The organism is Neobacillus sp. plas4 (genome assembly GCF_057221695.1).
Genome location: NZ_CM170152.1, coordinates 1,961,762 through 2,077,104, shown reverse-complemented (window position 1 = coordinate 2,077,104; position 115,343 = coordinate 1,961,762). Strand labels below are relative to the sequence as shown.

The 115,343-nt window shown below is 37.7% G+C and carries 114 protein-coding genes, 2 tRNA genes and 5 pseudogenes (1 of these 121 cut by a window edge); 29 read left to right on the top strand and 92 right to left on the bottom strand.

From position 1 onward, the window contains the following. The 9 genes from AC2TFD_RS10415 to AC2TFD_RS10375 all read right to left on the bottom strand — a co-directional run. A protein-coding gene (locus AC2TFD_RS10415; RefSeq protein ID WP_484675587.1) for a long-chain-fatty-acid--CoA ligase crosses the window boundary here: on the bottom strand, positions 1 to 348 show its 5' end (the start). Its footprint begins 1,242 nt before the window's first position; only the first 348 of its 1,590 coding nucleotides appear in the window; the start codon lies at positions 346 to 348; its stop codon lies off the left edge, out of view. A 112-nt stretch (positions 349 to 460) separates the two neighbouring features. Beyond that, the gene (locus AC2TFD_RS10410) at positions 461 to 805 is read right to left on the bottom strand and encodes a hypothetical protein (protein WP_484675586.1); all 345 of its coding nucleotides are present in this window, start codon (positions 803 to 805) and stop codon (positions 461 to 463) included. 1,040 nt (positions 806 to 1,845) lie between these two features. Beyond that, a complete protein-coding gene (locus AC2TFD_RS10405) occupies positions 1,846 to 3,189 on the bottom strand; it encodes an ATP-dependent nuclease (RefSeq protein WP_484675585.1) in 1,344 nt (447 codons plus the stop codon). A gap of 161 nt (positions 3,190 to 3,350) precedes the next feature. After that, positions 3,351 to 4,862 (bottom strand): glycoside hydrolase family 43 protein, encoded by a 1,512-nt coding sequence (locus AC2TFD_RS10400; RefSeq protein WP_484675584.1) that lies wholly within the window; start codon positions 4,860 to 4,862, stop codon positions 3,351 to 3,353. Between the two features lie 107 nt (positions 4,863 to 4,969). Beyond that, positions 4,970 to 6,481 (bottom strand): arabinosylfuranosidase ArfA, encoded by a 1,512-nt coding sequence (gene arfA, locus AC2TFD_RS10395; protein ID WP_484676294.1) that lies wholly within the window; start codon positions 6,479 to 6,481, stop codon positions 4,970 to 4,972. A 99-nt stretch (positions 6,482 to 6,580) separates the two neighbouring features. Continuing rightward, positions 6,581 to 7,927: an ABC transporter substrate-binding protein gene (locus tag AC2TFD_RS10390; RefSeq protein WP_484675583.1), complete on the bottom strand. Its 1,347-nt coding sequence runs from the start codon at positions 7,925 to 7,927 to the stop codon at positions 6,581 to 6,583. A gap of 152 nt (positions 7,928 to 8,079) precedes the next feature. Then, on the bottom strand, positions 8,080 to 8,733 hold the full coding sequence (locus AC2TFD_RS10385; protein WP_484675582.1) for a YesL family protein: 654 nt from the start codon (positions 8,731 to 8,733) through the stop codon (positions 8,080 to 8,082). A 33-nt stretch (positions 8,734 to 8,766) separates the two neighbouring features. Beyond that, a complete protein-coding gene (locus tag AC2TFD_RS10380) occupies positions 8,767 to 9,606 on the bottom strand; it encodes a carbohydrate ABC transporter permease (protein ID WP_335567410.1) in 840 nt (279 codons plus the stop codon). Beyond that, positions 9,607 to 10,551, bottom strand: a complete 945-nt coding sequence (locus tag AC2TFD_RS10375) for a carbohydrate ABC transporter permease (RefSeq protein ID WP_484675581.1) — start codon at positions 10,549 to 10,551, stop codon at positions 9,607 to 9,609. Between the two features lie 834 nt (positions 10,552 to 11,385). On the opposite strand from AC2TFD_RS10375, the pseudogene AC2TFD_RS10370 reads away from it, so the two are divergent. Further along, positions 11,386 to 11,610 (top strand): annotated as a pseudogene (locus AC2TFD_RS10370) (ATP-binding protein); the annotation flags it as partial. Positions 11,611 to 11,770: 160 nt separating this feature from the next. Here AC2TFD_RS10370 and AC2TFD_RS10365 read toward each other — a convergent pair. Continuing rightward, the gene (locus tag AC2TFD_RS10365; protein WP_484675580.1) at positions 11,771 to 12,901 is read right to left on the bottom strand and encodes a substrate-binding domain-containing protein; all 1,131 of its coding nucleotides are present in this window, start codon (positions 12,899 to 12,901) and stop codon (positions 11,771 to 11,773) included. A 463-nt stretch (positions 12,902 to 13,364) separates the two neighbouring features. Then, positions 13,365 to 13,469, bottom strand: a pseudogene (locus tag AC2TFD_RS10360) (site-specific integrase); the annotation flags it as partial. Between the two features lie 38 nt (positions 13,470 to 13,507). Between AC2TFD_RS10360 and AC2TFD_RS10355 the strand changes: the two are divergent. Next, on the top strand, positions 13,508 to 13,663 hold the full coding sequence (locus tag AC2TFD_RS10355) for a hypothetical protein (RefSeq protein WP_484675579.1): 156 nt from the start codon (positions 13,508 to 13,510) through the stop codon (positions 13,661 to 13,663). A gap of 467 nt (positions 13,664 to 14,130) precedes the next feature. Here AC2TFD_RS10355 and AC2TFD_RS10350 read toward each other — a convergent pair whose 3' ends face one another. The 3 genes and pseudogenes from AC2TFD_RS10350 to AC2TFD_RS10340 all read right to left on the bottom strand — a co-directional run bounded on the left by AC2TFD_RS10350 (position 14,131) and on the right by AC2TFD_RS10340 (position 15,963). Further along, positions 14,131 to 15,093, bottom strand: a complete 963-nt coding sequence (locus AC2TFD_RS10350; protein WP_484676293.1) for a Gfo/Idh/MocA family protein — start codon at positions 15,091 to 15,093, stop codon at positions 14,131 to 14,133. A 20-nt stretch (positions 15,094 to 15,113) separates the two neighbouring features. Next, positions 15,114 to 15,803 (bottom strand): annotated as a pseudogene (locus tag AC2TFD_RS10345) (tripartite tricarboxylate transporter permease); the annotation flags it as partial. A gap of 64 nt (positions 15,804 to 15,867) precedes the next feature. After that, entirely contained in the window at positions 15,868 to 15,963 is a 96-nt protein-coding gene (locus AC2TFD_RS10340) for an immunity protein YezG family protein (protein WP_484675578.1), read from the bottom strand. Between the two features lie 136 nt (positions 15,964 to 16,099). On the opposite strand from AC2TFD_RS10340, the gene AC2TFD_RS10335 reads away from it, so the two are divergent. Further along, positions 16,100 to 17,071, top strand: coding sequence for a bile acid:sodium symporter family protein (locus AC2TFD_RS10335; RefSeq protein WP_484675577.1), 972 nt, complete (start codon positions 16,100 to 16,102; stop codon positions 17,069 to 17,071). Positions 17,072 to 17,745: 674 nt separating this feature from the next. After that, complete coding sequence (locus tag AC2TFD_RS10330) at positions 17,746 to 17,910, top strand: hypothetical protein (protein WP_484675576.1); 165 nt, start codon at positions 17,746 to 17,748, stop codon at positions 17,908 to 17,910. Positions 17,911 to 18,197: 287 nt separating this feature from the next. Here AC2TFD_RS10330 and AC2TFD_RS10325 read toward each other — a convergent pair whose 3' ends face one another. Both AC2TFD_RS10325 and AC2TFD_RS10320 read right to left on the bottom strand, forming a co-directional pair. After that, the gene (locus AC2TFD_RS10325; protein WP_484675575.1) at positions 18,198 to 18,671 is read right to left on the bottom strand and encodes an immunity protein YezG family protein; all 474 of its coding nucleotides are present in this window, start codon (positions 18,669 to 18,671) and stop codon (positions 18,198 to 18,200) included. Positions 18,672 to 18,812: 141 nt separating this feature from the next. Further along, positions 18,813 to 18,909: transfer RNA gene (locus tag AC2TFD_RS10320), tRNA-Sec, on the bottom strand. A 218-nt stretch (positions 18,910 to 19,127) separates the two neighbouring features. Between AC2TFD_RS10320 and AC2TFD_RS10315 the strand changes: the two genes are divergently transcribed. Then, a complete protein-coding gene (locus AC2TFD_RS10315; RefSeq protein ID WP_335514928.1) occupies positions 19,128 to 19,556 on the top strand; it encodes a DUF2621 domain-containing protein in 429 nt (142 codons plus the stop codon). A gap of 592 nt (positions 19,557 to 20,148) precedes the next feature. Here the strand turns inward: AC2TFD_RS10315 and AC2TFD_RS10310 are convergent. Continuing rightward, on the bottom strand, positions 20,149 to 20,622 hold the full coding sequence (locus tag AC2TFD_RS10310; RefSeq protein ID WP_335514924.1) for a CcdC family protein: 474 nt from the start codon (positions 20,620 to 20,622) through the stop codon (positions 20,149 to 20,151). Positions 20,623 to 20,675: 53 nt separating this feature from the next. Continuing rightward, entirely contained in the window at positions 20,676 to 21,383 is a 708-nt protein-coding gene (locus AC2TFD_RS10305; protein ID WP_335514921.1) for a cytochrome c biogenesis CcdA family protein, read from the bottom strand. Positions 21,384 to 21,636: 253 nt separating this feature from the next. Here AC2TFD_RS10305 and AC2TFD_RS10300 point away from each other — a divergent pair, with 253 nt between their 5' ends. Further along, on the top strand, positions 21,637 to 21,816 hold the full coding sequence (locus AC2TFD_RS10300) for a Spo0E family sporulation regulatory protein-aspartic acid phosphatase (RefSeq protein WP_484675574.1): 180 nt from the start codon (positions 21,637 to 21,639) through the stop codon (positions 21,814 to 21,816). 274 nt (positions 21,817 to 22,090) lie between these two features. On the opposite strand, the gene AC2TFD_RS10295 is transcribed toward AC2TFD_RS10300, so the two are convergent. From AC2TFD_RS10295 to yneA, 9 genes are all read right to left on the bottom strand, one after another. Continuing rightward, entirely contained in the window at positions 22,091 to 23,884 is a 1,794-nt protein-coding gene (locus AC2TFD_RS10295) for an ABC transporter ATP-binding protein (RefSeq protein ID WP_484675573.1), read from the bottom strand. Between the two features lies 1 nt (position 23,885). Beyond that, positions 23,886 to 25,637, bottom strand: coding sequence for an ABC transporter transmembrane domain-containing protein (locus AC2TFD_RS10290; RefSeq protein WP_484675572.1), 1,752 nt, complete (start codon positions 25,635 to 25,637; stop codon positions 23,886 to 23,888). Between the two features lie 170 nt (positions 25,638 to 25,807). After that, positions 25,808 to 26,281: a hypothetical protein gene (locus AC2TFD_RS10285; protein WP_484675571.1), complete on the bottom strand. Its 474-nt coding sequence runs from the start codon at positions 26,279 to 26,281 to the stop codon at positions 25,808 to 25,810. A gap of 160 nt (positions 26,282 to 26,441) precedes the next feature. Further along, positions 26,442 to 26,663, bottom strand: coding sequence for a YneF family protein (locus tag AC2TFD_RS10280; RefSeq protein ID WP_251630748.1), 222 nt, complete (start codon positions 26,661 to 26,663; stop codon positions 26,442 to 26,444). A 77-nt stretch (positions 26,664 to 26,740) separates the two neighbouring features. Continuing rightward, a complete protein-coding gene (gene sirA, locus AC2TFD_RS10275) occupies positions 26,741 to 27,181 on the bottom strand; it encodes a sporulation inhibitor of replication protein SirA (RefSeq protein WP_484675570.1) in 441 nt (146 codons plus the stop codon). A gap of 230 nt (positions 27,182 to 27,411) precedes the next feature. Next, positions 27,412 to 29,415, bottom strand: coding sequence for a transketolase (gene tkt / locus AC2TFD_RS10270; protein ID WP_484675569.1), 2,004 nt, complete (start codon positions 29,413 to 29,415; stop codon positions 27,412 to 27,414). Between the two features lie 179 nt (positions 29,416 to 29,594). Then, the gene (locus AC2TFD_RS10265; RefSeq protein ID WP_484675568.1) at positions 29,595 to 29,825 is read right to left on the bottom strand and encodes a DUF896 domain-containing protein; all 231 of its coding nucleotides are present in this window, start codon (positions 29,823 to 29,825) and stop codon (positions 29,595 to 29,597) included. Between the two features lie 75 nt (positions 29,826 to 29,900). Next, entirely contained in the window at positions 29,901 to 30,557 is a 657-nt protein-coding gene (locus AC2TFD_RS10260) for a YneB family resolvase-like protein (RefSeq protein WP_335520580.1), read from the bottom strand. A 10-nt stretch (positions 30,558 to 30,567) separates the two neighbouring features. After that, positions 30,568 to 30,891: a cell division suppressor protein YneA gene (gene yneA / locus AC2TFD_RS10255; RefSeq protein ID WP_335567421.1), complete on the bottom strand. Its 324-nt coding sequence runs from the start codon at positions 30,889 to 30,891 to the stop codon at positions 30,568 to 30,570. Between the two features lie 158 nt (positions 30,892 to 31,049). On the opposite strand from yneA, the gene lexA reads away from it, so the two are divergent. Next, entirely contained in the window at positions 31,050 to 31,673 is a 624-nt protein-coding gene (gene lexA, locus AC2TFD_RS10250) for a transcriptional repressor LexA (protein WP_335567422.1), read from the top strand. A 381-nt stretch (positions 31,674 to 32,054) separates the two neighbouring features. On the opposite strand, the gene glnA is transcribed toward lexA, so the two are convergent. From glnA to miaA, 7 genes are all read right to left on the bottom strand, one after another. Then, the gene (gene glnA / locus AC2TFD_RS10245; RefSeq protein WP_335514120.1) at positions 32,055 to 33,389 is read right to left on the bottom strand and encodes a type I glutamate--ammonia ligase; all 1,335 of its coding nucleotides are present in this window, start codon (positions 33,387 to 33,389) and stop codon (positions 32,055 to 32,057) included. Between the two features lie 29 nt (positions 33,390 to 33,418). After that, positions 33,419 to 33,820 (bottom strand): MerR family transcriptional regulator, encoded by a 402-nt coding sequence (locus AC2TFD_RS10240; protein ID WP_335514123.1) that lies wholly within the window; start codon positions 33,818 to 33,820, stop codon positions 33,419 to 33,421. Between the two features lie 149 nt (positions 33,821 to 33,969). Then, positions 33,970 to 35,232 (bottom strand): methionine gamma-lyase family protein, encoded by a 1,263-nt coding sequence (locus tag AC2TFD_RS10235; protein ID WP_484675567.1) that lies wholly within the window; start codon positions 35,230 to 35,232, stop codon positions 33,970 to 33,972. Positions 35,233 to 35,236: 4 nt separating this feature from the next. Beyond that, on the bottom strand, positions 35,237 to 36,505 hold the full coding sequence (gene hflX, locus AC2TFD_RS10230; protein ID WP_484675566.1) for a GTPase HflX: 1,269 nt from the start codon (positions 36,503 to 36,505) through the stop codon (positions 35,237 to 35,239). Between the two features lie 218 nt (positions 36,506 to 36,723). Continuing rightward, positions 36,724 to 37,674, bottom strand: coding sequence for a stage V sporulation protein K (spoVK, locus tag AC2TFD_RS10225; RefSeq protein ID WP_335514131.1), 951 nt, complete (start codon positions 37,672 to 37,674; stop codon positions 36,724 to 36,726). A gap of 233 nt (positions 37,675 to 37,907) precedes the next feature. After that, positions 37,908 to 38,138 (bottom strand): RNA chaperone Hfq, encoded by a 231-nt coding sequence (gene hfq / locus AC2TFD_RS10220; RefSeq protein WP_034672853.1) that lies wholly within the window; start codon positions 38,136 to 38,138, stop codon positions 37,908 to 37,910. 26 nt (positions 38,139 to 38,164) lie between these two features. Next, entirely contained in the window at positions 38,165 to 39,121 is a 957-nt protein-coding gene (gene miaA / locus AC2TFD_RS10215; RefSeq protein WP_335514133.1) for a tRNA (adenosine(37)-N6)-dimethylallyltransferase MiaA, read from the bottom strand. A 297-nt stretch (positions 39,122 to 39,418) separates the two neighbouring features. On the opposite strand from miaA, the gene mreBH reads away from it, so the two are divergent. After that, on the top strand, positions 39,419 to 40,426 hold the full coding sequence (gene mreBH, locus AC2TFD_RS10210) for a rod-share determining protein MreBH (RefSeq protein ID WP_335514136.1): 1,008 nt from the start codon (positions 39,419 to 39,421) through the stop codon (positions 40,424 to 40,426). 124 nt (positions 40,427 to 40,550) lie between these two features. Here mreBH and AC2TFD_RS10205 read toward each other — a convergent pair whose 3' ends face one another. The 5 genes from AC2TFD_RS10205 to mutS form a co-directional block, all read right to left on the bottom strand. Next, the gene (locus AC2TFD_RS10205) at positions 40,551 to 40,964 is read right to left on the bottom strand and encodes a YsnF/AvaK domain-containing protein (protein WP_484675565.1); all 414 of its coding nucleotides are present in this window, start codon (positions 40,962 to 40,964) and stop codon (positions 40,551 to 40,553) included. Between the two features lie 72 nt (positions 40,965 to 41,036). Further along, positions 41,037 to 41,561 carry a YsnF/AvaK domain-containing protein gene (locus tag AC2TFD_RS10200; RefSeq protein WP_335514141.1) on the bottom strand — a complete coding sequence of 175 codons (525 nt, stop codon included), beginning with the start codon at positions 41,559 to 41,561 and terminating at the stop codon, positions 41,037 to 41,039. A gap of 357 nt (positions 41,562 to 41,918) precedes the next feature. Beyond that, positions 41,919 to 42,371: a hypothetical protein gene (locus tag AC2TFD_RS10195; protein ID WP_335514144.1), complete on the bottom strand. Its 453-nt coding sequence runs from the start codon at positions 42,369 to 42,371 to the stop codon at positions 41,919 to 41,921. A 119-nt stretch (positions 42,372 to 42,490) separates the two neighbouring features. Then, positions 42,491 to 44,368 carry a DNA mismatch repair endonuclease MutL gene (mutL, locus tag AC2TFD_RS10190; RefSeq protein WP_484675564.1) on the bottom strand — a complete coding sequence of 626 codons (1,878 nt, stop codon included), beginning with the start codon at positions 44,366 to 44,368 and terminating at the stop codon, positions 42,491 to 42,493. A gap of 12 nt (positions 44,369 to 44,380) precedes the next feature. Beyond that, complete coding sequence (gene mutS / locus AC2TFD_RS10185) at positions 44,381 to 46,975, bottom strand: DNA mismatch repair protein MutS (protein ID WP_484675563.1); 2,595 nt, start codon at positions 46,973 to 46,975, stop codon at positions 44,381 to 44,383. 162 nt (positions 46,976 to 47,137) lie between these two features. Between mutS and AC2TFD_RS10180 the strand changes: the two genes are divergently transcribed. From AC2TFD_RS10180 to AC2TFD_RS10165, 4 genes are all read left to right on the top strand, one after another. Further along, positions 47,138 to 47,848 (top strand): YwaF family protein, encoded by a 711-nt coding sequence (locus AC2TFD_RS10180; RefSeq protein ID WP_484675562.1) that lies wholly within the window; start codon positions 47,138 to 47,140, stop codon positions 47,846 to 47,848. A 57-nt stretch (positions 47,849 to 47,905) separates the two neighbouring features. After that, positions 47,906 to 47,979 (top strand) — tRNA-Arg (locus tag AC2TFD_RS10175). Positions 47,980 to 48,154: 175 nt separating this feature from the next. Next, positions 48,155 to 49,189, top strand: a complete 1,035-nt coding sequence (locus AC2TFD_RS10170) for a tyrosine-type recombinase/integrase (RefSeq protein ID WP_484675561.1) — start codon at positions 48,155 to 48,157, stop codon at positions 49,187 to 49,189. A 424-nt stretch (positions 49,190 to 49,613) separates the two neighbouring features. Beyond that, complete coding sequence (locus tag AC2TFD_RS10165) at positions 49,614 to 49,739, top strand: hypothetical protein (RefSeq protein ID WP_484675560.1); 126 nt, start codon at positions 49,614 to 49,616, stop codon at positions 49,737 to 49,739. Positions 49,740 to 49,834: 95 nt separating this feature from the next. Here the strand turns inward: AC2TFD_RS10165 and AC2TFD_RS10160 are convergent, their stop codons facing one another. From AC2TFD_RS10160 to AC2TFD_RS10115, 10 genes are all read right to left on the bottom strand, one after another. Then, complete coding sequence (locus AC2TFD_RS10160; RefSeq protein ID WP_484675559.1) at positions 49,835 to 50,224, bottom strand: phBC6A51 family helix-turn-helix protein; 390 nt, start codon at positions 50,222 to 50,224, stop codon at positions 49,835 to 49,837. 328 nt (positions 50,225 to 50,552) lie between these two features. Then, on the bottom strand, positions 50,553 to 51,377 hold the full coding sequence (locus AC2TFD_RS10155) for a hypothetical protein (RefSeq protein WP_484675558.1): 825 nt from the start codon (positions 51,375 to 51,377) through the stop codon (positions 50,553 to 50,555). Between the two features lie 17 nt (positions 51,378 to 51,394). Then, a complete protein-coding gene (locus tag AC2TFD_RS10150; RefSeq protein WP_484675557.1) occupies positions 51,395 to 51,766 on the bottom strand; it encodes a hypothetical protein in 372 nt (123 codons plus the stop codon). Then, the gene (locus AC2TFD_RS10145) at positions 51,759 to 51,920 is read right to left on the bottom strand and encodes a hypothetical protein (RefSeq protein ID WP_484675556.1); all 162 of its coding nucleotides are present in this window, start codon (positions 51,918 to 51,920) and stop codon (positions 51,759 to 51,761) included. Before AC2TFD_RS10145 ends, AC2TFD_RS10150 begins: the two co-directional genes overlap by 8 nt. A 2-nt stretch (positions 51,921 to 51,922) precedes the next feature. Continuing rightward, positions 51,923 to 52,051: a hypothetical protein gene (locus tag AC2TFD_RS10140; RefSeq protein ID WP_484675555.1), complete on the bottom strand. Its 129-nt coding sequence runs from the start codon at positions 52,049 to 52,051 to the stop codon at positions 51,923 to 51,925. 3 nt (positions 52,052 to 52,054) lie between these two features. Continuing rightward, positions 52,055 to 52,231 carry a hypothetical protein gene (locus AC2TFD_RS10135; RefSeq protein WP_484675554.1) on the bottom strand — a complete coding sequence of 59 codons (177 nt, stop codon included), beginning with the start codon at positions 52,229 to 52,231 and terminating at the stop codon, positions 52,055 to 52,057. 466 nt (positions 52,232 to 52,697) lie between these two features. Continuing rightward, positions 52,698 to 52,949 carry a hypothetical protein gene (locus tag AC2TFD_RS10130; protein WP_484675553.1) on the bottom strand — a complete coding sequence of 84 codons (252 nt, stop codon included), beginning with the start codon at positions 52,947 to 52,949 and terminating at the stop codon, positions 52,698 to 52,700. A 136-nt stretch (positions 52,950 to 53,085) separates the two neighbouring features. Beyond that, the gene (locus AC2TFD_RS10125; RefSeq protein WP_484675552.1) at positions 53,086 to 53,310 is read right to left on the bottom strand and encodes a helix-turn-helix domain-containing protein; all 225 of its coding nucleotides are present in this window, start codon (positions 53,308 to 53,310) and stop codon (positions 53,086 to 53,088) included. A gap of 156 nt (positions 53,311 to 53,466) precedes the next feature. Continuing rightward, positions 53,467 to 53,940 carry a hypothetical protein gene (locus tag AC2TFD_RS10120; RefSeq protein WP_484675551.1) on the bottom strand — a complete coding sequence of 158 codons (474 nt, stop codon included), beginning with the start codon at positions 53,938 to 53,940 and terminating at the stop codon, positions 53,467 to 53,469. A 355-nt stretch (positions 53,941 to 54,295) separates the two neighbouring features. Beyond that, entirely contained in the window at positions 54,296 to 54,745 is a 450-nt protein-coding gene (locus AC2TFD_RS10115) for a helix-turn-helix domain-containing protein (RefSeq protein ID WP_484675550.1), read from the bottom strand. 556 nt (positions 54,746 to 55,301) lie between these two features. Between AC2TFD_RS10115 and AC2TFD_RS10110 the strand changes: the two genes are divergently transcribed. Both AC2TFD_RS10110 and AC2TFD_RS10105 read left to right on the top strand, forming a co-directional pair. Then, positions 55,302 to 55,976 carry a hypothetical protein gene (locus tag AC2TFD_RS10110; RefSeq protein WP_484675549.1) on the top strand — a complete coding sequence of 225 codons (675 nt, stop codon included), beginning with the start codon at positions 55,302 to 55,304 and terminating at the stop codon, positions 55,974 to 55,976. A 292-nt stretch (positions 55,977 to 56,268) separates the two neighbouring features. Continuing rightward, complete coding sequence (locus AC2TFD_RS10105) at positions 56,269 to 56,514, top strand: hypothetical protein (RefSeq protein ID WP_484675548.1); 246 nt, start codon at positions 56,269 to 56,271, stop codon at positions 56,512 to 56,514. A gap of 280 nt (positions 56,515 to 56,794) precedes the next feature. On the opposite strand, the gene AC2TFD_RS10100 is transcribed toward AC2TFD_RS10105, so the two are convergent. The 3 genes from AC2TFD_RS10100 to AC2TFD_RS10090 form a co-directional block, all read right to left on the bottom strand. Continuing rightward, the gene (locus tag AC2TFD_RS10100; RefSeq protein ID WP_484675547.1) at positions 56,795 to 57,040 is read right to left on the bottom strand and encodes a hypothetical protein; all 246 of its coding nucleotides are present in this window, start codon (positions 57,038 to 57,040) and stop codon (positions 56,795 to 56,797) included. Next, positions 57,037 to 57,312, bottom strand: coding sequence for a hypothetical protein (locus AC2TFD_RS10095; protein WP_484675546.1), 276 nt, complete (start codon positions 57,310 to 57,312; stop codon positions 57,037 to 57,039). Before AC2TFD_RS10095 ends, AC2TFD_RS10100 begins: the two co-directional genes overlap by 4 nt. A 90-nt stretch (positions 57,313 to 57,402) precedes the next feature. After that, the gene (locus AC2TFD_RS10090) at positions 57,403 to 57,609 is read right to left on the bottom strand and encodes a hypothetical protein (RefSeq protein ID WP_484675545.1); all 207 of its coding nucleotides are present in this window, start codon (positions 57,607 to 57,609) and stop codon (positions 57,403 to 57,405) included. A gap of 145 nt (positions 57,610 to 57,754) precedes the next feature. Between AC2TFD_RS10090 and AC2TFD_RS10085 the strand changes: the two genes are divergently transcribed. Continuing rightward, a complete protein-coding gene (locus AC2TFD_RS10085) occupies positions 57,755 to 57,955 on the top strand; it encodes a helix-turn-helix domain-containing protein (RefSeq protein ID WP_484675544.1) in 201 nt (66 codons plus the stop codon). Between the two features lie 131 nt (positions 57,956 to 58,086). Here the strand turns inward: AC2TFD_RS10085 and AC2TFD_RS10080 are convergent, their stop codons facing one another. Continuing rightward, positions 58,087 to 58,407 (bottom strand): hypothetical protein, encoded by a 321-nt coding sequence (locus tag AC2TFD_RS10080; protein WP_484675543.1) that lies wholly within the window; start codon positions 58,405 to 58,407, stop codon positions 58,087 to 58,089. Between the two features lie 112 nt (positions 58,408 to 58,519). Between AC2TFD_RS10080 and AC2TFD_RS10075 the strand changes: the two genes are divergently transcribed. After that, the gene (locus tag AC2TFD_RS10075) at positions 58,520 to 58,699 is read left to right on the top strand and encodes a hypothetical protein (RefSeq protein ID WP_484675542.1); all 180 of its coding nucleotides are present in this window, start codon (positions 58,520 to 58,522) and stop codon (positions 58,697 to 58,699) included. A 32-nt stretch (positions 58,700 to 58,731) separates the two neighbouring features. Here the strand turns inward: AC2TFD_RS10075 and AC2TFD_RS10070 are convergent, their stop codons facing one another. Next, positions 58,732 to 59,043: a hypothetical protein gene (locus AC2TFD_RS10070; RefSeq protein ID WP_484675541.1), complete on the bottom strand. Its 312-nt coding sequence runs from the start codon at positions 59,041 to 59,043 to the stop codon at positions 58,732 to 58,734. A 1,209-nt stretch (positions 59,044 to 60,252) separates the two neighbouring features. Next, the gene (locus AC2TFD_RS10065; RefSeq protein ID WP_484675540.1) at positions 60,253 to 60,591 is read right to left on the bottom strand and encodes a YolD-like family protein; all 339 of its coding nucleotides are present in this window, start codon (positions 60,589 to 60,591) and stop codon (positions 60,253 to 60,255) included. A gap of 176 nt (positions 60,592 to 60,767) precedes the next feature. On the opposite strand from AC2TFD_RS10065, the gene AC2TFD_RS10060 reads away from it, so the two are divergent. Further along, positions 60,768 to 60,980: a hypothetical protein gene (locus AC2TFD_RS10060; RefSeq protein WP_484675539.1), complete on the top strand. Its 213-nt coding sequence runs from the start codon at positions 60,768 to 60,770 to the stop codon at positions 60,978 to 60,980. Between the two features lie 110 nt (positions 60,981 to 61,090). Here AC2TFD_RS10060 and AC2TFD_RS10055 read toward each other — a convergent pair whose 3' ends face one another. The 10 genes from AC2TFD_RS10055 to AC2TFD_RS10010 all read right to left on the bottom strand — a co-directional run bounded on the left by AC2TFD_RS10055 (position 61,091) and on the right by AC2TFD_RS10010 (position 70,864). Next, positions 61,091 to 61,921, bottom strand: a complete 831-nt coding sequence (locus tag AC2TFD_RS10055; RefSeq protein WP_484675538.1) for an ATP-dependent DNA ligase — start codon at positions 61,919 to 61,921, stop codon at positions 61,091 to 61,093. A 538-nt stretch (positions 61,922 to 62,459) separates the two neighbouring features. Then, entirely contained in the window at positions 62,460 to 63,305 is an 846-nt protein-coding gene (locus AC2TFD_RS10050) for an adenylyltransferase/cytidyltransferase family protein (RefSeq protein WP_484675537.1), read from the bottom strand. Positions 63,306 to 63,480: 175 nt separating this feature from the next. After that, positions 63,481 to 64,410, bottom strand: coding sequence for an AEC family transporter (locus AC2TFD_RS10045; RefSeq protein ID WP_484676292.1), 930 nt, complete (start codon positions 64,408 to 64,410; stop codon positions 63,481 to 63,483). A 27-nt stretch (positions 64,411 to 64,437) separates the two neighbouring features. Further along, complete coding sequence (locus AC2TFD_RS10040) at positions 64,438 to 65,103, bottom strand: MBL fold metallo-hydrolase (protein ID WP_484675536.1); 666 nt, start codon at positions 65,101 to 65,103, stop codon at positions 64,438 to 64,440. 92 nt (positions 65,104 to 65,195) lie between these two features. Next, positions 65,196 to 65,657: a PNPOx family protein gene (locus AC2TFD_RS10035; RefSeq protein WP_484675535.1), complete on the bottom strand. Its 462-nt coding sequence runs from the start codon at positions 65,655 to 65,657 to the stop codon at positions 65,196 to 65,198. 29 nt (positions 65,658 to 65,686) lie between these two features. Continuing rightward, entirely contained in the window at positions 65,687 to 66,727 is a 1,041-nt protein-coding gene (locus tag AC2TFD_RS10030) for a sulfite exporter TauE/SafE family protein (protein ID WP_484676291.1), read from the bottom strand. A 142-nt stretch (positions 66,728 to 66,869) separates the two neighbouring features. Next, entirely contained in the window at positions 66,870 to 67,541 is a 672-nt protein-coding gene (locus AC2TFD_RS10025; protein ID WP_484675534.1) for an RraA family protein, read from the bottom strand. Positions 67,542 to 67,550: 9 nt separating this feature from the next. Further along, positions 67,551 to 68,681: a cupin domain-containing protein gene (locus AC2TFD_RS10020; protein WP_484675533.1), complete on the bottom strand. Its 1,131-nt coding sequence runs from the start codon at positions 68,679 to 68,681 to the stop codon at positions 67,551 to 67,553. A 20-nt stretch (positions 68,682 to 68,701) separates the two neighbouring features. Continuing rightward, positions 68,702 to 69,640 carry a fumarylacetoacetate hydrolase family protein gene (locus tag AC2TFD_RS10015; protein ID WP_484675532.1) on the bottom strand — a complete coding sequence of 313 codons (939 nt, stop codon included), beginning with the start codon at positions 69,638 to 69,640 and terminating at the stop codon, positions 68,702 to 68,704. Positions 69,641 to 69,667: 27 nt separating this feature from the next. Beyond that, positions 69,668 to 70,864, bottom strand: a complete 1,197-nt coding sequence (locus AC2TFD_RS10010) for an acyl-CoA dehydrogenase family protein (RefSeq protein WP_484675531.1) — start codon at positions 70,862 to 70,864, stop codon at positions 69,668 to 69,670. A 232-nt stretch (positions 70,865 to 71,096) separates the two neighbouring features. On the opposite strand from AC2TFD_RS10010, the gene AC2TFD_RS10005 reads away from it, so the two are divergent. From AC2TFD_RS10005 to AC2TFD_RS09995, 3 genes are all read left to right on the top strand, one after another. Beyond that, positions 71,097 to 72,008, top strand: coding sequence for a LysR family transcriptional regulator (locus AC2TFD_RS10005; protein ID WP_484676290.1), 912 nt, complete (start codon positions 71,097 to 71,099; stop codon positions 72,006 to 72,008). 164 nt (positions 72,009 to 72,172) lie between these two features. Beyond that, positions 72,173 to 72,331, top strand: coding sequence for a hypothetical protein (locus tag AC2TFD_RS10000; protein ID WP_484675530.1), 159 nt, complete (start codon positions 72,173 to 72,175; stop codon positions 72,329 to 72,331). A 13-nt stretch (positions 72,332 to 72,344) separates the two neighbouring features. Then, the gene (locus AC2TFD_RS09995) at positions 72,345 to 72,602 is read left to right on the top strand and encodes a nitronate monooxygenase (protein WP_484675529.1); all 258 of its coding nucleotides are present in this window, start codon (positions 72,345 to 72,347) and stop codon (positions 72,600 to 72,602) included. Positions 72,603 to 73,273: 671 nt separating this feature from the next. On the opposite strand, the gene AC2TFD_RS09990 is transcribed toward AC2TFD_RS09995, so the two are convergent. The 11 genes from AC2TFD_RS09990 to AC2TFD_RS09940 all read right to left on the bottom strand — a co-directional run bounded on the left by AC2TFD_RS09990 (position 73,274) and on the right by AC2TFD_RS09940 (position 87,827). Then, entirely contained in the window at positions 73,274 to 73,936 is a 663-nt protein-coding gene (locus AC2TFD_RS09990; RefSeq protein ID WP_484675528.1) for an adenylate kinase, read from the bottom strand. 71 nt (positions 73,937 to 74,007) lie between these two features. Beyond that, the gene (locus tag AC2TFD_RS09985; protein WP_484675527.1) at positions 74,008 to 76,086 is read right to left on the bottom strand and encodes a (Fe-S)-binding protein; all 2,079 of its coding nucleotides are present in this window, start codon (positions 76,084 to 76,086) and stop codon (positions 74,008 to 74,010) included. 58 nt (positions 76,087 to 76,144) lie between these two features. Next, positions 76,145 to 76,372, bottom strand: coding sequence for a hypothetical protein (locus AC2TFD_RS09980; protein ID WP_484675526.1), 228 nt, complete (start codon positions 76,370 to 76,372; stop codon positions 76,145 to 76,147). A 126-nt stretch (positions 76,373 to 76,498) separates the two neighbouring features. Beyond that, a complete protein-coding gene (locus tag AC2TFD_RS09975; RefSeq protein WP_484676289.1) occupies positions 76,499 to 77,773 on the bottom strand; it encodes an MFS transporter in 1,275 nt (424 codons plus the stop codon). Positions 77,774 to 78,077: 304 nt separating this feature from the next. Next, positions 78,078 to 78,701, bottom strand: coding sequence for a cysteine hydrolase family protein (locus AC2TFD_RS09970; protein ID WP_484675525.1), 624 nt, complete (start codon positions 78,699 to 78,701; stop codon positions 78,078 to 78,080). 79 nt (positions 78,702 to 78,780) lie between these two features. Continuing rightward, a complete protein-coding gene (locus AC2TFD_RS09965; protein WP_484675524.1) occupies positions 78,781 to 80,037 on the bottom strand; it encodes an MFS transporter in 1,257 nt (418 codons plus the stop codon). Between the two features lie 589 nt (positions 80,038 to 80,626). Beyond that, a complete protein-coding gene (locus tag AC2TFD_RS09960; protein ID WP_484675523.1) occupies positions 80,627 to 81,757 on the bottom strand; it encodes a zinc-dependent alcohol dehydrogenase in 1,131 nt (376 codons plus the stop codon). A gap of 88 nt (positions 81,758 to 81,845) precedes the next feature. Then, positions 81,846 to 83,321, bottom strand: coding sequence for an aldehyde dehydrogenase family protein (locus AC2TFD_RS09955; protein WP_484675522.1), 1,476 nt, complete (start codon positions 83,319 to 83,321; stop codon positions 81,846 to 81,848). A gap of 136 nt (positions 83,322 to 83,457) precedes the next feature. After that, complete coding sequence (locus tag AC2TFD_RS09950; protein WP_484675521.1) at positions 83,458 to 85,041, bottom strand: class I adenylate-forming enzyme family protein; 1,584 nt, start codon at positions 85,039 to 85,041, stop codon at positions 83,458 to 83,460. A gap of 137 nt (positions 85,042 to 85,178) precedes the next feature. Beyond that, complete coding sequence (locus AC2TFD_RS09945; RefSeq protein WP_484675520.1) at positions 85,179 to 86,036, bottom strand: p-hydroxycinnamoyl CoA hydratase/lyase; 858 nt, start codon at positions 86,034 to 86,036, stop codon at positions 85,179 to 85,181. A gap of 27 nt (positions 86,037 to 86,063) precedes the next feature. Then, positions 86,064 to 87,827 carry an acyl-CoA dehydrogenase family protein gene (locus AC2TFD_RS09940; protein WP_484675519.1) on the bottom strand — a complete coding sequence of 588 codons (1,764 nt, stop codon included), beginning with the start codon at positions 87,825 to 87,827 and terminating at the stop codon, positions 86,064 to 86,066. A 341-nt stretch (positions 87,828 to 88,168) separates the two neighbouring features. Here AC2TFD_RS09940 and AC2TFD_RS09935 point away from each other — a divergent pair, with 341 nt between their 5' ends. Then, positions 88,169 to 88,753, top strand: a complete 585-nt coding sequence (locus AC2TFD_RS09935) for a TetR/AcrR family transcriptional regulator (protein WP_484675518.1) — start codon at positions 88,169 to 88,171, stop codon at positions 88,751 to 88,753. 185 nt (positions 88,754 to 88,938) lie between these two features. Here AC2TFD_RS09935 and AC2TFD_RS09930 read toward each other — a convergent pair whose 3' ends face one another. Together AC2TFD_RS09930 and AC2TFD_RS09925 are read right to left on the bottom strand one after the other, a co-directional pair. Further along, positions 88,939 to 89,370, bottom strand: coding sequence for a MarR family winged helix-turn-helix transcriptional regulator (locus tag AC2TFD_RS09930; protein WP_484675517.1), 432 nt, complete (start codon positions 89,368 to 89,370; stop codon positions 88,939 to 88,941). 1,276 nt (positions 89,371 to 90,646) lie between these two features. Continuing rightward, complete coding sequence (locus AC2TFD_RS09925; protein ID WP_484675516.1) at positions 90,647 to 91,459, bottom strand: helix-turn-helix domain-containing protein; 813 nt, start codon at positions 91,457 to 91,459, stop codon at positions 90,647 to 90,649. A gap of 134 nt (positions 91,460 to 91,593) precedes the next feature. Here AC2TFD_RS09925 and AC2TFD_RS09920 point away from each other — a divergent pair, with 134 nt between their 5' ends. The 4 genes and pseudogenes from AC2TFD_RS09920 to AC2TFD_RS09905 form a co-directional block, all read left to right on the top strand. Next, complete coding sequence (locus AC2TFD_RS09920) at positions 91,594 to 92,754, top strand: Gfo/Idh/MocA family protein (RefSeq protein ID WP_335514156.1); 1,161 nt, start codon at positions 91,594 to 91,596, stop codon at positions 92,752 to 92,754. Between the two features lie 19 nt (positions 92,755 to 92,773). After that, complete coding sequence (locus AC2TFD_RS09915) at positions 92,774 to 93,511, top strand: ThuA domain-containing protein (RefSeq protein ID WP_335514157.1); 738 nt, start codon at positions 92,774 to 92,776, stop codon at positions 93,509 to 93,511. Between the two features lie 48 nt (positions 93,512 to 93,559). Beyond that, the gene (locus AC2TFD_RS09910) at positions 93,560 to 94,651 is read left to right on the top strand and encodes a Gfo/Idh/MocA family protein (RefSeq protein ID WP_335514159.1); all 1,092 of its coding nucleotides are present in this window, start codon (positions 93,560 to 93,562) and stop codon (positions 94,649 to 94,651) included. A gap of 136 nt (positions 94,652 to 94,787) precedes the next feature. Further along, positions 94,788 to 95,001 (top strand): annotated as a pseudogene (locus AC2TFD_RS09905) (hypothetical protein); the annotation flags it as partial. 83 nt (positions 95,002 to 95,084) lie between these two features. Here AC2TFD_RS09905 and AC2TFD_RS09900 read toward each other — a convergent pair. After that, positions 95,085 to 95,951 (bottom strand): GGDEF domain-containing protein, encoded by an 867-nt coding sequence (locus AC2TFD_RS09900; protein WP_335520482.1) that lies wholly within the window; start codon positions 95,949 to 95,951, stop codon positions 95,085 to 95,087. Between the two features lie 369 nt (positions 95,952 to 96,320). On the opposite strand from AC2TFD_RS09900, the gene AC2TFD_RS09895 reads away from it, so the two are divergent. Continuing rightward, positions 96,321 to 97,241 (top strand): hypothetical protein, encoded by a 921-nt coding sequence (locus AC2TFD_RS09895; RefSeq protein ID WP_335516354.1) that lies wholly within the window; start codon positions 96,321 to 96,323, stop codon positions 97,239 to 97,241. 5 nt (positions 97,242 to 97,246) lie between these two features. Further along, entirely contained in the window at positions 97,247 to 97,981 is a 735-nt protein-coding gene (locus AC2TFD_RS09890; protein ID WP_335516357.1) for an SH3 domain-containing protein, read from the top strand. A gap of 53 nt (positions 97,982 to 98,034) precedes the next feature. Here the strand turns inward: AC2TFD_RS09890 and fbp are convergent, their stop codons facing one another. The 11 genes and pseudogenes from fbp to AC2TFD_RS09835 all read right to left on the bottom strand — a co-directional run bounded on the left by fbp (position 98,035) and on the right by AC2TFD_RS09835 (position 112,309). Then, the gene (fbp, locus tag AC2TFD_RS09885) at positions 98,035 to 99,966 is read right to left on the bottom strand and encodes a fructose-1,6-bisphosphatase (RefSeq protein WP_484675515.1); all 1,932 of its coding nucleotides are present in this window, start codon (positions 99,964 to 99,966) and stop codon (positions 98,035 to 98,037) included. A 250-nt stretch (positions 99,967 to 100,216) separates the two neighbouring features. After that, complete coding sequence (locus tag AC2TFD_RS09880; protein ID WP_484676288.1) at positions 100,217 to 102,019, bottom strand: ABC transporter ATP-binding protein; 1,803 nt, start codon at positions 102,017 to 102,019, stop codon at positions 100,217 to 100,219. A gap of 22 nt (positions 102,020 to 102,041) precedes the next feature. Beyond that, positions 102,042 to 103,802, bottom strand: a complete 1,761-nt coding sequence (locus tag AC2TFD_RS09875; protein ID WP_335516362.1) for an ABC transporter ATP-binding protein — start codon at positions 103,800 to 103,802, stop codon at positions 102,042 to 102,044. A gap of 93 nt (positions 103,803 to 103,895) precedes the next feature. After that, positions 103,896 to 104,321, bottom strand: a complete 426-nt coding sequence (locus AC2TFD_RS09870) for a MarR family winged helix-turn-helix transcriptional regulator (RefSeq protein ID WP_484675514.1) — start codon at positions 104,319 to 104,321, stop codon at positions 103,896 to 103,898. A 338-nt stretch (positions 104,322 to 104,659) separates the two neighbouring features. After that, the gene (locus AC2TFD_RS09865) at positions 104,660 to 105,481 is read right to left on the bottom strand and encodes an alpha/beta fold hydrolase (protein WP_335567431.1); all 822 of its coding nucleotides are present in this window, start codon (positions 105,479 to 105,481) and stop codon (positions 104,660 to 104,662) included. 14 nt (positions 105,482 to 105,495) lie between these two features. Beyond that, on the bottom strand, positions 105,496 to 106,470 hold the full coding sequence (locus tag AC2TFD_RS09860; protein WP_335517028.1) for a catechol 2,3-dioxygenase: 975 nt from the start codon (positions 106,468 to 106,470) through the stop codon (positions 105,496 to 105,498). A gap of 43 nt (positions 106,471 to 106,513) precedes the next feature. After that, positions 106,514 to 107,719 (bottom strand): acyl-CoA dehydrogenase family protein, encoded by a 1,206-nt coding sequence (locus tag AC2TFD_RS09855; RefSeq protein ID WP_335517032.1) that lies wholly within the window; start codon positions 107,717 to 107,719, stop codon positions 106,514 to 106,516. A gap of 307 nt (positions 107,720 to 108,026) precedes the next feature. Beyond that, positions 108,027 to 109,862 (bottom strand): XylR N-terminal domain-containing protein, encoded by a 1,836-nt coding sequence (locus tag AC2TFD_RS09850; protein WP_484675513.1) that lies wholly within the window; start codon positions 109,860 to 109,862, stop codon positions 108,027 to 108,029. 430 nt (positions 109,863 to 110,292) lie between these two features. Further along, a complete protein-coding gene (locus AC2TFD_RS09845) occupies positions 110,293 to 110,889 on the bottom strand; it encodes a sugar O-acetyltransferase (protein WP_335515817.1) in 597 nt (198 codons plus the stop codon). A gap of 229 nt (positions 110,890 to 111,118) precedes the next feature. Then, positions 111,119 to 112,181 (bottom strand): annotated as a pseudogene (locus AC2TFD_RS09840) (FGGY-family carbohydrate kinase); the annotation flags it as partial. Further along, entirely contained in the window at positions 112,133 to 112,309 is a 177-nt protein-coding gene (locus AC2TFD_RS09835; RefSeq protein ID WP_335515814.1) for a hypothetical protein, read from the bottom strand. The pseudogene AC2TFD_RS09840 and the gene AC2TFD_RS09835, both read right to left, overlap by 49 nt. Positions 112,310 to 112,495: 186 nt before the next feature. Here AC2TFD_RS09835 and AC2TFD_RS09830 point away from each other — a divergent pair, with 186 nt between their 5' ends. Continuing rightward, positions 112,496 to 113,428, top strand: coding sequence for a DNA-3-methyladenine glycosylase family protein (locus AC2TFD_RS09830; protein WP_484675512.1), 933 nt, complete (start codon positions 112,496 to 112,498; stop codon positions 113,426 to 113,428). Positions 113,429 to 113,540: 112 nt separating this feature from the next. Next, a complete protein-coding gene (locus AC2TFD_RS09825; RefSeq protein WP_335512627.1) occupies positions 113,541 to 113,675 on the top strand; it encodes a hypothetical protein in 135 nt (44 codons plus the stop codon). Positions 113,676 to 113,767: 92 nt separating this feature from the next. On the opposite strand, the gene AC2TFD_RS09820 is transcribed toward AC2TFD_RS09825, so the two are convergent. Beyond that, positions 113,768 to 114,133 carry a hypothetical protein gene (locus tag AC2TFD_RS09820; protein ID WP_335512625.1) on the bottom strand — a complete coding sequence of 122 codons (366 nt, stop codon included), beginning with the start codon at positions 114,131 to 114,133 and terminating at the stop codon, positions 113,768 to 113,770. 169 nt (positions 114,134 to 114,302) lie between these two features. Beyond that, a complete protein-coding gene (locus AC2TFD_RS09815; protein WP_484676287.1) occupies positions 114,303 to 115,052 on the bottom strand; it encodes a CAP domain-containing protein in 750 nt (249 codons plus the stop codon). Between the last annotated feature and the right edge of the window lie 291 nt (positions 115,053 to 115,343).

The following is a 115,343-nucleotide window of genomic DNA, read 5'->3' as shown; positions in this document are numbered from 1 at the left end:
AATTAAATGATAGAGTTCTTGATCGACAAATAGTACCTTAGCTTCACTATGGTTTAATATAAATAAATAATCGTCAGGCTTCAATCTTATATTAAGCGGTACCATGATAGAGCCTAATTGAAAAATTCCATAAAAGCCTTCCAGCATTTCAACTGAGTTTGGTGCTAAATAGGCGACTCGGTCTCCTTTTTTTATCCCCAGCCTTTGTAAACCATGTGACAGGCGGTTCACTCGTTCATTTAATTCCTGATAGGTAAAGACTCTTTCTTCACAAAAAATGGCTTTTTTTGTTCCATAAAGTGATACAGCACGATCCAAAAATTGCGTTAAAACCAAAGGTACATTCATCTAATTTTTTCATCCCTTTCAAATTATAAGAATTATCGAACTTTAGTTAATATTAGCATAATATAACACAACATGCTATCTAATGTCCTACTGCAGTGGGTATCCAAACAATTCAACTCTGAACAGGCATCATCATTCGGCGGTTAACCCCTGCATGTACAGGAACATACCCTTTCATTTTTTTATCCACGTCCGGATTTCCCTTATCAACAAAGAAACCTCCATAGTCAAGTCCAAGCAACTTTTCTATGGAAGAAATCACATGGATGTTTTGCTTTCCTACTATATCAATAACATCGGCGCTAATTTGCTGATTCCCTCTTCCAAACAGACATCCAGTTCCGCCAATTACCCCCACAAAAATCTTTGCATCCGCACCATCTAACAACGCAAGTATTTGCTTTTCCCGTGCATCACGGACCAGTATTTTTCCATTTTGAATGACACCAACACCCAAGAGTGTACCTTCTTTGCTTGCATATCTTTTTGATTAAGAGAAGCGTGTGTTCCCGTTGAACTAACAAACTATGAAGGAATGATTCACGGTTTCTTCTGGATGGCGCGGAGTATTTGATAAGAGCAGGGAAGCAATTGAACAAGTAGGTAAAGCCATTCAGAAAAATTACAGATCTAAAAAAGTTCGATCCTAGTATAGATACATGTGAACCCAAAACCCAGCACAGATTCCTTTTACCGGAGAACACAATTTTAGATTTGGATTATTTTAACGAGGGATTATGGGAGATTACATTGGATTTATATAGTCATGCGATTCCTTCTCTTCAGGAACATGCTGTTGAAGTATTTTACGATGAGGATGATAACGAATAGTTATTGGAGCCATTTGGCACCAATTTGGCACCCAGAGGGAGAAAAGGAACTTAATAGAGGCTTGTTGCTTTATAAGGGAAAAGCTTCAATCCTTTGATATGTAATGGTTGGCGGGACTGCGTGGGAATCGAACCCACCAGACCTGGCACGCAGGTCTCAAGCAGTTTTGAAGTTCTATACCGTATGTAATTTCTAGTATCACAAAGTTCCATAAAGTGCTATAGAATAAGGTTTCTGTGATTTAGAGTATCTTGTAATATCATTAAATTTTTTCAAATGGGCACCAAACTCGGCACCGAATTTTTCCCATGTCCAAAATGAAGCGAATAAATGGTAAAGCATAGAAAACAGAATAGTTTGATAAACACGTTTGAATTAAATTTAAAAATGATGTTAAAACTAGATTTAATTAAATAAATATTATTTATTTTTTATTGATTCCACCCAGTATTATTAATATTACCTTAAGATTGAACTTTCTCATATTAACATCTGCTGATCTGGCCAGTGAACCAGTGGAGGTGGATTACTTTCCCATATAAACCTCCCCAGTCTTGGTTCGTGTAAGGAAATTAATGAACAAGTATCTACCTCGTAAAAGATAATTAAACAGAGTCTTCCAGCGACTCCACTTAAGATCAGCCAGCGCGTTTATAGATCTTATTCTTATTGATGAGAACCAATTGTTTCTTTTTCTTTCTCCTCATCTTTTTTCTTTTTCTCTTCCGTTTCTTCATCAATTTTTTGCTCAATCAATAAAGCAAAGAAATCCTCGTAATCTTCTTCATTGTTTATTATGCGAAATCCATCACCTAAAGGTATATCGTCATCTCGATTTATTATTTGTTCATATAAATTTATGATTAAACTTCTAGCTTCGTCATGATCCTCGGAAGTTTCGTGTAGAATTTCATAAATTGTTTGTGTCTTTTTATCGTTTGATACGTCTCCAATTCCAATAGCATTCTCAAAGTTTGATATTGAACAAAAAACTCTTATGTCACAATCCCCTTTGAGTTTGACTATATTTTGACAATTTGTTCGTTGGGCTTTTAAAGTCTTTGAGGAGTGCTTTGGATGATTATCCACATCATGTAAAACATCATAACTAGAGTTAAACTGATTAAGAATTTTCATCAAAGTTCCTATTGTAGATTTTCCCCTAGCTCGGATTATGTGGACGTTCTCTTTCCTTAATTTGGCGAAGTGTTTAAAAGCAATATACTCAGTATCCCCTTCAACAATCACTACCTTATCAGCAAAGAAAAATTCGTTCACATAAGAGTCTACATAGTTTAAAATTTTCATGTTTTTAATATCATTATCATCAAATTTTTCACTAACAGATTTATATAATTGAATTGCTTCTTTTTCACCAACACGGAAAACTTGAATTGAGGTATGTCTCTCGGATAAATCAATAAGAATTGGCGAGTGAGTCGAAATCATGAGTGGCATTTTTTCACCAATTTTATATAGTGAGCGACTTAATGCTCGAACCGCCTCAGGGTGTAAGAAAGCTTCTGGTTCATCTATCAATAACAACTTATTGTCACTATCACCCATGAGCTTCTTTTCTATCATATTTTGAATGAGATATATTAAACTCATTCTTTGTAAACCAGTTCCTTGGTTTACTAATGGCATTTTAGACTGTTTATTATTATCAATATGAACACTTGAATTTGTAGACTTTAAAATGTCACTTGATGAAAAGCCTTCACTCTCACCACCAACTACATTTAAGGATAAATGTTCATTAGAAAATAGCACCCGCAAATTCTCGGAAACATCACTACTCACTTGTTCAAGAAGTTTATCCGTACTTAATTTAAGTTTCCTTAAAAACTCGGGATAAGATTTCCTGATTTCGGAATACTCCTGTGCTAATTGATACATTTCTTTTTCTTCTTCAGGGTCTCCATCAAATCCCTCAAGCTTTTGTAAATCATTTTTGATTATCTCGGAATAAATATTTTGGATTAAATTGTTAATATCATCAGGTAACATAGACGGGGTTATGTAACGACCCAGCCATCACCTGTACTTACTTTTAATAGGTTTAATATTTCATCTTGAGGTAAAGCCGGTGATGAATGTGCTAATTTTCCATTATTCCTAAACAAGATACAAAACCACTCCCTAATTTTAAGAAAGTGGTTTTATATTATTTAAATGGAATCCTTTTCATAGTGGAAATAAGCAAAATCAACAAAACCGCCAATTTGGGTAGTAGCATAATTAAATAAGCCAATACGGTAACCCATAAAATGATCTAAAGTATACTTCATTTTTAATGGACAACCAACCTTACACCAGTTTTCTCCGTCTTCAGAATAGAAAAACTCTGCTAGATCTAGACTATCCTTAAAGTTAAATTCCATTTTCACAAAAATCCTATTTCCGGAAAAAGGAATCATTTCTACTACTTCTTCACTACCGTCACCACTATTTACACACATCACTACATAGCATTCGTTCTCTTCTTTCTTAATCCCAACAGTCCCAAAGCTGTTCTGAAGAGCAACCAACCCAGCATGATCGCCAGGCTTCATGTTTGAAATTTCCATCATGGTTATTCCGGTGCAGGAAGGGCCTTCCGTTCTTTGTGTCAACGTATTTCGAGCATACAAAACACTTTTGGCTAAATGGCCAGTTTCCAAACGCAAATAGCCTGGACGTTTCGTGAACGACCATAGATTATTGTCCGGATTATGATTCCACTGCCAATTCAATGCCAGTTTATTTTCTTTATGATCAAAATCATCACTGATCACCAATGGCCACCTAGAAGAAGAAGGCATGTTTAGTTCCAATTTCCTTTGTGCCTTTCCATCGATTCCAATCATCGGCCATCCATCCTCCCATTTAACCGGTAAAACATAGGGAATTCTGCCAACAGCATCATGATCTTGAAACAACATGGCATACCACTCATGATCTGGCGTATCAAAAACGGCTCCTTGTGCGATTCCTTTATTGTGGTACTCCATATCATCATCAAAAATCACTTTACGTTCATACTCTCCCAAAAGTTGGTCTGAGCGGTAGCATATCTGCCTTCTTCGGCGGTTGCCGTTTGTTGTCCATTCTATGAATAATAAATAATATTGCCCATCTATTTTGTAGGCATGGCAGCCTTCACATCGCAACCCAATATTTTCTTTTTCCGTTACCAATAATAACTGGTTCACCCCTCCGGGTTTTATTGCCGTTGCATCTTCTATCAATTCTGTAATGCGAATATCTCCACAGCCATAAATAATAAACACTTTATTTTCGTCAAAAAACAAAGCTGGATCATGTAATTTTCCTTCAAAAGTAGAGCGCTTCCATTCTCCACTTTCGATATCCTTCGTCTGATAGATATAAAACCGGTCCATATCGTTGCTTGAAAAGCATACATAAAACGTTTCATTATGATAGCGCAAGCTTGCCGCCCAGGAGCCCTGTCCATATATGCTCTTTCCATCCATCAAATTATGGGCATCATTTTCCTCCAAGGTATCGAATACATATCCGATGATCTCCCAATCCGCCAAATTCTCCGACTTCATGATAGGGCACCCAGGCAAGGTGTGCATGCTTGTACTAACCATATAATAAACTGTTCCGACTCTTATCACATCTACGTCGGGGACATCTGCCCACATAATGGGATTGGTTAAAATGGTTTTACTCATATGTTTAATCCCCACACCTCTTTCCTATATTAAATCTATTTTTTAAAAAAATTTTTCCATATCGTTACCCTCTCGTAGAAGGAAACGATATGGAAATAAATTTTAACCTATTTACGTTTAGCTAAACGGATAACATTCCAGGATAATTTCGGTAATACAGCAGTAACCAGACCATTTTCAATCGCGGCATTACCATTTGAATGGGGAGCAACCGGTGTGCTCTTAGCTGAATTAGTTTGTTTTAATTCATCGTTTTCAAGCACGATATGCTCCACAACATGATATCCTTCAAAGTTACGAATATCACATTCTAATTCCAAACCTTCTTGTAAATGACGGTTTACAGCAAAAATCGTTAACTGTTCATTCTCTTCATTGTATACAGCGGTTGATTCCAAATAAGGAACATCCGTAAAATCTTTACTATCATATTTTGGACTTGAAATAATAGGGTTTAGTGAAACTCCTCGTCCATATACAGATGTATGCATATAAGGATAGAAAATAGTCTGTTTCCAGGCGGCTCCGTTTTCTTCCGTCATGATTGGGGCAATGACATTCACTAGTTGGGCTATACAAGCGATTTTCACACGATCAGCATGCTTTAACAAAGTGATTAGCATACAACCGACCAATAAAGCATCTTCGAAATTATAAATGTCTTCAAGCTGAGGAGGTGCAATCGTCCATGGCTCGATTAACTTATCTTGGGCATTACTGTGGTACCAAACATTCCATTCATCAAATGATAGATTAATGTTCTTTTTCCCGCGCTTCTTTGCTTTAATATAGTCCGCAATGGAAATAACCGATTTTATAAAGTCATCCATTTCAAGAGATTTAGCTAAATAATTGGAAATATCGTTGTCTCTATTACCGTAATATTGGTGCAAGGAAATGAACTCTACATGATCATATGTATGGTCTAATACAGTTGCTTCCCATTCTGCAAATGTCGGCATGGTACGGCTTGAACTGCCACATGCAACTAACTCGATCGTCGGGTCAACCCATTTCATTACTTTGGCTGCTTCTTGCGCAATTCGTCCATATTCCACAGCCGTTTTGTTGCCGATCTGCCATGGGCCATCCATTTCATTTCCAAGGCACCAGGTCTTAATTTTATGAGGCTCTTTGTATCCATGGGAAACACGCAAATCACTATAATAGGAACCGCTTGGATGGTTGCAATATTCTACTAGATTTCTTGCTGCATCAATTCCGCGTGTTCCAAGATTTACTGCCATATTGACTTCCGCATTGACAAGTTTTGCCCATTTCACGAACTCGTTTGTTCCGATTTCATTTGTTTCAGTTGTACGCCAAGCAAGGTCCAAACGGCGTGGACGCTGTTCCACCGGACCTACTCCATCCTCCCAGTTATACCCAGAAACAAAGTTCCCGCCAGGATAACGGACAAGCGGAACTTGAAGTTCCTTTACCATTTCAATTACGTCTTGACGGAAGCCATTTTCATCAGCTTGAGGATGGTCCGGTTCATAAATTCCCCCATAAACTGCTCTACCCAAATGCTCAACGAAGGAGCCGTAGATACGGTTGTCAATTTCAGAAATTTTAAAATCCTTTTCCAAAATCATTTTTGCCTTTTTACTCATGATTTTCTCCCCTCAGTATCATATTCTATAAATCTTTGATTTTAAATTGGCTGAAAAGGGTCAAACTTAATATCAATAGTAAGCAGACCCTTTACTTTAACTTTAATTACCTGTGTTTGCTTCTACCGTTTCTTGTGCTTGTTTCAGGGCTTCTTTAGGAGTTTGTGAATTCTGTCTAAGGACGTTGTTCAATGTGTTTGTACCTATTTCAGTTACAGCATCTGGATAATTTTCATTTACATTAATATTTGGAATTTCATCTTTAATACTTAACAATGTATCAAAGATATCATTACCGAAGTATTGATAAAACTTGTTATCTTCACGAATAGCAGGGTCTTCCCAAACATCCCAGCGTGGAGGATCAAATCCTAAGACTGTCCATAACTTAATGTTTCCTTCCTTTGATAGCTTTGCAAATGCCAGGAATTCTTTTGCAAGCTCAGGATGTTTTGTTTGGTTTGTAACAACTGTACCTGTTCCACCCATACCAACTGAACGGCCGCCGCCTTCTTCCCAGGAAGGCAAAGGACGGATAACCATTTTACCTTTTAGGTCTGGCATATAATCTGTGAAACGGCCCATAAACCATAAAGGCATAGAAACAGAAGCCGCTTTTCCTTCATTCATATAAGCATAATATTCTTCAGCATGCGGCTCTCCACCTGGCATTACCTCAGCAATTTTATGCTTATTAAGCATATCACTTAAAAATTGAAGTGTTTTTATATTCTTATCATTATCAAGAGTTATATTTCCTTCTTTATCAGTAAAATCTGAGCCTTGCTGGGCGATCATCGCCTGGAATTGCATAATATCTCCTGTTTGTAGATTCGTCATGAAAGCATCAGTGTTTTCTACTACTTTTTTACCTGCTTCAACATAGTCATCCCATGTCTTGATGGAATCGATATCAACGCCTGCTTTATCCATAATTTCTTTATTATAATACATGACAGTTGCCCCAACGTGTGTTGGCATACCATAATACTTGCCATCTTTAGAGTATAGGTCAAGACGTGATTCAATGAAATTATCCTTTTCAGGCTCAACAAATTCATTCATAGGTAAAAGTTGTGGTTCACCTTGCAAATAGTTAGGAAAACGGGAAACTTCGATATCAACAATATCAGGTGCTCCTTTACCAGATTGTAATGCCAGCAATAGGTTATTGTGCATCTGATCAAATGGGAAGGTTTCGGCCACAAGTTTAACCTTTTTATCCGGATGTAGTTCGTTCCAGCGAGGTACCGCATCCTTAAAGAAGTCCATATGCAATTCAGCAAAGGTCCAGAACTTTAATTCAGTAGCCCCTTTCTCATCTCCACCAATTACTTCCTTTTCGGTTGTTTCTTCTCCAGAGGTTGATTTGCCGCCACCACCGCTACATGCCATTAACATAACCATCATTAAGGCACATAGGATGGTTAATAAACTTTTCTTTTTCATTTTTTTGTCTTCCCCCTAATTTTATTTTTAAAAAATGGAAAGAGATATAATATGTTAAACGGAGAGAATACATCACCTCCCTAAGTTACGCACCATTAGATTCTCTTTTAGTAAACGCTTGCATTCAAGTGTTTACTTTGAATTTAAAGCCGTTATGAATTCATCACTCTGCTAATTTTTAATGATTGATTGTTTCCTGCTTGATCCAGTTGTTGAAAAATCTGTGATGTAAACCACATGCATACAACCCCAATTAGACTTATTGTGAAAAAGGGTATGATACCGGGATAGCCAAGCGAAAAATAAATGATTGCAAAGATTGTGGCACCACATACAATCGTATAATGAATTTTGGTTAAACCAATAATGATGGCATTTTTAAAATGCTGCCTCCAAGTAGCTTTGTAGTGTACCAATAATGGAAACGACCAGATTACGAGAATGATATAGAAAAATACCAGCAAGTAAAACGCAAATGGGACAGCAAGAACAAATTCCCCAGCATTCAAAATCACCCGATAATTTAAATAAAGAATGATTCCAATAACAGAAAGGATCCAACCCATTCCATTCGCCGAAGAAAATTCACTCCGGTAAATTTGTTTGTATGTATTCCAAATTTTAATTTCCTGATCTCCCATCATCCATTTTCTAGCTACACCTAATACGGCAGCCGTAGCCGGGAATATCCCGACCACAAACAATCCAAGGAGGGAAAATAAAATCCAAAGTCCATTCAATATCACAAGGCGTACAATCCAATGAAATAAATAATCTAGTTTTGTCACAATTTGTTTTCCATTCATTTTAAGAGCCACCTCTTTATCTACTGCCTTAAATCATCCTTTTACTCCGCCAACAGTAAGTCCTGCAACAAAGTAACGCTGGAAGAAGATAAATAGAATGATAATTGGTATAATGGTCATCACTGAACCGGCGATTAATATATCGTAGTTATTACCATATGGAGTTAATAAAGTTGCTAAACCAATCGGTAAGGTAAACATATCATTTGATCTTAATACAATTAATGGCCATAAGAAATTGTTCCAACTTCCTAATCCTTGAAGAATTGCCATCGCAGCCAAAGATGGCGTCATAAGCGGAAGCATAATTCTGAAGAAGACACCATATTCATTTGAACCATCAATTCTGGCAGCATCCATTAATTCCTTCGGAAGACCCAGCGCATACTGTCTAAAGAAGAACACTGCCATTGGTGCAACGACTGCAGGCAGAATAACCGCCGCATAAGTATCGATTAAATTCAAGTTGATCATTAACTGAAATAATGGCAGCATCAGAATTTCAAATGGCACCATCAATATAAATAGCACACATCCGAAGATTAAGTTTCTCCCTTTAAAGTCATATAATGCCAAAGCATATCCTACCATGGAAGAGAAGAATAGAGAAAGTACAATAGTAATTGTAGTTATCACCAAACTATTTATAAACCAGCTCCAATAATTCCCCCCTTGTGTAAAAATATACATATAGTTATCAAAACTCATCGTGCTTGGATCAAACGTAATGCTAATTCCATTTCGCATCAATTCCGATGAAGGCCTAAGAGAAGAAATCAATAGGTTGATAATTGGAAACAGAGCCAAAAAGGAAATAATTAAAAACACAATGTTTGCAATCCACGGAATTGTCTTAGATTGTTTCTTTTCCATCTATTGGCCCTCCTTTTTAAAGGCACCTGTTAGAATAAGCTGGATAAAGCTTACTACAAAGATGATTAGCATTAGGATAACGCCAATTGCCGCACCGAATCCCATGTCATTTTGTTGAATACCTTGTTGATATAAATAACCTACAACCGTTAAACCGATATTTCCCGGCGAACCGGCTTCCCAGTACACGAAGCTTTCTTCAAACATTCTAAATCCACCGATAACAGAAATAGTGGCTACAAAGATGGTAACCGGTTTTAAGAAAGGCAAAGTAACATTCCAGAATTTTTGGAAGGTTGTAGCTCCATCTATTTCTGCCGCTTCATATAATTCCTTCGGAACATTTTGGAGACCGGCTAAGAAATAGAGGATATTTACCCCCATCCATTTCCAGCTGCAAAGGATTACCATTAAAAACATTGCAGACCAAGCCTGGTATCTCCAATCCATTGATTCAATACCAAACCAGTTAAGAATCTGGTTTGCAGCAGCTGTATCCGTCTCACCAAACATAAGTCTGAAAACCATCCCAGCTACAATGGTTGAAGCTAGAGAAGGCAAGAATAACGAAGCACGGAAAAGTGTTTTAAATTTTACCCATTTTGAGTCTAATAGAACCGCAAGTATGATAGGTATAATCGTTAAAATGACTACTGTTAAAACAACATAGATGGTTGTATTTGAGAGCGCTTTATAAAAAATGGGATTGAAAACTCTCGAATAATTATTCATACCTATAAAAGTAACTTGACCCGGCAATACTTTCTGGAAACTCATAATAATAGCTTTGATAGACGGATATAAGGAAAAAACTAGAAAAGACAGTATGAACGGTGATACAAAAATATAGGGAACTACTTTTTTCGAATTAAAAAAATTAAGCATTTTACTTTTTCGCTTGACAGGAGTTGCAAGTTCTTGTGGTGTACTTGACGCAGGTAACATTAGAAAACCTCCCTTAGAAAATACGCTGTGATTATTCTTTCTTAGGTTAGCGTTCGACCAGTTAAACTTTCTTCAAAGCTTCTTTTATTCTTATTTTATTAAATTCTATATCTTATGTAGTGGTAATTCTGTGTTGTTACAAACTGGAGGTAATTACTAAAGCAGTTTCCATGGAAAGAACTGATCATTCTTTATGGTTTTATCTCTTAGATGTTGTGTATTTTGACAGTAAAGAGTAAATAAACAGTTGAACGACTTTCTTCCTTACTCGTGGCTATTTGTCTGGAAATTTTATCTAACTATCTTTTAGTTAAGGCACCTCCTTTATATTTCCATTTTCTTTTGTTAAGATTAAACGGAGTTTGTCATTAATCATTGATGTTAACGCTTACAAATTTAAAAGGATTTACCACTCTTTCTTACCTAAATATACGAACGTATTTTAATATCTTAAGTAATTTATACAAACTTGTCCGTATGTGTCCTAAAGAAATTATATGAAACTTAGAAACAATTTTCAATAGTATTTTTTGATTTATGTCAAAATTCTCAATTTTTTATATTTTACTCTATATTAATCTTGTTATATATTTCCATACGAGTCTAAATGTCACTCCTCTGTGTATAAAACGGTGATTAAATCCCCAATATAAACGGTTAACATCCCCTAAAAATAACGGATAATTATCTCAATAACCTTTTAACTGAATGTCTTAAAAGTGTAGGTTTCATTTAAGCTCGAATTTAATAGAAGGCATCTTTTGAGATGCCACTAATGGTAATATTCTGACTTTCGCAATAGAATAATGAAATACAGCATATTGCACAAGATGTGAGGTTTTAATTTATCGTGTAAAAAGGCTAAGCAGTCAAGGAATTACTGGCCGCTTGGTCAATAAATTATCAATCCCTGCTGTTTTAGTTATTGATGAAATGGAATACTTTCCATTTCATGAACTTAGGCAAACTTATTGTTTCATTACTTCCAATAAATCCTATATTGAATGGGGAAAGATATTTGGAGATGACGTTTTAGCAACAGAAGTCCTCGATCGCTAATTACATCGCTCAACAACTTTCAATATTAAAGGACAATCATATAGATTAGGAGAAAAACAACGGGCAGGCGTTCAACCTATATAAGGTTGGACGCTGAAATTGGGGGATTTTGTACCGTTGTAATCGGGGGAAAATAAACCGTTGTTGATATCTCAAAACTTTATTTAGTTGTTACTGTTTTTCCCTCTAAGATTTTGGTAGAGTTACGTACAATTAGACTAGGCTCAAATATAATGGACTGGACTTTATCATTTGTTTTTTTTGGTTGGTTATTCTTTTCTTTGATTAAATCTACAATCATCTTTGCTGCTGTTTCCCCCATCTTACTTTGCGGGTGTTGGATCGTCGTTAATTTTACTGCGGTAAGTCTTCCGATTAGAGAATCATCAAAGCCTACCATTGAAAAATCTTCTGGAACACGGATATTCTTCTCTCGAAGTACTTCTAACATGCTAATCGCCAGCTCATCATTATAGCAAACAATTGCCGTTGGCTTAACACCTTGGTCTAATAGTTTAATAAAAGTCTGTATCGGTTTATTTACTTTGTCACTTGAATCATACGTCACAATTCCATTTGGATTAATGGTAACACCATAATGGCGGTGTGCTTTTATAAAGCCTTTCATTCTTTTCACACCTTGAAGATCATCCGTTTTAAAAAAACCAACAATGTTCGTATGCCCTAATTGAATAAGGTGTTCCGCTTGAACATAACCGCCCTTTTCATCATTCATCGTAATACTTAACGGCTCCAATTCTTCATAATAAGCATGTATCATAATATATGGAATGTTTTGATGTTCCATATTTAGGTAATATCCTATATTGGGGTTTGAAATGGCACTTTTTGTTGGTTCAATAATGACTCCATCAAAGGGCTCTGTTAATATTTTCTCTAAGATCCTTTTCTCATTCTCATAATCATTATTGGTACTAAAAAGACTAACATTGTAGCCATGTTGGCTTAAAAAGGATTCTGCCCCTCTAATGATGGAAGGGAAAATATAATCTGAAATAAATGTAGTAATGATGGCGATATTTCTCTGAGTAACACCACTTGATGACCTATTATCCAGTGACCTGTCGGCACAAAAAGTACCTGCCCCTTGTTCCCGATATAGCCATCCTTTATTGACAAGCTCGCCAATCGCTGCACGAACTGTATGACGGCTAACCCCAAACTGCTTCATTAATTCACTTTCTGAGGATATCTTTTGATGAGGTTGATAGGTTCCATCCAGTATTCTCGATTGTATTTCTTGTTTCACAATGTCATATTTTGTACTCATAGAAACACCTCTCTCTTAATTAAAAAAAGTAGAAACCGCTTTCAACCTAAATAAAAAAATATATCTTAGTTTTTATCGTCAGCTTATACTTAAGTATTCATTCATTATTTAATTTTATTATAAATTGTACGTATATTCAAATTATTGTTGGACTGTTAGGTTAGTTATTAACTATTATCTATATCTTCTTGTACGTACAAATATGTCGACTCTATCCACTCATTATTGGATGGGGCTTCAGTTTATTTTTTCCTACCACTTCTGTTTTAGAAATCAAAAAAACAATCTTGATGACTTCTACAATGAATATCTATACTAATATGACCGCCAATATGGAAGAGAATGCCTCCTAACAGTTTAAAAACTGTTAAAAGCCTTCACGAATTGTTGGTTTTTATTTTGTCATGGTTTGTCGGGTTGCGGACTGCACACATCTATTTCTTCTTCAGTAATTCCGATGTATCTAAGTGCTAAGTGTTATAGATTGATGTGTATGATTAAGTATCATCTGTAGCTTTGCTACATCTCTAGTCTGCTTATAGAACCAGTAACCGAAAGTTTTTCTCATAGCACGCTGATCATCCTAATCAAAAATGGGTAACAGGCATGACAGAAGCTTTGTTGGGCCAAGAAAAGTTATATATCTCTGCGGTAATGGATTTATTTAACCGTGAATTAATTGCTTTCGAAATGGGTTCAAGCCCTAATGGGGAATTAATAAAGACGACCATTTTAGCTAAACAAAAAGGAGGCGGAAACTAGATTACTGGAGGACCTTCTTATCCATAGCCACCAAGGCAGCGTGTATAGTCTCTCACATCTACTACAATTAAAGAAAACAGCTTCACTTCCAACCCAGTATGTTACTCAAGGCAAACCGTTGGGAAAAAGCTGTTATTTTTTCAAAGTTTAATACGGGATTCCCATTTTTTTAACCTACCCCACTCGATTCTTTTCAACAAATTTTATAGAAATATATTCGCTTTACAACGAAAAACGAATCCAACATAGAATGGGATTCGTTTCTTCTAAAGTGTATTATTTAAATTACCAAAATGCATCATAAATGTCGAATTTATTGATGTCTATTTTTTTGGGGGGCTTAACCACAGTGCACCGAATTTTGCTTATCGGGGAATGATAGGTACTGGAATTACAGGCATTCCTTGTGGAACGTAATTCATTCCATCACTTTTTTGCATTCAGAATGTCTCCTTAATTGCCTAATACTAAGTTCCAATATTAATAGAATGTTTGTCCGATAGATAAATCCTTTTGCCTTCAGCAGCGGACCAATAAGCAGCATAAATTGCTTTCGTAGTATCATATGCAAGCTTAAAATCAGATTTCGGTTTTCTATCGAAAGCAACACACTCTATAAAGTCCTGGAATTCGTCTATATATCCCCTCACATACTCATCCATTGCGCTTACAAATTGCCAGCCTTGCTTCGTTTCAACTTTCTCACTAATAAAAATTTGATCCATATTCGTTTCATTTGCGAAATAAGATAATGTATGGTTATTTGGTGTCATATTGCAAATATGTACGCTTTCTGAGGTGAAGACCTCTAGTAAGTTTCTAACTCCTCCAACAATCATATCTCCAGCCATTACGGCCGCCTTCGTACCATCTGAAAAAGTAATGCTCACATTCGCCCAATCTTCAACATCTATAGGGCGGGCGGCAATAACACCTCTATCTTTCTCAGTTAAATGATTTGTAATATTTCCAACTTCCGCAACAACGCTTTCAATATGAATTTCTTCATTCCTTGCCTGAGCTTCCACTTGTTTTAAGTAAAGCACGGCTGATAATGGGTGGCATCCCTGACGGATTAATGCACCGCCGCCAGTTTGTGCCCATAAAGCAGAATGAGCAGCATGAGATCCACTGTGACTCTCTTCACCTTTTAACAAAAGGACTTTGTTTTTCCTCTTTTTGATGATCTCTGCACATTTTGTAATAGAAGGTGCATACACCCAATTCTCTGCATACATGAAAAGCTTGCCGCTTTGTTCGGCCACTACTTTTAGTTTATCCATCCGACGAATTACATCATGATACATCTCTTCCTTGGAAACAGTAGACCCAACATTGGTATCCCCTGTTCCATAATAGCCGGTCATAGGTTTTTCACAAATAACATGCTTTCCTGCCAACAAAGTACGGATGATCATTTCCTCATGCAGGTGGGCGGGAGTACAAATATCTACAACATCAATTTCTGGATCTTCCAGCCCGAGATGTTTTTCTTTTTAGAAATAATTGGCTTTAACTTATCAAAAACTTTTAACTGAGCTAAAATCATTAAGATAATTCCAATTACGAAGATAAGACATATCGGTCTAGTTAAGAAAGGAGCCAAACTTCCATCAGACAAAACCAATGCCCGTCTTAAATTCGAATCAGCCATTGGACCAAGTACGACACCTAGCAAAAATGGTGCGGCCGGATATCTCATTGCTGATAAAAGCACACCGAGAATTCCGAATATGAACATCATGTAAACACTGGTGATCGAGTTATCAATAACGAATGAACCAACTGCGCAAAATACGAAGACGATTGGCATTAGAATTCTCTTGTCAATTTTAAGCATCTTCACCGTATATCGAGAGATAAGAAGTCCCAAAATCAGCATAACAAATGCGCTAGCTACCAAATACATGCTCATTGTATAGATAAATCCAGGAGATTCGCTTAACAATAATGGTCCCGGTCTATATCCGTGTAACCATAAAGCTGCTAGTAATACAGCTGAAGAAGTGCTTCCCGGTACAGCTAAAGTTAAAACAGGGATAAGGTTTCCACCAATCGTCGCATTAATACCGGTTTCTGCAGCGATAACACCTTCATATGAACCTTTACCAAACTCTTCTTTCTTTTTGCTGCGCATTTTCGCTGCCCAATACGGATCGGAGTCCCTTCCCCTTTAGGATAAAAATAAAAGAATACCCGTTTGATTATTTATTCACTTCCACATATAAATATACTTTTTCCCATTTTTCAGGAATCAAAATATTTAATAAATTAGCTGCTTGTTGACATTTTTCTTCCATAATTTCTTGTTTTCAAACCTTTTACAATATGTATTTCTTTGGTTTGTGATAGTTCAATATTCTAACTATTGTTTTTATTCAAAAAGTAATCTATAATACTTTACATTATAAAAATTCAAAGTCAGAGGTGTAAAAAATGAAAGTTTTAGAGAAAGTTAGTCAATTCGCCGGCAGTACGTTTGCCGTTTGGGTGCTATTATTTGCTGCCCTTTCGTTTTTTTGGCCATCCGCATTTACGTGGATACCACCACATATATCCCTCCTATTAGGGATTATTATGTTTGGAATGGGACTAACATTATCTGCAGGAGATTTTAAAGAAGTTTTCAGGCGTCCAAAGGAAGTGGCGATTGGAGTTATTGGTCAATTTTTAATTATGCCTACTCTTGCTTTTTTACTTGCAAAAGGATTACAATTACCACCTGAAATAGCTGTTGGAGTCATTTTAGTAGGTTGCTGTCCGGGGGGGACTTCATCTAATGTTATGACTTTCTTGGCGAAAGGTGATGTTCCCCTAAGTGTAACCATTACCTCAGTGACAACACTACTAGCACCTGTGGTAACACCAGCACTTATTTTATTACTTGCAAGCGAGTGGATTCCTGTTGATCCAGGTAGCCTATTTGTTTCCATTGTAAAAATTGTGATTGTACCTATCGTCTTAGGGCTAATCATTAAGAAATTATTTAATCGTCAGGCGCAAGCAAGTGTAAAGGTCCTTCCGCTTGTATCCATTATAGGAATTGTTTCGATTGTAGCCGCTGTAGTATCTGTTAACCAACAAAATATTGCTAAAACAGGGTTAATCATCTTTGCTGTTGTTATTCTCCATAATGTACTTGGCTACTTACTGGGCTATTTCTTTGGAAAGTTATTCAAAATGGATTTATCGAAGAAAAAAGCAATTGCAATTGAAGTTGGAATGCAAAACTCCGGCTTAGGTGCTGCTATTGCTTCAGCACATTTCTCACCATTATCTGCTGTACCAAGTGCTATTTTCAGTGTTTGGCATAACATATCTGGTCCAATATTAGCGACCATATTTAATCGGATGGATAACAAAGAGTCGCTCGATGCAGATTCAAAAAACTCACAATTAACAAACTAGATAACCACACCTTCAATGTTGGACGACCACATGAAGGTGTGGTTTTTTGAAATTATGGAAATGGGATTGTCCCCAATTTCCTATCTAGAATATAACTAATTTACCAGTCTAGTAACTTTTTAATACGTTCGTCTAAACGTGTTATATACTCTTGAAGAAGCCAAGCAGTTAGACTTTTCAGAGTTTCCCCTTTATGGAGTCCATGAATTCTTCGAAAACACAGCTGAACCACTGTTTAACATAGTCGACGAAATCCCAATATCAGCTATGTTTTCACCTCAGCTGTCATGTGTTTATCAAGCAACTCATCAAATGTCAGGAAATTTGTATTAATCTTGGCTTTATTTTGCTGCCATCTCTAAACTTCCGAAAATTCCAAAGTTTTGCTTAAGATATCCCATAATTCCCTGCCGTTTGTGTTTTTGCCCATAAAAGGGGGAAAAGGAGATCAACTCCAATAATTATAGAATAAAAAGTTTTCTATAGGTCACCATCCATGAGAAATTAGATGGTTGAAATCATAACTATGCCAATTTCTCCTATCACCCCATTTTGGGGTTATTACCATTTTAGGTATGGCCGTTTTTTTACGAAGTAACCACAACGGGTATAAGAAAACGATCTTTAGGAATAATATGTGGGTGAATAATTGAATGCAGGAGGAGGCTAACCTAGTGAAGTCAAAGAATGGGAAATCCAACAAAAAACTAAAAAATGAAACGGTACCAACAAATGAAACAGAAACTACACAGTTTAACAAAAGTATCCCTGCCCAACAAGATGGGTTTCGATATGATTACAATGATTCCTCTGAATTTAATGATGATAAAATGTCCTAATAGTGAACCGCATATAAAAATGCGGTTCAAACTATTTAATCTACCTTAAATCTGTTTTTCAATACCTAACTCCCTATTATTTCTGTGACCCTGCATAAATGCTATTTATGCATTTTAATAGCAAAGGGGGCATAAAGAGATTATTTTTGATTGGGTAAGAGACATCTCAGCCGGCTAAGCCATTTCAATTTTGTTTTTTACAATAACCACAAAATGCACACTGAAAAAAGACAAAGCCAGATAAAAAGCCTGGCTACATCTTTCTATCTTTTAATGGCCCTTTTGAGCTAACCCTCTAAATCATTCAAATAGTTCTCAACTATTTTGACTGCTCTATCCCCATCTGTTCTTAACCCTAAATATTTATACTTCCAAATCAAATGATGTTCATAATTATCAACTTCTGAAATATCCTCATATCCATACTCAACCTTGAACTGGCCCGAGCTTTCTAAGAATAATGTTAGGTTCGTCCATTCTTCTTGCTTATTCTGCTTAAATTCTAACCACAATTCTTTAAAAGTTTCCGTTAATTGTCTCCTTAATTTTCTAAATACATCCTCGTCTATAGTAAAATAGTTTTTCATATCTAGATAATAGATAGGAGCCCCTTTCCCTTTGGGATAATAATAAAAGAATACCCATTTAGATTCTTCATTAACTTCAGCATATAAGTATACTTTTTCCCATTTTTCAGGAATTAAATTATTTATTAAATTAGCTGCTTGTTTATATTTATCTTCCATTATTCTCGTTTCCATGTCTTTTTCCTCCCTAAGGATAGTCTTGTTCCTCTTAATAGTTCCACATTCCAAAGAGAAGATTTTTTCATTAAATAGTAAAAACCACACGGGTAAAAAATTCACCGTGCGGTTAAATATGTATTATGAGCATCAAAAAATTGGCGGGACTGTGTGAGAATCGAACTCACCAGACCTGGCACGCAGGTCTCAAGCAGTTTTGAAGACTGTGGAGGACACCAGTACCCCATTCAGCCCCATAATAATATTTTGAAAAATTTTATATCACTAGTAACCATAATACAATGGAATATAGTATAAAATCAATAGCACCAAGGATATTGTCATTTTTCCGACAATTTTTGCAATCCAATATGTAGATGGCAGTTCCCTTGATCATGAAGGTCGAGGCTTGTCTTTTTGGCTCATTACAGACTATAATAAATAGATGAAAATAGTATTATGTAGGTGAATTCTATGCAACTAACAGGTTGGTTTCTATGGTTTATATTAATATGGATTTTTGCCTTTGCCGGGGCCATGGCGATTGGCGGATTTTTTATGTTTCGTAAGTTTCTTAAGAGAATGCCAAAAGACGATGGCAAATCGGCAATGGACTGGGAAGAGTATTATGTGAACGAATCCCGTCATTTGTGGGGAGACGAGGAGAAAGCGCTTCTTGAAGATTTAGTCAGTCCCGTTCCCGAATTATTCCGTGATGTTGCACGACATAAAATAGCTGGTAAGATTGGCGAGATTGCCCTTCGTGAAAAGGTAACAAAAATTACAGAAGAACTCGTGATCCGAGGCTATATTCAAGCAACTCCAAAGAGAGATCAAAAATTTTTACGAAAAAAGCTTTTTGAAAATCGAATTGATGTCGCTCCCTACGAGCACCTATTCTAAACCGTCCAATTTTTGGCGGTTTTTTTTCATAAAATTGGTTATCTTAGTTAGGGAGTCTATATTGAGGTGAAATAATGGATGGCGACAAAGAGGCACAAGGTATTTAATCTATTGATAATATTGATTCCCTGGATGTCATTGTTATTTATAGGAAAGCGCAATATAAGACGTTTTGCCTTTTCCGGAGTTTTTATCGTTATTTTTGAAATCATAAATCATTTGTATGGGCATAAGAGGAATTGGTAGAAGTTTTACGATAAACGTAAATCATTTATAAGGGATGAGCTCCCTTTTAGTGTCGGCCCTTATATGCCGCTCTCCATTTGGCTGCTTAAATTATCTTACGGAAACTTTAAAAAATTCATCTTGCTTAATTTAATCTCAGATGGCGCTTTTGCGTTCTTTTTCATTGATGTTCTTAAAAAGCTTAAAATTATCAGTCTAAATCGCATAAATCATCTTCAGTTCTTTTTCTATTTACACTATAAAGCCTATATCTTATATGGAGTACAGTATTTGTCTGATAAAATCAAAAGATATCGCTATTAAAAAACACTCAGAGCTATTGCCCTGAGCGTTTTCAATACTTATTTCAGAGTTGACTATGAATCTGTTTATGGAGCTTCTTATAATCCAGATACATGGCAACCCGCCAAGGAACAATCATACTAAATGCTAGAAGGAAGAACATACCGCTCAGTTCTCCAAAATCGATTGTCGTACTTAAAATCGATTTTAAAGCTAATCTCACAACCAATAAACCAACTAGAATGTACATAAATGCTTTTGAGCGTTTAAGATAAATCTCATTTTCGCGAATCTCAAATTTTGAGGTTTTTATTAACAGGATGGAAAACAGCATTCCTACAATGACTACCTCTACGATTTCCATAGGGGTTAACCGAAATTCCGGCACCACATACATAAGTGCTCCACTAGACATAAACACTGGAGGCAGAATAATCTTCATTCCATTTGTAGGTTTCTTTGCTGCCTTCATCCGGACAAATAAAGCAAATATCCCCATAAATACTGCACCGATTGAAGAAACAACAACAAAGTTCATAGGTACCATCCCCTAATTCCTTAATTCAAGGTAAAATTCATAATCTATAATGTTTAAAAGCCTGTAAATCCGCCAAACATACCTGAGAAAATCGCAATGATTTTGGTCATCCAGTCAAAGAAAAGAACAATCCCCATAACAATCATGAGATAACCGCCGATTTTAACAATCATTCCGCTATTTTTGCGGATCCATTTCATTCTGCCCACAAAGAAAGACATGATTAAAAACGGAATGGCAAACCCGAGTGAGTAGGCGGTCATGTATAAAACACCTGATCCAGGATTAGAAGCAGCAAGTAAAATGACTGATGTTAGAATTGGTCCGGTACATGGAGTCCATCCAGCAGCAAAAGCCATACCTATTAAAATAGAGCCAATAAAGCCAGAAGGTCGGTTTTTGAATTCTAACCGGCGATCCTTCATCAGGAATTCTGGTTTAAAAATACCGACAATTATTAATCCAAAGAGAACAATGAAAATTGCGCCAAGCTGACGAATTAAATCTTTGTATTCCATGAAGAAGCGGCCAACAAACGATGTTCCAAATCCAATGGCAATGAAAATAGCCGAAAAACCGATAAGGAAAAATATCGTATGTAGTAGACTCCTCTTTTGAAGCATGGCATTTTCAGTTTTTAACTCCCCTACTGACATCCCGGTAATATAAGATAGAAAGGCAGGGTAAAGCGGTAGACAGCATGGTGAAATAAAACTTAAAAATCCGGCCCCTAAGGCTAAAAATATATTTACATCCGTCATATTAACACTCCTACTATAGTCGATACTATTTCATTTTAGCAAACCTTCCCCCTAAAAGATAATGATTAACATGAATATTTTGTGTCGCTAAGAAATTATTAAACTTCCATCAAAATATTGAATTAAAATGGATATTTTTTTACAAATTGTTTTGTATTAATTCCCATCTTAGGTTATACTAGTAAAACATTGGTAGAGAATTTCCTATCAATTTTTTCTATTAAATGGAGCTTCTCCGGAAAGGACCACGGCTGTGATTAAACAAGAACTAATTGCACTGATTGAAAAAAAACGTGCTGAAATGATACAAGTCGCGGTCACAAACGGCCTGACTTCCTCCATTGCAATTCGCTATAGTCAGGAATTAGACCATCTTCTTAATGAATATAATCGAAAATATATAAAGAAGACTCGCCATATGGCGAGTCTCTAAATCAGTAATCCTGGCCAATTGCCAGGATTTTTCTTTTTGGCTATGTTAAAAGTTGATTTTATTAATTTTAAATATCTAAATAGGCGGAGAAATTCCGCTTATTTGGTAAAAAACATTAAAAATATCCTAAATAGACGGAAAAATTCCGCCTATTTATAAAAAATACATTAAAATGGGGGATTTTATATAGCATAACCGGAAAATCTCCGCTTATTTTACTTTCGCTGGATACTTAATTACCAATCAACAAATTTATCTAACAAAGCCTTCATTTTTAATGGATAACATCCTCTAACCGCTCTACTCCTCCATTTTGCAAGAGGAACATTTTGTGGTATAAGCCGCCTTGGGCTAATAGTTCTTGATGTGTGCCTCGTTCCACAATTTCACCTTGGTGCAAAACAAGAATTAAGTTCGCATCCTGAATGGTAGATAATCGGTGGGCGATGGCAATCGTCGTCCGCCCTTCCCGCATTTTGGCTAGAGCTGTTTGGATTGCTTCCTCTGTTTCCGTATCAATATTAGCAGTTGCCTCATCCAATACGAGAATTTTTGGATTCGCTGCAATGGTCCGCGCAAACGCAATTAATTGACGCTGACCACTCGAAAAGGTAGAACCCCTCTCAACCACTTTATGATCATAGGAATCTTCTAATTTTTCGATAAACGTGTGCGCTTGAACAAATTTAGCTGCTGCCTCCACTTGTTCATCTGTTAAAGTATCATTATGCAACGTAATATTGTCTCTCACTGTTCCAAAAAACAAAAACGGATCCTGAAGGACGAGACCCATTTTTTCTCGTAGTTCATCCTTCGAAAAATCACGAATGGATTTACCATCAAGTAAGATATCGCCCTTCTCGTATTCATAAAATCTCATTAATAGATTGATAATGGAACTTTTCCCGCTTCCTGTATGTCCAACCAGTGCCACGGTTTCCCCTGGGTATGCAGTAAAGGATATATTTTTCAGTACATCGCGCTGTCCATCATAGGAAAAAGTTAAATTCTTAAATTCAATTTTCCCCTCTTTAATGGTAAGAGCACTTTCCTCACTTTGCGCAGGTGCCAATTCATCTATATCCAGAATTCTAAAAACACGGGCACCCGCCACAATCGCTTGCTGGTACAAGGATAATCTCATCATCATATTGTTTACCGGTTCAAAGAAACGCTCGAGGTAATTGACAAAAGCGTATAACATACCAATTTCAACCGGGCTATCCAATGATGTAATACCAAAATAATTTAATACGATAATTAATCCCAAAATGAAAATCATATCGACTGCTGGACGCAGTAATAATGCATCAATTTTCAGATTCTTCATTCCCGCATTAAAGTGCTTATCATTGATGTCTTCGAACTCTTTTCGAAGCCTCTTTTCCTGGCGAAATACTTGAATAATACTCATTCCCTGCAGAGATTCACTTAGTTTTGCATTTAATTGGCTTAATCTTTCACGCATATCCAAATAAAAACGAGAACTAAATTTTCGATATAAGCTCATAACAAGGAGTATTAATGGTATAAAAATTAGACAGAAAAGTGCCAGTTTTACGTCCAACACAAACATGGTAATCAAAATACCCGTTAGTAAAAACCCGCTTTGGATAAAGGTCGAGAGCACGGTCACAAACATATCTTTTATGGCCTCAGTATCATTTGTCACCCTTGAAACAATACTCCCGGCTGGTGTTTGGTCAAAATACCTTAGACCCAGTGACTGTACCTTCGAAAAAATATCAATCCGAAGCTGTTGGATGATTTTTAAAGCAATCGCCTGAAACTTCACTAATTGAAAAAACATTAAAAATGATTTGATAATTTGGATCCCTAGGTACGTTGCCCCAAGGATTAAAAGGGGCTCAAAAACTAAATTTCCGGGTGTTAGGTAATCATCAATAAAGATTTTTACAAGCAGCGGACCTGCTAATTCTCCCAAAGTAGTCAACAGCAGCAGACTAAATGCAAGGATTAATGTCTTTTTGTGTGGTTTGGTATATGCCAGCAAGCGAGTTAAAACATTTCGTTGTTCTTGTTTTGTCAGCTGCATTTTTTCTTCCATTTTAATGTCCTCCATGCTCAACCAACTCCTCTAGCTGCTGACGCAAATACATTTCTTTATACCAGCCATCCAATGCCATTAGTTCTTCATGTGTTCCCCTTTCGATGACCTTGCCCTCATCAAGAACAAGAATTAAGTTGGCATGTTGGATAGCACTTAGGCGGTGCGACGTAATAATCGTTGTCTTCCCCTCACGATTCAGCCTTAATGCTGATAGAATCGCCTCTTCAGTCTTTGCATCAACGGCAGATAGCGAATCATCCAGCACTAATACTTCTGGATTCATTAACAGTGCACGCGCAATAGAAATTCTTTGTTTCTGGCCGCCTGATAAAGATACGCCTCTTTCACCAACGACGGTTTCATATCCTTCTGTAAACTGAAGAATATCATTATGAATATTCGCTAGTTTAGCAGCGGCATAGATTTCTTCTCTTGGCGCATTCGGATTCGTGAAGGCAATATTTTCTGCAACCGTTGCGGAAAACAAGAAATGATCCTGAGGAACATACCCAATTGCCTCACGTAATTTCCCAAGCTTATATTCTTGAAGCTGATGGCCGCCAAATGTAATTCCACCTTCATAGTCTTCAAATTCACGGATAAGCAGCTTTAACAGAGTTGTTTTTCCTGCACCCGTTTTTCCAACAATTCCAAGTGTTTCTCCCCTGTTTAGCATAAAAGAAACATCCTTAAGCATCGGTTCTTTTTCACCTGGAAAAGTAAATTTTTCGATCTCATAATAGATACTGCCGCTTGGGACTGCCTCCAACACAGCTTGCTTATCAGTTATATCCGACTTTTCCCGCAGTAAGGCTGCTACACGGTCATATGAAGCACGCCCGCGTTCAACGATATTAAACAACCAACCGAATGCTAACATCGGCCAAATCAATAGTCCTAAATAAGTCGTAAATGAAATGAGTTCTCCAATCGACAGCTCTCCAGCCAACACATATCTGGAACCAAAAGTAATAGCTAAGAAAAAGGATATTGCTACGATGATAGAAATCGTTGGATCATATAAAGAATCTATTTTGGCAACGACGATATTTTTTTGGACTACATCCTCTGATTGCTTTCTGAAATCCTCAATATCTTCTTTTTCCTGTCCAAACGTCTTAATTACCTTAATTCCCGAAATACTTTCCTGAGTTTTATCATTCAAGGCAGAGAAGGCTTCTTGAGCCTTGTGGAAAGTTCGGTGCAGCATGGTGCCAAACCAATTGGTAAGGAGTGCCATAATAGGCATTGGAATTAAACAAATTAAGGTAAGTTTCCAGCTTATTGTAAAGGCCATTGCTAGAATAACGGTCCCGCCTGTTGAAAGAGAATCGACCAATGTCAAAACGCCTAATCCAGCAGTTTGTTGGATCGCTTGCAGATCATTTGTCGCATGCGCCATCAAATCACCCGTTCTTCGTTTCTGATAAAACGAGGGTGACATATTGGTAAAGTGGCGATATAAAGTATTACGTAACTGTTTGCTTAGCTTTACAGATGAACCAAATATCATAATTCTCCAAAAATATCTCAGGACATACATTCCTAGACCTGCACCCACTAATATGGCCATCCACTCTAGCAGCATGCCTTTGGTCAGTGTCCCTTCATTAATATGGTCGGCAATCACCCCAATAACCTTTGGAGGGACGAGTTGAAGCAGTGCAACGAACAACAAAATTACGATTCCTGATATATATGATTTTTTCTCTTGCTTAAAAAACCAGCCTAAATCTAAAAATACTCTCATTCTCTTTCCCCCGAAGTATCAACTTAACAATTATTATTTTTAAAAAACATTTCACCTTGCCCGAAGGTATATTTTATCAAATTTTAGAAAAAGAATAAAGATTTAGACACCTTTTTTTTCCAATAAAAAGCACTCATTTTTAAAATGAGTGCTAGACATTTCTATCCCTATTATTGGGCTGCTTGTTTCTCAAGTTCTTCTGTGTAAAATGCCGCTTTTTCTTCAGATACATTTCTTAATTCATCTACTTCAGCTTTGATTTCATCCGGTACATATTTTACTCTCTTTAAATAATTTACAATGACCGTATAATCCGTTTTTGCGTCATTATAGTTTGTTTCTGTATAGGTCTTTGTTTGGACCTCATTATTTTTGATAAATGCTGAAGCAAGGTAATAGAAATTCTTTTGCTCTTCTGTTTTTAAGGAAATAGCCTCTTTAATAATCGCATCATAATTTTTTTCCACCATTAACTGAGTAAACTTTTCATCTTCTGCTGTTAACTCTTTTTGAGGTTCTTTATCAGCGTTAGTACCCTGTTCTGTCTTATTTTCGTCAGGTGCCGCTGTTTCTTCCTTATCTTGCGTTCCACAAGCAGTTAAAGCTAGAAGTAAAACGAAGATGAGTGATAAAACTTTTTTCATGAGAATTGCTCCTTTTTCTATGTTCTTAATCTTAGCGTAACTAGTATGTACTTATTTAACACGTATTTCAATAGAAAATCTTAATATAAGATTTTTCTAAAAAATCAATATAAAAAAAACCACCTTTTCATCCGTGATAAAGTGGTTTTTGTTTTATTTATTATTTACCTTGCTGTTTATTCATGGCTGACATCATTTGGTTAATCTTCTTCTGAGAAGGCTTCATACCCATTTGCATCATCATCATTTTTAGCATTTGCTCATTGATTGGCGGATTTTTCTTTAAGTAATCCATCATATATTTTCGAGCAATGAAAAATCCTAGAGCCACACCAGCTACTAACGCTAGTACAACAACTAGAATCCATAGACCTGTACCCATTAAACTTCCTCCTTCATGTTGTCTACCATACAGTGTACTAAATAAAACAAGAATATACAATATTCTCTTTTAAAAGATTAGACATATTTTCTTTCTTTGATAGGCCTTAACCATCCAAACCGCTGGTGATCAAGGTCTAATGCCATAAAGGAAGATTCACATTTTCTAAGCACCTCAAAGAAAATGGTTTCAGCTTCATAGCTGCCCGTTGCCTCAATTGTGATTATATCTTGGAACACCCTTAATTTAGCTGTACTTAGTTTTCCACTTAACTCTATCAAGTATGTACCATGTTCCGCTCGGAAACCCTTCTTTTTTCCAAGTTGTTTTTGAATTAATTGATGGATTTTTAAAACTTCCAATGGTTTTGTTATATAGGATATTTGTTTATTGGTTATAAATTTTAGTTCGCCTTCTGCTTTGTCATGTTCCTGAAAAAGCTTGAAAAACATACGCTCTCTTCCGAAGTAATGGGCGGCAAATTCATCTTCTATTAAATAAAGCTGATAATTCCTCACCACGATCTCTCCTTCGTTGATTACCCTTTCTACCAATTATAAATAATAGCAATCAAAACATTTGTCTTAAGCCGGCAAAAAATAGCACTAATATTGTCGAATACATAAAATATACAAATTTTATTATATCTTACAAATATTTGGACTGTCTCTTAGCCAAGAAAATTCATGTAATGTTCGAAAATCAAAAAAAGAGAACGGCATGTGCCGTTCTCTTTAAGTAGTTCTAATTACTGAAGAAGTGCCTTCACGCGTGCAACTACATTGTTAACACTGAAGCCGTATTCTTCCATAATTTTTTCTCCTGGTGCAGATGCGCCGAATGTATCAATCGCTAATACATCGCCTTCATCACCAGTGTATTTATGCCAGCCCATTGAAGAACCAACTTCAATTCCAAGACGCTTTTTCACATTCTTAGGAAGTACTGTGTTTTTGTATTCCTGAGATTGCTGCTCAAAACGATCCCATGATGGCATGCTTACAACAGAAACATGAACTCCTTCACCAGCTAAAGCTTTTTGTGCTTCAACAGCTAGACTAACCTCTGAACCAGAAGCTAGGATTAAAGCGTCTGGAGTTTCTCTCTCGGAAGGAGAAACCACATAAGCACCTTTGGAGACGCCTTCGTAAGCATTTTTGTCTGTATCTTTAAGAGTTGGTAAATCCTGACGAGTTAACACTAAAGCAGTTGGTTTGTTTGTAGACTCAACTGCAAGCTTCCACGCAGCAGCAGTCTCATTACCATCAGCTGGACGAATAATAGAAAGACCTGGCATTGCACGTAAAGCCGCAAGTTGTTCAACAGGCTCGTGTGTAGGTCCATCTTCCCCAACCGCAATACTGTCATGCGTAAATACATACGTAACAGGTAATCCCATGATAGCAGCTAGACGGATAGCAGGACGCAGGTAGTCAGAGAACACGAAGAAAGTTCCTCCGAAAATTTTCACTCCGCCATGTAAGGCGATACCATTCATGGCAGCACCCATTGCAAATTCACGTACACCGAACCAGATATTTCGGTTCTCATAGCTGCCTGGTGCATAATCGCCTGTTCCTTTGATCATGGTTTTATTAGAACCAGCAAGGTCAGCAGAACCACCCATAAAAATAGGTAGATTTTTTGCAATGCCATTTAGAGCTTCACCAGAAGATGCACGGCTAGCTAGGGCTTTGCCTTCACTATATACTGGAATGTCTTTGTCCCAGCCTTCAGGCAATTCATTTCTTAATGCTGCTTCTAATTGATTTGCTAATTCTGGATATTCATTCTTATATTGTGCAAATAAGTCGTTCCATTCTTTTTCCTTCTTCGAACCATTTTCAACGATAAGGTTCTTGAAGTTATCATAAACCTCCTGTGGCACATGGAAATCTTCTTCAAACGTCCATTTATATGCTTCTTTTGTCAGCTTTAATTCTTCTGCTCCAAGTGGAGAGCCATGGACACTAGAAGTTCCAGCGCGGTTTGGAGAACCATAACCAATCACAGTTCTAACTTCAATCATAGTTGGACGATCTAAATCGTTTCTAGCTTCTTCTAAAGCCTTTGCGATTTCTGCTAAATTGTTGCCGTCCTCTACTCGAAGGTATTGCCAGCCGTATGATAAGAAACGGTTCTTAACACTTTCAGAGAAGGATTTATTTAAATCACCATCTAATGAAATATCATTGGAATCGTATAAAACAACTAAACGTCCAAGTTTTAAATGTCCAGCTAGAGAAGCCGCCTCTGCTGATACACCTTCCATTAAGTCTCCATCACCACAAATACTATATGTATAATGGTTTACAATTTCGAAATTCTCTTTATTATAGACGCTAGCTGTATGACGTTCTGCCATTGCCATACCCACAGCCATTGCAATACCCTGTCCAAGAGGACCAGTTGTTGCTTCGACACCTTCAGTATGTTTATACTCTGGATGTCCAGGAGTTTTACTTCCCCATTGGCGGAATTGTTTTAAGTCATCCATAGAAAGATTGTAACCAGATAAATGAAGCATGCTGTATAATAAAGCAGATCCATGGCCTGCAGATAATACAAATCTGTCACGGTTAAACCACTCTGGATTTTTTGGATTATGGTTCATAAAACGAGTCCATAATGCGTAAGTCATTGGTGCAGCACCCATTGGCAAACCTGGATGCCCTGAATTTGCTTTTTCGATCATATCAATCGATAGTGTACGAATAGATGTTACGGACAAATCATCAATAGTTTCAAACATGTAAATAATCACTCCTGTTTCAATAGGATAATAATAACACCCTTAATATTATAGTTCAGCGGGCATTAATTCAACAATTAATTTGATTACTAAACAAATTAATTTACTTTCATTTTATTATTTTTACACACAAAGGGAGACAATATGTAAATAGGAAAAACAAAAAGTTTTTCCATTGATTAATGAAGATTATATTTTTTTCTATCTTTTATCTTTTTAGGTGTTACATCTTTACCTTCTGGATCAATAAAAGTTGTATTTGTTAATGTATCTAACATAGAGCTGCGGAAAGTGGTTAAATACTCACTTCTTAGTTTTGATTGTTCCTTTGCTTCTGCTTCTGTTAATCCAGTTACTTTGGCTTTTCTGGCTAGTTCATTGATTCTAGCCATTTTTTCTTTTGAGAGCATGTAAAACCCGCCTTTCGAATATCTTCGCAAAAATTGATTTTACTAAAAAAAAGACCATCTGACAAGGCAAATGGTCTATTGTTCCTCTGACTCAATAGATTCTTGGAATTCTTGATAACGTCTGTGAACAGTTGCTTTTGATATAGTATATCCAAAACCCCTTAATGTAGCAGCTATCTCTGCAAACGTTAACTTGTTTTTTCGAAGCCGGATAATCTCCTCAACCGGAACCTCTATTTTCTCTCTGCCTGAATTCGACTCGAGGTTTTTTAGATTTTTCTCAGGCTTATACCCTTGAGCAACTGCTCTTTTCATTCCCCGCTTAATCTTAATATTATGTAGCTTTCTCTGGTATTCCTCTACCATTCCTACGATTTTTAATACCATTGAATCACTTTCAGACAGTTGCAGCTCACCATTATGAGAAATGCTATAAAGCTTTACTTCTTCTTTTAATATACAGTGCAAGAGAGCAATTTTCGCATTTCCTCTTCCAAGTCTTGTCTCATCCTGAATTAGCACAGCCTGTATCGTTTTTTCTTTCAATATATCTAATAACTCTAAGATCCCATCTCGTTCTAGGTCATAACCGCTGGCTTGCTCTCTAATTATGGAGACAACATTGAAACGATGCTGACTGGCAAGCTGTACAAGTTCCTCTTCCTGACGTTTTAATGAGGTTTCCTGGGTTTCTTTGTTGGTACTAACTCGGCAGTATATTATTGCATTCATCATCGGACTTTTACTCTCCAGCTGCACTTGCATATTCAGTTAAAGAACCTACTTCATAGTTTACAGGGATGATAATTTCTTCACCTGGATAAATTCTATCTCCTTCTATTTCGTTATGCTGTTTAACCCAACTGATAAATTCGGTATTTGAGTAAGAATGAAGTTCAGAATATTGGTTGGAGATTTCCCAAAGGGAGTCGCCTTCAAATACGGTAATTGTCAAGAACTTTTCTTCTACATTCGAATTAAAACGTATTGATAAAATAAAACTTAATGTACAGCTCAAGATAATAAGTACTATTGCAAAAGAGTATTTCTCCCATAAATTTTTCATCATATAACCCCTATTCAGAATGTATGTTCGTTTATATGTTTTCATTATAATCCGAACATTTGTTTGTTGTCAACAAAAATTCGAACTTATGTTTGTATAAAAAATACCAACATGCTATAATAAATTAAATAATTAAATAGGGCGAGGTGTATCTTATTATGACAAAAATATCTAAGCGACAGCAGGATATCCTTGAATTTATCAAAGGGGAAGTAAAGAAGAAGGGCTATCCACCATCCGTAAGAGAAATTGGAGAAGCAGTAGGACTTGCTTCAAGTTCTACCGTTCATGGTCATTTAGCACGTTTGGAAAGCAAAGGACTAATTCGAAGAGATCCAACAAAACCAAGAGCAATTGAAATACTAGAATCGGATGCAATTGCAAATATCCCAAGAAATAATGTTGTTAACGTGCCGATTGTAGGTAAAGTTACTGCCGGACTTCCTATTACCGCTATTGAGAATGTAGAAGAGTTCTTTCCGCTGCCTGAGAGTCTAGCACCAGCAGATGAACAAGTTTTTATGCTAGAAATCATGGGTGAGAGTATGATAGAAGCCGGAATTCTCGATGGAGATTACGTAATCGTGAGACAGCAGCAAACTGCGAACAATGGAGATATCGTTGTCGCCATGACAGAAGAAGACGAAGCGACATGTAAGAGATTCTTCAAAGAAAAAGATTTCATTCGCTTGCAGCCTGAAAATTCTACAATGGATCCGATAATTTTGAGAAATGTATCTATTCTGGGGAAAGTTATTGGGGTTTATCGTCATATACATTAATCATTTGGGAGCAGCCACGTTTGTGGCTGCTCTTTTTTATTTGGTGTTGTTATTGATTATTAAGACGGGAATTAATAAGAGACCTCCGGTTGTATAGGCCACAATCTCGAGGTGATTCTTACCTTAATTGAAAAATTCAAGTTTTATGGGCACAATCACGGCGTGATTCTTACCTTAATTGTAAATTTCCAGTTTTACGGGCACAATCATGACGTGATTCTTACCTTAATTGTAAATTTCCAGTTTTACGGGCACAATCATGGCGTGATTCTTACCTTAATTGAAGAATATCACTTTTACGGGGCACAATGGTGAAACAATCCACTTACATTAACAAAAAAAAACCCAGTATGGACTATATCCACACTGGGTTTGAGTATTTTAGTACATGCTCAAATACTGGTCGCGTTCCCAAGGGTGTACTACTGTGCGGAACATATCCCACTCAATCTCTTTTGCTTCAACAAAGTGTTCGAAGATGTGCTCTCCTAAACCTGCAACAATCACTTCATCAGCCTTTAATTGTTCTAAAGCTTCTGCTAGAGTTGCTGGAAGATCGAGGATCCCTTCTTCAATTCTTTCTTCCTTACTCATTACATAGATGTTACGGTCAACTGGAGCCGGAGGAGTCATTTTATTTTTAATTCCATCTAAACCAGCTTTTAATAGTACAGCCATCGCCAGGTATGGGTTAGCGGCTGGGTCAACGCTTCTTACTTCTACACGAGTGCTTAATCCGCGAGAAGATGGAATACGAATTAATGGTGAACGGTTTCTAGCAGACCAAGCAACATAGCAAGGTGCTTCATAGCCAGGAACCAGACGCTTATAAGAGTTTACTGTCGGATTGGTAATAGCTGTAAAGTTCGGTGAATGCTTAAGGATACCAGCGATAAATTGACGAGCTGTATCACTCATTTCAAGGTCGCCTGTTGGCTCATAGAATGCGTTTTTGCCATTGGTAAATAATGAAAGATTCATGTGCATTCCAGATCCATTCACTCCGTATAATGGTTTTGGCATGAACGTCGCATGTAAGCCGTGTTTACGAGCAATTGTTTTAACTACTAATTTGAATGTTTGAATTTGGTCACATGCTGTTAAAGCATCAGCATACTTAAAGTCGATTTCGTGCTGACCTGGTGCTACTTCATGGTGAGAAGCTTCAATTTCAAAGCCCATTTCTTCTAACTCTAGTACGATATCACGACGGCAGTTTTCACCTAAATCAGTTGGAGCTAGATCGAAGTATCCGCCTTGGTCGTTCAATTCTAATGAAGGCTCACCTTTTTCGTCTAATTTAAATAAGAAGAATTCAGGCTCAGGTCCTAAGTTAAAGTCTGTAAATCCTAGTTCTTCCATTTCTTTTAATACTCTTCTTAAGTTACTTCGTGGATCGCCATCAAATGGTTTTCCTTCTGGAGTGTAGATATCACAGATTAAACGAGCAACTTTTCCTTTTTCAGCTGTCCACGGGAATACTACCCAAGTATTTAAATCAGGAACAAGGTGCATATCAGATTCTTCAATACGCACAAATCCTTCGATAGATGAACCATCAAACATCATTTTATTATCTAATGCCTTTTCTAATTGGCTGACTGGAATCTCTACATTTTTAATCGTTCCTAAAATATCAGTGAACTGCAACCGAATAAACTTAACATTTTCTTCTTGTGCTAACTGCTTAATATCTTCTCTTGTATACTTTGCCATCCTTATTACCTCCAAAATTTAATTTTAACTTAATGGAAAAATCGTGACATATCTCCTTGTCTGAGTGACGAACGATTGAATCTTCCAGAATGTTGTAATTCGTGTCGGAGCAAATTTCGCAACTGATCGTCTGTTAACTCCTGCTTGGCTTTTTCGGCCTGTTGCTGAATCACATTGGACTGTTGATCTTTTATGAGGATAAGCTGTTTAATTCCAGCCATATTCACACCTTGATCAATGAGATCCTTAATTTCTAGTAGTCTATCAATATCGTTTAAACTAAAGAGTCTTCTATTCCCATCAGTTCTAGCTGGAGAAATCAATTGGTGCTCTTCGTAATATCGAATTTGTCTGGCAGTTAGTTCAGTCAGCTGCATAACAGTTCCAATTGGGAATAAAGGCATCGAGCGGCGTATTTCTTTTCCACTCATTCAATTTCTCCTCTCCTCTTACTGATTTATATTGTTATTATATTTCGTGTAAGAAAAGATGTCAATCCTATGTTAGGTTTTCTAACATGGTTTTTCCAAAAAAAAGAATAACTACGTTAGTTATTCTTTGCATCCATTATTATTTCAATTCAAATTAGATTTTTTTGTATTAAAGAGTCTACGGCAATACAAACGGCCATTTTGACATGTGCATAGGTTAGCCCGCCTTGAACATAAGCTACATAAGGAGGTCTTATTGGTCCGTCTGCTGTCAACTCGATACTTGCACCTTGGATGAATGTTCCCGCAGCCATGATCACATCATCCTCATATCCTGGCATATACGCTGGATAGGCTGTTACATGAGAATTAATCGGCGAAGCAAATTGAATAGCCTGACAAAAAGCTATCATTTTATCTTTATCATCAAATTGAACCGATTGAATTAAATCCGTACGGTAAGAATCCCATTTAGGATAAGAATTCATCCCTAATTTTTCTAGAAATGCTGCTGTAAAAACCGCTCCTTTTAAGGCTTGACCAACAACATGCGGTGCTAAAAAGAAACCTTGATACATTTCTTGAAGGCTGTAAATGGAAGCACCAGCCTCAGCACCAATGCCTGGCGATGTCATTCGGTAAGAACAGGCTTCAACATATTGTTTCTTCCCTACAATATACCCACCAGTCTTCACAATTCCTCCGCCAGGATTTTTAATTAATGAACCTGCCATCAAATCGGCTCCCACGTGACACGGTTCCAATTCCTCAACGAATTCTCCGTAGCAATTATCTACAAAAACCACGACATCTTCTTTTATTTCCTTTACAAACGAAATCATCTCTTTGATTTCAGCAATCGTAAAGGAAGGACGGGTTGCATAGCCCTTTGAGCGTTGGATGCCGATCATTTTGGTATTACTTTTGATTTTGTCAGCAACCTGATTCCAGTCAATCGATCCCTTATCCGACAGCTCCACACTATCATAGGAAATTCCAAACTCCTTTAACGACCCCACTCCATTGCCGCGAATTCCAACAATCTCCTCAAGCGTGTCATACGGTTTGCCTGTTATATAAAGAAGTTCATCGCCAGGGCGAAGGATACCAAACAAAGAGATTGATATTGCATGCGTCCCTGAGATAATTTGCGGACGAACTAGACCTGCTTCTGCACCAAATACATCTGCATAAATAAGTTCTAATGTATCTCTGCCGATATCATCATAGCCATAACCCGTTGAAGGAATAAAGTGAGAATCGCTAACTCGGTGCTCTTGATAACTTTTCAAAACTCGAAATTGATTGCTTTCAATTCTTTCATCTATCTCTTTATGTACGTTACCAATTTGTTGTTCTACACCACGTACAATTTGTTGAAGCTTTTCCCCATTTTTTAACTGTTGAAACATACTGTTACTCCATTCTCGTTTTGTATTTCAGTAATTGTCCGGAAATTTGATGATCTGGCAATGCAAATCCTCTGCATTGATAAAGCTCATTTTCTTCATCAAAAACCAGTTCTCTTACAATTGTCTCATTCTTTAATTGTGCAATCAGCTTCCCTTCTGTTGAAGGAATCCTGACTTGATACTGATCCATCATTTCAATCATTACTTTTTCAATTTTTCTTTTTAATTCATTGCGGTCCTCTTTGTTGAAGGCACTTACGAAAATAAGAGGATGGTTCGTTGTTGGTACAAAATCAGGATGTTTAATATCTCTCTTATTATAAACCGTTATCTGAGGGATGTCCTTCACTTCTAAGTCCTCAAGCAGCTTATTTACTGTTTTTTCATGCTGAAAGTAGTCCGCATTTGACATATCAACGACATGTAAAAGCAGATCTGCTTCTTTTACTTCTTCCAGAGTCGAACGAAATGCTGCAATTAGTGCAGTTGGAAGGTCTTGAATGAAACCTACAGTATCGGTAACCAAGGTTTGAAAACCACTCGGTAATACCAACTTTCTTGTCATCGGATCCAAGGTAGCAAATAATTGATTCTCCTCATAGGAATCCGCTTCGGATAGACGATTAAAAAGAGTTGATTTACCTGCGTTCGTATAGCCGACAATCGCAATTTGGAATGTTTTGTTTTTCTTCCTTCTTTCACGGTAACGATCCCGATGTTGAACAATGACCGCCAATTGATTCTTAATTTCATCAATTCTACGTCGGATATGACGACGGTCCGATTCTAATTTTGATTCCCCAGGTCCTCTCGTCCCAATACCAGCTCCCAATCGAGATAACGCGGTCCCTTGACCAGCAAGACGCGGCAATAAGTATTGAAGCTGGGCCAATTCAACCTGGAGCTTACCCTCTTTAGACCTTGCTCTTTGAGCAAAGATATCTAATATTAACTGCGTCCGGTCAATAATACGGGCATCTAATTCAGAAGCAAGATTTCGTTTTTGGCTTGGTGATAATTCATCATTAAAAATGACTATATCCGCTTCTACCTCTTCTACAAGCGCTTTTAGTTCTTCAACTTTACCTTTTCCTATGTATAGCGCTGAGTGGACGCGCTCTCGTTTTTGAACCACAGTCATTAGAACTTCACCTTTAGCTGTTTCTGTTAAGGATGCAAGTTCTTCCATCGAATACTGGAATCGACTATCGTCTTCTGTTTGCGTTTGGCAGCCAACTAAGATTGCTTTTTCTAAGCTTACTTCTTGTTCCATACCAACACCTGCTTTCATAAATTTCCTTACACTATCATACCAAAAAAGTGGTCAACACCATAATTTGATCATTTTTTAGAATCAATAGGAGAAAATACGCTCGGACAGGGAGTAATAAACTCCCATAGTGAATTATACTCTCGCATAGCGAAAATTACTCACGCATACGAATAATACTCACATTGAAAAATCGGCGGTATCCATATCCGCCGATTTTTTTATTGATCTTCTTCAAAAATTAAATCGTTACTTCTTAATGTCATTAATTCATGTTTGTCAAAGCTATTTTGCAGCAGCAGCCTCATGGCCTGGGCACGTATTGATTTTTCAATAATATTTCGAACATACCGTCCATTTGAAAAGCTATTCGGACTCAAGACAGCCTTGACCCAAATTAAATGGTCTTTCAGCTTTTTTTCCGCCTCATGACTTAAACTATATTCTCTTTCATCGAGCATTCGGCCGGCAATTTCCATTAATTGATCAATCGTATAATTAGGAAAATCAATGACTAATGGAAAACGGGAGTGCAGCCCTGGATTCAAAGTTAGGAAATATTCCATTTCACGTGAATACCCCGCAAGAATAAGTATAAATTCATGCTGTTTATCCTCCATATGCTTTACAAGTGTATCAATCGCCTCTTTCCCAAAATCCTTTTCTCCGCCGCGCCCTAATGAGTATGCCTCATCAATAAACAAAATTCCACCCTGTGCTTTTTTGATTAAATCACGCGTTTTCTGTGCGGTATGGCCAATATATTCCCCAACAAGGTCGGCCCGTTCCGCTTCAATTAAGTGGCCCTTAGAAAGGACATTCATCTTTAAGAACAACTTGCCAATCAATCTAGCTACCGTTGTTTTCCCTGTCCCAGGGTTGCCCTTAAACATCATATGAAGCGCTTGCTTTCTCGCCTTCATCCCCACTTCTTCCCGTTTCTTATTCACAAAAATCCACGCATAAATTTCTTTTATCATTCGTTTCATTTCTTCCATACCCACTAATGCCCCGAGCTCGTCTTCTATTTCCTTTAATGCCGCGTGCTCCGGGGGAATTTCCTTTGGAACAACTTGAGGAATTGGAAGCTCTTTCGAAAGCGTCTTCCTCTTATGCGAGTTAAGCGAAACAGTTATCTGTCCATTACTTTTCATGCGAATCGGTTGATCCAAAGCCTTCACCTCTCATTCTGCAAACATTATACGTTAAGCAGCTTTATTCGCTACTGAGAAATAATTTACCATTCTGACAAATAGCGAGAGGAAATCGCAAATTCAATTACTTGTTGCTTTTCACGCGTTTTCCATAACAATACTCCTTCATTTATGTGTATTCATTTAATAATCATTTCATTATTAAAAATAAAAAAGAGTCCATGGATGATGGACTCAGGGTAGTTATAAGATTATTGGGCATCCAGGTCAAGCTGAACATTTCTTTGCGGTGCAAAGGTTGAAATGGCATGCTTGTAAACCAATTGTTGCTTTCCTTCTGATTCGAAAAGTACTGTGAAATTATCAAAGCCTTTGATTTGGCCTCGTAATTGGAACCCGTTTAATAAGAATACCGTTACATGGGTATTATCCTTACGACACTGGTTTAAAAATTGGTCCTGAATGTTGATGGTGGTTTTCATTTGTATATCCTCCTCTTTTATCTCTACTAATATGTATTCGATTTTACTTGTAGCTTTCCTTCAATGTAATGAGAAATTTCGGTTATTTTTTTTGACAAATTTGAGACATCGGTTACATCAAACCACTCAACGTCCATTTTGTTCCGAAACCAGGTTAATTGTCTTTTTGCATATCGGCGAGAATTTTGTTTTAAATTTTCTACCGCGTTTTGAAAGCTAACCTTCCCATCAAGAAAATCATAAATTTCTTTGTAGCCTATTGCTTGAATCGATTGGCAATCACGAATATTTCGCTTATGTAAATCGCTCACTTCTTCGATAAGCCCTTCTGACATCATCATCTCAACACGGATGTTAATCCGTTCGTATAGCTTTTCCCTCTCCATCGTTAAACCAATTAAAGCTGTATCGTAAAGAAGGTCGGGCTGTTGAGCATTTTGATATTCACTCATAATCTTACCAGTACAGTGAAAAATTTCAAGTGCTCGAATCACCCTTCTCACATTATTGTGATGAATTTGGCTTGCACTCTCAGGGTCCACCTTTTTTAATTCATCGTGCAGCGCTTCATTTCCAATTTCTTTTGCCCTATCTTCAAGGTGCAGACGAAATACTTCATCTGCAGGTGCCTCAGAAAACTGATAATCATAGATGACGGCCTGAATATAAAGCCCAGTCCCGCCAACAATGATTGGAAGTTTTCCTTTCGAGGTGATTTCAGATATTTTGGCCCGAACAAGTTGTTGAAATTCAGCTACTGAAAAACCTTCATCCGGCTCCTTAATATCAATCAAATGATGGGGAATTCCTTCCATTTCTTCATTTTTTATTTTGGCAGTCCCGATATCCATTCCACGATAAATCTGCATAGAATCACCGCTAATAATTTCGCCATTATACCGTTTAGCCAGCTCAATGCTTAACTTTGTTTTTCCAACGGCTGTTGGACCAATAATGACTAATAATTTCTGTTTTGAATCCACTAATTTCACACTGCCCTTTTTTCATTTTTACGTGATGGCAGGAACCAATTCACATTTACATCCTATCATATATTTTTAAAGCAGTTGAACATCAACTAAGTATAATCAAAAAATATCTTTTCTATGCATTTCTTGGATATAGAATTTATTATCCATTTATTATCCAAAATCATTACATTCCGATAACGTTTTTACATTCCGATAACGTTTCATTTACAAACCGCCTTTTCCCCCAAGTTCATGGTAGGCTTAATCGTAGCATATTTTGTATGAAATTAGGGAAATGTGGTGAAAGTTATGTTTTCAAACTTTGAAATTGGAATTGATTTGGGGACTGCAAATATATTAGTTTATAGTAAAAATAAAGGGATCGCAGTAAATGAACCTTCCGTGGTGGCCATTGACACCGATACAAAAAAGGTTGTGGCTTTTGGAACGGAAGCAAAAGAAATGATAGGAAAAACTCCTGAAAAAATTATTGCGATCCGTCCCTTGAAAGATGGGGTCATAGCCGATTATGACCTTACAACTGAGCTTCTGAAGCATATTATGCATAAGGCTTCAAAATCGGTCGGCTTTGCCGTTCGTAAGCCAAATGTTGTCATCTGTACACCTTCTGGTTCAACAAGCGTTGAAAGACGAGCGATTCATGACGCTGTGAGAAATGCCGGCGCAAAAAAAATCCAATTAATTGAAGAACCAGTTGCCGCTGCTATTGGCGCCGGAATGCCTGTGGACGAGCCGGTAGCCAATGTGGTGGTCGATATTGGCGGCGGTAATACAGAGGTAGCGATTATATCTTTCGGTGGTGTTGTTTCCTGCCATTCTATTAAAATTGGCGGTGATCGCCTTGATGAAGAAATTATTCAGCATGTCCGTAAAGAATATAATGTTTTGATTGGTGAAAGAACAGCAGAGAAGGTCAAAATCGAAATTGGTTATGCGTTGGTGGATCACGAAGAGCTTACCATGGAAGTTCGAGGTCGTGATCTTGTGACAGGTTTGCCAAAAACTGTTACATTATCATCCTATGAAATTCGTAATGCTTTGAAAGAATCATTATCCCATATATTAGAAGCAATTCGTGCAACCCTTGAGGACTGCCCTGCAGAATTAAGTGGTGATATCGTCGATCGGGGTGTGATTCTAACAGGTGGCGGTGCCTTAATGAAGGGAATGGAAGAATGGTTGAGTAACGAGATCTTTGTTCCAGTTCAACTTGCTGAGGAGCCTTTAGAATCCGTAGCAATTGGAACAGGAAAAGCCCTTAAATACATGCATAAACTGCCAGCTACAGTGAAATAAGTTCTAAAGAGCAATTAAAGACAAGGTAAAGAGTTCTAATTATATATAAAATAAACTGGCTCAGTCCACTTTACTGAGCCAGTTGCTCATTTAACTCATGATTATAATTCTTTATTTATGTCGTTTATAATGGATTATTAACGTTTAACTTTATATCACCTATCGTTTCGATATGGACCTTTTCTTCCTTAAGAGTTTCTATAACTTGTTTTAGTTCTTCATATTGGTTCTTATATATTTCTACATCCTCAAGGAGAGTTGGATGTAAGGTAACCTCAATACGATCTTCCCTTAAAGGAATACGAATCGTTTCAATATTTTCATCCGTATTTCCTTCTGAATTAAGTATCTTTTTCTCAATGATTAACTCCTCACGGCGAACAGGAACGATAATTTGCTTCTCTTCCGTATAATTTTTCTTATAAACCTTAACGTTAGCTGTTTCAATCCTCTTTTTACTTACCTGCAACTCTTCCTTATGTAATTTGATTGTTACATCATCAATGTGGTCATTTGTCTTTTTAGGATGCTCAGGCACCTTAATCCTCCTCCACGGAAAAAGATTGAAAACACCTTTTCATTAAGAAGGATGAAAAGGTGTTTTTATTTTTTAGCTGTTATTTATATCTTCAAAACCCGTTGTATCGGAAACAAAGTCTACACTTCCAGTTGTATTCACATTAGCCGTTTCATGTTTAAGAGTTTCCTGAACTTGCTGTGTTTCCTCAACTTGGCGTTTGGAAGCAGAGACTTCCTCCGTTGTTACCGTGTATTTGTTTACCTGAACTTGCTCCTGACTGACAGGAATATGAATGGTCTCCTCAGCACTTATCGATGCATTACTACGTTCGTTCACTGGCGTTCTCTTTATTACAACTTCCTCATGCATAACAGGAACTTCTACGTTTTTTTGTTCTTCGACAACCTCTTTTGAAAGGACAACTTCACCAGCATCGACTTTATTTTTGGTAATGTCTAGCTCTTCCTTATGAAGTTCTAAGGAACCATTAGTTTGAGTATCTTGGGTACTTGAGGTAGTGCTATTTCCTTGAGATCCTGAATTATTTTTGCTATCTTGATTATTATTATTTTGTGAATTGTCATCATCACCAAACAAATTAAAAATGTTACCCATAAGAATTCCTCCCCGCAAATTGATTTAAAGTAATGCCTTTATATAATCTACTTAAAAGGTATTTTTATTCTTTATGTATTAATAAACCTTTTCCAACCATATTTGTTAAAAAACTGAAAATATCGTCCAACAAACTCACTGGTGCAATTCATTTTTGATTACACTTTTACGGAACTAAAATGCCTACCAAATTTTTTATTAAGACTGGCCAAAGTTCCCTAAAAATTGCAATATTCAATAAAAAAATGACTATCGTTTTAAATGCATTTTGATAGTCATTTCCTTTATTTTATTATGTTTGGAATATATAACTAAACCTGTTTAGTAATAGGGATACTCTATTTAATCCTATCTCCTCTAAATTTCACTTTGTCGTTTCCTCATATTGTTGAAATAAAGGAAAATCGGAAGTGGAATGACGATAAATCCTAGGCTTTTAATAATTTGGTTTTTTGCATTTTCTCTTGCACGATTCTTTTCATCTTTTACCATTTGATCATATCTTTGACGAATCTCATCATCAGATAATTTTTGACTTTCTTGCGGTGGAACTTTTCCGTCATGGTAAACTTGCTTAAAATCTTCAAAATTTTGATAATAGCCTGGCGGACTTACTAAATCTGCTGCAGCCATAAAGATTGAAATCCCCCCGCCAATTACCATCATTAGCGTTGCAAACAAGACTAAATACGTATACAAATGACGAATCACTACTTCATCCCCCTTCTCTTTGTTTTTCGCAGCGTAAACGACCACAAAAATTATAATGACGATCGGTAAAAACATACTTAAGAGCCCAAAAGACACCACAGCCTCACCTCCTGAAAATCTCCCTTATAGTGTAATTTTACACGATAATTCGATCGGATATAAGCCCTCTAAGAACATTTATACAAAAAAAGAATGTTCTCTTTTTAAAAGAAAACATTCTACATCACGCGTTTAAACATTTTTTCCATCTCGTAAGACGAATAATGGACAATTATCGGCCTGCCATGTGGACAGGTGAACGGATCTGAAGCTTTTCTTAGGTCGTCTAGTAACGTCTGAATTTCATCATTACGCAAATGACGATTCGCTTTAATGGAAGCCTTACAACTCATCATAATCGCTGCTTCTTCACGAAGTTTTTTAATATCGACTTTTTTCATCGCAAGAAGCTGTTCAATCATTTCTTCAATGAGCTGTTTCTCCTCGCCTTTTGGAAACCATTGTGGATGGGAGCGAACGATATAGCTGTTCATTCCAAATTCCTCAAGGAAAACACCGACCTTTTCCAATTCCAAACGGTTTTCATTTATTTTTAGATATTCATCCGTAGAATAATCCAGTGTAATTGGAACGAGTAATTCCTGAAGCTCAGCATGAACCTGCCCCACCTTTTCACGGAAATACTCGTATTTTAGTCGTTCCTGGGCAGCGTGCTGGTCAATAATGTATAAACCATTTTCATTTTGTGCAAAGATATACGTTCCATGCATTTGCCCAATTGGATATAGTCGAGGTATTCTGCTTTCAATTTTGTCATCCTCCAGCGTTCTCGCTGTTTCATCCTCTTGCTCTGTTGGTTCAGTTTCAGGTTCTTCGAATTTCCATTCTCGACCTTGGTTCTCCACTTCTACTTTTGACTGATAATTAGGTTCGAAATTTACCTTCAAAGGCTCCGCCTTTTCTTGTATAGTCGTGCTAGAAAAGGATGGCCGCTCCCATTCCATTTCTTTTCTAACCGGTATATCATTGGTTCTTTCATCAAGAACCAATGTAGTCTGTTCCGATTTAGCTACCTCGCGTTTTTCCTGGGTATAAGCTGATGGAATCAATATCTTTGATTTAAACGCATTTTTGATGATATCTGTAACCAATTCATATAGTTCTACTTCTTTACTGATACGAACCTCCATTTTTGATGGGTGTACATTGACATCCACCAATAATGGGTCCATGTCGATATTGAGGAGAACAATTGGAAATCTTCCTATAGGAAGTAACGTATGGTATCCTTCCTGGATTGCTTTTGCTAAGGCATAATTTTTAATGAAACGGCCATTAATCATCGTAGAAATATAGTTTCTTGACGCTCTCGTTACCTCAGGCATCGAGGCATAGCCGCTAATTTTGTAATCCAACGATTCCCCTGAAATCGGTACAAGCTGTTTAGCAATTGCCATTCCATAGATGGAAGCCAGCACTTGGCGGACATCGCCATTTCCATTCGTTTGCAACAGCTTACGCTCGTTATGAATGAGTCGGATGGCTACCTCTGGATGAGAAAGCGCCAACCGGTTTACAACATCGGTAATATTCCCGAGCTCTGTATGGATGGTTTTCATATACTTCAAACGTGCAGGGGTGTTATAAAACAAATCACAAATGGTTATATCCGTTCCGCGTCTGCTTGAAGCTTTCTCAAAAACTTCAACCTTGCCGCCTTCAATCACCACTCGATTTCCTGCACCTTCACCTGTTGATGTCTTCATCTCCAGCCTCGAAACAGAAGCAATACTTGGAAGAGCTTCACCCCGAAATCCAAGTGTGCGAATCCGGAATAAGTCATTTTCATTCTTAATTTTACTCGTCGCATGACGATGGAAAGCGAGTAAGACGTCTTCCTCCTCAATTCCATTTCCATTATCGGTGATCCGAATTTTCGCCAGCCCGGCCTCTTCCACTTCAATTTCAATTACTGTACTGCCAGCGTCAATCGCATTCTCGACCAATTCTTTTACAACCGAAGCAGGACGTTCTACTACTTCCCCTGCGGCAATTTTATTGGATAGCATATCATCTAATTGGATAATCTTACCCATATGTGTCACCCCCTAGCTTTTTAACTTTTTCTGAAGCTCGTACAAAAGATTAATCGCTTGAAGCGGTGTGATATCAAGTAGATCAATTTCCTTCATCTTATCTAAAACTCTTTTTTCTTTAGAGGAAAATTCTTGTTTTTTCGGCTCTTTCGGCTCATCGAAGAAAGAAAGCTGTGCCGGCTGCTCATTAATTTTCTTTTCTTCCTGTTTAACAGTAGCTGTTTGTGTCTCAGGTTTTTCAAGAGTAGATAAGATTTCATTGGCACGATTGATTAATTCCTTAGGTAGCTCTGCTAATTGAGCTACGTGGATTCCGTAACTCTTATCCGTCGGACCCTCTTTGATTTTATGAAGAAAAACAAGTTTTCCATTATGCTCAATTGCACTAACATGAATGTTCTTTAACTTCTCAAGTTCTCGGTCGAGGACAGTTAATTCATGATAATGAGTGGAAAACAGTGTCTTGGCACCTATATGTTTATGAATATATTCAATAATCGCCTGTGCTAAAGCCATCCCATCGTATGTTGACGTTCCGCGGCCAATTTCATCAAATAAAATCAAGCTGTTTTGTGTGGCGTTGGCCAAGGCATTCCTAGCTTCAAGCATTTCAACCATGAACGTACTCTGACCAGAAATCAAGTCGTCAGCTGCCCCAATTCTTGTAAACACTTGGTCAAAAATAGGCAGCACTGCTTCATCTGCAGGTACATAACAGCCAATTTGGGCTAAAATAGCTGTTAACGCAATTTGGCGCATATACGTACTTTTACCGCTCATATTCGGACCAGTTATCAGAAGAACCTCACGCTCACTGTCCATAAAGCAGTCGTTTGGTACGTATTCCTGTGCATTGAGCACTTTTTCGACCACCGGGTGTCTGCCTTCTTTCAAGACAACTTTGCGTTCAGTTGAAAACTTCGGTTTTACATACCGACGCTCTTCACTCACCTGGGCGAAGCATTGGAGAACGTCTAACTCACTAACCGCTTTAGCTGCTGCCTGCAAGCGTGGTATATGTTCTTTTACAATCTCACGGATTTCAGTAAATAGTTGATATTCTAATTCACCACCGTTTTCTTCCGCCTGTAAAATTAATGCTTCCTTCTCTTTTAGTTCGGGTGTAATAAAGCGCTCAGCATTTGATAATGTCTGTTTTCGCTCATACTGTCCTTCTGTTAAAAGATGAAGGTTCGCTCTTGTTACTTCAATAAAGTAACCAAATACTCGATTATAGCCTACTTTCAAGGATTTAATCCCTGTCTTTTCCCTCTCCTCGCGTTCAAGCTGGGCAATCCAGGTCTTGCCGTTGCGGCTCGCATCTCGGTATTGATCCAACTGGGCATTATACCCGTCACGAATGATATTCCCTTCTTTTATAGAAATGGGCGGATTTTCAACAATGGCTTGCTCTAATAAATCGGTAATTTCCTCACACGGATCCAGAGAGTCGGCAATTTTATTGACTTCTTCATGTCCCATCTCCTGGAGAATTTGTTGTAAAAAAGGAATTTGCTTTAAGGAGCTTTTTAATTGGACTAAATCACGGGCATTCACATTTCCAAAGGCAACACGCCCTGCAAGCCGCTCCAAATCATACACTTCGGTTAACTTTTCCCGAAGCTCCTGGCGTTCGAAATACTTGTTCATTAAAACTTCTACAATGGTTTGACGATGCTCAATTTCCTCACGGGAAAGCAATGGTCGATCAATCCATGTTTTCAGCATTCTGCCGCCCATCGCGGTCATCGTTTCATCTAATAGCCACAGCAACGAACCTTTCTTCCCTTTTGAACGAATCGTCTCCGTCAACTCAAGGTTTCGTTTGGAATAGTAATCAATTTTCATATACTGATGTATTTGATAAGTAGTTACTGGCTGAAGGTGATCAAGACTGCGTTTTTGGGAGCGATACAAATAGTTAAAAAGTCGTGCAGTACTTTGTTTTAATTTATCTTGATTAAGATTTTCCAAGAGATGTGAAAAATTCATTTCTATTGAACTATTATCTTCAATTGAAATCGCAAGTACGTCACGCTCGCGCAGTTTCTTCTGTAATTCACCATCAAAGTCACTTGCCACAACAACCTCTTTTGAGCTTAGCACCGCAATCTCATTTAAGACATCATCAAAATTAGAGGAAAGCTGTGTAACCTTACTTTCACCAGTAGAAATATCCGTATAGACAAATCCAAAGGTGTGGTCATCGAAATAAGAAATTGAAGCGATATAATTATTTTCCTTATCTGTTAACGATTTACCTTCCATGACGGTACCAGGGGTGATTAGTTGGACAACTTCCCTTCTAACCATGCCCTTTGTTTGTTTTGCATCTTCCATTTGTTCACAAATCGCTACTTTGTAGCCTTTTGAAATCAACTGTTCAATATAATTAGGGGCAGAATGATAGGGAACTCCACACATTGGAATTCGATCCTCACTGCCGCCTTCCCGGCTTGTTAGGGTTATCTCTAATTCTTGTGATGCTTTGATTGCATCAGCGAAGAACATTTCATAAAAATCGCCTAAGCGAAAAAATAAAAAGGCATCTTGATAGTCTGCCTTCACGGTTAAGTATTGCTGTATCATCGGCGTATAACCAGCCATAATGACCCCCACATTTCAATTATTTCGAGTATCTTCGACAAACTATTATATCATAAATCAGGTAAACTTAGATTAGGTAGAAATTTCTTTTATCTAATAATGGTCGTTGATGATACTTGCCTGCATATAATTATAGTATTAAATAGAAAAGGGTGGTCCATTGTGGGATGGTTTGGAGGTAATTACGAGGAATATGATTTTGAAATGTTTTCTTTCAGCCATTTTGTGATTATCGCCATCCTAGTTATCGTCTCAATAGTTATTTATAAATGTAGAGAGAAACTCAAAATTTATAAATGGAGACGGGCAGAGATTGGACTAGCACTTTCATTGATCTTGTTAGAGTCCTGTTATCATATTTGGATGTATGTAAACGGCGATTGGGATGTTAGCCATGCAATTCCATTAGAATTATGCAGCATCAGCTTAATTTTATCCGTCCTCTTATTGTTAACACGCAAAAAGATTATCTATGAAATCTTATTATTTACGGCTTTATTGGGAGCATCACAAGCATTAATTACCCCATTATTAAATTTCGACTTCCCGCATTTTCGCTATTTCCATTTCTTCTATACTCATCTGATGATGATGTGGGTTGTCCTATATTTTACGTGGGTTCATGGCTTTCGACCAACAATCTGGTCAGTCGTAAAACTATTTGTCTTCCTGAATGTTTTAATGCCGATCATTATGCTTATAAATAAGATCGTAGACGGAAATTATATGTTTTTAAGACATAAACCCAAAAGTCCCAGCCTGCTAGACCTATTAGGTCCCTATCCTTGGTACATCCTTTCAATGGAGTTTTTATTAATCACTCTAAGTCTGATTGTGTGGTTGATTTTTAGAGATAAGGGGTACAAAAGTTAAATTTTATTGACCTTTTACCTTTTACTAATTATAATAAATAACGTTCCCAATAAAAGTGTCCCGATAGCTCAGCAGGATAGAGCAACAGTTTCCTAAACTGTAGGTCGGAGGTTCGAATCCTCTTCGGGACGTACTCGTCAAAAAAGCGTTATGTATCGCGGTTAGTTATCCGTTAATTAAGACGGTGACAATGCGGTGACATAGCGCTTTTTTCGTTGTCTGTAGGACATCGATTTTAGCACTGTAGGACCAAGGTAGATGACTGTAGGACACTTGCGGCTAACTTAAAGAAGGAGCTAAAACGCGATGAAACGTAGATTTATTGGAGAAAGAGGCGCAATATCAACGCCTAAAGTCCGACAGCCTCGGAATGTCCTATATACATTCGAAGAGGCGATAGAAATCTTTATACGGGCTAAATCTGCGGAAGGAGTTCGACCTGGTACGATTACCGGGTACGACGATATATTCCGTTATTTCCGGCAATGGCTAGACGAGGATATTACGCATATTAACGACATTACCGCAGACACTATTCGCAAATATATTAATTACCTTCGCACTGAACGAACACCATATGCGGAGGACCCACAACGGAAGCGTAGCGGTAAAGGCCTGTCGGTACATACTATTAATATACGAATTCGCGGACTAAGCGCATTTTTTCGGTTCTTATGTACTGAGGGAATAATTCCGGAGAATCTAACGGAAAATATCTCGCAGGTACGCGACGATGAACACGAAGAAGTACCAGGCATTCCGGACGAACAGATTGACAGCATTCTCGCCTCTTATGACGATAGACAGTTCGCACAATGGCGCGATAAGACGTTAACACTACTCTTACTCGATACTGGCTTGCGAATAGGTGAGGCGCTTACTTTAACGGCCGAGCAAGTAAATTTCAAGGATTTAACGGTCACTGTGCCGTCTCGGATTGCAAAGAATCGGAAGTCTCGCGAGATCCCTATTAGTCGTGAGGTTGCGAAGAGGTTGCGCCAATTACTCGACGAAACGCAGCAATATTTCGGAGAGGACGCTCAGCTATTTATGAACGCTTATGGAGGGGAATTTACCGACGACGCTTTTCGTCGCAGATTAAATCGATTAAAGCGTAAATTAAATATACCTAGGCTACATCCGCACATGTTTCGTCATACTTTCGCAAGGAACTATGTATTAAATGGCGGTGACATCTTTACACTTCAACGAATATTGGATCATGCTGAAATAGAGACAACACGCAAATATGTACAGATGGATAATGAGCATATTCGAGAGCAACATAATAAGTTTTCGCCAGTTCGAAATATTATGAAACGGAATGGCATTCGATTATAAAGGAAAGGCGCCTATGGCTGTTTTTTCATTAAAAAAGGAACACTGAGACACCAGTGTTCCAATAACGTTCGGATATTTCGATGTAATCGACAAATTAATTTAAAAAAACGCAAAAAAATAACACAAAAACGCTTGATATACAGTAGCGAGTGTGTTATCTTAACTATGGGGATAGGTTTGTCTATTAGACCTTCCCTTGCTAATTCAATATGATATCTCGACAATATCATTATTAGCAAATTTGAATGTTTTATACATACATTAGTATTTCGACTGAACAATACGAGTATACTAAAGTAAACTTTACAATGTCAAGTACAAATTACATTATAAACGGTATAAAATTTTCTACAATTTGTGAATTAGCGGAAGGCCGGCCCACTAATAAAGCATATCCCTTAGATTTTTTAAGGAGGTATGCCACATGTGCAGACTCGCACCACATCAGAGAAGTGGACACATGGTTCGCGGACATTTCCGCGGCGGCAAATGGATACCTGAACATTTCCGTTCAGGAACGTTTGTTAATGCCCACTGTCTCTGGAAATAAGCTTTTCCCTGTTTGATGAGTAGTCTTTTAGGCTGCTCTTCTTTTTTTATATCAGAGACCAGCCACTTTAACTCAGCCGAGCCCGTTAATTTATTTCACTGTCGCAACTGCCTCATACGTGCGATTTCCGCTTTCATTGATTCTAAATCTGTCGATGGTGCGTTATCTTTTTTCGTTCTATCCTCGACTTCCAGGCGATCATTAAGCATACTGACCGTCTTTAATAACAACTCCGCAGCCTTTGCCGAAGGTTGATTCGCCTTTGTCGCTTGGATAAATAACGACTCGATAACCTCCGGAATGCGATTCATTGTATTGCGGTTAATTTCTCGCTTGATTTCGTCTTGAAACTCAATGTCCTGGCGCCAGCGATATAGCGTTTGCCTAGTTACGCCCACCTTTTCGGCAATTTGATCGTGTGTAAAGCCGCCGTTTTTTGGCTGGGACAAGTATTTTATTGCCTCTAATTGTTCCGGTTTTAACATTCCAATTCCTCCTATCAAATAAGCCCGACCACGTCACCGCAGCCAAGCCCGTTATTACCTTCTTATTCCGCCCATCCTAGCATTCATCGAAAAGTCGCCAGCCATCAAACGGTCCATATCGTCATATGTCGCGCGTGCTATTTCGCTTCCGTTGAAGTAAAGCGGGATTCCTATCGTTACTTTCTGTCGCTTTGCGCTACTCGCGGCAGATGCTAAGGAACTTTCCGCATACTTACCGCATGCCCCCTAACGCCAGGCATTACCGGCGAAGTTGCCGATTGATACGATGTATTACCGGTTGACTAAGCCGACAGCGCATCGACGTTCTTTAATCGAATTGATTGTCAGATAAGATGTTACTAACACGTTCTTCTTTCTTTTCGCGGATAACCGGCATTTTACCAACGTATTGGCGCTCCGTTTTCAGCCGTATATCCTCAACGACTGTCTTTTCCGCCAGTTCCATATATGCATCCGTGTCGAATAAATATTGGGCTTCTTGAGTGCCAAATAGTTCGGCAGCATTCGTTTTTACGATAGGCGGGAATATGTTTGGATTTGCCAGACCGTTATCCGCAAAGTCTAAAATTTGCTTTGCTTCTTTGACGTCATCCGGTGCGAATTCCGTGTTCACCTTGTTAAACATGGCGGAAAGTTTCAGCTTCGCTTTAGCTGGTTCATTCGTGGTTGCCAAGGCTTGCGGTACGATGTTGCTGAAGTCCTTCGCTAGCATTTCCGCGAAAAACGGACTATCTATTTTCGCAATTACGTCATTTAATTTCGTCTCAACGGTCGTGAAATTAGTTGCGAGCATAATTTCCGTTTTGAGCAGACCTAGCAAGCTCTCGAACTCAGAAACTTTATCGTCGTCAGGCCTCTTAATCTTTTTCTTGATAATGGCTTCCGCTGCTTTTTTCGCCGCTTGAAGTTCGGCAATGTATTCAAGTTTGCGCGCATGTGAATCTCTTATTAGCTGATCTGCTAACGCTTTTTGTAACACTTTAGCTTTTAATTGCCTGCCCTCAGGCGATAACAGACGGTCGGTTTTCACTTTCATAATATCAGCCCTCGACGTCGCAGTTTTTTCACGGTACCAAGCCGTAGATCCGTTCCTTAAATTCATCGCGTTTTGATAATGTTCTTTCATTTTCATTAATAACTCCCCCTGTTTTATAGGTTTTCTGTAATATTAAAGCCACGGAAACATGCGTCCGCTGCCATCATTTGGCACGTTTTAAAATGACCGGATGTTTCAATACTGAATTTAACCCTCTCCGGATAAATCGCTAGCCAGTCACGTTTATATCGAAGATGAGAGTCTGCAATTCGTATTAATATAGAATCATCCAGACCATGTTGCTTAAGTATTTCATTCACGTAGAATCTAACGGTTTCCTGACGGGAAGCATCGCCGATATTATAGGAACCAATAAACTCAATTACAGCCTGATCGTTCTCTACTCGATACCTCTCGATACCGACCCCGACAGTTCCGTCTTTCCTGAAGCATGCGACTCTGTATTTAATCGGATTATCAAGCATCCGGTTCACCCTCGGTCAGCTTTTTAAACATTTTCGATGCCCAGTCGGTCGCATCTTTACGAGGGTTCTTATATTTCTTTGCTTTTTTTAGCCGACGGATATCTCGCTGAGACATTGAATCGTAACGTGATTGTTTACTATTTTTACGCGCCAAAATTATCTCTCCTTTGTAAATAATGCTGCGATTAGCCTGCCATCTTCCTTCCAAATTTCAACCGTCATTTTATAACCAGGCTTATTTTTCAAACGATGGATTTCATATTGTCGGTCGGTGTAGATAGTCAACTCTTACACCACCCTTGCTCTAACTCGTCGCATGAACAATTCGTCCATCACTAATTTCGGAAGGGTTGCTGATATATGCGAAGCAGGTTGTCCTCGACCGAACTTAAACTGAAAATCTTCACCTTCAAAATTCACATACGCCACGATCAGGAGATTTTCTAACACTAGTTTCGCTTGCATGATAATCTCCCCCTGTCACCATTTAGAAAGGAAAAAGTAGTATCCTAGACTTATTGCATTACCTTTAAAGTAAAACCGCCAGAATGGGCTAAAATGAGGCACAAAATACGTATTTTAGTCCTTAAACCGTCGTTTTCTCTCCTTATATTCCTTGTCCCTTTTGCGCCGATTTTCTTTCTCGGCAAGCTCTCCGCATTTTTTACAATATCGCTGCCGGTTGCTTTTCCGTTCGAATGGTTGCTGGCAACTATCGCAAAAATCACCGGATACAGTTATGCCTCTCTCTGCCCAGTAAAGAACCTCGACTTTATGGTCGCCAGGTATTACGCAGTTTTCTGCGTATGAACATCTGCCGCTATGTTCCCGAAAGTAAACGCAGGTTCGATCACCGTTAGCGCCAGTTTCGAGAAGACATTTGCCGTCACCGTCATAGGTCGCGCAATTGGTGGAAATAAATCGCTGAAATTTATTCATCGCCGGGTACCTCCGCTGCTTTCTTATCGAGAATGTCCCGAACGACCAGCCGGATCGTGTCCATGCCGATGTTAAGGTTTTTTCTTGGTGACGTTTCGAATACGATCATGAGCGTTAATTTCGTAACGTATTTTGCTTTCTTTTCCTCATCCATTGCCTTGTAGTTCTTAAATACCGTGTAGGATTCCACAAACTCCACTACACTGTGAAAAAAGATATCTACCGGGTCTAACTCGTCATACACCTAAGTTCCTCCTCGTCATCTTCGTACACTGGTTCGGGCAAGTATTCCAGCGTACAGTTTTCGTACAGCTTTGCTTCCCTTGAACAATTGAAGTTATTCCCGTAATACTCGTGGACCACAATGTTTTCACACTTCATTAACTCAACCCCTCATCGAATAATCGCATTTTACGCACAACATCGAATAAACCCTCATCCACTTCGCAAGCCGTGAGAATTCGGGTTTTAACTTTGGTAGAAATCGGATTAATACCGGCTTCAATCTTCGTTAATAAAGATTCGCTAATACCTAGTTTTTCGGCCATCTCTTTAGCCGTTAGATTTGAGCGATAACGCAGAATTTGCAAAGTTTTTCCATTCAAGTGAATTCATCCCCTTTCAAATGTTTTCAGTAAAAGTTAATAAAAATGGCTTTTTGGCCATAAAAAATGCACCAGTCGTATTGACTAGTGCCGTGAGGGTAATAACAACTGCGCAACTTGTTATTTGTCCTCATATATTCGGATTTTATCCCTTTTTCAAATTACCTTATATTTCGGCTTTATACTTCCGTTAATTCCGAAATCCACCGTAGGCAACCTGCGTTTCATTTTATCGGTAAGGTGTACTTCCTTATCTTTCCGCATCCGGTCAGGCGTCTCGTCACGCTTCGGTCGGTATTTATCGCGGTAAGGTGCGAGATAGGTTCCGGTCTTAAGTAGCCGATTGTTTGCATCCATTTGCTCCTGGCGACATTGCTTCGAACAGTATATCGTCTTCCCTTTGCGTTTAAATATCTGATTACAGTTCCAGCAGCCGCAAACTCTATAACCTTCCGGAATATCGAGTGGTATTGGCGGAATAAACTGCTGTTCAATGTCGGTCCACTCTTCGCGTGATCGTTGCTTTATACTAGTGCGTTCAATATTTTCGTGAGTCTTGGCGAGTAACGTGCTCATTAGCGATAATTCTTTAGATATTTCCGTAATCGGATGATAGCCCCCGTTTCGCATGTATTCCTCTATAATGTCGTCCGTTTCGACTTTCAGCCATTTGATGTCGGTAAACTTTGCGTCGACTTTACTTTTTATTCTGTTTAAGCGTTTCTTTACTTGCAGTATTGCTCCTTCCCTTTTATCCATCAGTCATTCTCCCCTTTTGGGTACGGTGTCAAAATTTGCCCGAACCACTCATTCTTTTTATTTATTTTCTTTTCTTTGCAATAAGATATTGAATACTTAAAGCGTAGCGCGAATGTAATGAGCGCAATGTTTTTAAATCTCGTTATAAATCTCGTTATAATAAATACAGTTAGCGGTCAATGATTGACTGTAACACTTGCATATAAATTGACTGTACGTACTATCATTAACTGCCTGAACGTTTTTGTCGTGACTTCATCATTCGTAATCTTGCTGCCTCGCGTTCAATTTCGATTTGCTTCAATCGCTCTTTATATGCCTGATCCGCTTCCTTGTACTTAACAAAAAAATCATGCTCCGCTAACGGCTCAAGCGGCACAAACGTCATCCCAAGCGAATTCCGCTTCTTTTCGATTAGGCCGTATTTTTCAAGTATTTTTAGGTGATCTTTCGTGGTGTTTAGCGCCTTACCGTAGTACATGGCGAGTTTTTCCTGCGACGGGTAAGCGTAGCCCACCTCCTTATTCCATAAATCAACAATCAGCGCGTAAAGAAAAGCCATTTCGGCCTTGAACTCCGGTAAGTAAATGTAATGCCGTAACTCGCTCGGTAATTTAATAAAATGTGCGTCCTCCTCTCTTTTTTTCGTTTTGTCGTAAACCTTCCGTTCCTCCATTTCGTATCCCCTCCGTAAATTTTTTATTTGAACGCGGACTGGCCGCGGAAAAAATACCCTTCATAAGAAGATACGACCGCCAACTTAAAACCGCGCACCCTTATATTTATAATGTCGCGAATGACTCCGTTTTCGGACCATTTTTGCGCAAATAAAAAAAGACGGCTTTCCCGGGCCGGCCTATTTGCCCTGAAAACCGTCTTTATTCCGCTATGACTCCCGTTGCAACCTCGAACCTTTGCCGAGGTGTTTGAGGCTCCAGCGGAAGTAAATTATAATAATGCTCGACCTACCTAAACCGTTTGCCGCGGTGATCGAGCAATTGTCTATTCCCGAAACCTTGATCCGTCCTGATACCGGTAGGCTATCAAAATAAATATATAGTTTGTGAATAATTGTACTTAAACTAACGGGCAGGATGGCGTAATAAGAATAGATTATAAATTGGTTAATTTTCTCCTAAAATGGGTACTTATAAAATATTCATCAAGAAAATTAATTGGTTACAAAAGTAACAAATCGATGTATTAATATGAGTATAAAAAGGAGGACAATCTTGAAAAAATTGTTAAATGGACTCCGTAGTATAATATTAAATTTTTTTATCTTTTGTTTATATTTTTACCTGCCGATAATTATTTCTAGTTATATACAAACCTCTACCTCTCTCTACATCGCTTTTACAATAATAATATTTTCAATGGGTTTTCATTTTATGTATTTCTTCTTTTTCAAAGAGTTCATAAATGAGAGTAAATCAAAGGACTTATTTGATTGGCTTGATAATAAAAAGGATAAGAATATAGTTATGGAAATTATTGGTAAGGAAATAAAAAAAGATGAGATGATATTAACAAACTTAGAAGTTACTCAAAAAAGGATACTAACATATGTAAATTATAATAAGAATAAGTTAATCTTAATAAAAGCCCTCTTGAGAACAATGAATAATAATTATTTATCAGATTTAATTTTTAGATTATTCATACCTATTATTGCTTCTATAATTATTATTTCCCTTTCTAATCCTAACTTTTGGAGGCTATTGGTAAATAAAAACACTGATTTACCATTTGTAAATCCTGAAATAATTTTTGGTATAAAAATCTATTTCTATTTATTCTTTTTCTTAACAAGTATTGTTGTATTAATTATTAAAATAAACAAAGGTGAGAGAAGGAACAAGTTATTTGAAGAAATAGTAGACACATGTATACAGAAAATTGAGTAGGAAGATAAGACGTAAAATGATTATAGGGAGTCGTTTTTCCACTTTTATAGAACCATACTATACTTTGATTGACCAGAATTACTTGAAAAACGTTAGTGAAATTCGAGAATAAAGTCTTTTTTCCAGGTGAATTACTTTAATATCAAGCAGCTAATTAAGGCACCGTTTCTTATTGAACTAAAGGGTGCGATAGCTGTACAAGGCTGTCGCTTCTTCAACTATTAAAGCAGTTTAGTTTAACAAGGAAAATCGCTAAAATAAACTTAAAACGGAAACCTTAGGAGGACAATAATTGGATAGTGAATATTTTGTCGAAGCGATTGTTTCTTGTGTAAGAGACACTGCGGTTGAAGATACAGTAAGTGTAATGGAAGAACCCCCTGGAAGAAAACCTAGAGAAAAAGATATAGAACTTTCGGAATGGTATAACAAACAGTCGATAAGAGATAAAGAAATGATAAAAAAAGCACTTTATGAAGCCGTAGATTCAAGTATATTTGGGTTATTTGCTGTTATTGATGGTGTTAGAACTATTTAAGAAGCTGGGCATAAAGGGGCTTTTAAACTATATTTTGAAAAAGACGGGGAAAAAAAATTAATAAACGAAAGGAGTAAAGAGTACCTTCACGATATATACAATTCAATCACAAATCCAATTGATTAACACACATACTTCTTCAAGTAACGGGTGCTTTAGTTGAATAAACTAATTGTAAAACGGTAGAAATCACAACCGTTCTATTTTTATTGAGTTAACACACAAAATTACATACTATAAAGCATATGAGCGACTCCGTTTAAGAGTCGCCTTTTTTATTTCACGCACTTATATCAACGTGACGTTTGCATTTCGTACACCGGAAAATGTTATGTCTTATTTCACGATGTCTCTTTAACTTGCGGCAGGTCTGACAGCTCAGCGTTACATGCCGTCTGCTTCCTTCGTTAATGACGAGGTCCGACTCTTCCGCAACTAGTTCCTCATCCTCTTCAGCACCAGCCGCAAAGAACGCATACGCCAGTATCACCGTCATGCCACCCGTAATAAAACTTACCCAACTCATCGCAAATCCTCCCGCCCAGTTAAGACGTAGTTCAGCTCACCGTTATTATTAACGACGATCACGCGGTATGCTGCTTGCGTACAATACTCGCGTTGCAATTCCGAGACAAGCCTGGCGTCGTTCAGCCCCTTTTCGATAAGCAGTCCGGCCAATGTTGTGGGCTTCATGTTGCAAGCGGTCGCCAGGCGCCTGAGCTTTGCGTCTTGCTTGTTGGACAGCGAAACATTCACTCGATTAATTTTCTTTCCACCTAATCCCTTACCTTCTATCATTCCGATAACCTCCCGTTTGCAAATGTCGTGACAAATGACAGTGTCAACGCTGTTACAGTGTTACGAAGTTAAGCGTAGGGTAGACCGGTATTACTTGCCGACAACAATTTTTATCCCGCCGCTATCGCTCCGTTTGACGATTTTAAGCGGTGCATTGCGTCGCTGCATATCCGCGAAAATTAACTCCTTTACATAGCCACTGAATTCTATCTTCTCTTGCTCCATACGCTCTAAAAATTCGAGGTCCTTCGGATTGGTAATATTAAAAGAAACTGACTTAACGCGCTTGTTACTCATGCTGGCGCCCTCCCTTCCTTCTATTTACTAAATGGTATGAGCGGTAATATCCGATTATGAAATAAAATTAGCGAGGACAGGCAATTAAATTTCCTAAAGGAGAATTGTCGAAAAAAGCGAATACTTATATAAGGTGATGCACATGTTGAGAAGTCGCATAGGGGAATTAATTGAGAGTAGCGGATTAAAGAAATCATATATTGCGGAAAAATTGAAGGTAAGCGTTAAACAATTGAGGAATTATGAAACGGGGCATAGTTTGATACCGATCGATAAAGCGTACCAGTTGGCGGACTTGCTTGAGGTAAAATTAGACGAGCTATATGAGCGTACTGAAAATAAATAGGGCGGTATGACCGCGTGGACCTGCATTATTTGGCAAAGAGGCGCATAAGCTGACTTTGAAGGCAGTCAGCGTTCGTAGAGGAGCTGCGTCTATACATAATGAACCGGTAATACCGCAAAGAAACCCCGTGCTTAATTGCCCGGGGCTTGTTCGTCTATCATTTTTCTTTTTTCCTCTATCTCATTTCGAATGCGTTCGTTATAAATACTGTTTACAACTCTGGCAATGTTTAATAACACCGGATTTCCTTTTTCCATATCTTCTTTATACCATTGGCGTCTTTCATCCGATGTTAGCCGGCATAATTCCAAATGGATTTTACCAGTCGTGTTGCCGATTTTCACTACCTTAATAAACACTTTTGTCCGTAACTGATTTACTCTCCACCGTCTAAAACTTTTACATTTATTCAGTATATTCTTTCGGACAAACTTCGTCTTCTTTATTTCCATCGCTATCCCTCCCTTCTATTTCGCTTATTATATAGAAAGATTATTCAGCGTGGTTAATCGTCATATTTGCGTCTGTTTGCGAAAACAATACTGGTATTTAGGAGGAGATAAAGTGAACGACTTACTTGAGGCGAAATTAACGATCACGAGGATTAAAATGCAGCTTCTTGACCTTACTGGCGAGCTAATTGCGGATGAGTCTGCCGGCAAGGATTACGCGATTAAGCGACTGCTTGGCGTCATTGAATACATCGACGAGCATGACGTTAAGGTTAGCGATATACAAAGGTAAAGCCCCGGCTGATAATTGCCGAGGCCTTTTTGTTATTTCCAATTAATAACGGTGAATTGTCGGCATTTAGGACAATCAAAGTTTTCCGCTGACTTAAACACCTGCGTATGCTTGCCGCAAGCCGGGCACTTTACTTGTTGAAATCCTCGCGTTCCCGCCATTAAACCGAGTGACATGAACATTATGGGGAATCCTAGCGGTATACCAATAATTGTAAGACAAAGCAACGATCCGAATATGATTCCGCATATGCCGAAAGTCAGTCCGATTATTTTTCCAATCGCACCTGTTACCGACTTTTTCTTAACGACTTCAATTTCACTACGGCTAACTGTTTGCTCCACAATATCCCCACTCCCCGAACGTTTAGTAATTTCTACCTACGTCCATTATAAGGGAAAAGTTTCCAGCGTGGTTAATTCTTTTTATTGCGTCAGAGTTGTGTTAACCCCTCGAGTTTGAAAATTTTATCGCAAAATTTTTTAGCGTCTGACACCCCGAGTTAAAAAATATTGCGCGGAAATTGAATACGCCAGGACGGCCGCCCTGGCTCGGACCTGCCCCCCGGCTATATTTCGACATATCTCTGGAGGTCTGACGACTGTATACCGCTGCATACACATTCAACTTAATTGCGTAAAATAAATATACGATGCAATTAAGTAAAATAATAACCGCGCCAACTCAACGTTAAATCATTACGCAAATAATATCGTTATGCACTCTCTTATACATCGTTGTTATACCGCCATTCGTACCGATCGAGCTGCGATTATTCCCCGATTATCCTGCATAAACCAGCGTCTATTTCCCGTGATTATTTCCGCAATATAATCGTCAGACCCCTCGAGTTTCGACACCCCTCGCACGTCGGACGGCTGTGGCTGGTAATTCTTCCGGTACCTTACGCCTTATTACGCTGAATATATGCGGTATTGTAAACTATTGTAAGCCAGCCCAACCGCCATAAATACGCATTCCTTCTATCATATATCATACTATATTAATCGGAATAGTTATGTTACATCAACGATATAGGCAATGGTAATACCATCGGAAGTAAACGGAAGCACAAACGGGCTTAACCAATAAACAATACGATAGTAGTACCAAATTTAAAGGAGTGAAAATATGTGGGAGTAAGAGATCCTAATTTTTTTGCAACGCTCATCGCTTGGAATCCGAGCACAGGCGCACTAACTTTCGTAAGTGATGGCGTAACTCAGACTGTCAGAGTCCTTACAACGACAAGAGTAAGGCGTGCTAATATTAATCAGTATCCACCCGATCCAATCCGGCCTATCGTCGTGCGTTGGAATAGCCTTATTGATTCGGGACAAACGACTTTCGGTACGTTGAACCCCGGTTCCGATGTGCCAAACACATTCAGCGGTATTACTAGCCAGCTCGTAGCAGCCAGCGCGCATATGCAAATTCTGGCCCTCGGTACTAATGCGATGTCTCTCCGCCCAATTGCTTTTATTCCAACAGATCCAGTATAAGCAACAATAATTTCTCGAATGCAGTCCATCCTAATTACGGGATGGACGTTTTTATTCTACGACCTTCACTGCGGTCACATCTTCGAACTGTATGCGCTCATATTCGCCAGGCTTTACTTCAAGGCGCAGCACATGCGTAATAGGATCAACGCGATGTATGTGCCCAGTATAGTCCGTAGTAAAGCCGTCGCTCCACACCGTAATCTTTACAGCGTGTTTATATTCCATTGCGTACTTAATGCGCAGGTCGAACTCCTCCGTCTGATATTCGTCTAGTATCGGCCTTGCTTGTCGTGCCTGGTCCTTATACATTTCGCGAGTCATTGCGAAGCCTTCCGGCATGAATGACGCAGGTAGCCACTTCTTTTTGCCGCGATCTCTTATTGCCAAATCGAATCACTCCTTCGTAATTTATATTACTATTATATACGAACGAATGTTCCGTATGTATACCCAAAATAAAAAGGTAATTGTCTTTAATGATATAAAGTCACTTAATTCAAAAAAGGATTCTGGGAATGTTTTGTCGAATATTGTTAATTAGTAGAAAAAGGAGGTGAAAAAAAATGGTTATTAATAATCCTGCTAAATGTAGTAACTGCGGTTCAGAAAGTTTACAATACATTAAGCCAAATAACGGAACTTCATTTGTCCTAACCACTATCGATCAAAGTCAAACACCAGCTGCATTCAATAGTAGTAACGGAGTACCTGTTCACCTTTTTGGATGTGGAGAATGTGGGGTTGCAACAATACAAATTCCAGGGTTAGCTAAGTAACATTATAAAGAACAGAAGTAAAAATTACCTCTGTTCTTTTTTTTGTAAATTTAAAAATATGGAGAATGCACCAAGTATATAAAAGCGCCAGTCATTAAGACTGACGCAATTTACGATATATATTCAACAAACGACGGAATCCTGAGCTTTCCCTCTTTCGTATAATTGCGGAATTTAACGCGGCATTTGAGCTCCGGCTCCAGGAATACGAAGTTCTTATTCTCGTCGGTGACTAATTCTTTATATCGACGGTAGAACGTCTTTCTATGTTCGCTATTCATAAACTCCATCATACCTGCGTGCTTAATCTTACCGCTATCCTCTACGCCAAGCAGCAGTCCGAATTCATCCTTCCTCATACCGGTAATAAAGACGTCAGCATATTGGTAATTAATCACCTTCAGCCAGTCGGATGATCGTTTGCCGATTTTATATGTCGAGTCGGCCCTTTTTAAAACGATTCCTTCAAGACCGTGCTGCTTCGTTAATTCGAAATAAGCCTCTCCGTTGCTGTACATCCATTGAACAAGCGCTACGTGAGGCGTAGGTATAAGGAATGATTCGAGGAGTTCTTTGCGCGCAATAAGCGGCTTATTAGCGACTTTCTCACCGTTGTAGTAGATAACGTCAAACACGACGTATTTTATACTGTGTGCGGACCTTTTCGATTGGAAACGCTCCATCATCGATTCGAAGTCCGGTTTACCTGCGGGATCGGTAACGACTATTTCGCCATCCAGGACGGTACCGTTCGGAATGTCTATCGATAGTAGCTCCGGAAACTTGGAAGTAACTTCGTTATGGTGCCGAGTGTATAGCCGCACCTTATCGTCGAACTTCGATAAGATTAGCCTGATTCCGTCGAGCTTTAATTCCGTTATATATTCATCGTCATCAAATGGACGATTAGATTTCTGCAGTAACATCGGTGATACAAACATTTAAAACACCTCATTACGATTTTAGCATAGTAGCGTAAATGTTCCGTATGGTAATAAAAGTAAACGCATAAATTGACACCGCTTGACAATCAGCTGACTATTCTGCAAAATAGCGTATGTAGGTTATCAAATTAGAAGCCGTAGGACCTACGCTCAGACTATCGGTCAACAATCCGCTGACATTGCGATGACATAAGCGTTTTACATAACGAGTAGCTGACCGGACCATAACGAACAGTTTCCTAAACTGTAGGTCGGAGGTTCGAATCCTCTTCGGGACGTCAAAAAGCCTTGATTCTTCAAGGCTTTTTATTTTTGTTAAAAAAAGAACTATTGAAATTTTCATCACAAATTAGAAGATAATATCTGTTCCAATATCCTCTAACCACTTTTTATATCCGCCAAGTATTCATAATAGCGCTACCCTTTTTCGCCGCCACTGTCTTCATTTGTCATTATCATCGGGCTGTGGGCATTGCTATGCCTCCTACGATACGATTCGAGCCATTTTTCCACTTCCTTCTATGATATTTTTCACCTAAATATATACGGGAGGATACAAAACCTTAGTTTCTTCCCCTATCTGAACCTTTTCATCCTTTATCCGCTGATTCCAGACTATGGTCAGGTTTCCTTCCAACCATACTGGGATCTCATCCAAACAAATAAGCGCTGCACCTTTCTCTTTTACAATAACTTCGGTCTTCAACGACACCCTCTCATTTTTCAATGTGACATCATACCGTCCAGAAGGTGGGAGTGTATAATACGAATACGGCGTTAAAACCGAGCCAGCGCATTTGCATTTCACTTCGTATGAGTGCCCGATAAGATAGGGAAGCTCCTGGACATTCCCTTGTAACAGTTGTTCTCTTATACGGGTCGAACTGATTTTCTTCCCTTTGTATTCCACTTTTTCGACTGTAGTAACATCAATCCGGTCACAGGAATCTTGTTTTAATGTTTCCATATTTCCAGCTCCGCGGCTCCCATACGAAAAGTCATATCCTGCAACTGCATGAACAACACCTAGATTGATCAGGTACTCCTCAACAAACTTCCGAGGTGACAGACCTGCAAATTCTTTATCAAACTCCACAAGGTAAAACGAATCAACACCTAGCTCTCTAAGCCTCTTTTCTTTTTCGGACTCTGGCATTAAATAGTGAAAACACGCATTCCCCCCGATGATTGTTTTCGGGTGTGGAAAGAAGCTCATAACCGATAGTGAAACTTGTCTTTCCTTTGATTCCTTTAAAGCGGTTTGAATCACTTTTACATGCCCATGATGGAGACCGTCAAAACATCCGAGTGCCACAACATTTGCGCTGGCCTTCTCCTGAAGAGCAGCCAAATTCCTCTTACTTAAATAGATTGTTTCCATACAGTCTCCTTTCATGTTCCAAAATTAAGTCTGCTTACGCTTATGCTAATGCACGCTACTTTCCGTTGAAGAAAACAGCGGTCCTTTTTCTTCAAGATGAATATCCGTTACTTTTCCAAGTTGTATTTCTAAGTTTGAAAGGTTTTCAGGTTACCTGAGACTAACGAATCAATCATCACCTTAGCCTAGAAGCTACAATAAAAATCGGCAATATAACTAGAGAGGCTGCTGTCGTCCACAAGATACATTTGGAAACAATTTTTGGTGAGGCATCGAACTTTTCTGCAAGAACAACAGCATTCACTGCAACGGGCATTGAGGCCAAAATTAATAGAACTAAAAACTGTTCTCCCTCGATGTGTAGAATACTTAAAATTAAGTAAGCAATTATAGGTGAAATAAACAACCGAATGCTCATCCCACTCCAAAAAGCTTTAAATTTATCTTGAGCTAACGCGTTATTCCGTACATTGGCCATTTGTGAACCTAAGATACAAAGCACTAAAGGAGAATAAGCCGCGGCGATTATTGAGATCCCTTGATCGATTCCGGCAGGCACCTGAAAATTTAACTGATTGACCAAAATGGCCGCAATTGCTGCATAAATCGTAGGTAGCCTGAAAACGGACTTTACGGCATCCTTAATAGAAAAGTGAGAACGTGCAGCAAAATAAACCCCAACTATATTTATGATGATCATTTGAATGATTACATAGACCGAAGCGTAATCCATCCCAATCTGACCAAAAGCCAATAAAACAAGCGGAAGACCGTAGTTGACGCTATTGGTAAAGGTTGAGACTAACGTAAGACCTGCTATATCAGTGGTGGACATTTTTAACATCTTACCCAAAATATTGGCACCTACCCATAAGAGTAAAAGATTGAGGATACAGAAAGCCAATGTTTCAATAATATCGCTAGATACGATCTGTGACTTCGTCAACACATCAAAAATGAGTGCTGGACTTAATAGATATAAAACAAGAGTTATTAAAGGCTTTGTATCTAGATTTTGATATTTCCTAAGTAACCAGCCAGCTATAACTGGAATGGATATTGGTAAAAAGACCTGGTAGATGGTGCTAAAAATAGCATGTATCATCACCCCAAATTCCTCATTTCGATTGTGTCAAATACACTGCACTAATACCGCAATCCGTTTTTTTACCTCAGCTTTACAAGCACCACCATGAAAACAAATAGCGTTTTCTATCTCTAAATCTAGGAACCTGTTAAGGGATTGAATTGCTTGTTCCATATTCAAGGTGTACTTTTTAACTGGATATTGCAACTGTCCTTGAGCAGCTGAAAGGGCATCACCAGTAATCAAGGTTTTCGTCCTTTTATGGTACAAACTTACATGATCAGGAGTATGGCCCGGTGTGAAAACAACAGATATTCCACCGCAGAACGGCAATTCCTCGCCATCTGAAATCGTATAATCCACCTTTGTTTTTGGTACAGTAAACCCTTTTTTGATTAAAGGTTTTTCCCCTTCGATATAAGGCTTAGTGAGCTCATGGGCGTAGACTTCAATTTTATGATCGAAATCGTTAATGACCTCGTATAAGCTGCCAAGATGATCATAATCGTGGTGCGTAATAATAATCTTAGTTAGTATGCCAACAGGCAGTTTTGCTAAGTTGTTTTTGATCGCTTCCAGCTGTCCTGGTAAACCTGTATCAATGAGAATAACATCCTTGTTATCCCAAATAACCGTAGGATGGTAAACCATTGGTTCATTGTCTACCACCGCATGCAAGTCAATCAAACCGATTCCTTCAGCTATTTTCATTTCATCACTCCTCTATCGTTGCCGCCTATTGACACTTTAATTATTTATAACAAATTTCTAAAATTATCTATTCCTAATCATTCATTTGTATATTAACGGACCAATTCTTCCTCATAATTTGCTACCATACCTTGATGTACCTGTTCATCCAGTTTTTTAGCAGCTTTACTATTATTAGTCTTTTGATACATCGGCTCCTGAGTTATTTCTGCTCCATAAAACATAATATCGTACAGTTCATTTATCACCAATTCAATCAAAGTCAAAGGGAAAGGAACCCCCGGCAAATTTTTGGTAATTATTTTCCCTTTGCACTGAGCTGAAACAATTGATTTCTCGTAAAAAAAAGAAAAATTAATATGATCATTACTCTCAATATTGCTTACCAACTTTGATTTACTGGTAACAGCAATACGAAGAACGTTTGCCTTGTATCCATAAATCCATGAAAGAACATTTACTTGGGGAGCACCTGTTTCATTGTCTATAGTTGAAAGATATCCTATACGCTCTCCTGTAAAGATTTCAGTCAAATCAAATCGTATGTTTGCCATTTTCTTTATCACCTCAACTAATCTATAAATTAGCTATCAAGACTTTGATAATCTTTTACCTTGAAATGCTGCCTATACATAATCCAATAGATAATCAATGAGCCAATGAATATGGGGACAAACCATAGTAAGATAACGGGAATCCTATTTCCGTCCTCCCATTTAAATATCGCTGTAGTCATAGTCGTAATAAACAAGGCGGAGTAAGCACCACAATAGAATTTTATACTAAGATCACAAATGTATTTTCTGTTCTTATTAAGCACTGCCATCAACCCTGAAATAAGACAAACAGCACCTGTAGCAGTATGCCATACAAGAATAAACTGAAAAGTATCTGGAACGATTAATTTCATCGCTCCAAGCGTACCTAGAGCGAGAATGATCCATTTGAACAACTTTTGCGGAATATGAGGCAACACTTTTATTCCGATAAAAGTTCCGAGCGCAACCGCGGGAATAACTATTAAATCGACGAGCACTGAGCTCGTTGTCAACATCCCCAACTGGATGTAGAATGGTACTTTAATCAAATTGACAAAAAGGAAAAACCAAGCACCTGTACCGACAAATTCATTCTTTGGCAAGCGGCGCGATAATAAATAAATAGCCATGACCGCTCCCGCAACATTCCCAACCATTGTCGCGAAACCGGCAAGAATCCCGATTGTCCCTGTGAACCAGGCGGAATTCGGTAAGGACAAATCCATCTTCGAACCGTACAGATCTCTAATGATTTGAAAAAGGTTCAAACCTATTATTAAAAATCCTAGCAAGATTTTGAGGTGTTCGTTACCGATCATCAATAAAACAAAATAGCCGAGTAAGAGCCCAGCTAATATCCATGGGACTAAACTAAATAAAAGCTTCCAAACGACAGTCCTGCGATAATACGTGACTGCAATAAGATCACCTATTAAAAGGATTGGCAGAAGGATACCCACCGCTTCTTTTGCTGGTAAAATCAAACTTAGCATCGTAACCGTGAAAATCCCAAGTACGGATAGCCCGGTGGTTTTCCCGAATCCCACTAGTAATCCCGCGAGTATAATGAATAGCAAGAGGTCCATGTCCAAATCAAACACCATCATCACCTACTATGTTATAACTTGTTTGTAAGGCTTAATTTCAACACCCTCACTTAATTTCCTCAACATTACTTTTTACAAGAAGCCTAGGAGAATTCCTAGGCTCATGTAATAGTGTTTTATCTTAGAACGAATATCCTTTATCAAGCAGCTCTGCATCTACCCAAGAGCGGTCGATTGTTTTGTTGCGAATTTGCTCCAGTACTTGCTCTTCTTTCGCTACCTTTTCTTTTAATTTAGGTAATAATCCCTCTGCTTCTTCATAAGGAACAACGACGATTCCGTCGCTATCTCCTACAATTAAATCCCCTGGACGAACAACTACCCCACCACAAGCGATCGGAACGTTAATTTCTCCAGGACCATTTTTATAACAGCCTCGATGGGTAACCCCTTTAGCAAAGACAGGTATCGAGAGCGTTGGTAGAACATTACTATCGCGGACAGGGCCATCGATTACGAGTCCTACGGCACCCCGACGGATACAATTACTTACAACAATTTCACCTATAGGGGCTTGGGTTGTATCTCCACCTGCATTCATGACTAAAACATCACCCGGCTTCGCCATTTCAATTGCCTTTTGCAAAACCAAATTATCTCCCGGTGGGCAGTGAATCGTAAGAGCATGCCCTGCGAATATCGGCTTTGGATGAAAAGGTCTGATTTTGCTTTCCATTGCAAACAATCTTTCCATAGAATCACTGATAATAGAGGTAGGAATCCCCCAATATGACTCGGTAATTTCTTGACTAACAAACCGATTGGTCGGAAAAATTCTATAACCAAGCTTCATAAAAATGCCTCACTTCTTCAATAATGGTTCGACTTGTGCGGGATTAAATTTTCCAATCTCCTTTTGATATCCTCCGTTTTCCGCATATTCCTCTACCCTTTGCAGATCCATCCGCTCAAAGATTGGAATATCATTGGTTTGGAATAGGATTGCCTCTTCATTTTCAGACGTATTTACATGTTCGTGTAAAGCCCATGTTGGAATGACTAGGTAATCCCCCTTTTCCCAATCAAATCGCACTCCATCAATGACTGTATATCCTTTTCCTTCTTTGATATGATATACCACGCTGTTAATATGGCGATGTGCTTTCCCATGGAAGCCTACAGGTAACTTTTGCAGCCAAGCCCCAATGTTTTCGTTTGCAGATTGACCATTTGATGGATTAATATATTCGACCGCATAGCCTTCAACTGGATCCGGTTCATAATTGTCACTTATCCCTTTAAGTGCAGCAAGCGTTGACTCGTATTTATAGGCAGGTAGCGGAGCAGGACTTGGCTCATGATCAGAAATTGGTCTTACCATACCGCCTTGGTATTTAGCAACACTCGGCTTTCTAGTAATGGGCTGCTTTTTCACTTTACCTGGCTCAAAAAAGGTACCATGTAAATAAAAGATAAGTGGTGTATCCAGGCAGTCCATCCACATCATAGGTTCTGTGCCCTCGTGTTCATGTTCATGCCATAACCCCTTCGGTGTAATGACATAATCACCTTCGGCCATATAAACTTTTTCACCTTCCACAGCACTGTAAGCGCCCTCACCCTTGGTGATGTAACGAATCGCCGTCTGTGTATGCCGGTGTGGAGGAGCCTCCTCACCTGGAAGCAGGATTTGTACACATACAGATAGAGTTTGTGTAGTAGCTCCCCAACCGTACGGCTCCAAATCGCGCATGCCTGGATTGATTAACATCAATACCCTTCTATCGCCGCCGTTTTCAAACGTAATGATTTCTGCTGCTCTTTCCATATGGCGCTCGATTACTTCTCTTTTCCAAATATAAGGAATGGGTTTTGATTTAGGCTGCCGGTGCATCACTTCAGGTGCAGCCATCCATAATGGTTCTAACCCGTTATTAGACACTTCCTGATGAAACGCTTCCATTTCAGGTGTAACTTTAACTTCCTTCGCCATTTTTGTTCCCCCTTTTATCGTTATTCGTTCACAATTGGATTTTCTAAAGTACCAATACCTTCTATTTCTACACGTACTATATCACCATGCTTCATCCATGACTGTGGATTTCTTGCTTGACCTACTCCGCCCGGTGTGCCGGTACAAATGATATCTCCAACCTCTAGAGTCATAATTTGTGATAAGAAATGCACAAGATAAGGGATATTGAATACTAAATCTCCAGTATTAGCATTTTGGCGTTCTTCTCCATTTAGCGTAAGTCTCATTTCACAGTTATCAGGATGTGGGAGACTCTCTTTTGTCACGAGATGGGGACCTAATGGCAGTGTTGTATCGAAAGTTTTTCCTTGCAGCCATTCTTTCGTACGCTTTTGGAAATCACGAATTGTTGCTTCATTACCAACCGTATAACCTGCCACATAATCCATCGCATCTTCTTCAGAAATATATTTTCCTTTCTTCCCGATGACAACAACCAATTCAGCTTCATGATCAAGACACTCTGAAACTTTTGGTACTAAAATTGGATCCCCAGGCGCAATAATTGTATTGTTGTATTTAGCAAATACAACTGGTATGGTTGGTAAATCTCTTCCCATTTCCTGAATATGCGTACGGTAATTCAGCCCCACGCAAACAATTTTTTCCGGTTTTTGAATTGGAGCCTCAAGCTTTACTTCCAGGTCTTTATAATAAAGCTTTCGATTCACGCCATCTGAGAAATCATGTTTTTGAACGTATTCAATACTCTCTTTTGCAAGATTCATGCTATCTTCCCCGCCTTGCAGGAAACCAATCATATTAGGGGGAATATAAGCTTCCGCAATTTGCTTTGCCCGTGCCTGCTCCTTGCTTTCTAATAAAAGCTCAAGAGCCTTATTTAAATCGATGTACGAATCATTAACGACTGCTGCGATTCTTTGATTTCCATCTACACTTACTGTTGATAAACGCATGTGATAACCTCCAAATTTACTATTTTATTAGGATATTAAAGAGTCTTTTTTGCTAAGTGGAATTCCCAGCTCCACCTTTCCAAACATTTCACCTATCCAATCTAAGTTGAATGAAATGTGCATGGAGGATGCTTGTACGTCTCTCCAATACCGGTTCATCGGGTTCCCCTCATAGAAAATAGCGGCCCCGCTATGATCAATAATGGTTTTGACTGCCTGGTTGCTCAGCCTTGCGATAAAACCGAAATTTCTTCGATTTTTCAATTTATCATAGGTATCAATCGGTTTACCCGTACCAAGCCTATTCACTGTTTGTTCCATCAATGCTTCAGCCGCTGACAGTGTAGCTGAAACTTCTGCGACGCGAATTTGTGTATGAGTAAAATCGGCCACCCTAGTATTTCTGGCGCTGAATTTATTCTTCATCGAATCTCTCCACATCTCATAAGCACCGACACTAGCACCAAGTAAAGCTGTTGTTAAACAGACTGGCATTGCAGCATATAATGGGTGGCTATAAAGAGGATTTTTATTCATTTTTCTTCCAGGACCCTCTCCACTTTGACACCAAGCAATTAAATCAATGGTTCGATGTTCGGGAATAAACACATTTTCAAGCAAAATATTATTGCTGCCGGTTCCCTTTTGGGCAACCGTTTTCCATGTTTTTTGAATTGCAAAATCTTCCTTTGGAACTAACATCATCAAAGCTTTCCCGGCTACCCCATCTTCGGGATTAACCTCCATATTTGCTTGAATCATTACCCAATCACTATGATCAATCCCTGATGAAAAGCCCCACACACCATTAGCTTGATACCCACCTTCTACTGGAATCACGGCATTCGGTGTAAATTGATTAAAAGAAGAAGCTATACCGGCATCGAGGTTTTTCTCCCAAACATCAGCTTGAGCTTCTTCCGGAAAGTAAGCAAGCATCCATGAATGGACGACCAGCAACGTGTAACACCATCCCGCTGAGGGATCGGCTTTTGCGATCTCCACTCCTGTTTTAAACAAGGTGTCAAATCCTAACTCATGTCCACCCCAACGTTTCGGAACCATCGAACGGATAAGCTCAGCATCGATAAACTCCTGTATTGTTTCTTGTGGCTGATGGAGAAGCTCTTCTGTTAAATTGAATCGTTCTTTAATCTTGACAGCCAGATTCCTAGCCCGTTCAACAGCCTCTTCATGGGTTAAATGTTGAATGATTTGATTCAAAAATATCCCTCCTTCTACTTTTAAAAAATACACGAATAACAAGTTTTACACTGTTTTCGTATTGATAACCCTATACCAAAATGATATCTAAAAATTTAAAATTTTGGAAATACGTAAAAGTCATATCCGTAATAAGCTTTTCCTTATAATATTTGTTCATCTAAAAGATTCCTATTATAATAAAAGAATAAATTCATAACTTTTAACTGGATAGGGGAAATGTGAATTGGACATGCGCCCATTACGATATTTTATTACAGTTGCTGAACATTTAAATTTCACGGAAGCAGCCAAGCACCTATATGTGGCACAGCCTGCTGTGAGTCAACAAATCGCCTATTTAGAAAAAAAGCTAGGTGTTAAACTCTTTCACCGGACGAAACATACCGTTCAATTGACACATGCTGGCACTGTTTTTTTAAAAGATGCAAGGGAAATCATAAAAAAGCTTGATGAGTCATTTGAAAATGCCCAACAAGCTGAGGAAGGGTTAATTGGCACCATCAACATAGGTTTATTAAGCATTCCGGTGAGAGATTTTTTATCCGAATTGATCCGAAAATTCAGGCGAAAATATCCAAAAGTGAATATTAAGTTGAACTTTTATCAAGTGGGGAAAATAATTGAAAAATTAAAAGCTGATGAACTGGATATAGCTTTCACCCTTTCACTTGGATTGCAAAGTATTGGCGGGCTGGAATACAAGACAATATGGAAACAGCCCCATAGTATCATCATGCATCAAGACCATCCGTTTGCTGATCGAACAAGTCTTAACATTGCCGAACTTGCCCAAGAATCTTTTGTCATGCTGGAAAGGGAAGAATCTCCTCCAGGTTTTGATTTACTTCTAGCCGCATGTGCCAATCATGGTTTTTCTCCAAAACTGGTTAATGCCGCTTCACGTATTGAAGCAGTGTTAATGATGGTTGATGCTGAAATTGGCATAACAATTCTTCCAAAATACTTTCAGTCATATGCATCTCCAACTCTTCGGTTTATAAACATTGAAGGGGATGACTTTAAAGTGGATATTCTAGCCTCTTGGAAGAAATCAAATGAAAATCCAGCTCTATCTTTATTTATTGAAGAACTGGAGTTTCAGCTTACACAAAATGAAAATAAAGGAAATGGTTTGGTCTAGGATCACTCCTTGTACAACCATTGGCATTTATAGTCTTTATCCTGAATTTTATCAAGGTCATTACATATCCGTGTGTCGATTTCTTTTGAAATAATATTGTTTATATTTTTATGGATTATTAGTTGTTATACCAACTAAAGATATTAAGGATCAAGGGAGGTATTTTGATTCACCGTGAATCAAATCCTACAACTGAAGCTGCAAAAATGGCAGAGGAGGCGGGTGCAGATATCATTATTATTGTTAATGGTTATTATGAAAGTGAAGTTATTCCTAAGCGCTCAACTGGAAAATTTTCAATCGATCCAACAATCGTATGTTAGTTGATATTCCGGTATGGCTACAGGTGAAATTAATGATATCCGTGGCGTGAGGCCTGCTTTTGCTCTTGGTTCTGAAGGAATTTATATAAGAATGCGCTTTATTGTATCGGAAAAATGTCCTGCTTCAGATGTTGCAAAACAAGAATTTATTCGTTCAAAAGGGACGGAGCTGCTTTTAGTTCGTCTACTCTCAATACCTAAAAAAGCAGCTCAAGAATTCGAGAATTTGTACATAAACGGAATGCCATCTTATGACGTTGTTAAAAAATAAGTGAAAACTGTGGCCTCCGCTCAGGAATGCTAGATGGAAAGATGGATGAGGGAATCGTTTCTTTGAACACTGCTATTGATTTAATTACAGAAGTAAAGAGCTGTAAAGATATCGTAATGGAATTAATGGCTGACTATTAAGTAACTTCCATTCAAAATTTATTTTTTACCTCACTCTGATTAAAAGCGCTATAATGAGTAAGAATAAATTAGAAAATTTTTGACATACCTTCTATTCAAAAAAATTGGAGGTTTTTTTATACTAGGTCTAGCTGTCCGGCAAAAATGATACCTTAGTTTTTTCTAAATCTACCCATTAATTTAAGTGAACTCCTTCACAAAGATAATAATAAAGTCATTTAGAACTATGTTCCATCTATTTTGACATAAAGTTACTTCTATGAACTATTAACAAATGTAATGTTTTTTACTTTCTTTCCTTTTTAAAAAGGGAAAAAGATTTAATATTTATGATTATTTCTCTTTTCTTATTCATATAGCAATCTCTTTTTTAATACCTCAGAAACATTATTTAACTGAACTAATAACTAGTGATGCAAAAAAGTAATTAAATTAAAGGAACCAGATTATTTTTGATTCCTTTAATTATTATAGTTTTTATTACATTCACCTCAAAAAAGTTAAATAAAGCTAAAGTTTGGTAACAATATTTTAAAAGGGGCATTCACGCAAGCTTCCGAGTAATTGGTCGAGATCTTCAAATACTTTACGAATATCCTGTTGGCCATTAACAATTCGTAAGTATCCTTTTGATTCATAGAAATCAAGTAATGGCTTTGTTTGCTTTTGATTGACTTGTAAGCGATTTCGTACAGTTTCAGCATTGTCATCCGTACGTTGGTACAATTCACTGCCACATCTATCACATACGCCTTCAACGACTGATGGATTGAAGATAAGGTGATATGTAGATCCACAAGATATACAGATACGTCTTCCTGTCAGGCGTTCCATTAAATTCTCTTGATCTACATCAATGTTAATAACAAAATCAATTTTTTTGCTTAAGGAAGCTAGAATGTTTTCAAGCGCTTCAGCTTGACCAACCATTCTAGGAAATCCATCAAGCAAAAAGCCTTGGTTACAATCTTCTTTACTTAATCGTTCGCGTACTATCCCAATCGTCACTTCATCTGGTACTAAATCACCTTTATCCATAAAGGATTTAGCTTGTAAACCAAGTTCATTTCCATCTTTAATGGCTGCACGGAACATATCCCCAGTGGAAATATGAGGGATGCCGTATTTCTCTACGGTTTTCTCGGCTTGTGTACCTTTTCCAGCACCAGGGAGCCCCATTAATACCAAATTCATTCGTATTCCCCCACTTTCAACCATCTATTCTGATAAAGCTGATTTGCTAATTAAGTTTATTAATGCATCATTCACAATGCTTTTTCCAAAATTTCAACGATGTCAAAGTTTTCTACTGTCTCCTCAACTTCTTTTGCCTTTACACCATCACTGATCATCGTTAAACAATACGGACATCCGCTTCCAATCATTGTTGGTTTTGTTTCAAGAAGTTGCTCTGTTCTTGCGATATTAATCCGTGTTCCAGTATTCTCCTCTGTCCACATCATACCGCCGCCAGCTCCGCAGCACATGGCATTTTCACGGTTGCGGCCAGCTTCAACAACTTTTACACCCGGAATCGCTTTTAAAATTTCACGAGGCGGATCATAAACCGTATTGTAGCGGCCTAAATAACAAGAATCATGATAAGTAATCACTTCGTTTAGTTCTTTTGTAAATTTGATTCTTCCTTCTCTGATCCATAAAGCCAACAATTCTGTATGGTGATATACTTCTGCCTCCAGCCCAAATTCTGGATATTCATTTTTAAAAGAATTATAGGCATGTGGATCAATCGTTACAATTTTACTCACATTATACTTTTGGAAGTTTGCAATATTGGCGTTCGCCAATTCCTGGAATAAGAACTCATTTCCGATTCTGCGCGGCGTATCTCCTGAATTTTTCTCATTATTACCTAGAATCGCAAAGGAAATTCCTGCTAAATTCATCACTCGAGCAAAGGACTGAGCAATTTTTTGGCTGCGGTTATCATAAGAACCCATTGAACCAACAAAGAATAAATATTCAAATTCTTCCCCAGCCTTTTGCTTTTCTTTAACAGTTGAAACAGAAATATCCTCTCGACCCTCACGCCAATTTTCACGCTCTTTTCGATTAAGACCCCATGGATTTCCTTGGCGCTCAATATTTGTGATGGCACGCTGAGCATCAGGATTCATTTTCCCTTCTGTCATGACAAGATATCGACGTAAATCGATAATTTTATCCACATGCTCATTCATTACCGGACATTGGTCTTCACAGTTCCGACACGTTGTACATGCCCAAATTTCTTCCTCGGTAATGACATCTCCAATTAAGCTCACACTTTCCAAAGCGGCAGCAGATTCTTGAGCTCCGGCACCCGCTAAAGCTATTTGATTTCCTATTGTGTTTTTAAAGGCAAAGGTAGGCACCCATGGCTGTCTAGAAGTAATTGCTGCACCTTTTTCTGTAAGATGATTCCTCATCTTCACAATTAGATCCATCGGAGATAACATTTTTCCAGTTCCTGAAGCTGGGCACATATTTGTGCATCGTCCACATTCTGCGCAGGCGTACAGATCAATCAACTGAGAATGAGAAAAATCTTCAATTTTTCCGACACCGAATTCTTCAGCTGTCTCATCCTCAAAATCAATACTCCTCAATTTTCCAACCGGACCGCTTTTTTTGAAAAAAATATTAAAAATAGCAAAAAGCTCATGCAATTGTTTGGATTGTGGTACAAACACCATAAAAGTGATTACGGTTAACATATGGATCCACCAAAACACATAGAACAATACAGTTCCTGCAGTCGCTCCAATACCAGCAAACATTATGGCAATAATACTAGAGAATGGGGCATGTTCGAGAATTGGTTCATGACCGAGCATAATTGATTCAAATCCTAATGAAAGCAAAATCGACAAGGTTAGAGTGAATAGTGATAAATATACAAAAGCAGCTTTACCATCACGCATCCATTGCAAGCGTTCTAACTTTTCACCATAACGTCGAAAAAATGCATATATAACTGCCAACATCATCAAAAACGTCGTCCACTCTTGAACAAAGCTAAAGTATTTATGAGCTTCATCTAAAGGAAACTCATAACCCATGATAAATCCCTTAATAATAAGTTCAATCAATCCAATTTGGATAATAAAAAAACCATAAAACAGTATTAAATGCATGAGGCCACTTTTCTTGTCTTTGAATAATTTTTTTTGACCCAAAACATTGACAAGAACAGTATTTATTCGTTCTTTTAGGTTTGGCTCAAACTCTACCTTTTTTCCAAGCTTTATAAACAAATATCTAGTGTAAACCAGATTCACAAATAAATATACCGCATATCCAGAAATGGTTATAAAAGCAAGTAAATTTACTAATGTTAACACTTTTGTTCAACCTCCTGAGATGTATTATATGAGCTAAGTCAAGCATTAAAATAATTCTCTAGCCTGCTTTACTTGTTCTTAAGACACTCTCAGTGCGAGTTGGTCCAAGTGATAACACTGTTACTTCGCAAGCTATTTCTTCTTTAATTTTTACAGCATCTTCCACTGCATAATCATCGTACGGGTTAAGGCTAAACTTTACTCGATCTTCAATAATTTCACCGTTTTGAATGACAAGCTTTTCTTCTGTTTCAAAGGTCTGTTTTACTAACACTAAAATATTCATTTTTTATTAACCTCCTATTCTTCGATTCTGATTAGAAGGACTCACGTTTCACATGAGGCACTCCTAATTAGCTGCAAGAATTAACACAAAATTCAGTTTTTTATTCTCGACAAAATATCTAATTTATTAGATTATCTTTTTCTTATCCGACGAAATCAGGCTAACTGCTATGGTTGCAATAAGAGCTGCAAGAGCAAATATATAAAAATTCCATTCATAGTCATAATTCAAACTCATAATGAAACCAATTAATATTGGCGCTGAAATGGCACCGAGTCTTCCACACCCTAATGCAAAACCAAGAGAGGTGGCACGTGAATGAGAGGGATAGTATTTTGTAACATAAGCATTTAAAACCTGCCCAATAGCAACTGAACCTAAGCCAGCTACACCAACAAGTAGATAAACAACAAAGATTGAGGATGCTTTAAAAGATAAAAGAACTAATGATATGGCTCCTAGGAAATAAAAAGTACTAATCACCCACTTAGAACCCCAACGGTCAGCCATAAAACCTTGAATTACTGCACCAAACATAGAGGTAAGATTAAGCATAAGTAAGAATGATAAACTCGATCCAAGAGGATAACCTGCTTCCCTCATCATTTGTGGAAGCCAAGTATTCAGACCATAAATCATAAAAAATCCCATAATATAGGTAATCCAAAATAGAGTTGTAGCCTTTCTATATGAAGGAACGAAAAGTGTTTTAACCCCACTAAATTTGCCTTTAGTGGTAGGGATCTGCTTTTTATTATCCTCTTCGCTTGGCATAGGGAGATGATAACGTTCTGATATTTTCTTTGCCTCCTCTATCCGTCCTTTCATTACTAAGAAACTCATTGATTCGGGTAGAAATCGAATCAGTATAGGTACTAAAATCAATGGAATAACACCTAGCCAAAACATGACTCTCCAACCAAAATCCTCTACCATAAACATAGATAATAGAGCACCAAGTACAATTCCAAAAGAATAACCAGTAAATACAATAGTGTAAGTCGTAGAGCGGTGTTTAGGCAGTGAGTACTCCACTGTAATAGCGGAAATTGCAGGTAAAACACCACCTAACCCGATTCCGCCTATAAACCTAAAAAACGCAAACATTTCTGGACTAGGTGCAATTGCTACTAACCCCATTGAAACTGAAAAAATCGTAATACAACTAATTAATGTCCATTTTCTTCCTATTAAATCAGTAATGAAACCTACTAATACAGCTCCAAAAAACATTCCAAACAAGGCAAAACTGGCAATCACCCCGGCATTAGCGGGAGTTAATCCCCATGCTTTATATTCCAGTAAATTAGGAAGTATAGCACCATAAATTCCTAAATCATATCCATCCGCTACCATCACAAACCAACCAACAATAATAATAAATAACGTTTTAGGATTCATCTTGGGAATTTGCTTTGTTTTAAGTACAGGTGTTACTGCAGAAGAATTTGTACCTTGTGGGACATTTTGTTGAACCATTCTTTTGGACCTCCCTGTAATATAGAAACATTTTTCATTTGATATTTCATTTAACTTCTTTTTTAGCTATCAGTTTTTATTGTAAAAGTACTGCCGTGTTTTGTTTAAATCCTCCCTGTAAGAGGAAACACTTCTAATTAGCATCTGCTTACAAGGAGGAAAACTATTATTATAAGTTTTACAAGGAGGTATCTATCATAATATCCATCATTTATTCATAGCTTTTTTAATAAACACGGGCTTCATCTAACGCTAGAATAATATCCTCGGAGGAAACTACAGAGCTAAGAAGACTTAATGTAGCAATTGCCTCTTTATGAGCTTCGATGGTTCCGGTAGAACAACAGTCCTCAACAACATAGACATTATAACCTTTGTCCCCTGCCAGTCTTGCTGTTCCTTCTACCGCTATATTCGTTGCTACACCAAATAGGATGATAGTCTCAATCCCCAACTTCTCTAAAGAGCTTTCAAGATTAGTCCCATGAAAAGGTACTACTCGTTGATGATTTATGATGTATTCATGATCAATTGGTTCCAAATCTTCAACGAATTCCGTTCCCCACGTATCTTCTACAAGACATTTCCTGTCCTTAACTACGGAAAGAAGTGGAGAATTTATTTTTACATTTGTCAAATCAGGCGGATAACAAACCCTCATATGAAAAATAGGGATTTGCTGGGAAGAAGACCGAACAGCATGAATGAGTTTCGTGCTCTTTTGAATAACTTTTCGCTCTTCAGCTTGTTGACTAAAAAAGTCTCCAAGTTTCCCATTTTCCAACACAATATCATTCAGCATGTGAATTGAAAAAATAGCAGTTTTATCAAGATTAATATTTACTGACATGAAATTCCCCTCCTAGTTATTGGTCAATGAGACTCTTAAACTTGTATTGTCTATTATGATGGTCTAACAACAACATTCATTACACGATGCCCTCTAAAATATTCGAATTCTGCTTTCGTTTTACAATTTTGGGTGCGGTCTCTACAAGGAACAGCGATATAATCACGGCCACTGCAGCAGATCCAACGGAAATTAAAATCGGGGCCGATAAACCAAATTTGTCTGCCACCATACCTGCAATGAATGGAGCCAAAACACCACCAAATATTTCTCCTACACCTATTGTTAATCCAATGGCCGCAGAAATATATTTTGGCGAAATTGATTCAGCTGGTATCGTTGACAATAATAGTGGAATGACCCCTTGACCAACGTTACAAACAAACATAATTAATGCAAAAATCGCTACAGAGGTAGAATTAACATAGATTAAAGCAAGCGGAGCTATTGAAGAAATAATAGAAAAGATAATTATAATTGGTTTGCGGCCAATTCGGTCTGAAATTGCCGGTATGCTGAACCCAAAGATAACCCCACCCAAACCAAAGGCACTCATGATCAGACTCATATATCCGGGACTCAAATGTTTAACATTTATTAAGAACATTGGTGCAAAGGCAATCAGGACGATGTACCAGGCTATAAAAAAGCAACTTAGCAATACTGTTAATAGAATGTTACGGGTTTTCAACACATCACTGAAACGTACCTTTTCGTACCCCTTTTCCAATTCACCATTTTTATTCACCACTATTTGCGGTTCTTTTACAAATCTCCAAATGAAAAATGCAACAATCAAACCTGGTATAATTGTTACATAAAATGAGGTTCTCCAACCATATGATTCAGCCAAGCCCACTATTATGAGCGGAGCTAAGACACTTCCCATTAATCCGGCCGCTGAACTCTGCATTAAACCCATATTAAAACCGCGGCGAGATTCTGATGATACTAGTGCTAGTAAGGATTGAGATATTGGAAGAACCGGTCCTTCCGCCAATCCCATGATCATTCGGAATACTATTAACCCTGCAAAAGTTGAAACCATTCCTGAGAAAAATGAAGATGCTGAAAAAAGTACAACTGCTGCCAATAGGATTTTCTTTTTATTGCCAACCTTATCTGAAATAAAACTTAACAAATATCCCGAAATCGCCCATGTTAAACCCAATGCTGCGGAGAGAAGCCCAATCTGCATGTTCGTCAATTGAATATCGGATTGTATAAATGGTATCAAAAAGTTAATGGCTAATCGGTCAAAAAATACAAACCCTACAGTGAAAAACAATATGGTCAGCAATTTGTTTTCATAATTCCAAAATTTCCGTTCTTCCATATAGCACCTCTTTTTCCCATTGAACTAGTATTAAAAGACTAACATTCGGTTTGTTGCCTCTAGTAATCCCCATTTCGTAATCGCTTTCTATCCCTTAGTTAGAAATCTCTTTAGGGAGTTGGATGTCTGGGTGTAGTCTTGATTTAGCTACACCCATATAGGAAAATTTACTATTGGAAGTGATTGTTTGGATTAAAAATTTGATTTATATCGTCTAATGAAAACGCCCGAGCAAGCAAACTTAGGGTACCGATAGCATCTTTGTGTGCTTCAACGGTTGCCGCACCACAACAATCCTCTACAATTAAACTTCAACCTTTGTCTCCTGCCCAGCGGACTTTCCTTTCCACAGCAATTTGTGTTGCTACACCAAATATATTAGAGACTAGATACCCAATGTAGCTAATTCATCTTCAAGATGTGTTCCATGAAAAGATTCAACTCGTTGATGGTCTATTAAATATTCATTTACCCATCTACCTTCTAAAAGTACTCTCCTTTGTTTAGCTAAGGAGAGCACTTCAGAGTTTATTTTTACATCCGTAAAATCCGGCTGATAACAACCTTGAGACTCTTAATCTAGTATTGTCTATAAATTTGGACGTACTACAACATTGGTCAAACCGCCAGATCTTTGGGCTGCAAATTCAAGAGCCTCATTCACTTGATCTAAAGAGAATGTATGTGTATCATAATAATCAAAATTTAAGGCTCCACCTGAAGCCATATTCATTAATTCAAGGACGGATTGATTGTTGTACCAAACAGATCCTGAAATCGATATGTTATCATTAACAAATGTGCCATATTCAATTGGGATCTTATTTTCCGCCAAAGCTCCTATCATTACGGCACTACCATTTCTCCTTAAGCTTCCAATACATTCCAATACTGTATCCATTGGTGGAGTTGTACCACCTGGAGAAAAACCAAGTGCATCTAAGTATACGTGTACACCCTTACCGCCTGTAATTTCATTCACTCTTTCGTGAATGGACTCATTGGTCGTATTAATCGTAAAAATTCGTTTTGGATTTAAACTCTTAAGTCTATCTAAGCGATCTGCGTTACGCCCTACAGCAATGATTTTACCAGCACCCATGGCAAGTGAAGCTATGATTGCATCTGTACCAAGGGAACCAGTAGCCCCATTGATGATTAACGTGTTCCCTGCACGAAGATCGCCTGTTTTTAACGCTTCGTAGGCGGTTCCAATATAATTGATGCGGACGGCATGTTCGAAGGAAATATTATCAGGAATTCGAACAATACTTTTTGTTGGAGCTTTCATATATTGAGCGAATCCCCCTGGATACATTTCTAAGAACGGGATTCCGTTTGGTGTTAATAGAGAGAAGTAACCCTGTAGTACCCAACTATCACATTGTCCAGGATTCCCTTCGATGCAGTATTCACAATGACCGCAACTAAGGACTGGATTCACATATACACGTTCGCCTTCTCTAAATCCAACAACATTTTTACCTACCTCTTTTACTACTCCTGCTCCTCCCATTCCTAAAATAGCCGGTAATGGACTACTGTAAAATGGATAAGAATGTTCACAATCAATTAGGGCTGATTTATGATACTGAGCAATATGGACCGCTTTTACCTCAATTAATACATCATTACTGCCAAGTTCCGGTACGGAAACCCCATCCTCATATACCAATTTTTCTCTTAATTTGTGCATACGTGCAGCTTTCATTGTTTTCATCCTATCCATCTCCTTCATACTTGATTCTTTATAATAAATTTTTTATAACTAACAGAATGTTTATTTTGATCGAATTTATCTCTATCTATTAAAATGGGAATTTACGATATCCATTTTGTACGGACACCCATTTTAATACTGTCATTTCATCAATAATATATGGGTTTCCAAATCGACCAATTCCACTCGCTTTGTTTCCTCCAAAAGGTACTCTCGTGCTATCATTTATGGTTTGATCGTTAATATGTGTCATCCCGCTATCGATTTGAAGTGCGAATTCCTTGGCCTTTTCTACATCATTGGTAAAGATAGCAGAACTCAAACCATACTCCGTTTCATTCGCCAACTGGATTGCTTCTTCATCTGAATCTGCTTTAATCATCGTAGCAATTGGTGCAAATAATTCTAATTGAGCAAGTTTACTAGAGTTATCAACATCCCTAAATACATAAGGGGTCAAAATATTTCCAATACGCTTTCCTTCTAATGCAATATTAGTTCCTTCACTGATGGCATCATTGATAATCGCTAATGTTTTTTCTAGTTGATGCTCGTTTATCATAGGACCAATAACTGTCTTTGGATCTTTAGGATCTCCATAAGGAAGGGCTTCGGCTCTCTCAACAAACTTTTGAACAAACTCTTCATATTTGTCTTTATGGATAATGAAGCGATTAATCCCCATACAAATTTGCCCTTGATACATAAATTTCCCAAAAATTCCGGCGTCTACTGCAGGATCTATATCTGCATCAGATAAAACAATAAACGGGCTGTTTCCTCCAAGTTCAAGTGCCACACGTTTTAAGTTTTTACCTGCTATTCCACCAATGTGTCTTCCAACGGCTGTTGAACCAGTGAAACCGATTACATTTAAGTTTGGATTCGTCAACATCTCATCACCGATTTCTTTTGATTGCGTTAAAACCACATTAAAGACACCGGCTGGAAGACCTGCGTATTCAAATGCTCTAGCAAGAATAGTTCCCCCTGTTAATCCAACTTGAATGTCTGGCTTATGCACAACACTATTTCCTAATGCAAGTGCTGAGGCAATTGTTCTAATTGACAGGACTAATGGTGTATTAAATGGAGAGATAGATGAAACAACACCGGCTGGAAAACGATGTACATAGTCAACCTTTCCAGGAAGGCCCGAATCAACTTCCTTAATCTCATCAAGAGCATCTGCCATTTTTGCTGCTTCTTCTAGAAATTCCGGCGTAAGAATAGTTTCAAAATGTGTTTTAGGAACATTACTTCCATTCTCTCTACAAAGAATATCTCCAATTTCTTCACTATTTTCCCTAATATATTGTGCCGCCTTGTTTAGTATAGCTTTCCTTTCTGCTGCGGTAGATTTTGCCCATGACTTTTGGGCCTTTTTGGCAATGTCAAACGCTTCTTGAACTTGTTCAAGTGTTGCTAATCGAACTGAGGTGACCAAGGAATTGTCATAAGGATTCAGAATGTCATAAACTCGCTCACTTTTCCCTTCTTCCCATTTTCCATTGATAAAGCTTTTGTTGAGTCCGATAAGATTTTGTACCATATGAGGTGCCATTTACAAAACTCCTTTTTATTATTTATTTTTTATAAATACCAACTATTATCTAAGGGCCACCCGTAACCATTCTTAGAAAAGTGTCATGATCAGGTGGTCGAATTAATAATTTTAATATTATGAACATTCCGTTTATTTATCTTAATTTTACGAGATTATTAGCCAGCATTTGATCTTTGAGTGCCGTCTTTAGTATCTTTCCAGAAGTTGTCGTTGGCAGTTGGTCTACAAAAATTACATGGTTTGGAACTTTATAATCGGCAACGAGATTAGATATAAATAATTTCATATCATCTGTAGTTGTAGTCGAAAAACCTGGTTTTAATTTAATCGCTGCACATGCAACTTCCCCCAGTACACTATCTGGCAAACCAATAATAGCAACGTCCATTACGCTTGGATGAGTGTAATAAATTTCCTCAATTTCCCTAGGATAAATGTTGAAACCACCTCTAATAATTACGTCCTTCTTACGGCCAACAATTTGAATATAACCTTTTTCATCCATGGTTGCTAAATCCCCTGAGTAAAACCAACCCTCTTCATCAAAAGATTCATAATTTAATTCAGGTTGATTATAATAACCTTTCATAAGTGAAATACTTTTAACCGCAAGCTCCCCTACTTCACCAATCGGTACTTCTAGCCGATCATCATCAACTATTTTTACCTTTACGCCTGGATGCACACTCCCAACCGTTTCCGCCTTTGTTATATCATCGTCATTAAAGCTAGTTAAAGAAATTCCGGGACCTGCCTCAGTCATGCCATAGCCTACTAAGATATCACAACCCATCTCTGACTTGATTCTACTTACAACTTCCACCGGACAAGGAGCACCCACGATATTACCTGTTCGAAGTGAGGAGGTATTAGTAGATTTAAAGTTTTTATGATTCATCTCCAGTATATACATCGTGGGGACACCAGCTTTAACCGTTATTTTCTCCTGTTCGATTAAACGTAAAGATTCACCAGCTTTAAAAACCTCCATTAAAACCATCTTGGCTTTTGATGCAATCGCTTGCAAAGAAGTAGTTATCCCATGAATATGAGAAAACGGACTTGGAATTTGAATCACATCATTTGAACTCAAACGCATTCTCTCCCCAACTGTAGTTGCGTTATAAACAAGACTATTGTGGGTTAACATGACACCTTTTGGCTTGCCCGTTGTTCCAGAGGTATAACTAATCAAGAACACGTCTTCTTCCGGTATAATGTCAACAGTCGGTACTTGATCAGTTTTCCCAATTTCTAATAGCTGTTCATAATTCATGATTCCCTCTATATCAAGTCTAATAGGAATAATATGTTTTAGATGTTGAACACGTTTCTTTGCTAGCAAAAATTGATTCATATGGTTAATTTGATCAAATTCCTTCGTAAAAAATGCAATCTTGGCGCCGGAATCATTCAAAATAAATTCTAATTCATCTTGACGGTATCGAGTGTTTAGAGGTACGAGAATGGCACCTATTTTAGCAAGCGCAAAAAGGATAACAATAAATTCATGCCAGTTTGGCAAACATACGGCAATCCGGTCGCCTTTTCTAACACCTAATTGACTCAAACCAGATGCAATATGATTTACCTCCTCATGTAATTCACGGTAGGTGACCCTTCTAAAACAATCATAGATACATTCTTTATTTGGATTTGAATGAAATGCATCCAGTTCTAGCTTTAATATTGGAATTCCAGATTTTGATACCAGCATCTATTCCCCAATCCCTTCAACTGTTCTCAATAGAAAGCAGTCATTCATTTCAAGCTCACTATCTTTCTTAATCTAGTCGTCTATTATTATGATTGATATAATTATTATCATTCATAAACCGCTATATTCTTGACTGATTAAATATCTCTACGATACTCCTCTAATCCAGGACGGAATGTTTTTTCATCAAGGAACTGAGTCATCCCTTTTTGTCGACCTTTTTCAGGGTCAAGATAAATCGTTTCATGTAGTTTTGCATGAAGATAATCATCTGAAGCGGTCCATGGCATATCACGTGAATGCTTATAAGCCAATTTGATTGCACTTAGTACGGTTGGATTTTTGCCTAATAAATTTTTTGCTACTTGTTCTGTTCTTTCACGCAATTTGTCCTTCGAAACAGCTTCATTAACTAACCCCATATCTGCTGCTTTTCTTCCATCAAAGGTTTCGCCCGTCATGAGATAGTACAGTGAATCGCGCTGATTCATTGTACGTGCAACTGCCCATGTTACATTACCAGCAGGAATGATCCCCCAGTTAATTTCTGATAAACCAAAGGTAGCCTCTTCATCAGCAATCGCAAGATCACATGATACTAAAGGAGTAAATGCTCCACCAAATAGCCAGCCATTCACCATAGCAATCGTTGGTTTCGGAAAATACATTAATTTCTCCCACCACTTTACGGACTCACCCAATATTTTCTTTCGTACTGAAAGTGGTTTTTGTTCCGCTTCTCGGAAATATTCCTTTAAATCCATTCCTGATGAAAATGCCTCTCCCGCCCCAGTCAGAACTAAAACCCCACAGCTCTCATCTATTTCAAGCTCATCCAAAACTTCATTCATTTCACGGTTGAGTGTAGGGCTCATCGCATTTCGTTTATTAGGTCTATTTAAAATAACCCATGCAATTCCGTTCTCAATATTCACTTGAACAGTTTCTTTCTCGTATACCATCTTGGTTGCTTTTTCCTTAATATTTTCTGTCATAGATATTCTCCTCCAATATATAAATTTTTAATTAATCACATACTTTTCGGCTTTAATAACCTCTGAAGCTATTTCTCTATTAAGTTTGATCGTACTCTCCAATTCTAGAGAATTCGATAACATTTGTAATTGAGTGTGGAAGTCACCTTCCATACCATTGAATGACAAGATTTGGTTGATTTGATTTATGATTTGTTGGAAGCCTTCTTGAACAAACACGACTGTCATTTTAATCGCGTTTTGTGCTTTTGATTCTCCCAATTTAGAAATGATTTTCTTTGTACGAAGTAAAGCACTTTCCATTCCAAATAAAGTGATTAGATTATCTGCTAATAACCCACAGACCTCTTGTTCATCGTTAAGCTGTTTTTGATATTTTTGAGCCGACTTTGCAAGCGAAATGATGGTTATCTTTTTAGCAAGCTCCACTAAATGGGTTTCTTTTTCTAAAACAATATTAAAATCAATTGAAATATGATTTCCAAGCTGCGATTCATATTCTTTAGCTTTTTCAATTAGATTAAACTCCTCCGTCAAAGCCTTTTTAATTAATACACGTGGAATTAATAACCGATTAATTTCATTCGTTCCCTCAAAAATACGGAAAATTCTACAATCACGATAAATTTGTTCAATTGGGTACTCTTGTACATATCCATACCCACCATGGATTTGAACTCCTTCATCCGCAACAAAACCTAATGCCTCCGAACCGAATACTTTATTGATGGAAGCTTCTAATGCAAAGTTAGCAATAGCTGATGCCGATTGTTTCAGAACATCTGGACTGTTATGATCAATTTCTTTTAAGCTCTCATCTAATAATCCAACCGTTCGATAAATCATACTTTCTAATACAAATATCCTTGTATTCATTTCTGCTATTTTCTTCCCTATCAATTGGAAGGAAGAGAGACTACGATTAAATTGGAATCTTTCATTTGCATATTTAATAGAATAACTAAGAGCTTCCTTTGATTTTCCAAGACTTAATGCTGAAAGTTTGAAACGGCCTATATTCAGAACATTTAATGCGACTAAGTGGCCTTTCCCAATTTCCCCTATCAGGTCTTCTACTGGAACTTTCACGTCTTCAAAAGTAAGAGAACAAGTGGAGGATCCTTTCAGACCCATTTTCTTTTCTTCAGGCCCAATACTTACCCCTTCTGCAAATCGATCCACTAAAAATGTACTAAAGTCGATTCCGTCGATTTTTGCATATACGACAAAATAATCTGCATAGCCTGCATTCGTAATAAACTGTTTCGTTCCGTTTAAAATATAATGCTTTCCATCCGGTGATAGTTTAGCAGTTGTTTTTATACTTATGGCATCAGAACCAGCGGATGCTTCAGTAAGGGCATAAGCAGTAAACTTTTCACCTGATACTAGAGAAGGCAAGTATTTTTCTTTTTGCTCTTTTGTGCCAAAAAAGACTAAAGGGAGGAGACCTATTCCTGATTGACTCCCATGTGCGATTCCAAAAACAGTCTGTCTAGCCAGGTTTTCAGTTATGATTATGGAACTTGCTTTATCTAAATTTAATCCTCCAAACTCCTCTGGTACATCGGCACCAAGCAAACCAATCTCCCCTGCTTTTCTAAACAGCTGCTTCATTAAATCATAGTTTAGATTGCCTATGCGTTCCTCATTAGGGATTAACTCCCTAGTTGTAAAATCTTCAGTTGTTTGTGCAATCATTCGATGTTCCTCTGTAAAATCTTCGGGAGTGAAAACATCTCGAAAATCGATGTCATTGAATATAAAATTCCTGCTATTTGTTTTGTTCATTACTTTACCTCCTTAAAACATTTTGCGTGAGTGAGACCTCACTCATCAGAATTGTGAAATGCAATTTCAATAATTAAATATCGCCATTCTCTTTGAAAGGTTAACCTATCCTTACGTTTATGTTTGTTTGTAAATTTAATTTACCATATAATGAGTGATCTCTCACTCATTTGAATTTTCCATTAACTTCATATATCCCCCCTTTTATTGATTCTTTGAATTGATTGACAAGTTAAAGTTCCTAGCCTATACTCGAATAAATATAATAGCTATTAATTAACTTATTAGATGAGTGAAACCTCACTCATCTAATAAGTTAATTAAATTATGAGGTGAAGATTGTGTCAGATAATAAAAAGGAAAAATCGTCATTAATTCTAGATGCTGCTTTGAATGTTTTTGCTGAACATGGATTCCACAGATCAACTACTGCAAAAATTGCAAAAGAGGCAGGTATTGCCGAAGGTACCATTTATATATATTTTAAAAATAAAGAAGATATCCTAGCATCCCTTCTGACCAACATCTTAACTAATTTGACCAATTTAGTTAAGCATAGCCTCAATGAAAAAGAATCCGCTGATAATATGATTAGAAAAATTTGTGAAATCCATCTCCTAAGTTTAGAAGAGAAGGTTAATGTAGCTAAAGTTGTTCAGAATGAGCTTCGTCAAGAATCTCCTAAACTTCGTAAATCAATTGCACTTGCGGTAAAACCTTATTTTGATTTGCTGGAGCAAGTACTTCAAAAAGGAATAGATGATGGAACATTTCGTCCTGATATCGATGTCAATTTAACCCGTCGACTTATATTTGGTGCATTAGATGAGGTTATTGCTTTATGGTTAGCATCAGGCACTAATTTTTCTTTTTCCGAAAAACTTGATAATATTGTTAACTTTTTCTTAAGAGGTTTAAATAAGTAATTTATGTCGATTCTTTCGTGCAGTAACCCTTTTGATATTCATTTAACTCCAATTCCTTTGTTTAAGATAAAATAGCATTCCTTATATAAGGGGATGCTCCTTTATACTTCAAAATAAAGTCGTATCATATTTGCCATTTAACTACTTAAAATATCTTGCACATTAAAAAAGACTTTTTAAAGAAATTAATCGTGGTGACTAAGATTAGCACACATTTTCGATAGCGCTTTCTTAAACACTAAAATCTCTTCATTTGAAATTCCTTCACACAACTTTTCATTAAAAGTTTCTATCATTGGCCTTAATTTCTGACTAAGTTGTTTTCCTTCATCAGTTAAATAAACTCTTAAGGAACGCCAATCTGCTCCTCCACTTTCTCTTCGGATAAATCCTTTTTTTTCAAGGCTAGAAATCATACGGGCAATATTCGATTTATCTTTGTTTAATTTTTCCGCAATTTCATTTTGATTTATCCCATCGTTTTTCCATAGGAGTATGATAATTAAAGATTGTTGTGGAGCAAGATTAAAAGCAGCTAATTTTTTTTTGACTGTTTCCTCAATCATTAGATCTGACTGATGTATAAAAATTGCAATATAATCGTCAAAGGATATCATATAATCCACCTCTAGGTGTTGTTATTTGATTATTAAAACAGACAATCGTTAAATTGAGTTGCTATAGCAACTTATGAGCAAAAAAGCTTTAAAAGCAAATTAATTAAATAAAACTTAATTAAATATTGATTGAGAGTTTTTAATCATTATTTATATTTTAATAGTTTTTATGAGTTGATATAGCAACTCATATTCAGCAATAAATATTTTTATCCTACATATTAAAAACCTCAATTTATTAGGTTTACACATTTATTACATTTATTAAGTTGATTATATCACATTATATGTTATTGACAATAGATTATTTCAAAAATCTTCAGAATATTTGATAAAGAATCTAGCCATATTGGTGGAAAAGGGTGTTTAAATAGTTATGTGTTACCCAACTTGTTCTGCAATTAGGAAATTTCGAAAAAAGGATTAAAGACTCGGTTTTTTGAAAAAAGTTTAGAACCTAATTGGGTTACAGCGCTATAATAACATGAAAGTTCAAAAAACAGAACAACTTTTATGAATTATTTAACACAAACATGGATGAATAGTGCAAATGCACTCTTCTGTCGGATTTACCAATACTGCAAGTGACTAACCTCGATGGCTATTACAGTGCACGCCATTTCACCAAACTATTTACAGAACTCACTGATTGATACTCCTCAGAATATAAAAAGCGAAAAGCATCTAGTAAAGATGGTGCCCATTTCGTCAAACAGTCAGAAAATAATGAAGGCTTGAATTGCCGAAAATTTGCCGAAAAACTCGGTGAAACCATATTAATTTAATTGTTCTAATTTACTCTTAATTAACAAAAAAGCTTGATAGAAAAGCATTTTAAAGAGTTTATCACCGTCTGTTTTACCAATTTAATACTTTTCCTAAACTGTAGGTCGGAGGTTCGAATCCTCTTCGGGACGTCAAAAAGCCTTGATTTTTCAAGGCTTTTTCCATTTTTGTTAAAAATAATTAGAGCAAGCGCTAGACAATAGCCTCCTCCTGCTGCAAATCCATGGACAGCGGAAATGACTAATTTATCCGTCCTTACCCCACAGCCATCAAGTAAAGATAAATTACTGGATTAATTTTGTATTTTAATAGCTTCCTTCCATAGGAATTAAATTATGATGGAGGGATCTCATTGTGAATCAAATCTTAAAAGACCCCTTTATTATACCGGAGGTTCGAACCCCTTCGGGACGTCAAAAAGCCTTGATTTTTTTCAAGGCTTCTTTTGTTTTAAGAAATTCAAATGGCTCTTGCAGAAAATTTTGAAGCCCTAGCGTTTTATCTCCTTTTTGAATGGATACAGATCAATAAACGACTGAGGATGCTTTGCTCTGTACTCTTTTGGTGTACATAATTTTATCTTTACAAAGTTGCGATTGAATGACCGTACGCTATCATAACCACAAAGGAAAGCTATTTCTGTCATATTTTTTCCTGTATGGGTTAAAAGATAGCAAGCATAGTTTACTCTGGTTTCGTTTAAAAAATCCACAAAAGACATGCTAATATGAGTATTAAAATATTTCGATAAATAATTATAACTATAACCTAATGTACCAGCGATACTTCTTAAAGAAATAGATTCTGTAAAATGGTCATGTATATAGGTTAACAACTTATGGAGCAACTCTGGATCCTGTTTTTCACCTTTCATTAAACTCGTTTGATTCATTAGCTCTGACAATATTAAATAGAGACAGGCTTTTTGTTCTAGCAGATTTGAGTTATCTTTGAAAAGTTTCCTAGAAATTAGTGTATTAGCTTCCACAGATAGGGTGAAAACTGGATGTTCAAGTGAGCTATTTTCTATCATCTTTTGAAATGTTGGAACATAATCTGGCGAAAAAATACAAATTTTTGCTTGAGAATGGGATTTCGTAATAAACGAGTGAATTTCATACGGCAAAATAAGTAAAAATTGTCCAGTATTCACATGGTAACTTTTCTGACTAATAATGACTTCCATTTCCCCATCAACAAGGAATAATAATTCAAAACCACGATGGAGATGACTTGGAAAGTTTAAGTCCAATGTATGATAGTTTGATATGTAATCAAAATGGTGTGCCTCATATATTAACATCCTAAGAACATCCCCAGTAGAGAGTAAATTTTGTCTAGGATTATATAAGTTTTTACTTGTTGTGTCAAACCTATAAATGATAGATTTATTGATATTAGAGTTATCTTGATGACATAAAAAAAAGGAGATACGATATGGAAAAACTTAGAATTGGAATGGTCGGCTATAAATTTATGGGTAAAGCACACAGTCATGCATACCGGGATCTTCCACTCTTTTTCCCGAACACTGTTCATCCTGAGATGAAGGTTATTTGCGGCCGTGACCTAAACGGTGTGACTGTTGCAGCCAAGCAATTTGGCTGGGAGGAATATACAACGGACTGGAAAAGCCTGTTAGTAAGAAATGACATCGATTTAATCGATATTAATGCACCTAGTGATGTACATAAAGAAATTACCATTGCTGCTGCTCAAGCTGGCATACATGTTTTTTGCGAAAAACCGTTAGCGCTTACATTAAAGGACTCTAGGGAAATGCTTGAGGTTGTTGAGACTGCTGGGGTCAAACATATGGTTGGATTTAACTATCGCTTCGCCCCTGCTGTTATGCTTGCTAAAAAGCTAATTGACGAAGGAAGGTTAGGCGATATCTATCATTTCCGTGCCTGGTTTTTACAGGATTGGCTCGTGGATCCAAACTTCCCGCTAGCCTGGAGACTTCAGAAAGAAATTGCAGGTTCAGGCTCACACGGAGACCTCGGGGCTCATTTAATTGATCTATCGCACTATCTAATCGGCGATATTACCGAGGTAATTGGTATGAACGAAACGTTTATTAAAGAACGGCCAATTCCTTCTCAAATGACGGGCTTAACAGCAAAAGGCAGTAATAGTAATGAAAAAGGCGAAGTGACAGTCGATGACGCTACCCTATTTTTAGCTCGGTTTGCCAACGGAGCGTTAGGTAGCTTTGAAGCCACTCGCTTTGCTGCTGGACACCGCTGTACGAATTCATTTGAAATCAATGGCAGTAAGGGCAGTGTGATCTTTGATTTTGAGCGGATGAATGAACTCCAAGTTTATTTCGTTGATGACAGGGACGATGTCCAAGGCTTCCGCCGCGTCTTAGCAACAGACCCTGCGCACGCATATGCCGAAAACTGGTGGCCGCCAGGACATACGATTGGTTATGAACATACGTTTATTCATGAAATGGTCGAACTTATGGAGTCTTTCCGGGAAAATCGACAGCCTATTCCAAACTTCCGTGATGGCGTAAAGTGCCAGGAAGTCTTAGAAGCGGTGGATTTATCAATTGAAAAACGCAAATGGATCCGTATTTCTGAAGTATAAAAAAAGGAGTGCTTTTACCATGAAAAAAAGTGCATTGATTGTTTGGGGCGGATGGGATGGCCATCAGCCCGATCAGGTAGCTGAAATCTTTAAAGGGATCCTGGAGGAAGAAAACTTCGAAGTAGAGGTTTCCAATTCGCTCGATTCCTATACCGACAAGGAAAAACTAAAGCAATTGGATTTAATCGTTCCCCACTGGACGATGGGTGAGATTGAAAAAAAATATGTCCTTAATATCTCCGAAGCAGTCGCTGCAGGTGTTGGTTTAGCTGGATGCCATGGTGGAATGTGTGATTCTTTTCGAAATAATGTAGACTGGCAATTTATGACCGGGGGGAATTGGGTCGCCCACCCTGGAAATGATGGGATAGAATACATGGTCAATATCAAGCATTCTTCTAGCCCATTATTAGAGGGTATCTCTGATTTTAAAGTAGTGAGTGAACAGTACTACCTTCATTACGATCCGGCAGTTGAAGTGTTAGCTTCCACTCGATTCCCGGTTTTTCACGGACCGCACGCGCTTAATAAAGCAGTGGATATGCCTGTTGTTTGGACAAAACGATGGGGCTTTGGGAATGTGTTTTATAGTTCATTAGGACATCAAGCGAATATTGTCGCTATGCCTGAAGTTTCGCTAATCATGCGACGCGGATTTTTGTGGGCAGCTGAAGGAAAGAAACGGGCCAAAGAATGTGACGTTGCTTCTATTTATGGAAATGTACGAACCTATACTGGCATGGGAGATAGCCAATAAGGAAAGCGGAAAGAAAGCTAAGCCCGTAAAAATAAACTGGAGGTTCCTATGAAGAAACTAAAAATTGGTATTATTGGTTGTGGAAATATTAGTTCTATTTATATGGAAAATTGTCAGAAGTTCCCTCACCTCGAGCTGATTGCCTGTGCGGACTTAGATATACAGCGAGCACACTTACAAGCTGAAAAGTTCGCTGTCCCTAGGGCTTGTTCGGTAGAAGAGCTACTGTCTGACCCAGCGATAGAACTCGTCATAAATCTAACCATTCCTAAAGCACATGCCCCAGTATGTATCCAGGCACTTGAAGCAGGAAAGCATGTCTATACAGAAAAACCACTTGCTGTAACACGCGAGGAAGGAAGACAAATTTTAGAAACCGCTAAGAAGAAAAAACTTCTAGTCGGAAGTGCACCAGACACCTTCTTAGGTGCTGGTATTCAAACTGCTATTAATCTAATCGAACAAGGTGAAATTGGAGTTCCGATTGGTGTATCTGCCTTCATGATTTGCCGCGGGCACGAACATTGGCATCCAGACCCTGCCTTTTATTATGATACAGGCGGCGGGCCAATGTTTGATATGGGACCTTATTACTTAACAGCCTTAGTGTCTCTTTTAGGACCGATCAAACGAATTTCTGGTTCCACTCGAATCAGCTATCAGGAGAGAACAGTGCTTAGCACACCGAAAGCAGGTGCAAAAATTAAGGTATCAACCCCTACACATATCACAGGTGTGATCGATTTTGCTTCGGGTGTAATTGGAAGTATTACCACAAGCTTCGATGCCTTTGGCGGCACATCGCTGCCTCCTATTGAAATTTATGGCAGTGAAGGAACTTTACTTGTCCCTGATCCCAATACATTCGGCGGATCTGTAAAAATAAGGAAACGAGACGAACCAGAATTTAAAGAGGTTCCTCTTGCATATGGATATTCCCAAAACTATAGAGGGTTAGGTGTTGCTGATATGGCAAAAGCCATCCTCGAAGGCGGGAAATATCGAGCAAATAGCGAATTAGCGTATCACGTGTTAGAAGCAATGCATGGCTTCCATGATTCCTCAGATAGCGGTAAACATTATATAATGGAAAGTACATGTGAGCGTCCTGAATCTGTGTCTTTAGAATTACTTGCTTAAGGAATTTCGATTCTTATTGTAAGATATAATACTTCCAATACGATATAGAAAAATATTAGGGCTCCTTATTTTTGGAAAGCCCTTTTTATAATTAATTTGCATATAAATATTATATTTTAATAGCATTACTCTTTCACGTGGCCTTATTGTCTCAAGACGAAGAATTGGCCGAAATACGAAAGAACAGGGTCTAATATCTAGATACACTGTGGGATTACAGCGCTGGACCGAACAAGGATGCTTTACTAATCTACCGAGCAATGGCCTCAATCAAGGTTGATCTTAACAAGGTACAGATATTTCATACAGACAGAGGGATTGAGTATAAAATCAAGCTGATAAACGTAGCATTTGTATTTATGGAATACACCGTTATACACATAAAGATAAACCTTAGGTGTAGAACCCTAAGGTTTTACCTAGATCTATTTATTTAGCAAAAGCAAAAACGATTACTGCTATCACTCGATACAACCAATTGATTTCTACCATTCGATTTTGCCTTGTATAAAGCTTGGTCTGTTTTTTCAATAAATTGTTCAACTTTTTCTGATTTGTATTCGGTTAGTCCTAAACTAATTGTGATAGGTATTTGTTGTTTATTGTAAATAAACTTGGACTCTTCCACAGCCTCACGGACACGTTCTGCAATTTCACTACCTTCTTCTAAACTCGTTTCTTGCAGAAGAATCGCAAATTCCTCTCCTCCCATTCTAATAACCACGTCTGCCTCTCTAACGTTACTTTTAATAACGTCTGTAATATGCTTAAGTGCATAATCACCACATACGTGACCATAAGTGTCATTAACTCTTTTGAAATGGTCTATATCAAACATGACTAGAATCAAAGACTTACTCATCCTTTTACTTAATGGGATTGCTTGTTCAATATAAAAATCAAAATACCTTCGGTTGTATACTCCTGTTAATGGATCCGTAATAGTCATTTCTTCAACTTTCCGTACCAACTTTTCAGTTTTTATTCGTAAGTATCCGACTGTTAAAAGGATCGACCAATTAACTATTATGCCTAGAACAAGGGTTATTACATCTAGAGCAAATTGAGTGAAGCCCTCTTGATTGAACTCAATTGTTAGTTCAAATAGGCTGTAAAAGATTGCTGTTCCGATTACTACACTCCAATTCGGGTACTTAAAGATAATAATGATACTTGGAATTAAAGTTATTGACCATATAAAAGGATCGTGGCTCCCATAGTCATCTGCAATGGTATCGATAATAATTGGTAAAACAGTCCCAACCAAAATAATTATCCAATTTATATATTTGTATTTCATAGGCTTCTTCTCCTTTAGTATCCATTACACTAACGTATCTTAATTGTAATTACAGTCCGGGACATTTGTATAGTACCAATCATTCTCAATTTACAATACATAATAACCTAGGAACAATAGGAATAGATTCCTATTGTTCCTAACTTATATTTAAAAATTTGAAAAATAAGCTATTCTGTAATAAATCTTCAACTTTTCTGAAGGTTTTTTCTTGTGTAACAGCATTCATACCAACTAAATATTCATAGAGACTATGATTATCCTGTTTAAAAATTGATTTGGGGGCTTTTCTTCCAATTTACTGCATAGAATGGAGACAAGCGTATGTGATCTCTCAATGAAAATAGTGAACCTGGAGGGAATAACCGAATGCATTTTATTGAAGATGTTAAAGAAGTGAAATTCAGTTTTTTGGAAAAGCCGCCGGCGTCGTCTATGACACATGCATTTGTTTATGTGAATCAACACAACGAATACTATGCAATTAAAAATGGAGAGCGTTTGTCACGTAGTGAACTGAGGATTGGTAAATATAAAAAGGTTTATACAATCAATATGCAACAGCACACTATCACCTACAAGGAGGAAGTCCCATCGGCAACACGAGGAAGAAGGTTTTCTGTCAATTTATCTATCGATATTGCCGTTGAACATCCCGAACGGTTAGTTCAACAAAACGCAGGAGAAATTAACACCATTTTTAACAATAACCTCCCCTTCTGGGTGGAGTCGGAAGCAAGATTTTATCCTATCGATGAGGATATGAGCTTTGCCCGGCACATTGAAGAGTTTTTTCAAACGTCGAAATTGTCCAAGGTGTTGAGAGAAGCTGGTATTGTCGTTCGAAATGTTCGTGTGTTGATCCGGCAAGGGATTCGCGACCAACGTCATGATGAGGAGATTGCCGATTTAGACCGGAACGCCGAACTATCTGCTTATCAAGAGGCACTGGACTTGGAGGAAGCCCGTCGGATATCAGCATCAATTAAAGAAGCACTGCAAGCAGGTGATTTTATCACTGCTGGGAAACTTGGAGAAAAGAATGAAATGGCAAAGCGGTTAGTCGAATCGGAATTTAGCCAAAATCAAGCCTTCAAATCTGAGGTAAACAAACAACTTTTTATCTTGATCAACGATCACTCTATTGACTCGTTTGAGGCAGAACAAAGATTGGCCAAGCTAAAAAAGCTATTCCCCTATCTCCCAGTCAACCTGGAAAACAGCAATGAAAAAAAACAGATATCTGGTCCACGGAGAGAACTTTCATCCTATTTTAATAAAGGAGACTAGTTATCGTGGAATCAATTTTAAATCAGATGTTTAGCTTCTGGTCACTTCTTTCTGTCCTGCCGGAATGGATGGGTATATTTTTGGCTCTTTTTGTGCTCCTGCAGCTCGCAAGGCTGATTTTGTTGTACTTTGTTCCTCCCTTCTTAAACTTGATATGCCGTTTGTTGAAAAAAATGCTTCAGCTTCTTTCTTACCCAATCATGGTACTTCTTTGCACGATGCAAAGAAGGCGGAGAGAAGCAGGAAAAGCTGACATACCTGTCTGGATTGATATCATCGAAGGAATGTTTGCCCTGTGGGAAAGATTTTTCAACAAAATGATTCAGCTTTTCATGAAACGGAAAAGGAGTAATAAAAGGATTAAAAGATGGACCTTCCATGCTGCCACAGCTATAGTGATCTTGCTTACTGCTGCCATCATGAACAATCCAAATGAGTGGTATACACAAAAATGGAAGATAGCTGAATTATGGTTAAGCAAAGATCAGATTCACATACAAGCATCTCAGATTTCACAGGATCAAAAAGAATTCATTTTAAATAAGAATTATGAAGATGGCGGAAATATCCGTGAAGCACCCGCACTAACTGCTCCCCATCTATACACGATTACAAATGGAGAAATCATGCACTTTTTGAATCAAGAACAAGTAGATTCCAAAGGGATCAAGTGGCTAAAAGTTCAAACACCAAACGGAATTGAAGGCTGGATTTCATCCTTAATTGTGGAGGAAAAATAATAAGTAGAGGGTATATTGCCCCTCTACTTATTTAACCCTCTTCCTAATTGGTATTAATTCATATAACGGTATTCTCTCAGACTATTCAAGATAGAGATTTCCTGTAATAATTTCTCTCCAACATTCGTTTCTCTAACCTTTTTTCTCTTTAACTCTTCATCTACCACTCTTTTTATTGATAAAACGTCTGTTCCGTTACGTAAAACATCTTCTTTTGAATTAAAATGCTTATGGGCGACCAGTTGCATACCGAAGGAATTATATAGTAAGGTATATCCTGCTATTCCTGTTGTGGATTGATAAGCTTTGGAGAAACCTCCATCGATCACGATCATCTTACCATTTGCTTTAATTGGATCTTCTCCCTCAATTTCTTTAACTGGTGTATGCCCATTGATAATATGACCCTGGTCAGGATTCAGATCAAATTCTGTTAGGATTTTGCAGCAAATCTCTTCATTTTCACGTAAATAGTAGTATGGGTTCTTTCTCTCTTTATGAGTTGCCTTGTCCTTTATAAAGTACCTCTCAAAAGTAGTCATTTCTCTTTTTCCAAAGAGTGATGAATATTCTCCTGTCCATAAATACCAGACCATGTCCGTCGCAAGATCATCTGACACTTCAGGGTGTGCAAAAGCATGCCGTAAATACCGTTCAAAAACATCGAGTAATTCACGTCCTGAAAAGGTATTATTTTCAATAACCATTTTTTCCATATTCCCGTCTTCATCTAAAGGAATACAACCATGAATTAATAGATTCCCGTTATATTTTAAATAAAGACTCCCTTTCTTCAAAAGAAAATTCATATGTCTGGCCAGCTTTTCTGAATGCTGCACTGAAAATAATAATCTTTCCATAACCTGCTTTTCTTCTTCTAATAATTGATCAGGCTGCTCTGGATTTACCGTTGCAAAACAAGTATTTTCTAGAGGGTAGGTTTTCCCATAAATCGTTATCTCGTTCTTATCATAATCAATTTTCTCCAGTAAAAGCCTTTCTGACATATTAAAATACGGGCGTCTCTTTATTATAGGCATTTCGAGTTTGAACTGGATCATCGCTATGGCTTGGTGAATTTTTGTTATTTGTAATATTTCATGATCAGGCTGCTTCTTATCTGAATGTACCTTAGGTCTGAAGGCCGGATTGTCCTGATAGTATTTTTCTGCAAGATTCAGGAGTGGCCTAAGATTGATTCCATATACATCTTCAATAATATCCAAATTTTCATATCTTGCACAGATACGAATGATATTAGCAAGACAAACCATTGAACCAGCAAAAGCACCTATCCATAGTACATCATGGTTTCCCCACTGAATATCAACGGAATGATAATTAATTAGAGTATCCATGATTTTATCAGGTTCGGGCCCACGATCATAAATGTCCCCCACTACATGAAGATGATCGACAACCAGTCTCTGAGTTGTATACGCAAGCCCTGTTATGAGTTTATCAGCCTGGCCTAAAGAGATAATCTGCTCGACAATTTCTTTATAATACTGCTCCTTATTTTCTGATTGATTGGTTTTGTATAATAGCTCTTCTATAACAAACACAAACTGACTCGGCAATGCTTTTCGTAGTTTCGAACGTGTATATTTGGAGGAAGCATGAGAAATTAGCCTTATCATCCGCTCAATGATTACGATATACCATTGGTTTAATTCTTGTTCATTGCCAAAATGACTTTTTATTAATTTTAATTTTTCTTCAGGATAATACACTAATGTCGCAAAATCATTTATTTCTTTTTCAAATAAAACATCTTGAAACAAGTCTCGAATTCTCTTTTTTACATTCCCTGAACCATTTCTTAGCACATGTTGAAATGCTTGATACTCGCCATGCAAATCACTGACAAAATGTTCTGTCCCCTTTGGTAGATTAAGAATGGCTTCCAGTTTGATAATTTCAGTTACCACTTTTTCTTCACTATCATATTTTTGGAGGAGTAAATCTAGATATTTTGAATTCAATACTATGTATCCCCTTTCAAAATTCACCATTTATTTTCTATGTAATAGTTTGGGATTAATTATGTATTATATCAGAAAAGACAAATAATCGTTATTGTAAAATTTAGAATTTGATAGATTTGACACACTAGTAAACTAATTATCAATGCGTCACATCTAGCATTATGTATTCTCATATAACTGCACCATACACTTATTAAAAATGCCCGGAGAAAATTTTTACCCCCGGGCAATGCAACATTAAAGCTAGCTATGAAGCATTTTCAAACTGACTATTGTAAAGCTCCGCATAAAAACCATTTTTCTGCAGTAATTCTTCGTGATTTCCACTTTCAATGATGTCTCCATCTTTCATAACTAAAATCAAGTCAGCATTTTTAATAGTTGAAAGTCTGTGAGCAATCACAAATGAAGTTTTGCCGACTGTCAGTTTATCCATGGCCTTCTGAATCAATACTTCCGTACGGGTATCCACTGAACTAGTTGCTTCATCTAAAATAAGTAATGGTTTATGCTCAATCATCGCTCTAGCAATGGTAATCAACTGTTTTTGACCGGCGGAAAGATTTGCTTTATCATCAAGAATCGTATCATAGCCTTTTGGCAGTGTTTTAATGAAGTGGTGAAGGCCCACTGCTTTACAGGCTTCTTCAATTTCATCTTCGTTTACTCCCTGTCTGGAATAGACAATATTCTCGCGAATGGTGCCTTCAAACAACCATGTATCCTGAAGAACCATACTGAACAGGTCGTGAATGTTTGCCCTGGTTAGGTTATTTGTTGATACACCGTCAATCAAAATCTCCCCGCCATTTACTTCATAGAATCGCATCAAAAGGTTGACCAATGTTGTTTTACCGGCACCGGTCGGACCAACAATCGCCACTTTTTGACCTGACTTCGCCGCAGCTGAAAAGTCATTGATTACTATTTTGTCCTCACTATAGCCGAAGCGTACATTTTTAAACTTCACATCCCCAATAGCGGTTTCAAGTCTTTCCATTTTTCCGCTCTCGTCTTTAAGTTCTTCTTCAGCAAGGAATTCAAAAACACGTTCACTGGCTGCAGCTGTAGACTGAAGGTTGGTAGCCGCCTGGGCAATCTGTGTAAGAGGCTGCGTAAAAAGTCGGATATAAATCATAAAGGCAACAATTACACCAAATGAAATGACATCATTCACGGCAAGAACAGCACCGACGATACTTACAACCACATAACCAAAATTACCAACAAACATCATTAAAGGCATCATCAGCCCTGACATAAATTGAGATTTCCAGGCGCTATCATAGAGTCTTGTGTTGATTTCATGGAAGGTTTCCTTCGCATTTTTTTCTCCATTATAAACCTTCACAACATGGTGACCAGAATAGATTTCTTCGATATGACCATTTAATTTACCAAGCTCTTTTTGCTGCTGAGCGAAGTACTTTTGCGACTTTGAGATGATGAAAGTCATCATAGCAAACCCAAAAAAAGTGGATAGTATGGCTGAGATCGCCATGATCCAGTTTGTATAAAACATCATAATCAAAGAGCCAAGGAACATGGTGACGGCCGAAACTAGGGCCCCTAAGCTTTGATTCATTGTCTGTCCAATCATATCCACATCATTCGTTATCCGGCTTAATACATCTCCGGTACTGGTCTTGTCAAAGTATTTCAACGGCAAACGATTGATTTTAGTTGAGATATCGATACGTAAATTTTTGGACACACGCTGTGTAACGGTGGCCATAATGTACCCTTGAATATAGTTGAACAAAGCACCTAAGCCATATAGAAAAGCTAGAATGGCTGCTACATTAACTACTGCATCAAGATCGATGCTGGTCATCATTCCTTCCGTAATCAAATCGGTAATCTGATTCAGGAACTCTGGTCCAATGATGTTGAAAATGGCACCTGCCATTGCTAGTAACAAGGCTATGATAATTAGTGGTAAAAAGACTTTGCAATAAGATATCAGCTGCCTAAACGTTTTCTTAAAATCTTTTGGTTTTGCGCCTGGACCACGAGGGCCTCCTCCACGCAGCGGGCCTGGTGGTGTCATTCTATTCTGTTCCTGACGATTTTCAGCCAATTTCAAGTTCCTCCTTTGACAACTGAGAATAAGCAATTTCCTGGTAAACTTCACAATCCCTCAAGAGTTCATGATGGGTGCCAATACCAACCACTTCACCATCATCGAGTACAACAATTCGATCTGCATCCTTAATGGTACCAATCCGTTGTGCAACAATTAATGTAGTCGCATCTTGCGTTTCTTTTTTTAGAACAGACCGCAATGTTCTATCTGTCTTATAATCTAGTGCTGAAAATGAATCATCGAAAATATAGATTTCGGGTTGTCTATACACCGCACGAGCGATCGATAGTCTTTGCTTCTGTCCGCCTGAGATATTGGTACCACCTTGTGCAATGGAAGCGTCATACTGGTTTTCCATTTTCTCAACAAATTCTGTACCTTGGGCTATTTCCACTGCCTTCATAATATGAGCCTTTGCTGAATTTTTGCCACTTTCTCCATAAGCTACATTGGAAGAAACGGTACCGCTGAACAATACGGCTTTTTGGGATACATAGCCAAGCTTATTCCGTAATGCTTCCTGCTGAAAATATTTCACATTGACACCATCAACCAATACTTCCCCTTCTGTTGCATCAAAATATCGAGGAATGAGGTTAAGCAGTGTACTCTTCCCACTGCCGGTGGAACCGATAAACGCCACTGTTTCTCCTTTGAGTGCTGTAAAGCTAACATTCCGAAGGATATAATCGGAAGCTTCTGGGTATTTAAAACTCACATTCCTGAATTCAACCTCGCCAGTGTGATCCTTCTGTCCTTCTGTTTCAGTCCCATCAATGATAGTTGCCTCCGTATCGAGGACTTCATTAATTCGTCTCGCGGAAACCGATGCCCTTGGAAGCATGATAAACACGAAGCTAAGCATCATAAATGCCATAATTACCTGCATAGCATAAGAAGAGAAAACCACCATATCTGAGAACAAAGTTAATCGATTGGGCAGAGCTGCATCATTAATCAAGTACGCACCAATCCAGTAGATGGCTAGACTCATACCTGACATAATGATACCCATTGTCGGCATGATGATGGCCATTGTCCGGCTGGTAAAAAGGTTCGTCTTCGTCAGTTCGTCGTTTGCTTTTTCGAATTTCGCTTCCTGGTACTTCTCGGCGTTGTAGGCATGAACCACCCTGATACCAGACAAGTTTTCTCTTGAAACAGTATTCAAATTATCTGTTAAACTCTGAATCACCTTAAATTTCGGCATGGCAACAAAAATAAGGATCGTTAACATGAGAATCAGGATGGCAACGGCAATCCCGGTAGTTGCCGTCCATTGCCAGCTTTTCCCCATAATTTTAAAGATTGCCCACACAGCTAAAATCGGTGCTTTGATTACTACCTGTAGTCCCATTGCAATCAGCATTTGAATCTGTGTGATATCATTTGTGGAGCGTGTAATCAAACTAGGTGTTGAAAAGCCATTGATTTCTTCCATTGAAAAAGACATGGTCTTCTCAAATACCATCGCACGCAGCCGAACGGAAAAACCAGCAGCTACTTTTGCTGCAAAGAACCCCACAATCATAGCCGCTACCATACTGCCCACAGCACATAAAATCATATAACCACCATTAAGGAGAACTTCGCTCATCTTACTTCCTTCTGTCTGGACGAGTATGGTGACTTCGCGCATATAATCAGGCAACTTTAAATCGAGATACACCTGGGTTACAATGAAAATTAAACTGCAAAAGATTAGTAGCCAATCCTTTTTTTCAAGATATTTAAAAATTTTCAGCATGTAATATAAACCCTCCTAGGGATCGAATAAGAATAAACCTAATACTGTTAGATAACTTTCAAAAAATACTATCTAACATGGCTACATAAAAAATCATCCATCATCCGTTGAAAATTCTATAATTCTTTTTAAAATACGAACAAATTCTTTTGCATCTTTTTCGCCTAATTTTTGTAGTGTTTTCTCAAGCATGGATAATGCTTCTTCATATTCTTCCATAACATAGCTATGTCCAGCTTCTGTGATGGTGACGATGACAATTCGTTTGTCATGTTCATCCCTATTTCGTTCGATAAATCCTTTTTTGGATAAACTATTGAGGGCAGAGGCCACACGCGGAGTGCTGAGATACAGTTTTTCACTAATTTCGCCTGATGTCACTCCTTTTTTCCAAAGAGCTAGATGACCTAATATCCTCTTTTCTCCATTAGAAAGATCGTCTACTTTTTTCTGAAACGGCATTTTTGGGTTTTTCGTCATATTAATAATCAGTTCATTTGCTAACGCTCTGTAATCCATGAAATTCACCTTTCGAAATATCTAATACTATTAGATAATATATTATGTGGGGAGTACCGTGTCAAGTTCTTTGGTTGGGGTTGACATGATTGCTGAAAATTTGCCGAAAAACTCAGTAAATGCATATTTATTTAATTGTTTTTGATTGAACGTAATTATCAAAAAAGCTTGAAAAATCAACAGATTTAATAAAAATTTAGTTACACAAAGACAAATTTCATACTTTTCCTAAACTGTTGATCGGAGGTTCTAATCCTCTTCGGGACGTAGAAAAACCCTATGCCACAGCAAGGGTTTTTCTGTATTTTTCTTTTATATTCATACTTAATTTACAGCTATTAGTCTTTTATAAAAGTTAAAATATGATCAATGAACGGCTCTGTTTTTTCAATTTGAGTCCAATGACCACATTCATTAAATACATGTAATTCTGCATGCGGTAATAATTGAATTAATCGATAGCTTGTTTGTTCGATTGGGATTACTTGGTCATTTAATCCATGAAAAATTAATGTTTGAGTCTCAATTTCTTTAATTTGCTCATCCTCTAACGCCATTTCATCTAATTTCTTTTGGCGGGGTGCTGGAAACATTGCAGAAAAAGCCTCTTTTATATCAGGTCGAATACTCGCCTCATACCGCAAACGAACAAGCTCCTCATTGTTTGCTGCTTCTTGATTATAGGAGAATAATTTAATCAGATTTCTCATTGAATCCAGACTTGGCTCATAACCCCATACTGCTTCTAAACCTTCAGAAATAGGATGTTTTGTGCCAACACTACCCATCAAGATTAATTTTTTCACTAAATCTGGTCTGCGATAGGCAATTTGAAGAGATAATGCACCACCGAATGAATTACCAACTAAATAAACTGGTTCGTTGGAAACTGCTTCGATAAAACTAATTAAATGTCCTACCCATAAGTTAATATGATAATTATGATCTGATAATTTGTCTGTTTCACCGAAGCCAATAATATCTGGTGCAAAAACCTGATACGATTCACTTAAACGTGGAATGACTAAACGCCAGTTTGCAAATGCTGATACTCCTGGACCTGATCCATGTATTAAGATGATTTTTTCATTACCAGAACCCTCTTCATGATAATGTGTATTTATCCCATTAATATTTATATATTTTGAACGAATTTGCAAAACAATCTCTCCTTTTATTTCTCAACGAGTACATCAGACTTAACAGGTGTACCATATTTAAAGAATTCTTGAGGTAAGTTAGATCCATGCCAGATAATGGCCTTTTCTAAATCTTTACCTTTCCACTCAATTGTTCTCCAAGCAGGATCGAAAATCTGATAGCCTGGATCTCCGAATAATTCAACACGATTACCACCTGGCTCGACAACATATAAGAAGGCAGCTTGTGTTACACCGTGTTTTCCTGGACCAGCTTCAATTACATAGCCGCTTTCAATTAGTAAGTCTGCTACATCTGATAAATGTTGAGGATAACCATACCAGTAGCAAATATGGTGCAGACGGCCAGTTTCACCCAATGCATCACCCATAATGGCAATGTCGTGTACTAAGTTGCTTACACTTAGCCAAGCAGCGATGTCAGAATTATCGTCAGCTAAAATACGCTCGCGTACTTTAAATCCTAGTACTTCCTCTAAAAACTCAACATTTTTGTTCGTTTCCTTTGCTAATACGTTGATATGATCTAAACGACGTACAGGTACTCCACGACTTGGACGCCTTTGCGGACGATTTAATAATGGAGTTTTTTGATCTTCAGGAGCCTCATAATACTCGACATCCCATAAAATTTCCATTTTGTGGCCATCTGGTGATGTGAATTGGTAAGCACGTCCGTGACCAATATCACCGTCAATCCAGCCAATGCCGCGTCCTGATTGTTCAATTGCAGCTACACGACGTTCTAATGCTTGAGGAGATGTTGCCCTCCAACCAATATGACCCAAGCCGGCTTCATTATTTTCAGTGATGATTAACGTGTTATGATAGTGATCTTCATAAGCGCGCATATAAACGGATTTTCCTTGACGATAGATCTCATCCATGCCTAGGATATTTTTAAAAAACGCTACAGACTGCTCTAATTTTGGGCTATAAATTTCAATGTGGGCAAGCTGAGCCACATCTAAAATAGGTTCTTTTGTCATTTGATCATTCCTCCAATTTTTTGTTTAAGAAAAGAGCCTTTAATTACCACGTTGCGTGACCTTTAAATCCGAGAATAGTTCTTCCGTAACCCGCCATTGCATCCTCGTATTGATGTGTTGGATGAGCTGCAACTGCAAGAATATCCCGAACGAATCTCTCACTTCCATCGCTTTTGTATACTGAATTACCACCGAGTGTAATCAAAATACGAGTGGCCATTTCTGAGGCTGTTTTCGCTGTATATCCACGAATCGCAAACAGCAATTCACGCTCTTCTTCCTCTAATACTCGGATACTGTTATCTTGATAATAATGTAATCGATCCGCATACTCTTTTGCTAATGCCTTTAATGCTGTTAACTGAATGTTTAATTCCGCAAGTGTACGTTGAGCAGACCCTGCATCTTTTTCGCTCGTATTGTTATTGAAGATTCGAATGCGATTTTCAGTTTTTTCTTTAAAGTTGCGAATCAACCGTTCAACTGCTCCAATTGCAATGTGTTGGAAGCCAGCCAAGAAGAATGCAAGATAGGGGACATTGAAAATTTGATAATCCTCTTCATAGTTGCCATCCTGTGCAGTAGCTCCATTCAGTACTCTTGTTAATGGGAAAACATAATGTGGTGGAACATATACGTTATCTACCTTAACTCCGTTACTGCCTGTACCGCGTAATCCAATCGTATCCCAGTTCTCAATAATTTCTGTATCTTTTTTATGAACAATAAATAAGCTAAACTCTGGTTCTGTACCGTCCTGCATTTTATGAACAGCGCCTAATGCAATCCATTCACATCCAGATACCCCGCTGCAGAAATTCCATTGACCTGACAACCGATATCCTTCACCGTCATCAACTACTTTTCCAATTGGTGCAAAAACATCAGCCATTAAAGCACCGCTATTGTATAACTCTTCACGGCCTTGTTTAGGTAGAAACGCTGGCCAAGTTTCATGGATAATTGCGAAGTATGTTAGCCATGCTGCCGAAACATTGTAGTTAGCTACAGTTCGAATAATATCTCCAAATGTATAGAAGTCTAAATTTTGACCACCATATTCTTTGGGTCTAAGTAACTTTTGAAAGCCAGCTTCTTTAATTTTTTCAAATACCTCATCTGGAAGTCTCGCATCTTGATCGGCTTGTGCAGCATGTTTCTCTGCCAGCTCTCCAACCTCTTTTGCTTTTTGAAGTAGCTCTTCTCGATTAATCGTTTTTTCAAGAACTGCTAAAGAATTAACTGCCATTTCAATTCCTCCCTCTTGTAAGCGTCATCACAATAATCAGCATGACCTGATTGAATTTTATTTTAATCGTCTGTAATGATTAAAAATAGCTACACAGGCTACCAAAAAACAGTTGTTTTTAGAATATTTAGACTAATTTGTTTTTTGGAATATTATAGAAAGTGCATGGTTACTGCTATTACCCAGTATTTACCCTATGAACATAGTGAAAATTATTTTCTTAGAAAAATAAAAAAACCTTAGAAAATAGTCTCATAAAAACTAGGTTTTAAGGTTTTTATCTATATTAATTGTTTTTCGGGGTTACTTAGACGTCAATTTTACCCTGTGCTTTTAAAATCTTTAATGCCATATAAATTGAAAAAATACGTTTTGTATCATCTAAATCAATATTTATAATCTCGCTAATTTTAGACATACGATATCTTAGTCCACTAATAGACATTGAAAGTACTTTGGATGTATTATTCAGATTATTTCCATTCTCGATATATGCGTATAAAGTCTTTGTTAAATCAAAATCCCTATCTGCTTCTATCAATCTACCTACCTGCTGATTTACAAAACGATTAATTAATATTTCATCTTGTATTTGAAATAAGACACTTTCAATCTCCAAATCCTCATAGTAATAAATATGCTTTTTCGGATTTTTTGCCTTTAAAGCAGCTAATGATTCATTATATAAAATAGTCAGCTGGGTGATATTTTCAACTACCGAGCTCGCACCTATATAAAATGCATATTTTACAAAACGGCGTAAACAATGCTTTAATAACTGATTTATGAATGTTTGTCGTTCTGTACATAACGATTTAAATGTTGAATATTCAATTAAAATAATAATTTTATCTGCTTTTTGGGATACAATGGCATTTATATTTCTTTCTTTTAAAAACAAATTAATATGTCTTACTAATTTTTCATTTACTTCAATCTCACGATTAATCTCGGATTGGTTAATCGTTCTTTCCAAGGTAAGCATCCAATAAGATTCGTCAGGAGGAAAATTAAGATAATAAGCAATTTGATAAGTTTCTTTTTGCTCTAATCGTCCTTCTAAAACATCACTTAAAAAACTGCGTTTTACATTTTGCTCGGTGTTAATCTTAATATTTTCATTTAGTAATATGACAGATACCGTTAATGAGGCTTTATCGATAATCATGTACTCCAAATCAGTCGGCTCGTTACGTCCTAAATAGAGAAATGAACAGTATCCCTTCACTTCTCTCTCAAATAAAATAGGTGTTCTAAGGATACCGATTTCAGGAGAAATACGGACAAATTCTGTATTCTTAGAATTTATTTTTTCTAAATCAACGTTCATCGACACATTCTTAGATTTCGCTATAATTTTGTTATATTCATTCTCTATAAAGGTTGGTAGTCCTGTTGTTTCAAATAATAGATCTACAATTCTGTGCAATCCTTGTTTTGCAAGTAATTCATGGGTCAATTTTTGTTGGACCTCATTTGCTTGCTTTAAATAATCACGTTCAATTTTTAGCTTTGCTGTTACCTCATCTAATTCTTGAATCATACTTGTTGATTGGTAATAGCTATATTCATTTTCTAGTTCTTCTCCCCAGTTTTCAATTGGCATACAAATGGCTTTACATTCCTGATACCCCATTGCACGACATTCAATTTCTTTTACCAGAATTGACTTTTGCAAAACAGTGGATAAATAGCCGCTTGCATATCCGCATAGTGTATGACAAATAGGTTTATTACTAAAAGCCCCATCCTTTAAAAATTCCTCTGCCTCAAATGAGTTAGTCCAATCTACATCAATTTTTTTTAATTGATTTTCTTCGTCATACTGAATATCTGTTATTTTCACATCCTCTAGGTACCCATGTAAAATATGAAATTTTGGTCCGCTATTAATTAATTCCAGTTCATTTTCCCATTGATATGTCATTGCCTTTTCCGCATCACTAACACCGCAGTGCCAGCCATATCGAACAAAAACTCCTTTCGTACGATCTTCCCCTATAGTTGTCACGAGTTCTTTTTTTAATGATGTTCTTGCAGTAAGGGGAATAGAAATCATCCGTTCATAAAATACTTTTAAAGCCTCGTCTTTAGGCAATTGAAAAACATCAATTATATTTGTTTGTCTTAAATCCATCTGCATACTCATCCACCCCAATAATGAATTTTCTATTCTAAAAAACACTACTCGAATAAAACTTTTAAACTTTTGATAGACTATTTCAGGAGATTGGATTCAAACTACAAATAGTTTCATAGAACTGAAGTGTTAATCACAATAATTACCATATTTACGCTTATTATACAGAATACTATAACATCTAATGGAAAAGAGGTAAATAAATATGTAAGGGTTTTCAAACCAGGTGGTCATTATGGAAACCGCGGATAGAAGAAGTGTTTATACTGTTTATAAATCCAATACTGTAGTTGGAGGTTCGAATCCTCTTCTGGACGTCAAAAAGCCTTGATTTTTACAAGGCTTTTTATTTTATTAAACTTTTATTTACATTATCAAATTAAGAAGTTTGATGGGATAGGTTACTCTATTTCAACTAAAGAAACTTGCCTTTTTAATTATTACTTCCGGTACCTTTTAACCCGATTTTATCACCATCAGTGATAGACCTGATAACCCTACATGGTACACCTGCTGCAATCACATTTGCAGGTATATCTTTTGTTACAACACTCCCAGCACCAATAATTGTATTATCACCTATCGTCACTCCTGGAACAATCGTAACTGAACCACTTATCCAAACGTTATCTCCTATATTTATTGGAAGTGAACGCTCATAACCTTCTTTACGCTCATCTGCATTCACTGCGTGATTTGGTGTATACAAACTAACATTCGGACCGATTAACACATTGTTTCCAATGGTAACTTTGGCACAATCCAAAATTGTACAATTTGTATTTGCGTAGAAGTTATCCCCAACTGTAATATTATAACCATAATCACAGTTAAATGGTGATTCAATCCATGCATTCTCTCCTATAGAATGAAATAGTTTTTGAATAATTTGATTTCTTTCATAGCGTTTTGATGGTTTAAAATTATTAAACTCAAATAATAAATCCTTGGCTCTTTCTCTTTCTTCGACTAGCTCTTTGTCCCAACTTATATAGTATTCTTGATTTAACATTTTATCTTTTTCACTCATAGTATCTTCTCCTCTTTTCTTTACTTAATGATAGTATAAGAATAGTTTTAAAGAAAACTTTTATCTTACTTAGCTATTTGAGATTGAGTTGACCTAACTTCCAAGCCGGCTGTGTGTTTATCCATTACCTGGTGAATCAATACTTCCGTACGGTATCCACCGAACTTGTTACATCATCCAAACACGACAGGTATAATTTTTCCGGTCATGTTTTACATTACAAAAATATTTATTTAAAAAACTCTATAGCAGCTTTTTCGATTACAAGCCCCATGGTATAGCGATTCATAAATTGCTCAAATCCTGCTACATCCCTTGGATCAGGGGTCAACGTCATTCCAAGTTCACCTGCAAATACTTTGCGGCCTAAATAATCTTCCAACTTTTCATTATTTTCATATAAGATGCAAGTAAAGCAATTCCCCATGCTCCGCCTTCTCCTGCCGTTTCCATAACGGAAACAGGTACATTGAGTGCAGCAGCCATAATGCTTTGACCTACACCTTTGGTCTTAAATAGTCCACCGTGGGCCAGGATTTCATCCAGTTTCACATTTTCTTGTTTGAGGAGAATATCCATCCCAATTTTCAGTGCTCCTAATGCTGTAAATAAATGAACACGCATGAAATTAGCCAGGTTAAAATGGCTGTCAGCTGAACGAACAATGGGCGACCTTCATCAAAGTGGGTCATATGTTCGCCGGAAAGATAGCCATAAGCAAGTAAGCCTCCGCAATCCGGGTCACCTTGAAGAGCTAAATGATAAAGGGTACTATACAATTTATCCTTGTCAACTTCCAAACCCATTGCTTTTGAAAATTCGGCAAACATTCCCATCCATGCATTCAGGTCTGAAGAACAGTTATTGGAGTGCGCCATCGCTACCAAATTTCCAGTAGGTGTGGTAACTAGGTCAATCTCGGAGTAAACTTTGGAGAGTTCCTTTTCGAGTACAACCATTGCAAAAACAGAAGTTCCAGCCGAAACATTCCCCGTACGCTTTGCAACACTGTTTGTTGCGACCATTCCCGTTCCTGCATCCCCTTCTGGAGGACAAAGTGGAATACCAGCCTGCAGCTCTCCGGTTATATCCAGAAGCTTTGCCCCTTCTTCTGTAAGGACTCCGCCGTTTTCACCCGCTAGCAAAACTGTCGGCAAAATCTGTTCAAGTTTCCAGGGTAGATGGTAAGGGGCAATCAGTACATTGAATTGATCAATCATGGTTTGATTATAGTTCTTCGTATTCACGTCAATAGGAAACACACCAGAGGCTTCTCCAACTCCCAGAACCTTTTGTTCAATGGTGTCAGCACATCATTGGCATGTTCATTTAGGATGCCGATTTTCCTTGCAATATAACCCAGCATCGCTATTCCGTAAAGGACAAGCATTTCTTGTAAAAAAAAGTCTGAAGACTGCATAACTACCCCTCCTAAATTAATCGTATGAACGAGAAACCTATAAGGTTAATAAAGATGAGGAAGGAATGATTTTGATGGAAAATGCCTCCGTTTCTAAGCAATGTGAACGTTTTAAGGGTAAAAAAACAAGATATTGAAATTGCTTTTTTGTAATAATAATATAATGATTTTGGAGGTTAAATGTGGATGATAGAAAACACAATCGACTATTCGCAAAACGATAATGGGGATATTCTCATTAATTTACCAGGAGATTTTGATTTAAAAGCGAATCTCAGCTATTTAGAGCGGAATAAAAATGAATGTATGTTTGAAGTCGAAAACGGAATTATCACAAAGGTCATTTCTGCAGGAGAAATTAGATCCTTACTACAAATAAACGTTAATAGCATTAATCAGATGATCGTACATTTTTTAAAAGACTCCAGTCCCCGTAAACAGTCAGATCGTGAGAAGGTCATCGGTTACATTCGTGAATGGTTTGATCTTGATCGTGAATTAACACCATTTTATGAAATGGCCACAGCGGACCCGCTCCTAAAGAAACCAATCCAAGAATTCTCCGGATTACGTTTGATTGGCGTTCCCGATTTATTTGAGGCCCTCTGCTGGGGGATTTTAGGACAGCAAATCAACTTAGCATTCGCCTATAAGCTAAAACGCCAATTCGTTGAAAAATTTGGCGATTCCATCGAGTCGAATGGCAAGAACTATTGGGTTTTTCCTTCCTTTGATCAAATTGCAATATTAACACCAGAAGACCTAGCAGATATTAAAATGACCAGGAAAAAAAGTGAATATATTATCGGAATCGCCAAATTGATGGTCAGCGGGGATTTATCAAAGGAGAAATTATTGAGAATGGACAGCCTTAAAGAAGCTGAGAAGAGTTTAGTTAAAATCCGCGGTATAGGTCCATGGACAGCAAATTATGTCCTAATGCGCTGCTTACGCTATCCCTCAGCCTTTCCGATTGATGACGTCGGGCTGCATAACGCGATCAAACTTCTAACCGGCGCAGAGAAAAAACCTACGAAAGATGAGCTAATGAAATTATCACTAAAATGGATGAATTGGCAAGCATATGCCACATTTTATTTATGGCGGGTTCTTTATTAAAAAATGTGGAACTTAAAAGGTATGAAGGTCATTTCTGTTTCCATCCATTCATTAGTACCTTAAAAACATATTTTTAGAAAAATGGAACAGAATAGTGATGGAGGTGAAAAAAATGGATGAGAATACAAAAAGCTATCCTAACGTATCTTTAGGCGGAAAAAAGTCTAATGAAAAAGGTGAAGGTGATTCTGGTCATATGCGCTATGGCCAAGGTAACAAAGGTGAAAGCAAAGGTAACAATAAATAAGCTATTTTAAAATAAAGGCTCGTAATATAAAAAATTAAAATGTCTTAACAATAAAGAACAGGCACGCTCACACTCGAGCGTGCTCGTTCTTTCTATTGACGAAATGCTGGGTTTTGATAGTTCTGGAACTGCTGTGTTTGTAAGGCAGGATTTACAAAAGTTTGAGGTTGAAATCCAACCGACCCCACCTGGCCGGAAAGTTCACGCTCCAGCTGATTACACTGTGCAATGACTTCTTGGCATCTTTGAATCGCTAATTCATGCCCCTGGAGGCTTTGCTGAATCGTTTGAACTGCCAAACGTTCTTTTTGTATCATCTGCTCAAGCACTTGCGCATTTTGCTGCTCATTTTGCAGCATTTGCTGGTATTGATGGTTAGCCATTTGAGTTTGCTGAATTAATTGCTGAGCAAGCTGACGGCATTGTTGTACATGAGTAATAGAATGAGTTGTATTCATGCGAATATCCCTCCAGTTTTAGGATTCAAATTAGGTATTAAAGATTGAGGTATTCAACCCCTTACTAAATCCACATCTTGGTACCCTTTCATTCAATAAATACTTTGAATACGAATAAAAGACTTACCACAAAAGAAAGGAATCGCTAAGATTCCCTTCTTAAGGTTGGTTATTTTCCTATAAACATTTGTGTCCAGTGGTTTCCGGATTTTTCGTACCCAACTCCAATATGAGTGAAGTTAGCACTTAAAATGTTTTTCCTATGCCCTTCACTGTTCATCCATGCATTCACGACTTCTTGAGGCGTACGTTGTCCTTGAGCGATATTTTCACCTGCTGATTTATACGTCACACCGAAGTCCCTCATCATGTCAAATGGCGAACCGTAGGTTGGGCTTGTATGTGAAAAGTAATTGTTTTGCTGCATATCAACACTTTTCTTTTGTGCAACCCCGCTTAATTTTGCATCAGCTTTTAAAGCTGGTAACCCATTTTTAGTACGTTGAGCATTTGTTAAATCTATAACCTGCTGTACATATTGACTAACATCACCAGTAGTTGGCGCTGGTGCTGCTTGTTTTGGTGCTGGTGCTGCTGGCTTTGGTGCAGCCGGTGCTGGTGCAGCCGGTGCTGGTGCAGCCGGTGCTGGTGTAGCCGGCGCTGGTGCAGCCGGCGCTGGCGCAGTTGGTGCTGGCGCAGTTGGTGCTGGTGCAGTTGGTGCTGGTGCCGGTACAATTGGAACTTGTTGTTGCCCTGGCGTTTGTCCTTGTTGATTTCCTTGGTACCATTGAACAGAACCAAATGGTATATATCGATACTGAGCATGTTGAATCAAGATCGCTTTAGTATGTGGGTAACTCTTACTATCCAAATTTGTACGGTCTGCCGATATATTTAGCGCGTCATTATTTGTATTCATGTTACGATTGTTATTGTAATTCACATTTCGATTATCAAAAATATGTCGATCTGTGTTACGGTTATTATTTACATTTAAACGGTTGTTGTTCACATTTCTATTATTGTTATTTCTAGTTCGATCATTATTTACATTTGTTATATTACGGTCATTATAGTCTCGATCCCAATCCGGGTCATTATTGTCGTTATTGGTGTAATCTTCTGTTAACAAACCATTATGATCAATTCCATCATCCCTGTTATTACCGACATTCAAAGTTGAATTGTCTCTATCTATCCTGCTTGTACG

What these genes read in the sequence shown, in the direction of transcription:
- AC2TFD_RS10405 (WP_484675585.1), bottom strand. Translation starts at nt 3,189, where the DNA reads ATGTTACCTGATGATATTAACAATTTAATCCAAAATATTTATTCCGAG.
- AC2TFD_RS10400 (WP_484675584.1), bottom strand. Translation starts at nt 4,862, where the DNA reads ATGAGTAAAACCATTTTAACCAATCCCATTATGTGGGCAGATGTCCCC.
- AC2TFD_RS10390 (WP_484675583.1), bottom strand. Translation starts at nt 7,927, where the DNA reads ATGAAAAAGAAAAGTTTATTAACCATCCTATGTGCCTTAATGATGGTT.
- AC2TFD_RS10385 (WP_484675582.1), bottom strand. Translation starts at nt 8,733, where the DNA reads ATGAATGGAAAACAAATTGTGACAAAACTAGATTATTTATTTCATTGG.
- AC2TFD_RS10380 (WP_335567410.1), bottom strand. Translation starts at nt 9,606, where the DNA reads ATGGAAAAGAAACAATCTAAGACAATTCCGTGGATTGCAAACATTGTG.
- AC2TFD_RS10375 (WP_484675581.1), bottom strand. Translation starts at nt 10,551, where the DNA reads ATGTTACCTGCGTCAAGTACACCACAAGAACTTGCAACTCCTGTCAAG.
- AC2TFD_RS10365 (WP_484675580.1), bottom strand. Translation starts at nt 12,901, where the DNA reads ATGAGTACAAAATATGACATTGTGAAACAAGAAATACAATCGAGAATA.
- AC2TFD_RS10355 (WP_484675579.1), top strand. Translation starts at nt 13,508, where the DNA reads ATGACAGAAGCTTTGTTGGGCCAAGAAAAGTTATATATCTCTGCGGTA.
- AC2TFD_RS10340 (WP_484675578.1), bottom strand. Translation starts at nt 15,963, where the DNA reads ATGGAAGAAAAATGTCAACAAGCAGCTAATTTATTAAATATTTTGATT.
- AC2TFD_RS10335 (WP_484675577.1), top strand. Translation starts at nt 16,100, where the DNA reads ATGAAAGTTTTAGAGAAAGTTAGTCAATTCGCCGGCAGTACGTTTGCC.
- AC2TFD_RS10325 (WP_484675575.1), bottom strand. Translation starts at nt 18,671, where the DNA reads ATGGAAACGAGAATAATGGAAGATAAATATAAACAAGCAGCTAATTTA.
- AC2TFD_RS10315 (WP_335514928.1), top strand. Translation starts at nt 19,128, where the DNA reads ATGCAACTAACAGGTTGGTTTCTATGGTTTATATTAATATGGATTTTT.
- AC2TFD_RS10310 (WP_335514924.1), bottom strand. Translation starts at nt 20,622, where the DNA reads ATGAACTTTGTTGTTGTTTCTTCAATCGGTGCAGTATTTATGGGGATA.
- AC2TFD_RS10305 (WP_335514921.1), bottom strand. Translation starts at nt 21,383, where the DNA reads ATGACGGATGTAAATATATTTTTAGCCTTAGGGGCCGGATTTTTAAGT.
- AC2TFD_RS10295 (WP_484675573.1), bottom strand. Translation starts at nt 23,884, where the DNA reads ATGGAAGAAAAAATGCAGCTGACAAAACAAGAACAACGAAATGTTTTA.
- AC2TFD_RS10290 (WP_484675572.1), bottom strand. Translation starts at nt 25,637, where the DNA reads ATGAGAGTATTTTTAGATTTAGGCTGGTTTTTTAAGCAAGAGAAAAAA.
- AC2TFD_RS10285 (WP_484675571.1), bottom strand. Translation starts at nt 26,281, where the DNA reads ATGAAAAAAGTTTTATCACTCATCTTCGTTTTACTTCTAGCTTTAACT.
- AC2TFD_RS10280 (WP_251630748.1), bottom strand. Translation starts at nt 26,663, where the DNA reads ATGGGTACAGGTCTATGGATTCTAGTTGTTGTACTAGCGTTAGTAGCT.
- tkt (WP_484675569.1), bottom strand. Translation starts at nt 29,415, where the DNA reads ATGTTTGAAACTATTGATGATTTGTCCGTAACATCTATTCGTACACTA.
- AC2TFD_RS10265 (WP_484675568.1), bottom strand. Translation starts at nt 29,825, where the DNA reads ATGCTCTCAAAAGAAAAAATGGCTAGAATCAATGAACTAGCCAGAAAA.
- AC2TFD_RS10260 (WP_335520580.1), bottom strand. Translation starts at nt 30,557, where the DNA reads ATGAATGCAATAATATACTGCCGAGTTAGTACCAACAAAGAAACCCAG.
- yneA (WP_335567421.1), bottom strand. Translation starts at nt 30,891, where the DNA reads ATGAAAAATTTATGGGAGAAATACTCTTTTGCAATAGTACTTATTATC.
- lexA (WP_335567422.1), top strand. Translation starts at nt 31,050, where the DNA reads ATGACAAAAATATCTAAGCGACAGCAGGATATCCTTGAATTTATCAAA.
- glnA (WP_335514120.1), bottom strand. Translation starts at nt 33,389, where the DNA reads ATGGCAAAGTATACAAGAGAAGATATTAAGCAGTTAGCACAAGAAGAA.
- AC2TFD_RS10240 (WP_335514123.1), bottom strand. Translation starts at nt 33,820, where the DNA reads ATGAGTGGAAAAGAAATACGCCGCTCGATGCCTTTATTCCCAATTGGA.
- AC2TFD_RS10235 (WP_484675567.1), bottom strand. Translation starts at nt 35,232, where the DNA reads ATGTTTCAACAGTTAAAAAATGGGGAAAAGCTTCAACAAATTGTACGT.
- hflX (WP_484675566.1), bottom strand. Translation starts at nt 36,505, where the DNA reads ATGGAACAAGAAGTAAGCTTAGAAAAAGCAATCTTAGTTGGCTGCCAA.
- hfq (WP_034672853.1), bottom strand. Translation starts at nt 38,138, where the DNA reads ATGAAAACCACCATCAACATTCAGGACCAATTTTTAAACCAGTGTCGT.
- mreBH (WP_335514136.1), top strand. Translation starts at nt 39,419, where the DNA reads ATGTTTTCAAACTTTGAAATTGGAATTGATTTGGGGACTGCAAATATA.
- AC2TFD_RS10200 (WP_335514141.1), bottom strand. Translation starts at nt 41,561, where the DNA reads ATGGGTAACATTTTTAATTTGTTTGGTGATGATGACAATTCACAAAAT.
- mutL (WP_484675564.1), bottom strand. Translation starts at nt 44,368, where the DNA reads ATGGGTAAGATTATCCAATTAGATGATATGCTATCCAATAAAATTGCC.
- mutS (WP_484675563.1), bottom strand. Translation starts at nt 46,975, where the DNA reads ATGGCTGGTTATACGCCGATGATACAGCAATACTTAACCGTGAAGGCA.
- AC2TFD_RS10170 (WP_484675561.1), top strand. Translation starts at nt 48,155, where the DNA reads ATGAAACGTAGATTTATTGGAGAAAGAGGCGCAATATCAACGCCTAAA.
- AC2TFD_RS10165 (WP_484675560.1), top strand. Translation starts at nt 49,614, where the DNA reads ATGTGCAGACTCGCACCACATCAGAGAAGTGGACACATGGTTCGCGGA.
- AC2TFD_RS10160 (WP_484675559.1), bottom strand. Translation starts at nt 50,224, where the DNA reads ATGTTAAAACCGGAACAATTAGAGGCAATAAAATACTTGTCCCAGCCA.
- AC2TFD_RS10155 (WP_484675558.1), bottom strand. Translation starts at nt 51,377, where the DNA reads ATGAAAATGAAAGAACATTATCAAAACGCGATGAATTTAAGGAACGGA.
- AC2TFD_RS10150 (WP_484675557.1), bottom strand. Translation starts at nt 51,766, where the DNA reads ATGCTTGATAATCCGATTAAATACAGAGTCGCATGCTTCAGGAAAGAC.
- AC2TFD_RS10135 (WP_484675554.1), bottom strand. Translation starts at nt 52,231, where the DNA reads ATGCAAGCGAAACTAGTGTTAGAAAATCTCCTGATCGTGGCGTATGTG.
- AC2TFD_RS10120 (WP_484675551.1), bottom strand. Translation starts at nt 53,940, where the DNA reads ATGCGAAACGGGGGCTATCATCCGATTACGGAAATATCTAAAGAATTA.
- AC2TFD_RS10115 (WP_484675550.1), bottom strand. Translation starts at nt 54,745, where the DNA reads ATGGAGGAACGGAAGGTTTACGACAAAACGAAAAAAAGAGAGGAGGAC.
- AC2TFD_RS10100 (WP_484675547.1), bottom strand. Translation starts at nt 57,040, where the DNA reads ATGAGTTGGGTAAGTTTTATTACGGGTGGCATGACGGTGATACTGGCG.
- AC2TFD_RS10095 (WP_484675546.1), bottom strand. Translation starts at nt 57,312, where the DNA reads ATGATAGAAGGTAAGGGATTAGGTGGAAAGAAAATTAATCGAGTGAAT.
- AC2TFD_RS10090 (WP_484675545.1), bottom strand. Translation starts at nt 57,609, where the DNA reads ATGAGTAACAAGCGCGTTAAGTCAGTTTCTTTTAATATTACCAATCCG.
- AC2TFD_RS10080 (WP_484675543.1), bottom strand. Translation starts at nt 58,407, where the DNA reads ATGGAAATAAAGAAGACGAAGTTTGTCCGAAAGAATATACTGAATAAA.
- AC2TFD_RS10060 (WP_484675539.1), top strand. Translation starts at nt 60,768, where the DNA reads ATGGTTATTAATAATCCTGCTAAATGTAGTAACTGCGGTTCAGAAAGT.
- AC2TFD_RS10055 (WP_484675538.1), bottom strand. Translation starts at nt 61,921, where the DNA reads ATGTTTGTATCACCGATGTTACTGCAGAAATCTAATCGTCCATTTGAT.
- AC2TFD_RS10050 (WP_484675537.1), bottom strand. Translation starts at nt 63,305, where the DNA reads ATGGAAACAATCTATTTAAGTAAGAGGAATTTGGCTGCTCTTCAGGAG.
- AC2TFD_RS10045 (WP_484676292.1), bottom strand. Translation starts at nt 64,410, where the DNA reads ATGATACATGCTATTTTTAGCACCATCTACCAGGTCTTTTTACCAATA.
- AC2TFD_RS10040 (WP_484675536.1), bottom strand. Translation starts at nt 65,103, where the DNA reads ATGAAAATAGCTGAAGGAATCGGTTTGATTGACTTGCATGCGGTGGTA.
- AC2TFD_RS10035 (WP_484675535.1), bottom strand. Translation starts at nt 65,657, where the DNA reads ATGGCAAACATACGATTTGATTTGACTGAAATCTTTACAGGAGAGCGT.
- AC2TFD_RS10030 (WP_484676291.1), bottom strand. Translation starts at nt 66,727, where the DNA reads ATGGACCTCTTGCTATTCATTATACTCGCGGGATTACTAGTGGGATTC.
- AC2TFD_RS10025 (WP_484675534.1), bottom strand. Translation starts at nt 67,541, where the DNA reads ATGAAGCTTGGTTATAGAATTTTTCCGACCAATCGGTTTGTTAGTCAA.
- AC2TFD_RS10020 (WP_484675533.1), bottom strand. Translation starts at nt 68,681, where the DNA reads ATGGCGAAGGAAGTTAAAGTTACACCTGAAATGGAAGCGTTTCATCAG.
- AC2TFD_RS10015 (WP_484675532.1), bottom strand. Translation starts at nt 69,640, where the DNA reads ATGCGTTTATCAACAGTAAGTGTAGATGGAAATCAAAGAATCGCAGCA.
- AC2TFD_RS10005 (WP_484676290.1), top strand. Translation starts at nt 71,097, where the DNA reads ATGCGCCCATTACGATATTTTATTACAGTTGCTGAACATTTAAATTTC.
- AC2TFD_RS09995 (WP_484675529.1), top strand. Translation starts at nt 72,345, where the DNA reads ATGGCTACAGGTGAAATTAATGATATCCGTGGCGTGAGGCCTGCTTTT.
- AC2TFD_RS09990 (WP_484675528.1), bottom strand. Translation starts at nt 73,936, where the DNA reads ATGAATTTGGTATTAATGGGGCTCCCTGGTGCTGGAAAAGGTACACAA.
- AC2TFD_RS09980 (WP_484675526.1), bottom strand. Translation starts at nt 76,372, where the DNA reads ATGAATATTTTAGTGTTAGTAAAACAGACCTTTGAAACAGAAGAAAAG.
- AC2TFD_RS09975 (WP_484676289.1), bottom strand. Translation starts at nt 77,773, where the DNA reads ATGAATCCTAAAACGTTATTTATTATTATTGTTGGTTGGTTTGTGATG.
- AC2TFD_RS09970 (WP_484675525.1), bottom strand. Translation starts at nt 78,701, where the DNA reads ATGTCAGTAAATATTAATCTTGATAAAACTGCTATTTTTTCAATTCAC.
- AC2TFD_RS09965 (WP_484675524.1), bottom strand. Translation starts at nt 80,037, where the DNA reads ATGGAAGAACGGAAATTTTGGAATTATGAAAACAAATTGCTGACCATA.
- AC2TFD_RS09960 (WP_484675523.1), bottom strand. Translation starts at nt 81,757, where the DNA reads ATGAAAACAATGAAAGCTGCACGTATGCACAAATTAAGAGAAAAATTG.
- AC2TFD_RS09955 (WP_484675522.1), bottom strand. Translation starts at nt 83,321, where the DNA reads ATGGCACCTCATATGGTACAAAATCTTATCGGACTCAACAAAAGCTTT.
- AC2TFD_RS09950 (WP_484675521.1), bottom strand. Translation starts at nt 85,041, where the DNA reads ATGCTGGTATCAAAATCTGGAATTCCAATATTAAAGCTAGAACTGGAT.
- AC2TFD_RS09945 (WP_484675520.1), bottom strand. Translation starts at nt 86,036, where the DNA reads ATGACAGAAAATATTAAGGAAAAAGCAACCAAGATGGTATACGAGAAA.
- AC2TFD_RS09940 (WP_484675519.1), bottom strand. Translation starts at nt 87,827, where the DNA reads ATGAACAAAACAAATAGCAGGAATTTTATATTCAATGACATCGATTTT.
- AC2TFD_RS09930 (WP_484675517.1), bottom strand. Translation starts at nt 89,370, where the DNA reads ATGATATCCTTTGACGATTATATTGCAATTTTTATACATCAGTCAGAT.
- AC2TFD_RS09925 (WP_484675516.1), bottom strand. Translation starts at nt 91,459, where the DNA reads ATGTTAATATATGAGGCACACCATTTTGATTACATATCAAACTATCAT.
- AC2TFD_RS09920 (WP_335514156.1), top strand. Translation starts at nt 91,594, where the DNA reads ATGGAAAAACTTAGAATTGGAATGGTCGGCTATAAATTTATGGGTAAA.
- AC2TFD_RS09915 (WP_335514157.1), top strand. Translation starts at nt 92,774, where the DNA reads ATGAAAAAAAGTGCATTGATTGTTTGGGGCGGATGGGATGGCCATCAG.
- AC2TFD_RS09910 (WP_335514159.1), top strand. Translation starts at nt 93,560, where the DNA reads ATGAAGAAACTAAAAATTGGTATTATTGGTTGTGGAAATATTAGTTCT.
- AC2TFD_RS09900 (WP_335520482.1), bottom strand. Translation starts at nt 95,951, where the DNA reads ATGAAATACAAATATATAAATTGGATAATTATTTTGGTTGGGACTGTT.
- AC2TFD_RS09895 (WP_335516354.1), top strand. Translation starts at nt 96,321, where the DNA reads ATGCATTTTATTGAAGATGTTAAAGAAGTGAAATTCAGTTTTTTGGAA.
- AC2TFD_RS09880 (WP_484676288.1), bottom strand. Translation starts at nt 102,019, where the DNA reads ATGACACCACCAGGCCCGCTGCGTGGAGGAGGCCCTCGTGGTCCAGGC.
- AC2TFD_RS09875 (WP_335516362.1), bottom strand. Translation starts at nt 103,802, where the DNA reads ATGCTGAAAATTTTTAAATATCTTGAAAAAAAGGATTGGCTACTAATC.
- AC2TFD_RS09870 (WP_484675514.1), bottom strand. Translation starts at nt 104,321, where the DNA reads ATGGATTACAGAGCGTTAGCAAATGAACTGATTATTAATATGACGAAA.
- AC2TFD_RS09860 (WP_335517028.1), bottom strand. Translation starts at nt 106,470, where the DNA reads ATGACAAAAGAACCTATTTTAGATGTGGCTCAGCTTGCCCACATTGAA.
- AC2TFD_RS09855 (WP_335517032.1), bottom strand. Translation starts at nt 107,719, where the DNA reads ATGGCAGTTAATTCTTTAGCAGTTCTTGAAAAAACGATTAATCGAGAA.
- AC2TFD_RS09850 (WP_484675513.1), bottom strand. Translation starts at nt 109,862, where the DNA reads ATGCAGATGGATTTAAGACAAACAAATATAATTGATGTTTTTCAATTG.
- AC2TFD_RS09845 (WP_335515817.1), bottom strand. Translation starts at nt 110,889, where the DNA reads ATGAGTGAAAAAGATAAAATGTTAAATCAAGAATACTATATAAGTTGG.
- AC2TFD_RS09835 (WP_335515814.1), bottom strand. Translation starts at nt 112,309, where the DNA reads ATGCAGTCTTCAGACTTTTTTTTACAAGAAATGCTTGTCCTTTACGGA.
- AC2TFD_RS09830 (WP_484675512.1), top strand. Translation starts at nt 112,496, where the DNA reads ATGATAGAAAACACAATCGACTATTCGCAAAACGATAATGGGGATATT.
- AC2TFD_RS09825 (WP_335512627.1), top strand. Translation starts at nt 113,541, where the DNA reads ATGGATGAGAATACAAAAAGCTATCCTAACGTATCTTTAGGCGGAAAA.
- AC2TFD_RS09820 (WP_335512625.1), bottom strand. Translation starts at nt 114,133, where the DNA reads ATGAATACAACTCATTCTATTACTCATGTACAACAATGCCGTCAGCTT.
- AC2TFD_RS09815 (WP_484676287.1), bottom strand. Translation starts at nt 115,052, where the DNA reads ATGAATACAAATAATGACGCGCTAAATATATCGGCAGACCGTACAAAT.